This is a genomic window from Acinetobacter sp. NIPH1876, from assembly GCF_022808535.1.
GTDB classification, from domain to species: Bacteria; Pseudomonadota; Gammaproteobacteria; order Pseudomonadales; family Moraxellaceae; genus Acinetobacter; species Acinetobacter higginsii.
This window is the reverse complement of sequence record NZ_JALGBR010000002.1, coordinates 1-115,343: the sequence shown is the minus strand read 5'-3', so window position 1 is coordinate 115,343 and position 115,343 is coordinate 1. Positions and strand designations below refer to the sequence as shown.

103 protein-coding genes, 3 tRNA genes, 3 other RNA genes and 2 pseudogenes (1 of these 111 running past the window's edge) are annotated in these 115,343 nt (G+C 40.1%); 63 read left to right on the top strand and 48 right to left on the bottom strand.

What is annotated here, in order from left to right; genetic code table 11:
- Both adk and MN869_RS02880 read left to right on the top strand, forming a co-directional pair.
- Positions 1-226, top strand: the final stretch of a protein-coding gene (gene adk / locus MN869_RS02885; protein ID WP_004801251.1) for an adenylate kinase. It extends 428 nt beyond the left edge of the window; 226 of the gene's 654 nt are visible here — the last part of the coding sequence; its start codon lies off the left edge, out of view; the stop codon is at positions 224-226.
- 61 nt (positions 227-287) lie between these two features.
- A complete protein-coding gene (locus tag MN869_RS02880) occupies positions 288-470 on the top strand; it encodes a hypothetical protein (RefSeq protein WP_004801249.1) in 183 nt (60 codons plus the stop codon).
- Here the strand turns inward: MN869_RS02880 and nth are convergent.
- Together nth and MN869_RS02870 are read right to left on the bottom strand one after the other, a co-directional pair.
- On the bottom strand, positions 467-1,153 hold the full coding sequence (gene nth / locus MN869_RS02875; RefSeq protein ID WP_005202335.1) for an endonuclease III: 687 nt from the start codon (positions 1,151-1,153) through the stop codon (positions 467-469). The two genes, MN869_RS02880 and nth, sit on opposite strands and share 4 nt — an antisense overlap.
- The gene (locus MN869_RS02870; RefSeq protein WP_225761804.1) at positions 1,154-1,969 is read right to left on the bottom strand and encodes an RnfABCDGE type electron transport complex subunit B; all 816 of its coding nucleotides are present in this window, start codon (positions 1,967-1,969) and stop codon (positions 1,154-1,156) included. It abuts the gene before it with no gap.
- Between the two features lie 357 nt (positions 1,970-2,326).
- Between MN869_RS02870 and gdhA the strand changes: the two genes are divergently transcribed.
- Entirely contained in the window at positions 2,327-3,673 is a 1,347-nt protein-coding gene (gene gdhA / locus MN869_RS02865) for an NADP-specific glutamate dehydrogenase (protein WP_005202337.1), read from the top strand.
- A 90-nt stretch (positions 3,674-3,763) separates the two neighbouring features.
- Here the strand turns inward: gdhA and MN869_RS02860 are convergent, their stop codons facing one another.
- The 5 genes from MN869_RS02860 to MN869_RS02840 form a co-directional block, all read right to left on the bottom strand.
- Positions 3,764-4,870: an META and DUF4377 domain-containing protein gene (locus MN869_RS02860; protein WP_005202338.1), complete on the bottom strand. Its 1,107-nt coding sequence runs from the start codon at positions 4,868-4,870 to the stop codon at positions 3,764-3,766.
- A gap of 191 nt (positions 4,871-5,061) precedes the next feature.
- Positions 5,062-5,835 carry a class III extradiol ring-cleavage dioxygenase gene (locus tag MN869_RS02855; protein WP_005202340.1) on the bottom strand — a complete coding sequence of 258 codons (774 nt, stop codon included), beginning with the start codon at positions 5,833-5,835 and terminating at the stop codon, positions 5,062-5,064.
- A 100-nt stretch (positions 5,836-5,935) separates the two neighbouring features.
- The gene (rlmH, locus tag MN869_RS02850) at positions 5,936-6,415 is read right to left on the bottom strand and encodes a 23S rRNA (pseudouridine(1915)-N(3))-methyltransferase RlmH (RefSeq protein WP_004801239.1); all 480 of its coding nucleotides are present in this window, start codon (positions 6,413-6,415) and stop codon (positions 5,936-5,938) included.
- Between the two features lie 323 nt (positions 6,416-6,738).
- Complete coding sequence (lon, locus tag MN869_RS02845; protein WP_005202342.1) at positions 6,739-9,168, bottom strand: endopeptidase La; 2,430 nt, start codon at positions 9,166-9,168, stop codon at positions 6,739-6,741.
- Positions 9,169-9,312: 144 nt separating this feature from the next.
- On the bottom strand, positions 9,313-9,900 hold the full coding sequence (locus MN869_RS02840) for a 5-formyltetrahydrofolate cyclo-ligase (protein WP_005202345.1): 588 nt from the start codon (positions 9,898-9,900) through the stop codon (positions 9,313-9,315).
- Between the two features lie 485 nt (positions 9,901-10,385).
- On the opposite strand from MN869_RS02840, the pseudogene MN869_RS02835 reads away from it, so the two are divergent.
- The 5 genes and pseudogenes from MN869_RS02835 (at position 10,386) to MN869_RS02815 (ending at position 19,833) form a co-directional block, all read left to right on the top strand.
- Positions 10,386-16,366: pseudogene (locus MN869_RS02835) on the top strand (ESPR-type extended signal peptide-containing protein).
- A 65-nt stretch (positions 16,367-16,431) separates the two neighbouring features.
- The gene (locus MN869_RS02830; protein WP_005202348.1) at positions 16,432-17,223 is read left to right on the top strand and encodes an OmpA family protein; all 792 of its coding nucleotides are present in this window, start codon (positions 16,432-16,434) and stop codon (positions 17,221-17,223) included.
- 419 nt (positions 17,224-17,642) lie between these two features.
- Positions 17,643-17,843 carry a hypothetical protein gene (locus tag MN869_RS02825; protein WP_004808602.1) on the top strand — a complete coding sequence of 67 codons (201 nt, stop codon included), beginning with the start codon at positions 17,643-17,645 and terminating at the stop codon, positions 17,841-17,843.
- 230 nt (positions 17,844-18,073) lie between these two features.
- Entirely contained in the window at positions 18,074-19,312 is a 1,239-nt protein-coding gene (locus MN869_RS02820) for a putative solute-binding protein (protein ID WP_005202349.1), read from the top strand.
- A gap of 80 nt (positions 19,313-19,392) precedes the next feature.
- Positions 19,393-19,833 carry an SMI1/KNR4 family protein gene (locus MN869_RS02815; protein WP_005202350.1) on the top strand — a complete coding sequence of 147 codons (441 nt, stop codon included), beginning with the start codon at positions 19,393-19,395 and terminating at the stop codon, positions 19,831-19,833.
- Between the two features lie 104 nt (positions 19,834-19,937).
- Here the strand turns inward: MN869_RS02815 and ssrS (MN869_RS02810) are convergent.
- From ssrS (MN869_RS02810) to MN869_RS02790, 5 genes are all read right to left on the bottom strand, one after another.
- A non-coding RNA gene (ssrS, locus tag MN869_RS02810) (6S RNA) lies at positions 19,938-20,119 on the bottom strand.
- 137 nt (positions 20,120-20,256) lie between these two features.
- A non-coding RNA gene (gene ssrS / locus MN869_RS02805) (6S RNA) lies at positions 20,257-20,445 on the bottom strand.
- Between the two features lie 139 nt (positions 20,446-20,584).
- A non-coding RNA gene (ssrS, locus tag MN869_RS02800) (6S RNA) lies at positions 20,585-20,774 on the bottom strand.
- Between the two features lie 309 nt (positions 20,775-21,083).
- Entirely contained in the window at positions 21,084-21,368 is a 285-nt protein-coding gene (locus MN869_RS02795) for a cell division protein ZapA (RefSeq protein ID WP_005202351.1), read from the bottom strand.
- A gap of 2 nt (positions 21,369-21,370) precedes the next feature.
- Positions 21,371-21,925, bottom strand: a complete 555-nt coding sequence (locus tag MN869_RS02790; protein ID WP_004808598.1) for a hypothetical protein — start codon at positions 21,923-21,925, stop codon at positions 21,371-21,373.
- A 66-nt stretch (positions 21,926-21,991) separates the two neighbouring features.
- On the opposite strand from MN869_RS02790, the gene MN869_RS02785 reads away from it, so the two are divergent.
- The 5 genes from MN869_RS02785 (at position 21,992) to MN869_RS02765 (ending at position 27,059) form a co-directional block, all read left to right on the top strand.
- Positions 21,992-22,624 (top strand): UPF0149 family protein, encoded by a 633-nt coding sequence (locus tag MN869_RS02785; protein ID WP_005202352.1) that lies wholly within the window; start codon positions 21,992-21,994, stop codon positions 22,622-22,624.
- A gap of 69 nt (positions 22,625-22,693) precedes the next feature.
- Positions 22,694-24,013, top strand: a complete 1,320-nt coding sequence (gene pepP / locus MN869_RS02780; protein WP_005202353.1) for a Xaa-Pro aminopeptidase — start codon at positions 22,694-22,696, stop codon at positions 24,011-24,013.
- Between the two features lie 183 nt (positions 24,014-24,196).
- Complete coding sequence (gene ubiH, locus MN869_RS02775) at positions 24,197-25,408, top strand: 2-octaprenyl-6-methoxyphenyl hydroxylase (RefSeq protein ID WP_005202354.1); 1,212 nt, start codon at positions 24,197-24,199, stop codon at positions 25,406-25,408.
- On the top strand, positions 25,405-26,637 hold the full coding sequence (locus MN869_RS02770; protein WP_005202356.1) for an FAD-dependent monooxygenase: 1,233 nt from the start codon (positions 25,405-25,407) through the stop codon (positions 26,635-26,637). Before ubiH ends, MN869_RS02770 begins: the two co-directional genes overlap by 4 nt.
- Before the next feature lie 173 nt (positions 26,638-26,810).
- Positions 26,811-27,059 carry a hypothetical protein gene (locus tag MN869_RS02765; protein ID WP_005202358.1) on the top strand — a complete coding sequence of 83 codons (249 nt, stop codon included), beginning with the start codon at positions 26,811-26,813 and terminating at the stop codon, positions 27,057-27,059.
- 23 nt (positions 27,060-27,082) lie between these two features.
- Here the strand turns inward: MN869_RS02765 and MN869_RS02760 are convergent, their stop codons facing one another.
- On the bottom strand, positions 27,083-27,532 hold the full coding sequence (locus tag MN869_RS02760; RefSeq protein ID WP_005202360.1) for a MerR family transcriptional regulator: 450 nt from the start codon (positions 27,530-27,532) through the stop codon (positions 27,083-27,085).
- A 61-nt stretch (positions 27,533-27,593) separates the two neighbouring features.
- Between MN869_RS02760 and MN869_RS02755 the strand changes: the two genes are divergently transcribed.
- The gene (locus MN869_RS02755; protein WP_005202363.1) at positions 27,594-28,235 is read left to right on the top strand and encodes a cation transporter; all 642 of its coding nucleotides are present in this window, start codon (positions 27,594-27,596) and stop codon (positions 28,233-28,235) included.
- Positions 28,236-28,300: 65 nt separating this feature from the next.
- Here the strand turns inward: MN869_RS02755 and rsmI are convergent, their stop codons facing one another.
- Positions 28,301-29,143, bottom strand: coding sequence for a 16S rRNA (cytidine(1402)-2'-O)-methyltransferase (gene rsmI, locus MN869_RS02750; RefSeq protein WP_005202365.1), 843 nt, complete (start codon positions 29,141-29,143; stop codon positions 28,301-28,303).
- Positions 29,144-29,159: 16 nt separating this feature from the next.
- Here rsmI and MN869_RS02745 point away from each other — a divergent pair, with 16 nt between their 5' ends.
- The 4 genes from MN869_RS02745 (at position 29,160) to MN869_RS02730 (ending at position 32,167) form a co-directional block, all read left to right on the top strand.
- Positions 29,160-30,092 carry a penicillin-binding protein activator gene (locus MN869_RS02745; RefSeq protein ID WP_005202366.1) on the top strand — a complete coding sequence of 311 codons (933 nt, stop codon included), beginning with the start codon at positions 29,160-29,162 and terminating at the stop codon, positions 30,090-30,092.
- Positions 30,093-30,104: 12 nt separating this feature from the next.
- Positions 30,105-30,509: a YraN family protein gene (locus MN869_RS02740; protein ID WP_005202369.1), complete on the top strand. Its 405-nt coding sequence runs from the start codon at positions 30,105-30,107 to the stop codon at positions 30,507-30,509.
- 71 nt (positions 30,510-30,580) lie between these two features.
- The gene (locus tag MN869_RS02735; RefSeq protein ID WP_004808582.1) at positions 30,581-31,291 is read left to right on the top strand and encodes a BON domain-containing protein; all 711 of its coding nucleotides are present in this window, start codon (positions 30,581-30,583) and stop codon (positions 31,289-31,291) included.
- A 3-nt stretch (positions 31,292-31,294) separates the two neighbouring features.
- Complete coding sequence (locus tag MN869_RS02730) at positions 31,295-32,167, top strand: alpha/beta hydrolase (protein ID WP_005202371.1); 873 nt, start codon at positions 31,295-31,297, stop codon at positions 32,165-32,167.
- Between the two features lie 18 nt (positions 32,168-32,185).
- On the opposite strand, the gene nudC is transcribed toward MN869_RS02730, so the two are convergent.
- From nudC to dnaQ, 3 genes are all read right to left on the bottom strand, one after another.
- Positions 32,186-32,938, bottom strand: coding sequence for an NAD(+) diphosphatase (gene nudC / locus MN869_RS02725; RefSeq protein ID WP_004808578.1), 753 nt, complete (start codon positions 32,936-32,938; stop codon positions 32,186-32,188).
- On the bottom strand, positions 32,938-34,584 hold the full coding sequence (locus MN869_RS02720; protein ID WP_005202373.1) for a hypothetical protein: 1,647 nt from the start codon (positions 34,582-34,584) through the stop codon (positions 32,938-32,940). Before MN869_RS02720 ends, nudC begins: the two co-directional genes overlap by 1 nt.
- A gap of 127 nt (positions 34,585-34,711) precedes the next feature.
- Positions 34,712-36,070 carry a DNA polymerase III subunit epsilon gene (gene dnaQ / locus MN869_RS02715; protein ID WP_005202374.1) on the bottom strand — a complete coding sequence of 453 codons (1,359 nt, stop codon included), beginning with the start codon at positions 36,068-36,070 and terminating at the stop codon, positions 34,712-34,714.
- 531 nt (positions 36,071-36,601) lie between these two features.
- On the opposite strand from dnaQ, the gene MN869_RS02710 reads away from it, so the two are divergent.
- From MN869_RS02710 to MN869_RS02685, 6 genes are all read left to right on the top strand, one after another.
- Complete coding sequence (locus MN869_RS02710) at positions 36,602-39,856, top strand: LysM peptidoglycan-binding domain-containing protein (protein WP_005202376.1); 3,255 nt, start codon at positions 36,602-36,604, stop codon at positions 39,854-39,856.
- Between the two features lie 6 nt (positions 39,857-39,862).
- Complete coding sequence (locus MN869_RS02705; RefSeq protein WP_005202380.1) at positions 39,863-41,704, top strand: extracellular solute-binding protein; 1,842 nt, start codon at positions 39,863-39,865, stop codon at positions 41,702-41,704.
- A 295-nt stretch (positions 41,705-41,999) separates the two neighbouring features.
- Positions 42,000-43,070, top strand: coding sequence for a microcin C ABC transporter permease YejB (gene yejB / locus MN869_RS02700; RefSeq protein WP_005202384.1), 1,071 nt, complete (start codon positions 42,000-42,002; stop codon positions 43,068-43,070).
- Positions 43,070-44,080, top strand: a complete 1,011-nt coding sequence (locus tag MN869_RS02695; protein ID WP_005202386.1) for an ABC transporter permease — start codon at positions 43,070-43,072, stop codon at positions 44,078-44,080. The genes yejB and MN869_RS02695 overlap by 1 nt, the downstream gene beginning before the upstream one ends.
- Positions 44,058-45,653 (top strand): dipeptide ABC transporter ATP-binding protein, encoded by a 1,596-nt coding sequence (locus MN869_RS02690; protein WP_005202388.1) that lies wholly within the window; start codon positions 44,058-44,060, stop codon positions 45,651-45,653. The genes MN869_RS02695 and MN869_RS02690 overlap by 23 nt, the downstream gene beginning before the upstream one ends.
- A gap of 111 nt (positions 45,654-45,764) precedes the next feature.
- Positions 45,765-47,009: an NADH:flavin oxidoreductase/NADH oxidase family protein gene (locus tag MN869_RS02685; protein WP_005202390.1), complete on the top strand. Its 1,245-nt coding sequence runs from the start codon at positions 45,765-45,767 to the stop codon at positions 47,007-47,009.
- An 87-nt stretch (positions 47,010-47,096) separates the two neighbouring features.
- Here MN869_RS02685 and MN869_RS02680 read toward each other — a convergent pair.
- From MN869_RS02680 to pyrC, 3 genes are all read right to left on the bottom strand, one after another.
- Positions 47,097-47,172, bottom strand: a tRNA-Glu gene (locus MN869_RS02680).
- 19 nt (positions 47,173-47,191) lie between these two features.
- On the bottom strand, positions 47,192-47,857 hold the full coding sequence (rnt, locus tag MN869_RS02675) for a ribonuclease T (protein WP_026057574.1): 666 nt from the start codon (positions 47,855-47,857) through the stop codon (positions 47,192-47,194).
- On the bottom strand, positions 47,842-48,876 hold the full coding sequence (gene pyrC / locus MN869_RS02670; protein ID WP_005202392.1) for a dihydroorotase: 1,035 nt from the start codon (positions 48,874-48,876) through the stop codon (positions 47,842-47,844). Before pyrC ends, rnt begins: the two co-directional genes overlap by 16 nt.
- Before the next feature lie 163 nt (positions 48,877-49,039).
- Between pyrC and MN869_RS02665 the strand changes: the two genes are divergently transcribed.
- Positions 49,040-50,317 (top strand): diguanylate cyclase, encoded by a 1,278-nt coding sequence (locus MN869_RS02665; protein WP_005202394.1) that lies wholly within the window; start codon positions 49,040-49,042, stop codon positions 50,315-50,317.
- Between the two features lie 50 nt (positions 50,318-50,367).
- Here MN869_RS02665 and MN869_RS02660 read toward each other — a convergent pair whose 3' ends face one another.
- Positions 50,368-51,573 carry a L,D-transpeptidase gene (locus tag MN869_RS02660; RefSeq protein WP_004808556.1) on the bottom strand — a complete coding sequence of 402 codons (1,206 nt, stop codon included), beginning with the start codon at positions 51,571-51,573 and terminating at the stop codon, positions 50,368-50,370.
- A 197-nt stretch (positions 51,574-51,770) separates the two neighbouring features.
- Here MN869_RS02660 and hemE point away from each other — a divergent pair, with 197 nt between their 5' ends.
- From hemE to MN869_RS02635, 5 genes are all read left to right on the top strand, one after another.
- Positions 51,771-52,844 carry a uroporphyrinogen decarboxylase gene (gene hemE, locus MN869_RS02655; protein WP_005202395.1) on the top strand — a complete coding sequence of 358 codons (1,074 nt, stop codon included), beginning with the start codon at positions 51,771-51,773 and terminating at the stop codon, positions 52,842-52,844.
- A gap of 42 nt (positions 52,845-52,886) precedes the next feature.
- Positions 52,887-53,681 carry a DUF817 family protein gene (locus MN869_RS02650; protein ID WP_005202396.1) on the top strand — a complete coding sequence of 265 codons (795 nt, stop codon included), beginning with the start codon at positions 52,887-52,889 and terminating at the stop codon, positions 53,679-53,681.
- 184 nt (positions 53,682-53,865) lie between these two features.
- Complete coding sequence (locus MN869_RS02645; protein WP_005202397.1) at positions 53,866-54,336, top strand: DUF3015 family protein; 471 nt, start codon at positions 53,866-53,868, stop codon at positions 54,334-54,336.
- Between the two features lie 79 nt (positions 54,337-54,415).
- A complete protein-coding gene (locus MN869_RS02640) occupies positions 54,416-56,296 on the top strand; it encodes a DUF4105 domain-containing protein (protein WP_005202398.1) in 1,881 nt (626 codons plus the stop codon).
- A gap of 27 nt (positions 56,297-56,323) precedes the next feature.
- Entirely contained in the window at positions 56,324-57,064 is a 741-nt protein-coding gene (locus MN869_RS02635; protein WP_005202399.1) for an SMI1/KNR4 family protein, read from the top strand.
- Between the two features lie 11 nt (positions 57,065-57,075).
- Here MN869_RS02635 and MN869_RS02630 read toward each other — a convergent pair whose 3' ends face one another.
- The 7 genes from MN869_RS02630 to trpD all read right to left on the bottom strand — a co-directional run bounded on the left by MN869_RS02630 (position 57,076) and on the right by trpD (position 61,899).
- Positions 57,076-57,438, bottom strand: a complete 363-nt coding sequence (locus tag MN869_RS02630) for a cupin domain-containing protein (RefSeq protein ID WP_005202400.1) — start codon at positions 57,436-57,438, stop codon at positions 57,076-57,078.
- Positions 57,438-57,938, bottom strand: coding sequence for an endonuclease V (locus tag MN869_RS02625; protein WP_005202402.1), 501 nt, complete (start codon positions 57,936-57,938; stop codon positions 57,438-57,440). Before MN869_RS02625 ends, MN869_RS02630 begins: the two co-directional genes overlap by 1 nt.
- A 12-nt stretch (positions 57,939-57,950) precedes the next feature.
- Entirely contained in the window at positions 57,951-58,499 is a 549-nt protein-coding gene (gene folE, locus MN869_RS02620) for a GTP cyclohydrolase I FolE (RefSeq protein WP_005202404.1), read from the bottom strand.
- A 91-nt stretch (positions 58,500-58,590) separates the two neighbouring features.
- Positions 58,591-59,280, bottom strand: a complete 690-nt coding sequence (locus MN869_RS02615; protein ID WP_017402419.1) for a Smr/MutS family protein — start codon at positions 59,278-59,280, stop codon at positions 58,591-58,593.
- 205 nt (positions 59,281-59,485) lie between these two features.
- The gene (locus MN869_RS02610) at positions 59,486-59,905 is read right to left on the bottom strand and encodes a hypothetical protein (RefSeq protein WP_005202407.1); all 420 of its coding nucleotides are present in this window, start codon (positions 59,903-59,905) and stop codon (positions 59,486-59,488) included.
- Positions 59,906-60,033: 128 nt separating this feature from the next.
- On the bottom strand, positions 60,034-60,840 hold the full coding sequence (gene trpC, locus MN869_RS02605) for an indole-3-glycerol phosphate synthase TrpC (RefSeq protein ID WP_005202409.1): 807 nt from the start codon (positions 60,838-60,840) through the stop codon (positions 60,034-60,036).
- A gap of 9 nt (positions 60,841-60,849) precedes the next feature.
- Positions 60,850-61,899: an anthranilate phosphoribosyltransferase gene (gene trpD, locus MN869_RS02600; protein ID WP_032812186.1), complete on the bottom strand. Its 1,050-nt coding sequence runs from the start codon at positions 61,897-61,899 to the stop codon at positions 60,850-60,852.
- Between the two features lie 369 nt (positions 61,900-62,268).
- On the opposite strand from trpD, the gene MN869_RS02595 reads away from it, so the two are divergent.
- The gene (locus tag MN869_RS02595; protein WP_005202411.1) at positions 62,269-65,001 is read left to right on the top strand and encodes a TonB-dependent receptor; all 2,733 of its coding nucleotides are present in this window, start codon (positions 62,269-62,271) and stop codon (positions 64,999-65,001) included.
- A 7-nt stretch (positions 65,002-65,008) separates the two neighbouring features.
- Positions 65,009-67,781 (top strand): annotated as a pseudogene (locus tag MN869_RS02590) (M1 family metallopeptidase).
- 59 nt (positions 67,782-67,840) lie between these two features.
- Here the strand turns inward: MN869_RS02590 and MN869_RS02585 are convergent.
- Entirely contained in the window at positions 67,841-69,205 is a 1,365-nt protein-coding gene (locus MN869_RS02585; protein WP_005202416.1) for an L-cystine transporter, read from the bottom strand.
- Between the two features lie 355 nt (positions 69,206-69,560).
- Positions 69,561-70,145: an aminodeoxychorismate/anthranilate synthase component II gene (locus MN869_RS02580; RefSeq protein ID WP_005202428.1), complete on the bottom strand. Its 585-nt coding sequence runs from the start codon at positions 70,143-70,145 to the stop codon at positions 69,561-69,563.
- Positions 70,146-70,451: 306 nt separating this feature from the next.
- Here MN869_RS02580 and MN869_RS02575 point away from each other — a divergent pair, with 306 nt between their 5' ends.
- From MN869_RS02575 to MN869_RS02535, 9 genes are read left to right on the top strand one after another with little or no spacing between them, the layout of a single operon-like run.
- Positions 70,452-70,796: a hypothetical protein gene (locus MN869_RS02575; RefSeq protein ID WP_243306863.1), complete on the top strand. Its 345-nt coding sequence runs from the start codon at positions 70,452-70,454 to the stop codon at positions 70,794-70,796.
- A complete protein-coding gene (locus MN869_RS02570; protein ID WP_243306862.1) occupies positions 70,763-71,695 on the top strand; it encodes a hypothetical protein in 933 nt (310 codons plus the stop codon). The genes MN869_RS02575 and MN869_RS02570 overlap by 34 nt, the downstream gene beginning before the upstream one ends.
- On the top strand, positions 71,692-72,561 hold the full coding sequence (locus MN869_RS02565; protein WP_241345145.1) for a phage BR0599 family protein: 870 nt from the start codon (positions 71,692-71,694) through the stop codon (positions 72,559-72,561). Before MN869_RS02570 ends, MN869_RS02565 begins: the two co-directional genes overlap by 4 nt.
- An 8-nt stretch (positions 72,562-72,569) precedes the next feature.
- Positions 72,570-72,818 carry a hypothetical protein gene (locus MN869_RS02560; RefSeq protein ID WP_241345143.1) on the top strand — a complete coding sequence of 83 codons (249 nt, stop codon included), beginning with the start codon at positions 72,570-72,572 and terminating at the stop codon, positions 72,816-72,818.
- An 8-nt stretch (positions 72,819-72,826) separates the two neighbouring features.
- Positions 72,827-73,006: a hypothetical protein gene (locus tag MN869_RS02555; RefSeq protein WP_241345140.1), complete on the top strand. Its 180-nt coding sequence runs from the start codon at positions 72,827-72,829 to the stop codon at positions 73,004-73,006.
- Positions 72,990-75,755: a phage tail protein gene (locus MN869_RS02550; RefSeq protein ID WP_243306854.1), complete on the top strand. Its 2,766-nt coding sequence runs from the start codon at positions 72,990-72,992 to the stop codon at positions 75,753-75,755. The genes MN869_RS02555 and MN869_RS02550 overlap by 17 nt, the downstream gene beginning before the upstream one ends.
- The gene (locus MN869_RS02545) at positions 75,752-76,627 is read left to right on the top strand and encodes a LamG domain-containing protein (RefSeq protein ID WP_243306841.1); all 876 of its coding nucleotides are present in this window, start codon (positions 75,752-75,754) and stop codon (positions 76,625-76,627) included. The genes MN869_RS02550 and MN869_RS02545 overlap by 4 nt, the downstream gene beginning before the upstream one ends.
- A gap of 53 nt (positions 76,628-76,680) precedes the next feature.
- Positions 76,681-76,959: a phage holin family protein gene (locus MN869_RS02540; RefSeq protein WP_241345137.1), complete on the top strand. Its 279-nt coding sequence runs from the start codon at positions 76,681-76,683 to the stop codon at positions 76,957-76,959.
- The gene (locus MN869_RS02535; RefSeq protein ID WP_347709332.1) at positions 76,956-77,405 is read left to right on the top strand and encodes a lysozyme; all 450 of its coding nucleotides are present in this window, start codon (positions 76,956-76,958) and stop codon (positions 77,403-77,405) included. The genes MN869_RS02540 and MN869_RS02535 overlap by 4 nt, the downstream gene beginning before the upstream one ends.
- Before the next feature lie 138 nt (positions 77,406-77,543).
- Here MN869_RS02535 and MN869_RS02530 read toward each other — a convergent pair whose 3' ends face one another.
- The 4 genes from MN869_RS02530 to MN869_RS02515 form a co-directional block, all read right to left on the bottom strand.
- Positions 77,544-77,732, bottom strand: coding sequence for a hypothetical protein (locus MN869_RS02530; RefSeq protein WP_243306835.1), 189 nt, complete (start codon positions 77,730-77,732; stop codon positions 77,544-77,546).
- A gap of 4 nt (positions 77,733-77,736) precedes the next feature.
- Positions 77,737-78,132, bottom strand: coding sequence for a hypothetical protein (locus MN869_RS02525; protein ID WP_243306834.1), 396 nt, complete (start codon positions 78,130-78,132; stop codon positions 77,737-77,739).
- A gap of 96 nt (positions 78,133-78,228) precedes the next feature.
- Positions 78,229-78,453, bottom strand: a complete 225-nt coding sequence (locus MN869_RS02520; RefSeq protein ID WP_243306824.1) for a hypothetical protein — start codon at positions 78,451-78,453, stop codon at positions 78,229-78,231.
- On the bottom strand, positions 78,450-79,676 hold the full coding sequence (locus tag MN869_RS02515; RefSeq protein WP_243306821.1) for an integrase arm-type DNA-binding domain-containing protein: 1,227 nt from the start codon (positions 79,674-79,676) through the stop codon (positions 78,450-78,452). The genes MN869_RS02520 and MN869_RS02515 overlap by 4 nt, the downstream gene beginning before the upstream one ends.
- A gap of 813 nt (positions 79,677-80,489) precedes the next feature.
- Here MN869_RS02515 and glnA point away from each other — a divergent pair.
- The 5 genes from glnA (at position 80,490) to MN869_RS02490 (ending at position 85,154) form a co-directional block, all read left to right on the top strand.
- Positions 80,490-81,905 carry a type I glutamate--ammonia ligase gene (gene glnA / locus MN869_RS02510; protein ID WP_171057879.1) on the top strand — a complete coding sequence of 472 codons (1,416 nt, stop codon included), beginning with the start codon at positions 80,490-80,492 and terminating at the stop codon, positions 81,903-81,905.
- 123 nt (positions 81,906-82,028) lie between these two features.
- On the top strand, positions 82,029-82,520 hold the full coding sequence (locus MN869_RS02505; protein ID WP_005202430.1) for a chorismate lyase: 492 nt from the start codon (positions 82,029-82,031) through the stop codon (positions 82,518-82,520).
- A 15-nt stretch (positions 82,521-82,535) separates the two neighbouring features.
- A complete protein-coding gene (gene ubiA / locus MN869_RS02500) occupies positions 82,536-83,417 on the top strand; it encodes a 4-hydroxybenzoate octaprenyltransferase (RefSeq protein WP_005202432.1) in 882 nt (293 codons plus the stop codon).
- Positions 83,418-83,527: 110 nt separating this feature from the next.
- Positions 83,528-84,832 (top strand): lipase family protein, encoded by a 1,305-nt coding sequence (locus MN869_RS02495; RefSeq protein WP_005202433.1) that lies wholly within the window; start codon positions 83,528-83,530, stop codon positions 84,830-84,832.
- Positions 84,833-84,947: 115 nt separating this feature from the next.
- Positions 84,948-85,154, top strand: coding sequence for a hypothetical protein (locus tag MN869_RS02490; protein ID WP_005202434.1), 207 nt, complete (start codon positions 84,948-84,950; stop codon positions 85,152-85,154).
- Positions 85,155-85,173: 19 nt separating this feature from the next.
- On the opposite strand, the gene MN869_RS02485 is transcribed toward MN869_RS02490, so the two are convergent.
- The 4 genes from MN869_RS02485 to MN869_RS02470 form a co-directional block, all read right to left on the bottom strand.
- Entirely contained in the window at positions 85,174-85,614 is a 441-nt protein-coding gene (locus MN869_RS02485; protein ID WP_017402421.1) for a DUF2726 domain-containing protein, read from the bottom strand.
- Between the two features lie 58 nt (positions 85,615-85,672).
- Positions 85,673-85,748 (bottom strand) — tRNA-Asn (locus MN869_RS02480).
- A gap of 85 nt (positions 85,749-85,833) precedes the next feature.
- A complete protein-coding gene (locus MN869_RS02475; RefSeq protein WP_005202435.1) occupies positions 85,834-86,142 on the bottom strand; it encodes a hypothetical protein in 309 nt (102 codons plus the stop codon).
- Between the two features lie 179 nt (positions 86,143-86,321).
- Positions 86,322-86,397 (bottom strand) — tRNA-Asn (locus MN869_RS02470).
- Between the two features lie 236 nt (positions 86,398-86,633).
- On the opposite strand from MN869_RS02470, the gene MN869_RS02465 reads away from it, so the two are divergent.
- Positions 86,634-87,065 (top strand): hypothetical protein, encoded by a 432-nt coding sequence (locus MN869_RS02465; protein WP_005202436.1) that lies wholly within the window; start codon positions 86,634-86,636, stop codon positions 87,063-87,065.
- Between the two features lie 36 nt (positions 87,066-87,101).
- On the opposite strand, the gene MN869_RS02460 is transcribed toward MN869_RS02465, so the two are convergent.
- On the bottom strand, positions 87,102-87,539 hold the full coding sequence (locus MN869_RS02460; protein ID WP_005202437.1) for a PaaI family thioesterase: 438 nt from the start codon (positions 87,537-87,539) through the stop codon (positions 87,102-87,104).
- A gap of 181 nt (positions 87,540-87,720) precedes the next feature.
- Here MN869_RS02460 and MN869_RS02455 point away from each other — a divergent pair, with 181 nt between their 5' ends.
- The gene (locus tag MN869_RS02455) at positions 87,721-88,140 is read left to right on the top strand and encodes a GFA family protein (RefSeq protein WP_005202438.1); all 420 of its coding nucleotides are present in this window, start codon (positions 87,721-87,723) and stop codon (positions 88,138-88,140) included.
- A gap of 95 nt (positions 88,141-88,235) precedes the next feature.
- On the opposite strand, the gene MN869_RS02450 is transcribed toward MN869_RS02455, so the two are convergent.
- Positions 88,236-89,471 (bottom strand): pyridoxal phosphate-dependent aminotransferase, encoded by a 1,236-nt coding sequence (locus tag MN869_RS02450; protein WP_004808509.1) that lies wholly within the window; start codon positions 89,469-89,471, stop codon positions 88,236-88,238.
- 214 nt (positions 89,472-89,685) lie between these two features.
- On the opposite strand from MN869_RS02450, the gene MN869_RS02445 reads away from it, so the two are divergent.
- Positions 89,686-89,865, top strand: coding sequence for a hypothetical protein (locus MN869_RS02445; protein ID WP_005202439.1), 180 nt, complete (start codon positions 89,686-89,688; stop codon positions 89,863-89,865).
- A 37-nt stretch (positions 89,866-89,902) separates the two neighbouring features.
- On the opposite strand, the gene MN869_RS02440 is transcribed toward MN869_RS02445, so the two are convergent.
- Positions 89,903-90,697: a hypothetical protein gene (locus MN869_RS02440; RefSeq protein ID WP_005202440.1), complete on the bottom strand. Its 795-nt coding sequence runs from the start codon at positions 90,695-90,697 to the stop codon at positions 89,903-89,905.
- Positions 90,698-91,131: 434 nt separating this feature from the next.
- Here MN869_RS02440 and uvrB point away from each other — a divergent pair, with 434 nt between their 5' ends.
- From uvrB to proB, 8 genes are all read left to right on the top strand, one after another.
- The gene (gene uvrB / locus MN869_RS02435) at positions 91,132-93,156 is read left to right on the top strand and encodes an excinuclease ABC subunit UvrB (protein WP_004808507.1); all 2,025 of its coding nucleotides are present in this window, start codon (positions 91,132-91,134) and stop codon (positions 93,154-93,156) included.
- 120 nt (positions 93,157-93,276) lie between these two features.
- Entirely contained in the window at positions 93,277-93,861 is a 585-nt protein-coding gene (locus tag MN869_RS02430; protein ID WP_005202441.1) for a lipocalin family protein, read from the top strand.
- 106 nt (positions 93,862-93,967) lie between these two features.
- Positions 93,968-94,912, top strand: coding sequence for an EamA family transporter RarD (rarD, locus tag MN869_RS02425; RefSeq protein WP_005202442.1), 945 nt, complete (start codon positions 93,968-93,970; stop codon positions 94,910-94,912).
- 255 nt (positions 94,913-95,167) lie between these two features.
- On the top strand, positions 95,168-96,625 hold the full coding sequence (locus tag MN869_RS02420; RefSeq protein WP_004808502.1) for a glyceraldehyde-3-phosphate dehydrogenase: 1,458 nt from the start codon (positions 95,168-95,170) through the stop codon (positions 96,623-96,625).
- 134 nt (positions 96,626-96,759) lie between these two features.
- A complete protein-coding gene (locus MN869_RS02415) occupies positions 96,760-97,503 on the top strand; it encodes a hypothetical protein (protein ID WP_005202451.1) in 744 nt (247 codons plus the stop codon).
- A complete protein-coding gene (locus tag MN869_RS02410) occupies positions 97,503-98,183 on the top strand; it encodes a hypothetical protein (protein WP_005202453.1) in 681 nt (226 codons plus the stop codon). Before MN869_RS02415 ends, MN869_RS02410 begins: the two co-directional genes overlap by 1 nt.
- A gap of 157 nt (positions 98,184-98,340) precedes the next feature.
- Positions 98,341-99,558 (top strand): Obg family GTPase CgtA, encoded by a 1,218-nt coding sequence (cgtA, locus tag MN869_RS02405; RefSeq protein WP_005202455.1) that lies wholly within the window; start codon positions 98,341-98,343, stop codon positions 99,556-99,558.
- 15 nt (positions 99,559-99,573) lie between these two features.
- Positions 99,574-100,707, top strand: coding sequence for a glutamate 5-kinase (gene proB, locus MN869_RS02400; RefSeq protein WP_005202457.1), 1,134 nt, complete (start codon positions 99,574-99,576; stop codon positions 100,705-100,707).
- A gap of 26 nt (positions 100,708-100,733) precedes the next feature.
- Here proB and MN869_RS02395 read toward each other — a convergent pair whose 3' ends face one another.
- Together MN869_RS02395 and MN869_RS02390 are read right to left on the bottom strand one after the other, a co-directional pair.
- Positions 100,734-101,408 carry an HAD-IB family hydrolase gene (locus MN869_RS02395; protein WP_243306819.1) on the bottom strand — a complete coding sequence of 225 codons (675 nt, stop codon included), beginning with the start codon at positions 101,406-101,408 and terminating at the stop codon, positions 100,734-100,736.
- Positions 101,375-102,583 (bottom strand): DUF1615 family protein, encoded by a 1,209-nt coding sequence (locus tag MN869_RS02390; protein ID WP_005202462.1) that lies wholly within the window; start codon positions 102,581-102,583, stop codon positions 101,375-101,377. Before MN869_RS02390 ends, MN869_RS02395 begins: the two co-directional genes overlap by 34 nt.
- A gap of 82 nt (positions 102,584-102,665) precedes the next feature.
- Between MN869_RS02390 and dusB the strand changes: the two genes are divergently transcribed.
- Positions 102,666-103,688, top strand: coding sequence for a tRNA dihydrouridine synthase DusB (gene dusB / locus MN869_RS02385; protein WP_005202464.1), 1,023 nt, complete (start codon positions 102,666-102,668; stop codon positions 103,686-103,688).
- A 59-nt stretch (positions 103,689-103,747) separates the two neighbouring features.
- Here the strand turns inward: dusB and oxyR are convergent, their stop codons facing one another.
- From oxyR to rubA, 4 genes are all read right to left on the bottom strand, one after another.
- Positions 103,748-104,653 (bottom strand): LysR family transcriptional regulator OxyR, encoded by a 906-nt coding sequence (gene oxyR, locus MN869_RS02380; RefSeq protein ID WP_005202466.1) that lies wholly within the window; start codon positions 104,651-104,653, stop codon positions 103,748-103,750.
- A 6-nt stretch (positions 104,654-104,659) separates the two neighbouring features.
- Positions 104,660-105,604: an esterase EstB gene (gene estB / locus MN869_RS02375; RefSeq protein WP_005202467.1), complete on the bottom strand. Its 945-nt coding sequence runs from the start codon at positions 105,602-105,604 to the stop codon at positions 104,660-104,662.
- An 84-nt stretch (positions 105,605-105,688) separates the two neighbouring features.
- Positions 105,689-106,870, bottom strand: coding sequence for a rubredoxin reductase RubB (gene rubB, locus MN869_RS02370; protein WP_005202468.1), 1,182 nt, complete (start codon positions 106,868-106,870; stop codon positions 105,689-105,691).
- An 83-nt stretch (positions 106,871-106,953) separates the two neighbouring features.
- Positions 106,954-107,118: a rubredoxin RubA gene (gene rubA / locus MN869_RS02365; protein ID WP_004678010.1), complete on the bottom strand. Its 165-nt coding sequence runs from the start codon at positions 107,116-107,118 to the stop codon at positions 106,954-106,956.
- Between the two features lie 348 nt (positions 107,119-107,466).
- Between rubA and MN869_RS02360 the strand changes: the two genes are divergently transcribed.
- From MN869_RS02360 to cysN, 5 genes are all read left to right on the top strand, one after another.
- Positions 107,467-107,904 carry an SRPBCC domain-containing protein gene (locus MN869_RS02360; protein WP_005202469.1) on the top strand — a complete coding sequence of 146 codons (438 nt, stop codon included), beginning with the start codon at positions 107,467-107,469 and terminating at the stop codon, positions 107,902-107,904.
- A 159-nt stretch (positions 107,905-108,063) separates the two neighbouring features.
- Positions 108,064-109,590, top strand: coding sequence for a lysine--tRNA ligase (gene lysS / locus MN869_RS02355; RefSeq protein ID WP_005202470.1), 1,527 nt, complete (start codon positions 108,064-108,066; stop codon positions 109,588-109,590).
- 144 nt (positions 109,591-109,734) lie between these two features.
- Positions 109,735-111,174 (top strand): capsule assembly Wzi family protein, encoded by a 1,440-nt coding sequence (locus tag MN869_RS02350; protein ID WP_005202471.1) that lies wholly within the window; start codon positions 109,735-109,737, stop codon positions 111,172-111,174.
- 322 nt (positions 111,175-111,496) lie between these two features.
- Positions 111,497-112,405, top strand: a complete 909-nt coding sequence (gene cysD, locus MN869_RS02345; protein ID WP_004808480.1) for a sulfate adenylyltransferase subunit CysD — start codon at positions 111,497-111,499, stop codon at positions 112,403-112,405.
- Between the two features lie 83 nt (positions 112,406-112,488).
- Complete coding sequence (gene cysN / locus MN869_RS02340; protein WP_005202472.1) at positions 112,489-114,102, top strand: sulfate adenylyltransferase subunit CysN; 1,614 nt, start codon at positions 112,489-112,491, stop codon at positions 114,100-114,102.
- Between the two features lie 123 nt (positions 114,103-114,225).
- Here cysN and MN869_RS02335 read toward each other — a convergent pair whose 3' ends face one another.
- Entirely contained in the window at positions 114,226-115,098 is an 873-nt protein-coding gene (locus MN869_RS02335) for a DMT family transporter (protein ID WP_005202473.1), read from the bottom strand.
- Positions 115,099-115,343: the final 245 nt, after the last annotated feature.

Here is a 115,343-nt window from a genome sequence, read left to right as displayed (position 1 = left end):
AGGTAAAGATGATGAAACAGGTGAAGACCTAGTGCAACGCCCAGATGACCAAGAAGAAACGATTCGTAAGCGTCTTGGGTCTTACCATAGCGAAACTGAGCAATTGGTTGGTTTCTATCAAGGTCGTGCTGCTTCTGGTGAAAATGCACCAACTTATGACAAGCTAGATGGTTTACGTGCCATCGAAAACGTTCAAGCTGATTTATTTGCAATCTTAGATAAATAATTTAAGTTGCAGATTTTAAAAGAGCTCTGAATACAGAGCTCTTTTTATTTGGAGGAAGCTCATGCTAAAAGTTGTTTTGATTTTAGTGGTCATTTTCAGCATCGTTTTACTGTTATTTCTTTTGTACCAAAGTCAGAAAATGCTGCGTCATGTGCAACAGCAACAAGCCTTGGAAAATAGAAAAAATGGTAAAGCTCGCCAATTACATCCAAAACTGCAACAGCAAAAAAAACCTCAGGATTAACTGAGGTTTTTTATTGCGATTGGTTTGCTTGCACCAAATTCAAACCGATCTGGCCAGTTACAGACATCTGCAACGATACATTCACCACATTTCGGTTTACGTGCGATACAGCAATAACGACCATGTAAGATCAGCCAGTGATGGGCATCAATAATAAATTCTTTCGGAATTACTTTAATCAAGCGATCTTCTACTTCTAAAACATTTTTTCCAACAGCTAAACCAGTGCGGTTACCGACACGAAAAATGTGCGTATCAACGGCCATGGTCGGCTGACCAAAAGCAGTATTCAGTACCACGTTCGCCGTTTTACGTCCTACACCGGGGAGGGCTTCCAATTCTTTACGTGTTTCTGGAATTTGACCTTGATATTGATCCACCAAAATTCGGCAGGTTTTAATCACGTTTTCAGCTTTAGAATTATATAAGCCAATGGTCTTGATATATGATTTTAAACCATCAATTCCGAGGTCTAAAATGGCTTGAGCGGTATTGGCATCAGGATAGAGTTTATCCGTGGCTTTGTTGACGCTGACATCAGTTGCTTGAGCAGACAGCAATACTGCAATCAGTAGCTCAAAAGGAGAGGAATAGTTCAGCTCGGTCTGAGGATGTGGTCTCTGTTCACGTAAACGTTCAAAAAAGGTCTGGATCTGCTTTTTAGTCATATTTTTTACGGACATTTAGACCTCCTGCAACTCAGTTAGACGTTGTTGTAAAGCAATTAATTGGGCTTGCTTTGATTCATCAGCACGAACACTGAGTTGTTTTTCAAGTTTTTTAATCTGGGTGCGTACTTTTGCAAGTTCGATTGTTGTTTTCGCATCGAGTGTGGTGTTTTCTTTCGGCTTATCCGCCAAGGTTATCACGGGGACATTATTGAGCGCCTGAGAAAATTGGGCGAAAAACTCCACATCAATTTCAGCACGTACAATTGGCCCTTTACGGCTCAAGCGACGTTTTTCTTCACGTTGGATATGCGCGTAATAACGATGTCTTAAATCATCCTGTTCAGCCGTACGTTGCGTTGTGGTGGGTAAAGGTTGGGTATCTTCAACCAGATCAATGCAGTCGACTGGACAAGGTGGAATGCATAACTCACAACCCGTACACAGGTCAGTCAAAATACTGTGCATTAATTTTCCACTACCAATAATCGCATCGACAGGGCAGGCACTAATACATTTGGTACAGCCAATACATTCATCTTCACGAATCACAGCTTTGATCCGTTGTGGTCGACCATCCAGTTGAATATCCCAAACGCTGGGTTCAGCTTTGAGTTGCGGGCGTTCTAACAAGGCTGCCAGTGCATCTGCAACAGGTTGTCCACCAGGCACACATTTATTGGCTTCCTCACCCTCTGCAATCGATTTTGCATAAGGTAAGCAGCCATCACGATGCCCGCATAAACCACATTGTGTTTGTGGTAACAGTTGGTCAATTTGGACAATAAGCGCATGTTGTGCAGTTGGGGACATGTATCGAAGATGAAGCAAAAAAACAGGGAGCTTAGTATAGCAAATAATGATTTATCGCGGCGAAGCAATCGAAAAATATCCGTAGCGTTGAAAATAGGTTGTGCTTATAAATAGTGCTTTTATTGATGTTTTTTAGTGCAATTAAGTTTTCAGATAAATCTGCTTTCCTGTTGGAATGTGACTTTTTCTACATTTTTGACCTTCATTTATTATATAAATAATGAATATTTATTAACATAAGTAAATGATTTTAATTAATAAAAATAGTTAAGCTTAAAAATAATATTGTGATGAAATAGTAATCTGTATTTAATAGATGGAAACTCTATTTTGGTGCATTTTTAGCACCAAGATAAATCACAAGCTCGGGGGTGAATGTTGAAATACAATAGCTTAAATGACTTTCTGGATTATGTTAAAGCTAGAGATCCATATCAACCTGAATTTTTGCAAGCGGTCGAAGAAGTGATGACCAGCTTGTGGCCATTCATTGAGAAAAATCCGAAATATGCTCAATATGGCTTGCTAGAAAGACTGGTTGAACCTGAGCGAGCGATTCAATTCCGTGTATCGTGGATGGATGACCAAGGTCAGACCCATGTCAATCGTGGTTTCCGCGTTCAATACAACTCTGCAATTGGTCCATACAAAGGGGGAATGCGTTTCCATCCTTCTGTGAATTTGTCCATTTTAAAGTTTTTAGGCTTTGAGCAAACCTTTAAAAATGCGCTAACTACTCTGCCAATGGGCGGTGGTAAAGGCGGTTCGGATTTTGACCCTAAAGGTAAATCTGAAGCAGAAATCATGCGCTTCTGCCAAGCTTTGATGCTGGAGCTATACCGTCATCTAGGCTCAAATACCGATATTCCTGCTGGGGATATTGGGGTGGGTGGTCGAGAAGTTGGCTATATGACAGGCATGATGAAAAAGTTAAGTAACGACACATCTTGCGTATTTACAGGTAAAGGGATTTCATTTGGCGGTTCATTGGCTCGCCCTGAAGCAACAGGCTATGGCACAGTGTATTTTGCAGAGGAAATGCTGAAAACTCGTGGCGATAGTTTTTCCAATAAAACCGTATCGATTTCAGGTTCAGGCAATGTGGCGCAATATGCCGCAGAAAAAGCGATGTTCTTAGGCGCTAAAGTTGTGACTTTGTCTGATTCAAATGGTACGGTCTATTTAAAGAATGGCTTCACTAAGGCTTTGCTCGATGAAGTGATGGAATTGAAAAATGTTCAACGTGGTCGGATGTCAGAATTTGCATCAAAGCATGGTTTTGAATATTTCGAAGGCAAAACGCCGTGGCATATCCCAATCGATATTGCTCTACCTTGTGCAACACAAAATGAGCTGAATGCTGAAGATGCAGTAACGTTATTGTCGAATGGCGTGATTTGCGTAGCAGAAGGCGCGAATATGCCATCTACACTTGAAGCGGTTGAAAAATTTATTGCAGCGAAAATCCTGTATGCACCAGGTAAAGCATCGAATGCAGGTGGGGTAGCAACTTCAGGTTTGGAAATGTCGCAGAATGCCAATCGCTTGGGTTGGTCATTTGAACAGGTTGATGAGCGCTTACATGCGATTATGAAAGAGATCCATCGTAACTGTGTCAAATACGGGACTCAGGAAGATGGCTCAATTAACTATGTTGATGGGGCGAATATTGCAGGTTTTGTAAAAGTTGCTGATGCAATTTTAGCGCAGGGTATTTATTAAAAATCGTACGAAATCCCTCTTTAATAAAGAGGGGGCTTCCCATAAAAAATCCGATGACAAAGCATCGGATTTTTTTATTTCTGAATGAAATTATGGTTTTTTCACAATCTCTTGCTCAACAACCATATCGAGTACGTCTGCAATGCTTGATTGGTCAGCAGCAGGGTTTTTAATGTCAAAACGTTTAACACGTACAATCACACGTTGTTGTGGGTTGTGTTCAAAACCTTCGATTTGACCGTAGTACAATGACCAGTTTTTATCTGCGTAAGTTTTTAAACCTTTGTCATCATATTTGATTTCACGAACTTGCATACAAGTTTGTGGTGCCACGCCTGTGCAAGATTTAGTTTCAGGTGAAATTTCTAAGAAAACTGTTTTACCTTCAGACTGGTATTTTGCTTCTGGGGTCATTTTACCAACGAAAGTATATTTTTGACCTTTAGCATCCGCGATTACCAATGTTGGTTGCTCTGGGTTGGCTGTATTTACTTCAAACGCGATTTGACGTTTTTGTAGAAGATCACCCGCGAATTTTTCTTGCGCCATCAATGCTGGTTCACATGCCATCATGGTTGATGCACCATCACCTGTAGCGATTAAACCATTTTCAATTTTCCATGATGTATTTAAACGGTTGCAACCTGTGTCTACAGATAAGCGATCATTGGCTAAGAAGCTTAATACGATTGGACGTTTAGTATTAGCAGGTTGATATGACCAAGTGTAGTTAGTTAATACGTTGCTATTTGCCACTTTTGCACCTGTAAATACATGCTTTTGACCTTTGGCATCAGTAACAGTCAAAATTGCTTGACCATTTACTGTGCTGATTTCAAATGGTACTTTTTTCTCGCTGAAGATGTCAGCAGATAAGCGCTCTTGCTGCATTAAATCATCAGCACAAGCCATCATTGTTGATACAAGCGGGGACGTTACAATCTTGTTGTTTTCAACAGCCCAAGTACCGCCTTGGTTGTTACAGCCAGTTTGGATTGCAAGTTTTTGGTCAGCGTTAAAAGATAACACTAAAGGTTTAGATGCTTTAGAACCTTGGTAGGTCCAATTATATTCAGTTAGGTTTTTTGCAGCAGTTGTATTAATTTGAGAAATTACATTATCAGTTACATTTTGCACAGTTTGGCACGCCATTAAAGAAAGCGGAAGTAATGCAAGAACTAAATATTTGATTTTCATATTCAAAACAACGATAAATAAATAACAGACATAAGCTTAAAGGATTCTTAAAAAGAGAACATGTCATCCTTTTAGCAATTAAGTTTGTTAAATGTTTCTATTTGTAAAATTTTGGAAAAATATAGCAGATTTATAGGCTTGCCGTTATTTTGAGCAAGCCCATTTTATTTTTATGTGATGTAGTTGGTTATTTAATCAAAACGATAAATATCCATACCCAACGAGCCCATCGAGAAGCTGCTATGTACAATATTGAAACGATGACCTGTACCCATTGCAAAGAATAGTGGCGCAAGGTGCTCAAGGCTCGGGTGATTACGCTCAATATAAGGCAAAGATGGCCAATCTAGTACCGCATCGTAATCTTGATGACTGAGTTTACTGACCACTGTATTACGGAAAGTACTGGCCCATGCGGGTACATCGGCATCAGCATGCCATGACAATTCAGCCAGATTGTGAGTAATACTACCTGAACCGATCAACAGAATTTGTTGCTCTCGTAAAGGTGAGAGTACTTCTCCAACATGGTAAATGTCATCAGCACTCATATAAAGGGGGAGTGAAATCTCAATCACTGGGATATCTGCATCTGGATACATGTGCAAAAGCGGCATCCAGACGCCATGATCGCGTGGACGGGTACTATTGGCATGTGCAGAAATACCCGCTGTTGCAAAGCGCGAGAGGATTTCTTCTGCCAGTTTTGGTGCGCCTGCCGCAGGGTAACGAATGTCATATAATTCAGGCGGAAAGCCACGGAAGTCATGCCACGTTTCTGGGCGTGTTGAAGTGTTGACTTCTAAGGCTTGGCTTTCCCAGTGCGCTGACATCACCACAATGGCCTGTGGTTTCGGCAAGTTACTGCCCAGACGATGCAGTGCAGGACCCACTTGCTCTGGATCAAGTGCCAGCATGGGCGAACCATGAGAAATAAATAATCCGGGTAAAGTTTGCAGATCCATAAATAAACACCTGAAAGGGAATACACCATTATCCTGACAAATTCAGTACTGCAGTGATAGCCCTTAAATTTCAACATGTTGTTCTAAAATTAGAACAGTTTTAAGCACGATGGTACGGGTGGTTATGATTAATACTCATGGCACGATAAAGTTGCTCAATCAGTAGAATACGTACCATTGGGTGCGGCATGGTCAGTTTTGACAATGACCAATGCCAAGCAGCAGCTTTACGAACAGCATCGGAATGCCCATCAGGACCACCAATTGCAATCGCAATATCATTGCCTTCAAGCATCCATTGTTTCATCGTATCAGCTAACTTTTCCGTACTCAGCTCACGACCATTTACTTCTAAAGCAATCAAGGTTTCATTGGATTTGAGTGCATTTAGAATACTTTCACCTTCAATTTGACAGTATTTCAAAATATCTGCCTCAGAGTCATTTTTGCCACGCTTTGCCATTGGAAGCTCAATCACCTGTGTTTGTACAAAGGGCTGGATACGTTTGAAATAGTCTTCAAATCCAGTTAACACCCAAGCAGGCATTTTTTGACCAATGGTGAGAATGCGGATTTTCATAGGCGTGTGTGCTTGAGGAAATGAGCCCTATTATAAACGCTGTTCTTTGTTACATGCAGGTAAGTATGGTTTATCTAGTCATAAAAAATACAAAAAGCAGTTGTAGCATAGTCATAAAAAACGCAGCTCAAAACGCGTATGAGCTGCGATCAAAGTGCCATCCGTCTGGAGTTCGGATGGCGCTAAAATGAGTTCATGAGTCAAATTTAGCCTTTGTTTTTATCGACTCTATTTTATTATGCCGCATGTTGGTTATTTTTCAACCATATTGTGTAACAAAAAAAGAGAGCCGAAGCTCTCTTTTATGTCCAATCATTTACTGATTAGTGACGTGCTGCTTTTGCTTCTTCGACTGGTTTTACAATCGGTGTCTTTGGCAAAGGCTTTGGTGTATCTGTCAGTGCTAAAGGTAGAATTTCATCAATGCTTTTCACTGCTTTGATTTCTAATCCTTCTTTGACATTGTCAGGAATTTCAGCCAAATCACGGACGTTATCTTGTGGAATAAACACCAGTTTGATTCCACCACGGTGAGCCGCAAGAAGTTTCTCTTTTAAGCCACCAATACGCATCGCGCGACCACCTAAACTGGTTTCACCTGTCATCGCGATATCTGGACGAATCGGAATACCTGTAAATGCCGACACAAGGGCAGTGGTCAGGGCTAAACCAGCAGATGGACCATCTTTTGGCGTTGCGCCTTCAGGCAAGTGAACATGCACATCTGTTTCTTCAAAACGTGATGCTTCAATTCCCAATTCATCAGCACGCGTACGTACTACAGTCATCGCAGCGGTAATTGATTCCTTCATTACATCACCAAGTGAACCAGTAGTAATGAATTTACCTTTACCTTTGACTGCTGCAACTTCAATGGTAAGTAATTCACCACCGACAGAGGTCCAAGCCAAGCCATTAACACGACCCACTTGTGCTTCATCTTCTGCAATACCGAAGTCAAACTTATGTGGACCTAAGTATTCAGGAAGATTGGCTGAAGTCACGTCAATCTGTAAGTTTTTAGACTTCTTGCTCACCGCTTCTTTCACGACTTTACGGGCAATTTTAGACACTTCACGCTCTAAACTACGAACACCCGCTTCACGTGTATAACGTTGTACGATGTCGCGGATTGCCTCTTCGTGAACAGTCAATTCTTTTGCACGTAAACCATTGTTCTTGATCGCTTTTGGAACAAGGTAACGTTCAGCAATATTCACTTTTTCATCTTCGGTATAACCCGGAAGACGAATGACTTCCATACGATCCAGCAAGGCCTCAGGAATATTCATGCTGTTTGCAGTACAGATGAACATCACTTCTGAAAGGTCAAGGTCAAGATCTAAATAATGGTCATTGAACTTGCTGTTTTGTGATGGATCAAGTACTTCAAGCAACGCTGAAGCAGGATCACCACGGTAATCTTGTGCCATCTTGTCGATTTCATCGAGTAAGAACAATGGGTTCTTGACACCGACTTTCGTCAATGACTGCACGATCTTACCTGGCATCGCACCAATATAAGTACGACGGTGACCACGAATCTCGGCTTCATCACGTACACCACCGAGTGCCATACGGACAAACTCACGACCTGTTGCTTTTGCAACTGATTCACCGAGTGAAGTCTTACCAACACCTGGAGGACCAACCAAACATAGGATCGGACCTTTGAGTTTTTTAACACGAGACTGAACTGCCAAGTATTCAACAATACGATCTTTTACGTCATCTAAGCCGTAATGATCTGTATCAAGAATTTCCTGTGCTTTCGCAAGGTTAATACTGACCTTGCTGGCTTTATTCCAAGGCGTATCTAAAATAACTTCTAGATAGTTGCGAACAACAGCAGCTTCGCTTGAAGCAGGTTGCATCGCTTTCAGCTTACGAAACTCAGCTTCAGCTTTTTTACGTACGTGCTCAGGTAAATCTGCTTCCGCAAGACGTTTTTCAATTTCTGCAACGTCATCTTCCGCACCGCCATTCATATCGGAAAGTTCACGTTGAATGACCTTCATTTTTTCATTTAGAAAGTATTCACGTTGGTTCTTTTCCATTTGGCGTTTTACACTGTCATGCAGCGTTTGCTCAATTTGCTGTTCAGCAGATTGATTCATCAAATAGCTCATTAACTCTTGTAAGTGATCTTCAAACTCGTCGTGCTCTAAAAATTTTTGTTTCACTTCAATATTTAAAGGTACACGAGTTGCAACGAAGAACATCAATTGCAATAAGTCTTCGATTTTGTTTGCTGCTGCAACGAGTTCACGTGCATTACGTAGTTTCGCTTCTGCATATTGAGCGAATAGGGTACGTAATTCATTTAAGCGAGTCTCTTGGGTCTCTTCGTCCAAAGGTAATGTCATTGGGCTTAAATGATGTTCAGCTGTTAAGTATTCTTCTCCGTCAATAATGCGTTCTAACTTAGAACGATGTAGACCTTCAATAAGTACTTTAATGCAGTTTTCATCATTTTCATGATTGACTACTTGTACGATCTTAGCCACGGTTCCATATTGATAGAGATTATCGTGATCAATTTCTTCTGTGAGCGAATCTTTTTGCGCAACTACAAATACTAAATTGTCACTGTTACGAGCCACATCCACTGCATTGATCGATTTTTCACGACCCACGAATAGCGCGATTTGCATGTGTGGATACACCACAACATCACGTAACGCTAATAGTGGTAATACACTTGGAACCTGTGGCTCTAAGCTAGTTTCATTGTTTAAGATATATTCAGACATGGGCACTCCTAATGAGTGACAACGGTGTTGCCATGTTTTTTATAGTGATGTGCATTTGAAAAAATACAAGGGGGTAGGATTAGAAAATATAAAAAAAAGACTAAATTACTCAAGATTCATTGCGGAAATAAGAAAAAAAGCATGCTAAGGCATGAAATAATAAAACTTTTTAGGGCAAAGTAAGGCATTTAATGGTTGGTCCCATTTCTGCCTTAATAGTGGGGTGTCAACATATTGAAATGTGTGAGCAAGGCCAAGACGGTAAGGACGATGTTTGGCTGATGCCAAGGTTCGATCATAATAGCCGCCGCCCATGCCAATACGTGTTCCAAACTGATCACAAGCCAGTAAAGGCATAATGAGTAAGTCTAAATATGAAACATGTTTGCCACGACTTGCCATCGGCTCTTTCATTCCCAGGGGGTGATGGGAAAATCTCTTATTTAAATATTGTCTCGAGCTCACTTTTACCCAAACTAAATGCTGATTCATATTACAAATCATGGGCAAATAAACTTGTTTATTTTGCCTAAAACAAAGCTTTAACAGTTGATCGGTATGTACTTCACCAAAGGCATGTAAATAAAGTCCAATTTTTGATGCGGATTTAAATCGAGTAAATTGTCTAAGTTGAACCAAAACACGTTGTTCAGCTTTCTTTTGTTCGTAATGAGAGAGTTGTCTTCTTTTTGAACGGAGTTGTTTTCTTAATGTGTTTAATGTCTGACTCATAAGGTTTAAAAAAACTGTTTTGAGGTAAAGGCAATCATACCTGATTTACTGTCTGAATTCTAAAATCAAAGCTTTTTATACTTTTAAGTAAAATTAACAACTTATATATCAATCTGTATTTATTCTAACAAATATGGTTTTAATTATTTATTCCAATAATTAATGGGTGTTTGAGGTATTGAATATTATTTATTAATACATTAAAGAGTAATTACTCTATTTTTCATGTTCTTTATAAAATAAAACACAATAAAAACAAAATGAAACAAATAATTATTTTTATTATTTTAATCAAATATTTAATCAATTGTTTGTTTTGTGAATATGAGAAATATATCTCACTTTATAGATAAAAATGTTTATTCATACTTTACCAATTTCCTTGGTTTTATTAGCATCCGCGACTCTTTTTTTAGCACCGAACTAAAAATGCTCATTGGCATTTTTAGACCATCAATAACTGTAGTAATTATCTGAGAATTTTTATGAATAAAGTATATAAAGTGGTTTGGAATGCATCGATTGGCGCATGGGTTGCAACATCAGAACTCGCAAAAAGCAAAACAAAAACCAAATCAAAAGTTCTCAATTTATCTGCTGCAGTTTTAGTTGGGGCTGTTACTTTCTCTTCAAATGCACTTGCAGGGACAGTACTGGGGAATGGAAGTAGCACACCGAATAAATGTAATAATTCTGGCTCTGTAATTGTAGGTGGGGGCAATACCCAATCTTGTGCAAATAGTGATTTTGCTATTGCAGTGGGTAATGATGTGCAGTCAACAGGTAGAGGTTCAATTGCGATTGGTAGTGGCTCAAGAGCTGAGTCAAGACAACCGAATCTTGATGGTAAAGGGGCTATCGCAATTGGTAATGATGCAATTGCTTATGGGGATAATTCAGTTGCAATTGGTGGTCAAGCGAGTACAACAGAAGACTTTACAGTGTCTTTTGGGCATAAAAAAGGTGATCCTAAGTACTATCAAGGTAAAGAACAAGGTGCTTGGGAAGACGATAGATTTTTAAGAGTTACAAATATCGCAGAAGGTGTCAAAGATAATGATGCGGTGAATGTATCTCAACTTAAAAGTGCCGTAGCAGAAGCAAAAACACATTACGTTAGTATTAATGATAATGGCACGAAAGGTAGCAATTATGAGAATGATGGCGCTAAAGGTCGTAACTCAATTGCTGTCGGTGTAAATACAACTTCTAATGGCATAGAGGCAGTCGCGGTTGGCTCAAATGCAAAAGGCGTAGGTACTGGTGCAATTGCTGTAGGTAGTGCAAGCGAGACAGTTGGTAGTGGTGATGTATCGATCGGTCGTAATGCATCAACAAAAGGTGCGACGGGTAGCGCGTCTGGATATAGTAATCAGTCGATTGCAATTGGTGATCAAACTAAAGCAATCGGTGATCAATCCATTGCAATTGGCGCAGATGTAATTGCACGCGGTAACTCATCTGTTGCAATTGGTGGTGATGATGTTGATAAAATTGCTCGTGATACTGAATTAAGCCAAAAATACACCGAAATCACAGGCGGAAAGTTACAAGCTGGTAAATACCCAACAACTGAAGCAAATCATGGCTCTACTGCAGTTGGTGTTCAAGCTGTAGGAACAGGAGCATTTGCTTCGGCTTTCGGTATGACCTCTAAGGCGACAGGTGATGCTTCATCTGCTTTTGGTGTGATGTCAAATGCTGCGGGCAAAGGTGCTTCTGCATTTGGTGCTGTTGCACAAGCAACGGGTGATGGTGCCTCAGCAATCAGATCACAGATACTAAGACTGAGCTCAACAACACGATCAATAACACCAAAACTGAATTTAACACCAAAATTGACAACACTAAGACTGAGTTGGAAAACAAAGGTCTGAACTTTGCCGGTAATGCTGGTGCGGATGTACATCGTAAGTTGGGTGAGAAGTTAAATATCGTTGGTGGTGCTGATGCTGCAACAGCAGAAGACAAGACCAGCGGTGAAAACGTGATTACCCGTACCACAGCAGATGGCATCAAAGTTGAATTGTTGAAAGATGCGAAATTTGACAGCATCACCACTGGCGACACGGTATTAAACGACAAGGGTGTAACCATTAAAGATGGTCCGAGTATCACTAAAGATGGCATCAATGCGGGTGATAAAGTTATCAGCAATGTTGCAGATGGTTCAATTGCCAAAGGTTCAAAAGATGCAGTGAACGGTGGTCAGATTCAGAATATTTCTGACAGCATTAAGAACAGCATTGGCGGTAACACGACTGTTAATAAAGACGGTAGCATCAGCACCAATAATATTGGCGGAACTGGTAAAGACAACATCAATGATGCAATCAAGTCGGTAGATGACAAAGTCACTACAGGTGTTAATGATCTGACCAATAAAGGTCTAAACTTTGCAGGTAATGCAGGTGCAGATGTACATCGTAAGTTGGGTGAGAAGTTAAATATCGTTGGTGGTGCTGATGCAGCGACTGCAGAAGACAAAACCAGCGGTGAAAACGTGATTACCCGTACTACAGCAGATGGTATCAAAGTTGAATTGTTGAAAGATGCGAAGTTCGACAGCATCACCACTGGCGACACGGTATTAAACGACAAGGGTGTGATCATTAAAGATGGTCCAAGCATCACTAAAGATGGCATCAATGCAGGTAATAAGGTCATTAGCAATGTTGCAGATGGTGTGAATGGTAAAGATGCAGTCAATGTTGACCAGTTAACCAAAGTTAAAGATGGTTTAGATGGCAAGATTACTGATACCAATACTAAGTTGGATGATGCGAAGAAAGACTTGGGTAACCAAATCACGGACACCAACAACAAGTTAGACGATGCAAAGAAAGACTTGGGTAATCAGATTACAGATACCAAGACTGAGCTCAACAACACGATCAATAACACCAAAACAGAACTGAACACCAAGATTGATAACACCAAGACTGAGTTGGAAAACAAAGGCTTGAACTTTGCAGGTAATGCAGGTGCAGATGTACATCGTAAATTGGGTGATAAGTTAAATATCGTTGGTGGTGCTGATGCAGCGACTGCAGAAGACAAGACCAGCGGTGAAAACGTGATTACCCGTACCACAGCAGATGGCATCAAAGTTGAATTATTGAAAGATGCGAAATTCGACAGCATCACCACTGGCGACACGGTATTAAACGACAAGGGTGTAACCATTAAAGATGGTCCGAGCATCACCAAAGATGGCATCAATGCAGGCGATAAAGTCATTACGAATGTTGCTGATGGTTCAATTGCCAAAGGTTCAAAAGATGCAGTGAATGGTGGTCAGATTCAGAATATTTCTGACAGCATTAAGAACAGCATCGGCGGTAACACGACTGTTAATAAAGACGGTAGCATCACGACCAATAACATTGGTGGAACTGGTAAAGACAACATCAATGATGCAATCAAGTCGGTAGATGACAAAGTCACTACAGGTGTTAATGATCTGACCAATAAAGGTCTAAACTTTGCAGGTAATGCAGGTGCAGATGTACATCGTAAGTTGGGTGAGAAGTTAAATATCGTTGGTGGTGCTGATGCTGCAACAGCAGAAGACAAAACCAGCGGTGAAAACGTGATTACCCGTACAACAGCAGATGGTATCAAAGTTGAATTGTTGAAAGATGCGAAGTTTGACAGCATCACGACTGGCAACACCGTTATTAATAACAATGGCTTGACCATTAAAGATGGTCCGAGCATCACCAAAGATGGCATCAATGCGGGTGATAAAGTTATCAGCAATGTTGCAGATGGTGTGAATGGTAAAGATGCAGTCAATGTTGACCAGTTAACCAAAGTTAAAGATGGTTTAGATGGCAAGATTACTGATACCAATACTAAGTTGGACGATGCGAAGAAAGACTTGGGTAGGCGATACGCTGAATGTTAAAGATGCAATCAATGTGGGCAGTGGTGCAACCAAAGTTAAGATTGATGGCACGACCAATACCATTGGTGGCTTAAGCAACACGACTTGGAATGGCACAGCAGTATCAGGTCAGGCAGCGACTGAAGATCAATTGGCAGCAGTTGATGGCAAGCTTGGTAACTTGGACGATGCAGCGGTTAAATATGATGACCCTGCAACCAAAGACAAAGTGACTTTAGCGGGCGCAGGTGGCACCACCATTACCAATGTTAAAGCTGGTGCGGTGAACTCGACTTCGACCGATGCAATCAACGGTAGTCAATTACACGGTGTAGCCGATAGCGTTAAAACTGCAATTGGTGGCAACACGACGATTGATGCAACGACGGGTGCAATCACGACTAGTAACATTGGTGGCACAGGCTCGAACACGATTGATGGTGCGATCACCAGCGTTAAAGATGCAGCAACCAAAGCGAAAACAACGGTCACTGCTGGAGATAACGTTGTTGTAAGCAAGGTCAAGAAACGACGGATCGCCTGACGATTGGTCAAACGGTACAGAAGATGAATACCGATGGTATTAAATTCTTCCATACCAATGCGGATACTTCTAAAGGCGATTTAGGAGCAACCAATGACTCAAGTGCAGGTGGTATCAACTCTACTGCGATTGGTGTAAATGCAATTGTTTCAACTGGTGCAGACAGTGCAGTTGCTTTAGGTCATAACAGTAAGGCTGGAGGAAAAGAGTCAATTGCAATTGGTCAAGGTGCCGAGGCATCTGGATTACAATCAATCAGCATTGGTACTGGTAACAAAGTGAAAGGTGATCACTCTGGTGCAATCGGTGATCCAACAATTGTTGATGGTGCGAACAGTTATTCTGTGGGTAACAATAATCAAGTGCTTACAAATGATACTTTTGTCCTTGGTAACAATGTAACCAAAACAGTAGCTGGATCAGTTGTGTTGGGTAATGGTTCAGCAGCGACAACGGGTGCGGGTGTTGCGGGTTATGCATTATCTGCTATCACAAGTGCAGATAAGACAGCAATTGATAAAACAACTTCAACTACTGGTGCAGTTGCAGTGGGTGATGCGGCGAGTGGTATTTATCGTCAAATCACGGGTGTTGCAGCAGGTAGTGACGATGCCGATGCCGTGAATGTTGCTCAGTTGAAAGCTGTGGGTAACCAAGTTGTCAAGACTCAAACTGCGCTTGTAGATAGTTTGGGTGGCGGTGCTAAAGTTAATAATGACGGTACAATTACAGGACCGACTTATAATGTAGCCCAAGGTAATCAAACCAATGTTGGCGATGCATTAACGGCACTTGACAAAGCGATTGGCTCTGTAGGAACAACATCGAAAACGACTGTAACCAATGGTCAGAATATTGTTGTGAATAAGAGCAAAAATGCAGATGGCTCTGATAACTATGAAGTTGCAACAGCAAAAGACTTAACTGTTGATTCTGTGAAAGCAGGTGATACTGTTCTGAATAATGCTGGTATCACAATTGGTAATAATACGGTTGTGTTAAACAACACTGGATTAATCATTGATGGTGGTCCAAGTGTGACGACTAAAGGCATTGATGCAGGCAATAAGCAAGTTATCAATGTTGCAGCAGGTACGAAAGCAACTGATGCAGTAAACAAAGGTCAATTGGATAGCGCAATCAGCAATGTGAATAACACTGTGAATGAGCTTGCTAATAATGCAGTGAAATACGACGATGCCAACAAAGACAAGGTTACATTGGGTGGTGGAGCCAATGGCACCACGATTACCAATGTGAAAGATGGTACTGTTGCTCAGGGTTCTAAAGATGCTGTGAATGGTGGTCAGTTGTGGAATGTTCAGAAGCAAGTTGATCAAAACTCAACTGATATTCAGAACATTAATAACAACATTAGTAACATTAACAACGGTAAGTCTGGTCTGGTTCAACAGCAGACTGCCAATGGTGAAATTACGGTTGGTAAAGACACTGGTGGTACAAGTGTCAATGTGGCTGGTAAAGATGGTGATCGTGTTGTAACTGGCGTTAAAGATGGTGCAATTAGTGCGACATCCAAAGATGCGGTGAATGGCTCTCAGTTGAATGCAACAAACAAAAAAGTTGTTGAATTCTTAGGCGGCGGAGCTGGTTATGACAACATTACCAATAGTTTCACCAACCCAACCTACAATGTTGGGGGCAAAGATTACAACAATGTTGGCGGAGCAGTTGATGCTTTAAACAAAGCCGATCAAGCATTGAATAGTAAAATTGACAATGTAAGTAATCGTCTTGAGCAAGCATTCTACTCAACCAATCAACGTATTGATGACGTAGAGAAAAAAGCCAATGCTGGTATTGCCGCGGCAATGGCATTGGAAGCTGCACCATATATCGCTGGCAAATATACTTACTCAGCAGGTGCTTCTTATCATGGTGGTGAAAATGCAGTCGGCGTAACCTTACGTAAGACTGCAGATAATGGTCGTTGGTCAATCACGGGTGGTGTAGCTGCTGCATCACAAGGTGATCCAAGCGTACGTATCGGTATCAGTGGCGTAATTGACTAAGGGACTCGTTATGTAGGAGAGCCCTTAGGCTCTCCTCATCTCCAATAGATAAAGAGAGTTAAAATATGAAAAATATGATAAAAGCATTGGTTATCGGGATCACATCTTCTTTCGCAATGGTGACATTTGCAGCAGATGATGAAGTTGTTGTTCAACAAGAGGAAATCAAATTTCCAGCAGTTGAAAAGAGCTATCTCAAACAAGTGCAGCGTTATGAATACGATAATGTTGCTCGTTTAGGAACAGGTTTAACCAAAGACCAAATCCGACATGTATTGGGAAATCCTCAATTTAGTGAGGGTCTGTTCTTTGTTAAAACTTGGAACTACGTATTAGATGTTCGTCAGCCGAATAGCCAAGATTATTTACGTTGTCAGTTGCGTGTAGACTTTGACAAGCAAGCATTATCAGAACGCTTATCGTGGAAAGGCGAGGCCTGTGAAGGTTTAATGGCTTGGGGAGCGAATAATCAAGTTCCAGCAGATACCAATTTAAATAGTCTACGTTCATCAAGTGTATTTTTTGCATTTGATCGTTCAAATGCCAATGCAATTGAACAGGGACCTAGTTCAGTGGCAGCAATTGCACAACGGATCAAACAAGCGCCAGCGAATAGCCCTGTAATTGTTGCTGGCTTTGCAGATCCTTTAGGTAAATTTGCCTATAACCATCAATTATCAGCACAACGTGCCAATACCGTTGCTAAGCTGTTGGTCAATGAAGGGGTTGATGCGAATCGCATTCAAATTCAAGCTAATAGCCAAACGGATCTATACCAGCAATGTGCTGGACATAGGGCAAATAGTCAACTTGTAGGCTGCTTAGCTCCAAATCGACGTGTAAATATAAGCTGGTAAATTTATTCAATAAGAAATGGCTGCTTAAGGGTGGCCTTTTTTATTCCCGTGTAATACCTGATGGTAAAAAACTCTCCTTAATTTGAACGGTGTTCAGTACTTTGCTATAAGTGGCATTAATATTTGTCTATTTTTTTAATCTTCCTTTTTGTTTTAATTTATTGATTTTATGCGGTTTTTAATTTTCTGGTTTTATTCTGCATAAATAATAATTTTTGTGAACTGTCTGACAATTTGCTTTAATTTTGTTTAAAAAGTGATCTAATATACGCCGCATGAAATAACATTTTCAGATGTCAGTTTCATGTATCTAAATAATTAGATTGAATATTTGTGGGGTAAGTAACGAGAGTGGTTTCACTTCTTGGCTTGATAAAAATATTCAAATTTTTTAAAGCAGTTTTATAGAGGGAAAAACAATGTTGGATTCTAAAGAACTTATTGTACTCGATCAGATACTTGTCCTCACCAAAGAAGGCAAAAATGATTTAGTTTATGAAAATGACACATTACTAAAAGTAAAGATGATCTCGAATCAACACATTGTGGTCGAAGATGATTATCAGACCAATTTTCTATTAAAGCGACAAGATGAAAATGTCGTTTGGTCGTTTATTTAAGCTGAGAAGAATCGCATCTGAGTCGAAAAATTGGTCATAAAATTTTATTATTCAATGGTTTATTTTTATAGTGCAATTCTGTGATTTGGATGTTTATTCTCGTATAGTCAATATTTTTTTGTATTTTGACTCAATTGACACCATCCAAAGAAAAGCAGTCAATTCTATTTCTATGCTTTATCCTTAATTTGAATAAAACTATTGGGAAATAGCTAAGGATGGAACAGGTGATGCAAAATAATAAATTCACGACATTTTTGAGGCCTTTCGCTGTGTCATGTATCTTGGCATCATCATTTGGGGTGATAAGTCCAAGTTATGCTGCGCCCGAAGGGAAACTAGATTTAACGCTTTCTCCGCATTCACAAAATAAAGTTAAGCAATTATTAAACGATCCCAAAACTTGGCAACAGATTCCTAAACAAGTCACTTTATGCGTGTTTTCTCCAAATGGTGAGCATAGTGAAGCATTTGAGCAAGCAACCAGTTACATCACAGAAATTCCAAGTATCGTCCGTGTAGCCAAACAGTTTGGTGTAAACATGAACGTGACACGTCCTTCGCATTTACAATTCAAATTAGACTTTGATTACCCAAAATTGAAAAAACAGGCATCGACTGTGGTCAATCTCAAGGTCTATACCAATGAAGCTGTATTAACTGAAGATTTCCGTAGTAAACGTTGTGATGGGGCTGGAATTAGTAATTTACGTGCAAAACAGTTTAATAAGTTTGTGGGCAGTGTCGATGCGATAGGTGCATTACAAACCTATAAGCAGCTCAGTTCAGTGATTCAGGTTTTGGCTAATCCAAAATTTGATGAAAAGATGACAAATAATGATTATGAAGTGGTTGGAATTGTACCGTTAGGTGCAGCCTATATCATGGTCACAGATCGTAATATTAATACCTTGGCAAAAGCCGCAGGTAAGAAAGTTGCCGTGTTCCAATTTGATGAGACCCAAAAGAAATTGGTACAGAACGTTGGTGCTCAACCTGTCTCTGTTGATTTGGTAACTGTGGGTGGGAAATTTAATAATAAAGAAGTCGATATTATGGCAGGTCCAGCCATTTTATTTGAGCCACTTGAATTGCAAAAAGGCATGACTGATAAATCAGGCAAGGCCGTCGGTGGGATTATTAAATTTCCTGTGATTCAAGTGACAGGGACGCTGATTATGCACCGTAATAAGTTTCCAGCAGGTATGGGATCGATTGCACGTGAAGTCATTTCTAAGCAGTTAAATCCTGCATTTGAATTTGTCGACAAGATTGAAGCAAAAATTCCTGATAAATTTTGGTTGAAATTGAATGAAAGCGACAAACCTGGTTATGTTCGATTGATGCGTGAAGCGAGGATTCAAATGACCAAAGAAGGTTTTTACGACAAAGATATGATGAAGTTGTTGAAACAGGTACGTTGTTCACAAGACCCAAGCAATTATGAATGTGCTTTGAAAGATGAGTGATAAGTCATATCCAAAGAATTGATCATTGAGTCTGCAGAAATGATTTACTTTATTTAGATTGATATCTATTAGAGTAAATCATGGATGTGATTAATAAGATTAAAAGTAAATTACAAAAACAGAATGTAAGCTTGAATACACCGGCAACATGGCAGGAAATTTTGGCTTTTGAATACAAGTATCAAGTCAAATTATCGCCAATTTTAAGAACTTACTTCTTAGAGTTTAATGGTATAGCTAACCGAGATATGGATGATAACTATTTTACATTTTTGTCGCTGGCTGACTTTCAATTATTCGAAAGTATTTCAAGCTACTATGATAAAGATAAGTATTTATATCCGAACTGTTTTGTATTTTCGGACTATCTAGTCTGGTGTTGGGGGTATGTGGTACAACTCGATCAGCTTGGTTTGGATGGTGTTGTATATCAAGTGGGAGGGGTAGAAAAAGTAAAAATTGCAGATTCTTTCACAGCATTTTTAAATCAATATTTAATCGATAGTGATGAATTATTATAAAAATAATTAATGGGGACTGTTAAAAGCATAAGGTTCATTCGAGATAAATGCTTTATTAAAGATATAATTAGAAGTTAAATTATTATTTTAATTATATTTAAAAAAGATACTCCAGAGGTGCCGCTGCATGGTCGTTACCCTGAACCCGATGAGTTCAAGGTGGAGGTGACGCATACTTAATGGGTTTCCTACTCGAGGCAGGCATACACTCAAAATACACAGAACACATCCATAAATTTAAGTATCGGCAGGGGAATAGACGTACTGGCGAACACCCTAGAGATGTTTCCTATTATAGTTAAATCAACAACGACCACAAGAGTTAAATATTGTGATTTGTATGTTTTACTAACAATTAGAAAATTAAGTTTAATAAGATTATAAAATCTAAAAACAGGATAAATCGTTATTTGAAATCAAATATGGGTCTCCAAAATGCCGCTGCATGTCTTTACCCTTGAACACTAAGGTTCAAGGTGGAGAGCGCTGTATATTATCTGGGTTTCCTACTCAGGGTAGGCATACACGCTAAATATTCAGAAACGCTTTCCGATTAAGAAGGATATCACGGCTCAGGGGAATCAGACCGGCTGGCGTACACCTCAGAGATGTTTTTAATTATAGTGAAATTAGGGGCTGTCGCAAGGGGAGAAAATAGAGAGATTTGTAAGTTTAAGTTTACAGTTAAGATGTTAAATAGAAGTGACTGAATTGAAAAATATAATAAATAAATCGATTTTTTAATTAAAAAATAATCTCCAGAAGTACCGCTGCATGTCTTTACCCTTGAACACTAAGGTTCAAGGTGGAGAGCGCTGTATATTGTCTGGGTTTCCTACTCAGGGTAGGCATACACGCTAAATATTCAGAAACGCTTTCCAATTAAGAAGGATATCACGGCTCAGGGGAATCAGACCGGCTGGCGAGTACTCCAGAGATGGATTGCATTATAGTGAACTCTGACGATGTTGCAAGGACTCCACTAATATTATTTGTAAGTATAGCTTAACAATGTGTAAGCTTATGTTTAGGTCATTTATGCAAGAAAAGAGCAGGATTATTCATTTTTTCCTGAATAACATTTAAAAAATAAACATATGAATTGACTCTATGTTAATACTTTGATTGAGGTCAAAAGATAGAGAAGTGATAAAAATTACAATGGGAGTAAGATAAAAAGGAAAAATTATTTTTGTGTGAAAGCTTGTTTAATAAAAAAGCCTGAAATTTGCATTTCAGGCTTTTTTCATTCAGATATTTTGTTCAACATCTTCTAGAATAGTTTCTAAAAGCCGTTCGCAATGAGCGTACTGTTGCAAAGATTTATTTAAGCTAAACACTTCTTGTGCCATCTGTAACGCAACCATAATCACAAGCTTATTATGTTCAACTCGTGGGGCACTACGACGCATGTCATGGAATTTTTGATTAAGTAGCTCTGCGGCACGCTCTAACTCTTCACGTTTTTCTTCTGTCGTATTAAGACGGAAAGTCTGTTCAATTAAGCGAAGTTCGACAACGATTGGTTCACTCATGATCAGATCTCCTCTTGGGTTTCAGCATTAGGGTGAGCAAGCTGCTGAATTTCTTGTGCATGCTGATCCTGTGCTGTGCCTAAAATTGAAAGGCGCTGAATAATAGCCTCGACTTTAGATTTTGCTAGCTCATTTTTTTGTAATAAGCGATCACGATCTTGTTGTAAATCTTGAATCTCTTGCTGACTATGGCGTTGTTGTGCTTGTAATTTTTCTTTATTGACACGTAGGTCATTACGCTCAGCCAAGATTTCTTGAAAGCGATTTTTCAAATCAGTGGTGCTTTTCTCTAAACGGCTATAACGTTCCGCTAAAGTTGTTGCATCTTGATTCAGTTGTTTAAATTGATCTTGTAACTGAGTCAGTTGTTCAGTTAAGTTATCAACTTCTTCCTGCTTTTGCGTGATGATGCTATTTTTCTGCACAATTTGTGCATGTTGGTCCGTTTCAGCTAATTGCTTAGCTTCGGTGAGCGAAGTATTTTCTCGCTCTAAGTGATGTAAGCGTGTTTTTAAAACACCAATATGCGCTTGTAGACGCTGTAATTGTTCTAACATAACGAAGGTCGCACAGAGTTGCAATCAAAGGTAATATATACAGCAGTATAGAGGTTGGATAAACGAATGCAAGACGATATTTCAGGTTGGACAGAATGGAATGCTCATTTTGATGGGATTGAAGAAATTTCAAGCCCAAGTGAGTTACACGGTTTACTAACTGGTATAGTTTGTGTGACACAAGCGCCGACTGAAGATGAATGGTCACAAATCTTAAACACCCTGAATGTGCCTGCTTTACAGCCAGAAGCACTGCAAAGTTTAACCGATGAAGCAGAAGATGTGGCACATGCTTTATCGGATGATGAATTAGATTATTTACCGATGCTCCCAGATGACAACCATTTGCTAGCTGATCGTGTTCAAGCCTTGGCAGATTGGTGTGCAGGGGTGGTACTGGGTTTTGGTTTGGCTTCTGGTCATATCCGTGCTGAGGAACAAGAGCTGATTGAACATTTACAAGATGTTGCAGCTGTTGAGTTCGAAGACTCGGATAATGATGAAGAAGGTGAAGAAAGCTATCAGGAACTGTATGAGTTTGTACGCTTGATTCCTGTGAGCTTATCGATTGGTCGCACCAAGATTCCTGTAGCCGAAAGTTCTTTATTGCAAAACTTTCATGCCAAAAGCAGAAATCAAGACAATCCAGCTGATCCACAAACAGTAGTAGAAATGTTTACCCCACATCGTCCGAGTTAACTCGGGCGGTGCCTTAACACCTTATAAATAAAGATACTTACAATCATTCATCTTCATCAGAAGGACTATATGAAATTAAGTCAAGCCGATTTTAAACAACGTCGTGATATTCTCGCTAAAAAAATAGGCAGCAATAGCATTGCAATTATTGCGACACGAGCAGAAATGTATCGTAATCGCGATGCTGATTATAAATATCGTGCCGACAGTAGTTTTTATTATCTCACTGGATTTGCCGAGCCCGAGGCGGTTGCGGTTATTGAAACCTTTGCCGAAGGTGAAGAGTATAGCTACAGTTTGTTCTGCCGTGAACGTGATCGTGAAATGGAAATCTGGCATGGCTATCGTGCTGGTATTGATGGTGCGATTGAAATTTATGATGCAGATGAAGCTTATGCGATTGACTTATTAGATGAAGAAATCATCGAAAAAATTCTAAATAAACAGCGTCTTTACTATCGTATTGGTCAGCAAGCTGAGTTTGATGCACGTGTTAGTCAGTGGATTCAAAAGGCAGATGCAGAACAGCGGCGAGGTAGTGCTGCACCTGCTGAGTTGATTCAGCTTGATCGTATTGTTGATGAAATGCGTTTGAAAAAATCAGCCCAAGAAATTGAGTTGATGCAGATCGCATCGAATATTAGTGCCGAAGCACATACTCGTGCTATGCAAACTGTTAAACCTGCGATGATGGAGTATGCACTGGAAGCAGAACTCAATTATATTTTTGGGAAAAACGGTTGCGTACCGTCATATAACAGTATTGTTGGTGGCGGTGAAAATGCCTGTATTTTGCATTATGTTGAAAACAACAAGCCACTCAAAGATGGTGATTTAGTACTTATTGATGCAGCGTGTGAATATGAATTCTATGCGTCAGATATTACGCGTACATTCCCTGTCAACGGTAAGTTTAGTCCTGAACAGAAGGCGTTATATAATATTGTTTTAGAAGCGCAGCTTGCTGCAATTGATGCGACACGTATTGGCAATCATTATAAATACCCACATCAAGTTGCAGTGAAAATCTTAACTCAAGGTTTGGTTGATCTTGGTTTGATGAGTGGCGATGTTGATGAATTGATTGAAAGCGAAGCATTCCGTCAGTTCTTTATGCATGGTACAGGTCATTGGTTGGGTATGGATGTACATGATGTTGGTGCATACAAGACTGGCGAAGACTGGCGCGTTTATGAAGCAGGTATGGTGGTCACTGTTGAACCCGGCTTATATGTTGCACCTGATGATGAAACCGTCGATGCAAAATGGCGGGGTATCGGGATTCGTATCGAAGATGATATTGTCGTTACGGAAAATGGTCCATTGGTTTTGACCAAGAATGTAGTGAAAACTGTTGAAGAGATTGAAAGCTTGATGGCAAGCCATTAAGTTGAGATTGAGAAAAGGCTTATCGATCGATAGGCCTTTTTTATTTCGTTTGATGACCAAGACAACTTTTGAATATATTTTAAAAACATAGACCAAACAAAGTACAAATTCCAATCCTGATTTGAGTTAGAGTAAGATAGTCCCGAAACATCAAGTCATGAAAAACTGATAAGGAATAATATTATGCAGCAACAAGTCATCATTGTCGGTGGAGGTATGGTTGGACTCAGCCTTGCTTTAATGTTGGCAAAATCTAATATCGCAGTAAAGTTATTAGAAGCTGTGAAATATCCGAATTTTGATGATGAAAATGTTGCGCCTTATCATTCCAGTTTTGATGCGCGTAATACCGCATTATCACGCCGCAGCGTACAGATTTACCAAAAGTTAGGTTTGTGGGAAGCCTTACAACAACATGCTACCCCAATTCTGCAAGTGCATATTACTGAGCAAGGCAGTTTTGGTAAGGCTCGTCTCGTTGCAGAGCAAGAAAAAGTAGAAAGCTTTGGGCAAGTGATTGAAAATGCTTGGTTAGGTCGAGTATTACTCACCCAAGTGCGTCAACAGCCGTTGATTGAGTTGATTGATGGTGTGCAAGTAACTTCACTGACGCAAGATGCAGATCAGGTACAAATCGAAGCCATGCGTAATGGCGAATATATCCATTCCTTAAAGTCCAAGTTAGTCATTGCTGCTGATGGTCGCGATTCTTTCTGCCGCCAAGCCATTGGCGTGGGTGTAGATGAACATGATTATGACCAAGTCGCGATTGTGACCACTGTACAGACTTCTAAGCCGCACCAGCAGGTTGGCTTTGAACGTTTTAGTGCGTTGGGACCATTGGCACTTCTACCTTTACCAGGCGAATACCGCCGTTCAGTAGTTTGGCCTGTGAAAAAAGGTACTGAAGCAGAATGGTTAGGTGAAGAAAATGATCAACATTTCCTTGATGCTCTACAGGAAACCTATGGGGATCGAGCAGGGAAATTTGAAAAAACAGGCAAACGTTTTAGCTATCCATTGTCGCAAGTGTTAGCAGATAAGCAGGCGGTTGGACGTGTGGTGTTGATGGGGAATGCAGCACATACCATTCACCCAGTGGCAGGGCAAGGTTTTAACCTGTGCTTGCGTGATGCAGATGTGCTGGTTCGGTTCCTGATGGAGCAGTTAGCAAAATCAGATGATATTGGCGCGCCTGAAAATTTATTGGCCTATGAACAATCACGTTTGAAAGATCAGCAACGTGTAATCAAGTTCTGTGATTCGGTGGTGCGTGGTTTTAGTAATCAGAATCCAATCCTCAAATTATTACGCAATACAGGATTGATTGCTTTTGATGTGATTCCAGGTGTTAAGCCTTTGGTTGCCAATTATGCAATGGGGCTAAAAGCATGAGTGAAATCTTAGATGTCGTTATTGTCGGTGGTGGTTTAGTTGGCGGTTTAACAGCTTTATTACTCGCGCAAGGTGGGGTACAGGCGACGGTGCTAGATGCTGCACCTGTACTTGATCAGGATAAAACTTTGTCAGTCATGAATCCAAGGGTATTGGCACTCAGTCAAGCCACCATTCATTTACTCAAAACAGTGGATGTCTGGGATGATTTAGCACGCCAAATGCCCTATTCAGGCATGCAGGTCTGGAATAAAAATGGCTATGGTGAAATTAATTTTGGTCATGCTTCGGAGCAGCAACCTCAATCAGATCAGGCATTAGGTTCAATGGTTGAGCCAAGTGTTTTGAATGTTGCGATTCAACAAAAAATGCTGCAACAGCTCAAAGACTATCGTACCCAAGTCAAAGTCATTCGGATCGAACAGATTCCGCAAGGCTGGTCAATTCAATTGGCAGATGGCACGACATTAAAAACCAAGTTGCTGATTGGTGCAGATGGTGCGAATTCTTTTGTACGTGAGCAGGCGTATATTGATTTAGATGTACTGGATTATAAGCAGGCTGCGATCAGCTGTGCGATTAAAACCACGCGCCCGAATCAATATGTGGCTCGACAGATTTTCCTACCGACAGGACCATTGGCTTATTTACCGATGGCAAGTCTTGATCCTCAAGAAAACGGTTATTGGCAATCAATTGTTTGGACTTTACCAGATGATTATGCTGATGAGTATTCAGCACTCAGCGATCAAGCATTTATGCAACTATTGACGCAAGAAAGCCTACATATGTTGGGTGAGGTGGTTGAGGTGCGTTCTAGAGCACAATTCCCATTAAAAGCACGTGCAGCGCAACGCTACATCAAATCAGGCTTAGCACTGATTGGTGATGCCGCGCACGTGATCCATCCTTTGGCTGGACAGGGTGTGAATATTGGTTGTTTAGATGCCGCTGTGTTGTGTGATGTGTTACTACACGATTTAAAACGTGGTGTGTGGGCCAACGAACAGACTTTATTGCGTTATGAACACCAACGTAAGGGTCAAAACGACGCCATGATGCATAGTATGTCTGCGATTGGATGGATTGAAAGTTCAGAATTATTTCCCTTTGTTTGGGCAAGAAATTTTGGTTTGAAACAGGTTGAACAGTTCGATTGGTTTAAGGATCGTTTTATGCAACAAGCCAATGGATTAGGGACATTGAAAGACACACAATATGCATGTTAAAAAATAGTAGATATTTTTTAAACAATCATTTATAAATCAGAGTGAATTTGGTCATAAAAAGTACGTTTTAACAAATATTGTGCTTTGCTAAATCTGAAGAGCTTGCTAAATTCCACCTAGTTCTGATGGCCAAATAGCGATGATGAGAGTTGAGTCATTGTGGGGAGATGAAGATGACGGAAATGAATGATTACGACGAAAACACAGAAGATTCTGCTGTAGACGACGAAGAGGCGAAAGCGGCAGAAAGTGGTGCAGAGAGTGAAGAATCGAGCGCCAATGACGCTGATCTTGCTGAAGCGGAAACTTTAACCGTGACTGCGAAGCAGAAACAACGCCAAGCTTTAGAAGATGAAGTGGCTGCGTTTCTTGCACGTGGTGGGCGTATTACTGAAGTTCCGCCAGGTGAGCATCAAGATTAAGTCTGAATTGATATAAAAAAGCATCACGGTTGTGGTGCTTTTTTATGTTGGTGTGACTCATGTTCACACTCAAGTGGTTGGTGTAACTCTTTTAAAATGCCACATTGTTCAATGGTACGATGTTGTGAACATTGTTGTTTTAAATGGCTTAGATCTTGTTTGAGATGTTCCAGATTCTTAATCTTCTGTGAAACCTCGGCAAGATATTGATCAATCAGATGATCGACCTCCATGCAGGTTTGATTTGGATCTTCGGCTAGACCCTTAAGCTTTTGAATATCTTGTATGGTGATGCCCAGTTCTCGGCAGTGTTTTAAAAATAACAATTCTGAAAGCATTTGTTCCGAATAATGACGGTAATTTCCCGCCGTTCGTTGGGCTTTGTCCAGCAACCCAATTTTTTCGTAATAGCGAATCGTATCTACAGATACACCTGACTTTTTTGCTAATTGTCCAATGCTAAAACTGATCATGCTTGACTCTGGAGTTACTCTAGGGTTTTAAATCACTATAAAATATTCAGTGAGAAAAGTCATGGCAGGATGTGGATGCAACACAACGTGTTCGCCAACACAAAAAATTAGTCCAAAGTTTAGAAAGGCTTTATGGATTGCTTTAGTTTTAAATGCATTGATGTTCTTTGTCGAAATTATCGGAGGATCACATGCACGTTCTGTGTCGCTCTGGGCGGATGCCTTGGACTTTGCGGGTGATGCAGCAAACTATGCCATTTCTTTAGCTGTATTGTCCATGACCTTGTACTGGCGAGCGACCGCAGCCTTAGTCAAAGGAATCACCATGGCTGCCTTTGGTATTTTTGTGATTGTTAAAGTATTCTGGTCATGGTGGCTAGGTGTAACACCTGAACCAATGCTTATGGGGGCGATTGGTGTACTGGCATTGGTTGTCAATGTTATCTCTGCATTGATGCTCTATGCATTCCGTGATGGCGATGCAAATATGCGCTCGGTATGGTTATGTAGTCGGAATGATGCGATTGCTAATATCGCCATTATCATCGCAGCTGTTGGTGTATTCGGCACAGGAACCATGTTCCCTGATTTATTTGTAGCCTTTATTATTGCGTATTTAGGTGTTTCTTCTGGTTTGGCAGTGATTAAGCAGGCGAGAATGGAAAGAAAACGAGATCAGGTTAATATCATGACTAAGGCCTAAAACACATTGTTGTTATTTCATATTGAGATGATAAGGGGAGATTTAAAAAATCTCCCTCTTAGGTTTTATTGATCTTGTTGGGTGAGTTCCAAAGCACGTTGGTACGCCACTTTCTTTTTTATACCCGTCAAATCAGCAGCCAATTGTGACGCCGCTTTTACCGATAAATCCTGTAATAAACGTTTCAACAACGCATCCAGTTTATCCTGCTCCATATCTTTTTCCGCAGATGCTCCACCGACCACAACCACAATTTCACCCTTTTCTTGGTTGTGATCATTTTCGATAAAAGTAACCAATTCTTTTAAAGTCATCTTCTTGATGGTTTCAAAAGTTTTGGTAATTTCGCGGGCAAAACCAACAGGTCGCTCTTCACCAAAGACTTGCACCATATTTTTGATGCTGTCCAAAATACGATGAGGTGCTTCGTAGAAAATCAAGGTCTGGGTTTCATCCTTGAGCTTTTCAAGCTGGCTGATTCGTTGCGATGCTTTCGATGGTAAAAAACCCTCAAAGCTAAAGCGGTCACTCGGTAAACCCACTGCACTTAATGCCGCAATTGCTGCACAAGCACCCGGTACTGGAATGACACGAATGCCATGTTCTTGAGCGGCACGAACCAGCTTAAAACCTGGGTCGCTAATCAGTGGAGTACCAGCATCACTGATTAATGCAACATTTTCTCCTTTTAACATTCTTTGGAGAAGTTGATCAATTTTGTTACTTTCGTTGTGATCATGACACGCTGTGAGTGGAGTTGAGATATTATAATGTTTGAATAATTGAGCAGATTGACGAGTGTCTTCTGCGGCAACTACCGATACAGATTTTAAAATATCAATTGCACGAAAGGTCATGTCATCTAAGTGCCCAATCGGGGTTGCTACAACAAATAATTGAGCACTCATAAAAGGTAACTCCCTAATGTATTACAAAAAATATTGGCTGCTACTATGTTTGGCGGCATGTGTGAGTCCAGTTTATGCGGACGTACTGGTGATTCTACCCGAATCTGGTACGATGGCGCGAGCTGGTCAAAGCATCAAACGTGGTTTCTTGAGCGCTTATACAGCATCTGGCAGCAAAGAAAAAATCATTTTTGTAGATTCAGCGAAAAATAACATCGATACGATTTTTAAGAAAAGGGTCAACAGTAAGACTCGACTGATTGTTGGGCCATTGGCACGGCCTGAAATTGAAACTGTGATGCAACTGAATCCAGCAATTCCTGTAATTGCATTAAATGATGTGAATAACCAGACCACCAATGTATGGCAATTTAGTTTGGCAAAACAGCATGATGCTGTTGCATTAACTCAATTATTGAAGAAAGACAAAATTAAAAATCTATTGGTATTACGTCAAGCTGGAACTGAATCTGCAACAGAACTATTTATGATGGCACTCATGTCTGAATTTGGCTCAGATATTCATGTGGTCAATGAACGTCCTAAAAAACTTGCGCGTAAAGAAGGGCTGTTATTGTTGGGCGATCAACAGTGGTTAGAGCAACTAGGTCCTTTACCTGAAAAAAATATTTATGCTACTGCGTTGAGTATTGAGCAAGACAAGAGCATTCCGATGGGACTCAGTTTTTGTGATACACCAGCTTTATATAACGGACAATGGGCAGACCTAGTCGCTGCATATAAAGAACAACCAGAAAATATGGCATTTCAACGCTTATTGGCCTTTGGTGGTGATGCATGGAGTATTAGTCAGCAATTTTTAAATAGTCCAGATCGACACTTTTCCTTTGAAGGTCGAACTGGGGCAATTGATGTGAAAGACGGGAAAGTTTATCGCCAACCTTATTGCTATCAACAGCAGAAAAAGGGTATTCAAGCATTAAAATAAGATCGGGCAGGTATGTCACAATCAGTACATGATTTAGGGCAATGGGCTGAACAGAAAGCACTTGCTCTTTTACAGTCCCAACAATATCTATGTGTAGCGCGGAATTATCATTCACGTTATGGGGAAATTGACTTAATCGTTGAACGGGAAAAGGAACTCGTTTTTGTCGAAGTCAAAGCCAGATCGAAAGCAAGTTATGCGAAAGCCTATGAGGTGGTTTCACTCGCCCAGCAACGTAAAATTATTAAGACAGCTCAATTGTTTTTACAGAAATCTCCACATTATGAGGACTTTGATTGTCGTTTTGATGTGATTTGTTTTGATTTTCCACAGAAAATTGCAAAAACAGTACAACCAGATTTTTCAAAATTGCAGTATGATCAGCAATGGATTGAACACGCATTTACTTTAGATTAATTAAGAAGTCTAATTTAAAGCTAAATATTGAAAATTGAACAAATTTGTTTGTAGATAGGGAGTCTTGCCAAGTGTTAAAACGTTTATCGATTACGTTGCTTTGCGCTGCAAGTTTATCGGGATGTGCTAGTTTTATTTCTGGTGGCACAGGAAGTTCACCCGTTGGAACGAACAGTGGTGAACGCAGTCTTGGGCAGATTTTTATTGATTCTTCGATCAAGCGTACTGCAAATATTAATTTGTACAAATTAGATCACCGCTTTAAACAGTCTCGTATCAACATTGAAAGTTTCCACAGCAATGTTTTATTGACTGGACAAGTCCCTGATCCATATTTAAAACAATTGGCAGAAGATAACTTACGTTCGATGTCAGATGTAAAAGCCGTACATAACTATATTACGGTAGGTGACAAGGTCGGTTATAACACCATCATGCAAGATGCAACGGTGACTGCAAATACCCGCGGTTTGTTGATGAAAGCCCCTGTAGTATCTGACAGCAAAGTATTAGTGCATACTGAAAATGGTGTGTTGTACGTGATGGGACGTTTAAATACTGCTGAATCAAGAGATTTAGATGACGTCTTACAAAAAGTTGGAAATGTGACTAAAATTGTGACACTCATCGACAACACGGATCAACCTTCAGGCACTGTTGCTAGTTCAACAGCAGCAGCACCAATGGTGGGCACTGTGACTACACAGCCTTTAGTTGAGACACCTGTTGCAATTGATCCTGATCAGGCGGAACCTGCGACCATTACTCCAACTAATCCTTAATTTATGAAGCAACTTATTCAACAAGTACAAGAAAATGTAATAAAGGCGAAAAACCTCTATCAGGAGTTTCGCCTTTATGATTTTGCCAGTTATTCGATCAATTACCTGACACCCAAAGATACCTTTGAAAAAGAAGAGCATCTTGCCTATGGATTGAAAGCAAGACAGCGTTTGGATCTGTATCGAACTAAAAATCCTAAAAAGCAAAGGCCACTTATCGTATTTGTACATGGTGGCTCTTGGCAGCATGGTAACAAACGTGAGTATCTGTTTATTGGGGAAACTTTTGCCCGTGAAGGTTATGATGTTGCAGTGATTAACTACCATCTTGCACCAGAACATATCTTCCCGACCTTTATTGATGATATTGCTCAAGCCATTCATTATTTAAATCAGAATCAGAGCAAGCTAAATATTTCGACAGATAACATCATTTTAATGGGACATTCTGCGGGTGCGTTTAATGTCATGTCTGTGGTGTATTCTGCCTATTCACAAAATTTTAAATACAAAGAAAATATTAGAGCAATTGTGGGGATGGCTGGGCCATATCACTTTGACTACAAGGGTGATCCTTTAGCTGAACATGCTTTTGATCAGAAAGTATCGTATCAACAAGTGATGCCGTATTACTTTATTGAGCCGAATCAAATTAAGCATTATTTGTTGATGGCTGAACAAGATCAGTTGGTGGGCAAGGAAAATAGTTTTGATCTAGATAAAGCACTCAGAGAAAAAGGCAATCATAGTCATATCGCCGTGATTCCAAAGACAGGGCATATTACCATTGTGGCGACACTGGCCAGTTTGATGAGCCATTATTTCAAAACCAAACGGACGATCCTGCACTTTTTGGATGAAGCCTTAGACCCCTAATCAATAAAAAAGCATCGTTTAAGATGCTTTTTTATTGTCGATGATTTGCATGATCATGCTATGGGCAATACTGCCTTTAAACGGAATTTCTGGAAGTTGATCAAATTTAAAAAACGCTGCTTCACTGATTTCCTCGAGCTGCAATTGGATATCACCTGAATCATATTCAGCATGGAAGGCAATCATTAAATTACTAGGAAATGGCCAAGGCTGGCTCGACATATAACGAATATTTTTAAGTTTGAGTCCAACTTCTTCAAATGCTTCACGTTGCACGGCTTCTTCTAAAGTTTCACCCACTTCAACAAAACCAGCAATTAAGCCATGCATATTACTTTTGTTATGCGCTGATTTGGCAAGCAAAATCTCATCGTTACCTTTGGTGATAATGGTAATGATACAAGGCTGTACGCGAGGATATTGATGGTAAGCACAACTTGGGCAAACCATGGCATATTCTTTAGGGTGAATTTCAGTCGCATGACCACAGTGGCTACAGAATTTATGGTTACGTCGCCATTCAAGTAATTGAACTGCTCGACTGGCTTGCAGGAAATCACTACTTGACCAAGACTGAATCAGTTCCCGAATCGGAACTAATTGATAGCCTTCAGGAATAGATTCATTTTCAAGCAGATCACGTGCGATGACGTGATCATTATGATGGATGGGGAGGTCACTTGCTAATTTCTCAACTTGGGGCAGTTGTAGATTTTGGTCGACTAACAGTTTTTGGTGTTGAAAAATATAAGCAAGTGATAGTTGAGTCATTATGCGGCTATGGTTTGTAATTGCTGACTGTTTGATAATGCCACATCAAACATAGATTGCAATACAGGTTGCTTGTTCTTTAAGTTCTCAACCAGTAAATCTAGACCTGCGACAACGTTTAAGACGCAATTAATTTGTTCGGCATCGAGAGGTTGATTTTGCGCTAAACGATATTGGGCAAAGTGCGCTGCACCTAATAAAGCAGTTTGTTGAGCTGAACTACCTAAGAACAGAGCAGCGCCTGAAAGTTCCTTCAGATACACGGGTAACGCTTCTAAGCTATGTGCTGTAGGATCTTGTACATAGAGACTTAAGGTTTGCGTTAAAGTATCAATCAAGGTTTTGGTTTCAGTCAATAACGCTTTATGTGCTTCATCTAAACGATCAAGCGAGATTTGCATGTTATTAACACGTAACTGTAAACGACTAGACGTGTAATTACGTTCCAAAATCCCAATCGAATTCATTGAAGCCAAAATACTGTTCATTAACTGTTGTACCGAAGTTGCATCAGTTAATGTATTTGGTTGGCTTAATTTTTCCGCTTGCTGAGTTAACTCTCGTGCTGCTTCATTAAGATTCAGTACTTTGAAAACATTCGAAAGCTGATGTAGTTTTTGTTGCAGTTCTTGGGTTTTTTCAGCTGACATATTTTGATGGTTGTATTCAATCTCATTACGGATTTGAGCCATCTCATCTGTCATTAACTGACTGATGGTGTGTACCGTTTCATAGTCAGGGCCGTATAAATGACGGCTTAGTACTTGTAGCTGCGTATCGCTAAGTAACTCATCACCAATATTGAGTTGATCTCGAATATGCTGTGACACATCATCTTCTTGGCTAATACAAATACATAGGATGTCTGCAAGATCAGCAATGCTGTTTTTAAAGCTGGCCGATTGAGCGAGGAATTTACCGATATTGGTTTCAATTTGAATCAACGTACGTAAGCGTGCTTCGGTAATTGAAAGCTCATCAATATGGCTTAACCCTACATTGACCAACTGCCAGTATTGTTGGCTTGGTTGACCCGCCGCTAAACCTGCAAGATAAACGCCGACCAATTTGATCCCTTGTAGATCAAGGGGGGTTTCAGATTGCTTAATGAGCTTGTTTAAACACAATTTATAAAGTTGATGAATATATTGTGATTGTTCCAAGCTTGGTGCCTGAGGCAAATTAAAACTCGGGGTAATGAACTCAAGCAATGGTTGTACCGTTTGACCTTCTTTGGTCAGTGGTTTACCTAGGGCTTTTTCTAAACGGTTCAGTGTATCGAGTAGGAATTGAGGAACTTTTACTTCACGTAAACAAATGAATTCGATATAACGCTTCAGCATGGTAGTACCTTCACTGAGCGCAATAACATCATTGGTTTGGATTTGCTGTGGTTGCGCCATAATTTTGCGCATCAGCTCGGCAGAGTATTGAGTAATTTGTGATAAATGTGGCATATCAATTAACGCGAGAACTTGCGTACATTGTTCAAACTGGTTCAGCGCATCATCAATCCCGAAAGGTAGTGCTTGTTCTTCGGCAAGGGTATTGACTGCTGTTTCTACCAATTTAATCGAATTGTCGATTTCATTTTTTATTATTAATAATGCCGTTGGGTCGAAATGAATCGAGGTTTGGTAAGACATATGACCTACACCTTTCCTAAGTTGTTATATCCATGGACCTCCTTTTTTAGGAGGCCTAAATCTTTAAAGGTTAATATAACTTAACTTTAGAGGCTTGAAATACAAAAAATTACATTGACTGGAAAATTTATTTTGCGAAAAGGCAAGGCTCTCCATGTTTTTGTTCAAATTGTTTGACCCAGGTCTCATGTTCATTTAATTCATGTTCAGACGGTTGAATCACAGGTAAGTCAACTTGGACACGTAGGCGGGTGGATTTATTTTGATTTTGTTCTGTTTGAGAAAGGGCGTCCATATCAAATGAGACTTGCCCACCCGTCATGGCAAGATAAACATCGGCTAAGATTTCAGCATCGAGTAAGGCACCGTGGAAAGTACGATCTCGTGCTGGAATTTCATAACGGCGTACCAAAGCATCCAATGAGTTCTTTTGACCAGGGTGCTTATTCTTGGCCAGTGCCAAGGTATCGGTAACCTCACAAACCTCAGACAATAAAGGTAAGCCAGCACGTTTGAACTCCATATCTAAGAAGTTCATATCGAAGGTCGCGTTATGCGCGATAATTTCGGCGCCTTTTAAGAAGGCAAAAAGCGTATCGGAAATTTCAGCATATTTCGGTTTGTCTTTTAAAAAGTCATCGCTGATACCATGCACATTTTCAGAGTCACCGACGGGTTTTTCTGGATTGATATAGATATGAATTGAACTACCCGTGAGTTTACGGTTGATCATTTCAATTGCACCGACTTCAATAATACGGTCGCCATCTTGATAGTAAAAACCTGTGGTTTCCGTATCAAGAATGAGCTGGCGAGGGCCCTGTAGATGAACTTTGGCTTCTGTAATGACAATATTTGGATGCTGATTTAATGGAGCGGCTTCGACGACCACTTCATCTGATGCTGTATTGTCACCCATATTATCCAAGACTTCTTCAAGTTCTGATTCTTCGATCATTTCATCGCTATCCATATCAATATCTAATCCGAAAGGGTCATTTAAGAGCCAATCGGATTCAGGCTTTTTTGTATCAGCGTTAGCCTGTGTTGGCGATTTTAGTTGTTGAGCGGTTTGTTCTGCACCTAAATTTGCCAATTGGTCTGCCATTTCATTACCTGCATGTCCAGCATGGCCTTTAATCCAGTTCCATTCGATCTCTCGGTTGGCACAGACCGCATCCAGTTTCTGCCATAAATCAGGATTTTTAACATCTTTCCAGTTTTTCTTTTTCCAGCCATGAATCCATTCAGTAATGCCTTGTTTGACATAATTGGAGTCTGTCCAAATAATTAAACGGGCATCGGTCGGGCAAAAAGAAACGCCTTCGATCGCAGCTTGAAGCTCCATACGGTTATTGGTTGTTTCAGGTTCGCCACCAAACAGCTTGTGTTCACCTTGTTCGGTAATGACATACGCGCCCCAACCCCCAAGACCTGGGTTACCCTTGCATGCGCCATCAACGTAAAGTGTGATTGTTTGTGACATATTTGAACCTGAACAATAAGCAGAATAAGAAGTTGAATATTTTAATCGCACAAAAAGTTAGCCAATATTCAAGTGTTACTTAAACATAGAACAAAAGAATAAGACTTTTACTTGAGCTAAAATAAGCAGGGAATTTTAGCATCCCCATAACAATAACAGCTATTGTAAAGCTAAATTTGGCTTCTGAACGTTACAAAACTCATCTTTTTTAATTTCTTGTAACATTTCCATGCAAATCACGTTAAATTATTGCCTTGTCTAAGTGACATGCTTTACTACAATGGCTAAGTCTGTTGACGTTTCACAGATGACAGAAGAGTTTTGCCTTGTGCTGTGACCAAAGCAGTGCTTTGTACTTGCTCAAGTCATGGCTAAAACTTTTCCAAACTTCGTTGTGAAACTTGACAAAGAGCGATGATTGTCTTTGTCCCATGCCTTGTTTGAATGGTTTAGCCTATAACGTATGCATGGTTGAAACATCAATAGCCCCTAATTAAGAAATAAACTAGCGTGAGTTGACTGGAAGTTTTTATGTATAAATCGAGCACATTGGTGTCGCAAGCATCTGCAACATCATTATTCAAAATTACTGTACTCACTTCTGCTCTCGTTGCGTTGGGAATCACCACAGGTTGTTCTTCAACACCTCAATCAAGTAAAAGCTCGTCTTCAAAGCAAGCTGGCTCAGGTTATTTAGATGCAAGCAGTTTAGATTCACTTGAAGACTTATTGTCTGCAACCGACATGCGTGCTGTGGAAGGCGACCGTTTATTGGTACTGAAACATGGTGATGTGTGGAAACGAATGACGGTTGGATTCAAGATGGACTTGAACCATTGGGATTCACGAATTGAAGCACAACGTAGCTGGTTTATTTCTCGTCAACCATATTTAGATCGTTTAAGTGCGCGTGCCAGCCGCTATTTATATCACACCGTAAAAGAAGCTGAACGTCGTGGTATGCCGACAGAATTGGCATTACTGCCGATTATCGAAAGTTCGTATGACCCAGCAGCAACCAGTAGTGCAGCAGCAGCAGGTCTATGGCAGTTCATCCCAAGTACAGGGCGTATTTATGGTTTGCAACAGACCAGCCTCTATGATGGACGTCGTGATGTAGTCGAATCGACACGTGCTGCGTATGAATTCTTTGGTAGCTTATACAATCAGTTTGGTTCGTGGGAACTGGCATTAGCTGCATATAATGCGGGACCGGGTCGTATTCAACAGGCGATTAACCGTAACCGCGCTGCAGGTTTACCAACCGATTATTGGTCATTGAAGCTTCCACAAGAAACCATGAACTATGTTCCACGGTTTTTGGCTGTTGCTCAAATTATTAAAAACCCAGGTGCATATGGTGTGAGCTTACCACCAATTGCAAACCGTCCTCACTTCCGTGAAGTAAGTCTGGCTGGTCCAATGGAACTCAATCAGATTGCATCGATTACGGGCTTAAGTCGAGCTGAACTCTATGCACTGAATCCAGCTTATCGTGGCGAAATGGTTGACCCAATGAGTCCAATGCGGATTTTAATTCCAGCAGATTTAAGTCCCTCAATCGATGCGAAATTACGTTCTGGTAAGGCAAGTTCTGGTGGATTCTGGGCTAGCAATAAAAACCCACCGCCAATGAATACCAATCCACTGAGCAGCTCAACGACGATTCGTACAACGACCAATAGTGGGCAAAGTATTACTGCATCGACAGCAACGCCACCCAATTTAACGGCAAGTAATACAACACGTCCAACAACTTCCTCAATCAGTACCAGTAAAGTTAATACGCCTAGAGGTTCGGATGCGTTGGCTTCATTTGCTGCAGGGGCTGATGTTCCAAGCGCACCACGTATTCCTGTCGCAATCACGCCTGCCGCAAATGTGAAGCCTGTGGTGACTGAACCACCAATTTCTTTAAAAGAACGTGAGCAAATTAGTGCCGCAATAAAAGAAGAAGGCAAAAAAGAAACGGTTGCACAAGTCTTAGAGCCACAAGCGACTCAAGCTGAGAAAGATCAAGTTGTTGCAGAAATTAAGGCAATTGCACCAAAAGGCACAGAAATTGTTGATCCATTCGATGGCAAAATTAAATTAACTGCGATTCAAACCAGTCAATCGGTTGCTGATGAAAAAGGTCAAGAGGTGAGCCGAGGCTTCTCTTATCCAAAAAACTTGGTTGAAGATACTGCCACTGCAAACAGTGAAGACGCCAAACGCAACCAAGGCAAGCCATACATTAAAACCGATACGGATGTTGTTGTCGTTGCACCAAAAGGCAAGCGCAGCACCTATGTGGTACAGCCTGGCGATACCTTAGCTGTGATTGCGCAAAAAAATGGCGTGAACTGGCGTGATGTTGCCAAGTGGAACCAGATTGATCCAAACGGTACCTTATTTGTTGGTGCAAGCTTATATTTATATGATGCCAAACCAGAAGCACCTAAAGCTGCTGAAAAGCCAGAGAGCTATGTAGTGCAGTCGGGTGATAGCTTAACTAACTTGGCTTCACGCTTTGATTTAACTCTAAAACAGTTGGCGGATTATAATAATTTGTCTGTGACTGATGGTTTGTTCGTTGGGCAAAAATTAACATTGATTGAGCCAAAAAATAATGCCCGTACAACGCAACAGGCAGCACGTGTGACTGACAGTAAGGCAACAACGACTCAAAAAGTTGCAACCAAATCATATACGGTGAAGCGTGGCGAATATTTAAAGCTGATTGCGGATCGTTATGCATTATCGAATCAGGAATTGGCTGATTTGACCTCTGGTTTAACTGCGAGCAGTAGCTTGTTCGTTGGACAAAAAATTAATGTGCCGTTACACGAAGTTTCTCAGACTCAGGAAACACCTGAGCCAACGAAGACGAACGTAAAATACGAAAATGTAAGTGCATCGACTAACTATAAAACTGAAAACTATACCGTACAGCGTGGCGACACTTTATCAAGTATTGCAACCAAGTCGAAAATTAGCTTGAGTGAGTTGGCTGAGCTAAATAATTTGAAGTCAAATAGCGGCGTGCGTTTGGGTCAAAGCATCAAGATTCCTGCGGGTTCAACTGTACCTGATCAGTATGTGGTGCAGTCGGGTGATAGTTTGAATGCGATTGCAGCCAAGTACAATCTTCAACTGAGCTATGTTGCCGATCTGAATGGCTTGGAAAGAACGTCGGGTGTACGTGTTGGTCAACGTTTGAAACTGACGGGTGATGTGCCTACAAAAACCACTGCGAGCAATACGACCAAATCGAGAGAAGAAACTACACCTGATATTTATACGGTTAAATCTGGTGATACTTTAGGCAATATCGCGAGTCGTCATAATTTACAGCTCGATTATGTTGCTGGTTTAAATGGTTTAACACGCGGCAGTAATGTTCGTATTGGGCAAAAGCTAAAATTGACAGGTGATTTACCGAAAGCTGAAACCGCAAAGGTAGAGAATAGTAAAACAACACCAAAAACATCAGCACCAAGCCGTAATACTGAAAGATATAGTGTCAAAGCAGGTGAGTCTTTGAACAGTATTGCTAATCGTTTTGGGATGTCTGGTCGTGAACTGGCTGAGTTAAATGATCTAAAAGCCAATGCAAGCCTGCAACGTGGTCAAAGTATTTCAGTCCCTAAAACAGTGAGTGAATACAAAGTAAAACGTGGTGATACGCTGATTGGTTTAGCAAGTCGTTATGGTTTAGATACAGGTGCGCTGGCAGAAATGAATGATTTAACGCCAAGTACCCAGTTACGTATTGGTGACGTGATTAAAGTGCCTAATCTGTAATTGTAAATGATTCATTTACGTTTAATCAAAAGGCTTAGTCTATATGCTGGACTAAGCCTTTTTGCTCAGTCTCCATTTGCGGCAATGCAAACCACGCCGTATTTGGCGATGCATGTACAGCCTAAATATGCACAGTTGAAGGTGATGCCTTATGCTAATCCGAATGCACCGAAGGGTGGTACGCTGAGCCAATCGAGTTTAGGGACATTTGATAATTTAAACAGCATGAATGGCAAGGGCAGTTCAACCGAAGGCGTTAATTATCTGTTTGATAGTTTGATGGATCGTTCGCTGGACGAGCCGCGTGTGATGTATCCGCTGCTTGCAGAAAAGGTCAGTTATGATCCTGATCAGCTGCAATCGGTGACCTTTCACTTGAATCCACAAGCACGATTTAATAATGGTCAGCCTGTAACTGCTGAAGATGTGAAATTTACCTTCGATACTTATCAGACCAAAGCCAATCTGGGCTTTCAAATGTATTTGTCAGATTTGGCTAAAACTGAAATATTATCTAAACATCAAATCAAATTTATTTTTAAGTCTAAGAACAATGTGGAAATGCCACTGATTGTGGCGAGCCTGCCGATCTACTCAAAATTGGATTGGAAAAATAAGAACTTTGGTCGTGTCACCCTTCAACCGATTATCGGTTCAGGCCCTTATGTGGTAGATCGTATTGATGCAGGGCGTAGTATTACCTATAAGCGCAGTCCAAACTATTGGGGCAAAGATTTGCCAGTAAACAAAGGCCGCTATAATTTTGATCGACTGAAATATGTGTATTATCGAAATTTAGATGTGAGTTTTGAAGGGTTTAAATCTCGACAATTTAATTTATACGAAGAAAAAAATATCCGTAATTGGGTCACAGCCTATCAGTTTCCAGCAGTGAAATCAGGTTTAGTCAAAAAGTATAAAACGCAGTTAGGTACTCCTCTAGATATCCAAAGTTTGGTGTTTAATATCCGCCGTGCGCCACTCAATGATATTTATCTACGTCAGGCATTAACCTACGCTTATGATTTTGAGTGGCAAAATAAGGCACTGTTCTTTAATCAAAATCAGCGTTTACAAAGTTACTTTGATAATACTGATTTGGCTGCAACTGGTCGCCCGAGTGCTGCTGAACTAAACCTATTAAAGCCATATTTGGCCCAATTCAATCCAGTGATGCGACAAGGTATTTTGGCTGATTGGCGCTATCCTGTTTCCGATGGCAGTGGTTTCAATCGGCAGAATTTATTGACTGCACAACAGATCTTAAAAGATGCTGGTTATCAAATTCGCAATGGGCAGTTATATGATCGAACAGGTAAAGCCATTCGAATTGAATTATTGATGCAACAAGAAAATCCACAGCGTGAATTAATGCCTTTTGTGCGCAATTTGAAGCGTTTAGGTATTCAGGTTCAACTACGGCAGGTGGATGTACCGCAATATATGGAACGGATTCGTCATCAAGATTTTGATATGATGGTGCTGAAACTGCCACAGACTTTAACTCCAGGAAAAGAACAGGCCCAATTCTGGGGGAGTGCAGCAGCAGATGAGGCGGGTAATTATAATTATTCAGGGATTAAGAATCCTGCGATTGATCAGATGATCGCGAAAATTGTGGCGGCAAAAACACGCGATGAGGTGGTGTTGTATACGCGTGTGCTTGATCGTTTATTGCGTGCAGGATATTACCAAATTTTGACTTATGGAAAGCCTGAGCGTTGGTTTTCCTACTGGGATATCTATCAGCAGCCTTCGGTTAAACCAAAACTTTCTGTAGGATGGGAGTATTGGTGGGTCGATGCAAATAAGGCTAAGAAACAGGAGCAGTCTATACAAAAGCATTAATTAGAATGGTTTGGACTAGCGTTTGATGAAGTCGTTAGATTAATATAACGGAGTCTTACCGAGTTCTCATCTTAATTTCAAGATAAGCTTTCAGCTGGAGTTACTTTTGTTTCGCCCAAAGTAACCAAAGGCATTGTCATCCACAAAACCTGTTTAGTTATTGGGCCTCTTTTATTCTTTCGCAAAACATTATCTTGTTTAAAACACGCAGGTTGTGGATGACGTTTCCGTGTATTTTATCTCATGTTAGATTTCATAAAAACTTAGTAAATAAATTAATAAGGGTTCGACTTCAATGGTTCACTATATTCTAAAAAGAATGTTATTGATGATCCCGACATTATTTTTCATTTTATTGATTAATTTTTGTATTGTGCAAATTGCCCCAGGCGGACCAGTCGAACAAGCGATTCAGCAAATCCAAAATGCGCAAGGCTTAGGGGTAGGCAATAATGCGCCCTCAGGTTTGACCACCTTGGCACAATACGAGGGTGCGCGTGGTTTAAGCCCTGAAATGATTGAAATAATCAAAGCCCAGTATGGTTTTGATCGTCCTGCTACTGAACGCTTTTGGCTGATGTTGAAAGGCTATTTAAGCCTAGATTTTGGGAACAGTTTTTTTAAAGATAAACCTGTGACCCAACTGTTATACGAAAAGCTGCCTGTTACGCTGTCTTTGGGCTTGTGGAGCACCTTTCTGATCTATCTGATCGCAATCCCGCTAGGTATCAAAAAGGCCAAAAATAATGGCTTGCTGTTTGATCAATCTACTTCCTTATTATTAGCCGTAAGTTATGCCATTCCATCCTTTGTATTTGCTATTGTGTTGATTGTTTTCTTTGCGGGTGGCAGTTATTTGCAATGGTTTCCATTACAAGGTCTGGTTTCAGAGAGCTTTGCCCAATTGAGCCTCTGGGCAAAAGTACAAGATTATTTGTGGCATATGTATTTGCCCATCTTGAGTATGGTGCTCGGTAGTTTTGCGGCGTTAACTTATCTGACGAAGTATTCATTTGTTGAAGAACTGCAAAAGCCCTATGTACTGACTGCAAGGTCAAAAGGACTGAATGACAATCAGATTCTTTATGGGCATGTGTTTCGCAATGCAATTTTAGTGGTTGTGGCCGCTTTACCAGAAGCTTTGGTCGGCATTTTCTTTGTCGGTAATTTATTTATCGAAATCATTTTTAATTTAGATGGAATTGGTCTATTAGGTTTTGAAGCGATTACTCAGCGTGATTATCCTCTGATTTTTGGTACTTTATTTTTATTTACCTTATTCGGGATGATATTGCGTTTAATCGGTGATGTACTCTATCAAGTGATTGACCCACGCATTGATTTTGAATCAAGAGGTGGAAAATAATGTCCCCTTTGATGCGTGCACGTTTTGATCGATTTAGGCAAAATAAATTGGGATTTCGCTGTCTGATTTTATTTTTAACGATCTTTGTATTGTCCTTATTTGCTGAATTGATTGCCAATGATAAACCATTGTTGGTTCGCTATCAGCAGTCTTTTTATTTCCCGATTTTGAAAGATTATCCAGAAACGACCTTTGGCGGCACCTTTGAAACTGCTACAGATTATCAAGACCCAGCCGTAAAACAATTGATTCAAAAACATGGCTGGATGATTTCTCCACTGGTTACTTTTGCTTATCAAACACCAAATTTATCATTGGCAGTACCTGTGCCTTCAGCGCCAAGTTCGCAAAATTGGCTTGGAACTGATGACCAAGGCCGTGATGTATTTGCCCGAATTTTGTATGGCCTGCGTGTTTCTCTTTTATTTGGGTTTGCTTTAACCCTATGTTCTGCGGTGATTGGCATCATGGTTGGCGCAATACAGGGCTACTATGGCGGCTGGGTTGATTTAGTTGGGCAGCGGATTTTGGAGGTCTGGGGTGGTCTACCAATGTTGTTCATTGTCATGATCTTGGTCAGTATGTTTAGTCCCAGCATTTATTGGCTATTTTTGATCATGTTGCTATTTGGTTGGACTCAGTTGGTTGGGCTCGTACGTGCAGAGTTCTTGCGTGCGCGAAATTTTGATTATGTCCGTGCAGCGCAAGCGTTGGGCGTAACGGATCATAAAATTATCTTTAAGCACATTTTACCGAATGCAATGAGTTCAAGTTTGTCACAGATTCCGTTTATGTTGACCGCCAATATTATTGCCTTAACTGCATTGGATTTTTTAGGTTATGGTCTACCGCCTGATGCTGCATCATTGGGTGAATTATTATTACAGGGTAAAAATAATCTAGATGCGCCGTGGTTGGTGCTGTCTGGCTTTTTTACATTGGCGATTGTACTTTCGTTATTGATTTATATCGGGGAGGCTGCACGTGATGCATTTGACCCAAGACGATAAACCGCTTGATCAATCCCCGTTATTAACGGTTCAACAACTGAGTATTCGTAGTGAAACAGGACAAAGCTTGCTTGAAAATTTGAGCTTTGATTTATATCCAGAGCAGACGGTTGCGATTGTTGGAGAGAGTGGCTCTGGTAAAACCATTAGTTTGTTGGCTGTGCTGGGTGTGTTGCCTGAACATTTTACAGTACAAGGCAAAGTGGAACTCGATGGAGAAAATGTGCTGGCTTTGAGCAAGAGTCAGTTACAGCAGATACGTGGCAAACGCATAGCTATGATTTTTCAGGAGCCGATGACCGCTTTAAATCCTTTGCACAAAGTAGAGCAGATGCTAGGCGAGAGTCTAATGCGACTCGGTATTGCCAAGACTGAGATTCGAAAACGGTGTGTGGCGTTGTTGCAGGATGTCGAGATCCACGATGCAGCACATATACTGAAGTGCTATCCACATGAGTTGTCTGGTGGGCAGAGGCAACGAGTCATGTTGGCAATGGCTTTGGCTTTAGAGCCTGAGATTTTAATTGCGGATGAACCAACCACGGCTTTAGATGTGGTATTACAAGCACAGATTTTAACGTTGTTAAAACGCGTACAGCAGCAACGAAAGATGGCGATTATTTTGATTAGCCATGACCTTAATTTAGTTAAGCATTATGCAGATCAGGTTGTGGTACTGAATCAAGGACAAGTTGAAGAGCAGGGTGAAGTTCAGAAGATATTTACCTATCCTGAAACGAGCTATACACAGCATTTGCTCAATCATAATTTTGGACAAGCTTTGGCGATACAGCCGACGCAAACCTTGCTTGAATTAAATAACGTCACAGTAAAATATCCGATTCAGCAGGGATTATTTCATTGGATTAAAGCTTATAAAGTTGCAGCAGAATCCATCCAGTTGAGTCTGTCTCAGGGAGAGGCTTTAGGCATCGTTGGAGAGAGTGGTTCAGGTAAATCATCTTTGGCTTTTGCAATTGCAAGGCTGATCAGTAGCGAAGGTTCTATTCATTTTCAGGCACAAGATTTAAACCTGTTGACTCAAAAACAGCTTCGACCACTTCGACGTGATTTTCAGATTGTGTTTCAGGATCCATTTAGTAGCCTGAATCCTCGTATGTCAGTTGAACAGATCATTGCCGAAGGGCTTCATCTTCAACCCATTTCAAAGCAACAGTGCCAAACTGAAGTTGACGCTGTTTTGGCAAAAGTCGAATTATCTTTAACGGACAAAGATAAGTATCCGCATCAGCTTTCTGGTGGGCAGCGGCAACGTGTGGCACTTGCAAGAGCATTGGTGCTAAAACCAAAGCTACTGATTCTGGATGAACCAACCTCCGCCTTGGATCGGACTACGCAGTTGGCCATCATTCAATTGTTACGTCGTTTGCAGCAGCAAGAGCACATCAGCTATATCTTTATCAGTCATGACTTACAAGTCATTAAAGCACTGTGCCAAAAAGTCCTAGTGATGCATCAAGGCAAAGCCTTGGAATATCAAGCCACAGCACTTTTATTTAGCCAGCCTCAGACTGAATATACCCGTCAGCTTATTTCTGCTAGCGAATATTAGCATTGTAATTAAATTGACATATGCTATTGTCAGTTCATCGGAAGAATGCTTGACAGTAACAATAATCAGATTAAATTAGAGCAAATACTCTAATTGTAGCAGAGGATGACCATGAGTCAGATTGCAGACAGTATCCAGATTCGCAACACCACATTTAAAAACCGTATTATCAAAGGGGCAATGAGCGAAGCACTCGCGAATGATGCAGGACAACCCAATGATCTATTGATTGGTTTATACGAAGCGTGGGCAAAAGGTAGTTTGGGCTGTGCCATTACGGGAAACGTAATGGTGAATGTAGGCGCTAAAAATGAACCGGGTGTGGTTGCAATTGAAACCGAGCGTGATCTGGAAAAACTCAAGCAATGGGCTGCTGTGGGGAAAAAACATGGCATGGTGCAATTGATTCAGTTGTCACATCCTGGTCGCCAATGTCCAAAAGGTCTAAATAAGGAAACGGTTGCACCTTCAGCTGTGCCTTTTAGCCCAATGCTTGCAGCAATGTTCGGTACGCCACGCGAGCTTAAACATGAAGAAATTTTAGATATTATCCAGCGTTTTGCGACAGCTGCAGCAGTATGTGAGAAGGCAGGTTTTGAAGGTGTACAGTTGCATGGCGCACACGGTTATCTGATTAGCCAGTTTCTATCACCTTTGACCAATAAGCGCACGGATCAATGGGGTGGTTCGATTGAGAATCGTATGCGTTTCTTGATTGATGCTTATCAGGCGGTACGCGATGCAACTTCTGAAAACTTTATCATTTCGGTCAAACTGAACTCAGCAGATTTCCAACGTGGTGGGATCACAGAAGAAGATGTCATTACCGTTTTCAAAGCGATTGATGCTGCGGGAATCGATATTATTGAAATTTCTGGGGGAACCTATGAAGCCCCTGCAATGGCAGGTGCTAAGGCAGAAAAACGTAAAGCCAGTACCATTGCGCGTGAAGCTTATTTCTTGGAATTTGCAGAAAAAATTCGCCAACATGTTGCCTGTAAATTGATGGTAACAGGTGGTTTCCGTACTGTAGAAGGAATGAATGCTGCACTGGAAAGTGGTGCATGTGATTTTATTGGTATTGCACGTCCATTGGCGGTTGAAGTTGATTTAACAGATCGTTTAATTGCAGGGCATGATGTCCGTTATGCAGTCAATCAAATTAAAACAGGAATTCCATTTGTCGATAAAATGGCAATTATGGAAATCATTTGGTATGCAGCGCAGTTTAAAGCCATTGGACAAGGTAAAAAGCCGAATCCAAAATTATCACCATTGTTGGTATTCTTAAATTATGCGAAAGGGAATATCAAAGCGGTTGTAAAAGGTCGGGTCAATTCACGTAAGTCTGCATAATATATTTTAGGGCTCTTCGGAGCCCTTTTTATTATTCTAAGCAAATAAAAAAGCCACTGTCTTAAGATGCAGTGGCTTTTTCAAATTTGGCGTCCCTACGGGGATTCGAACCCCGGTTACCGCCGTGAAAGGGCGATGTCCTAGGCCTCTAGACGATAGGGACTTCTTGAGGTGGGTGTATATTAGGGTTCTGTCACCAAACTGTCAAGAAGGTGTGGAGACAGTTTGTTCAAAATATAGCAAAACAGTTCAGCAGTCTTCTGAGTATCGTATAAAGCAGAGTGTGCTTCTTTACCATCAAACTCGATTCCCGCCTGAATACAAGCACGTGCCAACACGGTTTGGCCAAACATGACCGCACTGAGTGTCACGGTATCAAATACCGAAAAACTGTGAAATGGATTTTGATTTTTTGTTCCGGTACGTGCAATTGCTGCTTGTAAGAAACCTAAATCAAAGTGTGCATTGTGACCAACCAATACAGCATGAGTACAATGCTGAGCTTTACGAACTTCAGTCAATGATTTGAAAATACGACGCAAGGCAGTGCGCTCATCTTCAGCCATTGCAACACGCATTGGATTGAAAGGATCAATACCAATAAAATCTAATGAACGGCGGTCAAGATTCGCGCCTTCAAAAGGGTTGATATGTGCTTGGAATGAAGGGCCAGGTATAAATTGCCCGTGTTCATCATAGATGATCGGAATACACGCAATTTCGAGTAGGGCATCGGTTTGCGAATTAAAACCTGCTGTTTCCACATCGACAACAACAGGTAAGAATCCACGAAAACGCTGTCCGATGACAGGGGCTTTATTTTCTTCTTGGGTCACACTTTTCTCCAATGCAAGGTTTTGCCTGCATGAAGTGGGATAATTTTTTGGTCATCGAGATAGTCTAAAGATTCTGCGATAGTAATATCTTCTTTGACTAAGGTAATGGTTGAGGTATTACGTGGCAAACCATAGAAGTCAGCACCGAATAAGCTTGCGAAGCCTTCTAAGCGTTCTAGCTTTCCGACTTGATCAAAGGCTTGTGCATACAGCTCAATGGCATTTGGTGCGCTATAACAACCCGCACATCCACAGGCATTTTCTTTGGCATCTTGTGAATGGGGTGCACTGTCAGTACCTAAGAAAAATTTCGGATTACCACTGGTTGCGACTTCCAACAATGTTGTTTGATGGGTTTGACGCTTTAAAATCGGTAAGCAATAGAAATGCGGTTTTACGCCGCCAACCAACATGTCGTTACGGTTAAATAATAGATGTTGCGGAGTAATGGTTGCTGCAACATTACGATCTTGTTCGAGTACAAAATTCGCCGCATCACTTGTTGTAATGTGTTCTAACACGACTTTTAATTTTGGGAACTGTTTGAGTAAAGGCGATAGCACTTCATCTAAAAATCTTTTTTCACGATCAAAAATATCGACGTGATTATGCGTCACTTCCCCATGCAGTAACAATGGAACCTGATGTTCTTCCAGTTGTTCAATCACGGCATACACTTTGCGAATATCACTAACACCATTATCCGAGTTGGTGGTCGCACCCGCAGGATAAAGTTTGATCGCATTGACGAATTCAGACTCTTTAATTTTACGCACTTCGTCAGGAGAAGTGTAATCGGTAAAATAAAGTACCATGCGCGGATCAAAATTTAAGCCTTCAGGCACATGGGCAAGAATACGCTCGCGATAAGCTAAAGCTTCTTCTACCGTTTTAACGGGTGGGACAAGATTGGGCATACAAATTGCGCGGGCAAATTGTTTGGCTAAATCAGGAACAGTACGTTTTAAAGCTAAACCATCACGCAGGTGTGCGTGCCAATCATCAGGTTGCAAAAGTGTAAGAGTATTCAAGGTCTACTTCAAACTTAAAAATAATACAAATAATAATGCATAAAGTGTGAAAATGGTAACTAGAATTACGGATAAGTGGTTAAGCAAAGCGCATGACAAAATGATAATTTATGTTATTTTTTATGCGGCACAAAAATAGTGCAGCATAAAAAGAGTATCTGGGATGGACAACGGCTATGATCTTGATCAATTGCGGAGGTCGAAAGAAGACCTCGAGCAGCTTGTTGCCCAACATTCTAAATCTAAGAATACCCATCAAACTTTACCGCAAAAATTAGAAAATGAATTCTGGAAATTTAATGTAGACAGAACACGTCTCAATGCGATTCAGTTCTTTGGTCAGGGGGTGATTACCTATACTATATTTGTGCTGTTGATCCTGCCATCTAATTTTCTCGTGATTCGTGGCAGTACATATTTTGCCCTCGATTTTATCTACAGTATTCTCAGCTTAATTGTTGTGGGGATTGCACTGTTCTTATTCTGGGCTTTTTCACGCTTTAAAAAACTCAATCCTTTATTTTACCCTGCCGCTTGCCTGATAGTGTTCCTGACCATTGTATTCACCTCATTTTTGATGATGAGTGTTTCAAATCTGGTACTGCAAAATCAGGCCATGGTCCTCATTGCATTTCTGTATATGTTGGGTTTTATCCTGAGTGGCATTCGACCACTACATATGTTATGGATTGGTACCTTTGCCGCAATTTCGATTTTGTTTCTTTTATATTGGTTTGATAACCCTAGTGATTTTCTCATGATTGGGCGCACACTAATAGGAAGCTTACTGCTGGGTTTTTCGATTAGTGTGATGTTGACTTCAAAAGAAAGAAAAATATTTATAAAGTCCAAAATTTCAGAAATTGATGAGCAGATTTTACGGATACAAGCATCTGAGTTATTACATCTGAGTCAGCATGACGAACTGACCGATGTGTCAAATCGACGTACCTTTGAAGAGATGTGTACCTATTACTATGATTTAGCCTGTAAAGAGCGCAAATCGCTTTCGGTCTTATTTATCGATATTGATTATTTTAAAAACTACAATGATTTTTATGGGCATCAAATGGGGGATCAGGTGATCTCAGCTATTGCGAAAACCATTAAAAGCTCGATTCGACATATGGATTTTATTGCTCGTTATGGAGGGGAGGAGTTTGTTGTACTGTTGCCTGAGACCTCTGCACAAGGTGCTTATGCAGTTGCGACCAATATCTATCGTGCCATTGACCGCTTAATGATTCCACATGATAAATCATTGGTATCTAATCATGTAACTATTAGTTTGGGGATTACGGTATTTAACGGCAATCCGAAAATTAGTCAAGAGATGTTGATTCATACAGCAGATAAAGCTTTGTATCGAGCAAAACAACTTGGGCGCAATCAGATTTATTATCAGCCCTTACCGAATATAGAAGAAAGTATTTTGAAATAAAAAACCGAATATCAAGCACTGATATTCGGTTTTTGTAGAAAATGCCTAGATTATTCTAAGAATTTTACAGTAACACCTGAACGTACTTTAGCACCTAAGTCATTGGCATCCCAGTTGGTTAAACGGATACAGCCGTGTGATGCAGTCTTAGAGATTAAAGATGGGTTTGGTGTACCATGAATACCAAATGATTTTTTGCTTAAACCAATCCAAATATTACCGACTGGTGCATTTGGACCAGGTGGTAGAGAAAGTGGTTTAAGGTTTTTACCTTGCACAAAGTTAGATGGTGAATAACTATACCAAGGGTTTTTGGCAACACCGACTACTTTATAGGTACCTGCTGGAGAAGGCGTATCAGTACTGCCAATTGTTGCAGGAAATGATGCAATCATTTGATTACGGCTATTGAACAAATAAAGCTGTCTTGCGCCTTTGTGTGCAACGATCAAATGAATATCTTCAGGTAAGTCATTGCGGACATTGGCCACAATAATTTTTTCACCCGCTTTTTTAAATGTTGCAGTTGGATTCAGTTTCTTTAAGAAATTCTCATCCATATGGAATTTTTCACCTAACATCTCTGTTACGCGGGTGTAATACAAACCTTTCATTTTTGCTTGTAGTGCATAATCAGAAGGGATTGAGTCAGCATATGGACCTTTTAAGTCTGCGTCGGTAATGGTGTACTCAACATAAGCTGGCTTAGTCTGCTTAGCAACCAATGCATCCCAAGTTTCCTTGGTTAACTGACCTGTTGGTGTTAAACCATTCATTTGCTGGAATGATGCAATCGCTTTTAGTGTATTTTTACCGTTTGAACCATCAATCGCACCTGGTGATGCATGTGCATTGTTCAACATGACATGTGCGCGTGCGTAGGCAGGAAGTTGTCCTTTTGGCAAAGCTTCAGGATATTCAGCATTATTCATGCTGTCTAAAGTCCATGAAATTTTAGCAGCTGGAGCAGCGGTTGTTGCCGTGGTGGTATCCGGTGTATTTTCTAATTTTTGCGATACGACTGATGCCGCACCCGTATTGACTTGAGGTTCAGATACCGCTGGAGCTGCAACACTTGACGCAGGATCAGCAACAACACTTGATGCCGAACGGTCAATGGCTAAGGGATCAATCGGATCTTGGACCGAACCTGTAATTTGTTTTGGATTTAATGGTTGCTCAGTTGTTGGCGCAGCAAAAGCAACATTAGCAAGAATACAACTTAAACTCATAGCGAGTAATGAGCGAACAAACATGTAATTCAACCTTAAGAATTATTCATATTGAGATATAAGATATTGCAAGTATTACAGAAAATAATGCAGCTTGCAGTAGCAGTTTTGTGTAAAAGCGAAATTTATTTCAGCTCATAAATTTGAGTACGATTGAAATTATAAATTCCAAGCTAACTTTGTTATGATGCGCGCTATATGAAACAATTTAGAGATGGGTAATGACAACGTTGAAAAATGATCGTTTTTTACGAGCTTTATTACGTGAACCTGTAGACACCACACCTGTATGGATGATGCGTCAAGCAGGACGTTATTTACCAGAATATCGTGAAACTCGTGCGCAGGCAGGGGATTTCTTATCTCTATGTAAAAATACTGACTTTGCTTGTGAAGTGACCTTGCAGCCATTACGCCGTTATGAACTGGATGCTGCAATTTTATTTTCAGATATTTTAACGGTACCTGATGCTCTAGGTTTAGGTCTGTATTTTGAAACAGGTGAAGGGCCGAAGTTTCATAAAACAGTACGTACTGAACAAGATGTGGCAAACTTGCCAAAACTCAATGCCAAATCTGATCTGGCTTATGTCATGAATGCTGTTTCGACCATTCGTTCTGCTTTAAATGGCCAAGTTCCTTTGATTGGTTTCTCTGGCAGTCCGTGGACTTTAGCAACTTATATGGTTGAAGGTGGATCAAGTAAAGAGTTTCGCTTCATTAAAAATATGATGTACGCACAGCCAGAAGTGTTACATGCTTTGCTAGATCATTTAGCTGATTCAGTGATTGATTATTTGAATGCGCAAATTGATGCAGGTGCACAAGCGATTCAGATTTTTGATAGCTGGGGCGGTGCGCTCGCGCATAGAGAATATGTTGAATTTTCATTGAACTACATGACCAAAATTATTGCAGGTCTTCAACGTGAAAAAGATGGTCAACGTATTCCGATTATTGTGTTTACCAAAGGTGGTGGTCAGTGGTTGGAAACGATGCTCACCACAGGGGCTGATGCGTTTGGTTTAGATTGGACCACACCGCTTTATACTGCACGTGATGTGGTTGCAGGACGAGCTGCATTACAAGGTAATTTAGATCCAGCTGTGCTTTATGGTTCAGCCGCTTCAATTGAAAAATCAGTGAAAGCCATGATTGATGATGCTTATGCCAATGGTGAAAAAACAGGCTATATCGCAAACTTAGGTCATGGTATTACCCAATGGGTCGATCCAGCACAACCTAAGATTTTTGTAGATACTGTACATGAATACAGTGCTAAATATTTAGGTTGATATTTTTAAGCATTTCAAGATAAACACGCTAGGATCAGTTTTGTGCCGTTGATTGTATTACCGCTCAACTTTATCTTTAAGGCAGCTTCGGCTGCCTTATTTGGATTGTTGCTTTTGATTGCATTTGCAGTCACCGCACCGATGGGAAGTCATGAATATTGGGGCTTCTTTCGTTATGACTATTTGCTGTTTTATGCCTTGATCATTCAAGTCTGTCTGATCTATTTAAAGCTCGAGTCATGGGCAGAAGCAAAAGTCATTGCTTTATTCCATATCATGGCGATGGGAATGGAAATATTTTTGACCCATCCAGCGATTGCCTCATGGCAGTACCCACAACCAGCGGTATTGAAATTACTTACTGTGCCATTGTTTGCGGGGTTTATGTATTCAGCAGTGGGGAGTTTTTTTGCTCGCTCATTGCGGCTCTATAACGTTTCATTCGAGAATTTGCCGAATTTTGGCAATATGCTGTGTTTGGCAGTGTTGTCTTATCTCAACTTTATGACCAAGTTTTTTATTCCTGATATTCGTGTTGCATTATTTATTTGGAGTATTTTGATTTTCTGGAAAACAAAACTTTATTTTCAATTGCAACAGCATCGTTTTAGGGTGCCGATGTTGCCGATTTTATTGTTGCTTGCCTTCTTGATCTGGATTGCAGAGAACATCAGTACCTTCTATAAAATTTGGTTGTACCCAAGTCAAGTCGATGCATGGCATATGGTGGGGTGGGGTAAATTAGGTTCATGGTATTTATTATTATTGCTGAGCTTAGTGTTGGTATTAAAAATCTTGGGGACGCGAGATAAAAATGGGGCTTGGCGGTTAAATTAGGCCATTCGAAAATCGTTTAAAATGAGCATCTAATTTCCTTTTGTTATGAATATTTCAGATATATTTCAAAATTTATTTGCTAAAGCGCGCTAAGCTCGCTATTTTAACTTTTGTGTAGGAAGAATTACACAACACAATAGTGATAACAAATACTGAAGAATAATTGATACTGGAGATCGTTCCTATGTTAAAAAAAATTGCATTAGCTGCTCTATTGACCGCTGGTTCAACAGTTGCAATGGCTGATAATGATGTCGGTTGTGGTGCTGGTACACAAATTTGGGCAGGTAAAAAAGGTGTTGCACCTAAAATTCTTGCTGCGACAACCAATGGTATTTTTACCAACCAATTATTAGGTATTACTTTTGGTACTTTAGGATGCCGTCAAGGTGGTACTGTCACAGCTCAAGTGGTGACTTTTACCAATGAAAATGCTGAATCTTTAGCGCGTGATATGGCCGTTGGCCAAGGCGAAAGCTTAAATGTACTTGCTGAATTAATGCAAATTAAAGCCAATGACAAAGCACGTTTCTTTGCTGTGTCTAAAGCAAATTTTGCTGAAATTTATTCAAGTAAAAATGCAAACTCGCTTCAAGTGCTAGACGCTTTACAAAGTGTGATGGCAAAAGATGCAGTGCTTAAAGCATACGTTTAATTTGCTACATGTTAAAACCCTGTCTTGATGACAGGGTTTTCTTATACCTACGATCATTATTCTTAAAAATTGCGATTGAATGAAATTAGCTACTTTTGTACTTGCGTCTTTGATGTGTCACTTTGCCCACGCGATGGTTGAATCAGATTTTCAAACTTATTTGGACATCGCGAAACAAAAACAATTAGATCAGCACATCACATGGCAGCGCTTGATGTATGCCGACCAAAAACAAAATAGTGAAGTTACTTATGCGGGTTATTTTTACGCAAAAGATGGTAAAACAAATTTAAAGAATGAATTACAAGCTGACATTAAAGCCTTATTTGTAGAAGCTCCAGATAACCAATCCATCCGTTGTAAATTTCCCGCGCGTAGCCGCTGGTTGATGCAACAGCTCAACCTTAGTGATCAACAGCTGCCAAAAGTAAATTGTACGGAATTTGAGGACTGGATCAATCAAATCAAACCGTATAAAGCGACTTTGATTTATGCAACAGATTTTATGGGTAATCCAAGTTCGATGTTTGGACATACGCTATTGCGTTTAGATCCAAAGGATCAGAAGCAACTCAATCTAGTGTCCTATGCAGTGAACTATGCTGCCACAGTGAAAGGTGATGATAACTGGTCTTATGCATGGAAAGGTTTAACAGGGCAATATCCAGGTGAATATTCTTTAATGCCGTATTATCGTAAAGTAAAAGAATACGGTGATTTTGAAAGTCGTGACCTGTGGGAGTATGAGCTGAATTTAACCCCAGAGGAAACTCGGTTTCTAGTTGAGCATATTTGGGAAATGCAGCATGTGAGTTTCCCTTATTATTTTGTTAGCGATAACTGTGCCTACCGTTTACTTGGCTTAATTGATTTAGTACGTCCAAATTTAAACTTAAAACAGCAGTTTAACTATGCTGCCATTCCAATTGAAACCTTGAAGGCTGTCGATCAACAAAATTTAGTAAAAGAAGTCGTGTATCGACCAGCTTTGGAAACCCAATTACTTGCTCAAGCCAAGCAGCATGGCACAGCTTTAGCCAAAGTCGCTCATCAGGTTGCTTTTACCGAGACAGATCAGACTCAACCCATTTTAAAAGCATATCAGCCACAAGATCAGGCCAAGATTTTAGAAATGGCTTATGACGATTTATATCTACAATATATTAGCCATAAGGTAGATGCGGATTTTGCCCAACCTCAATTACGTCAGTTACTTGCTCAGCGTAGTCAAATCGAGATTGATAAACAACGTCAAGAACCGATACGTCCGAAAAAGCAGCCTGTAGAAGGGCACCATGCCCGTAACTTGTCGGTAAATGTGGGTGAAGTACAAGGACAGAAGTTTATTGAACTTGGGCATCGTCAGGCTTATCACGATTTAATTGATCCACAAGGTGGCTATCGTGCAGGCACACAACTTTTGTTTTTAGATGGCAGTCTGCAATACCGCGACGACAAGCTTAAGTTAGAACATTTAGATCTACTGTCGGTAAATTCCTATAACCCGATTCAACCATTTAAATCACCACTCACTTGGGGTTTTAATTTAGGTTGGAAACAGGAGTCAGTTGAGAAAGGGCAGTTTAGTGAGGATCAGCAACATGGTGTGATGAATCTAAATATGCAAGTTGGCTATAGCGTGGCAGATTATGATCGTCGAAATTTGTGTTATGCCCAATTGCAAAGTCATATTCAAGGTGGCAAAAATTTAGATAAAGGCTGGCGTGTTGGAGTAGGGCCAACGGTAGGATGTATGAATCTGTGGACAGACAATATTAACAGCGTGGTACAGATTGAGTTACCGTATTGGCAAGATCGGAGTCAGTGGAATTTAAGAGTCGGTATGCAACTTCAATATAGTTTGAATACAAATCATGCTTTACGTTTAAACTGGGATTTTGAACAGCAGGATCATAAAGACTGGAATAAAATCGGTGTGGGTTATGTACACTTTTTTTAAAGTTGATTGTTTTATAGGAAAATAAAAATGTGGTCTGAAGTGGCTCAAAAAATAAAAAAACTTAAACAGTTTGACCAATGTTTTGTTGTAGATGGTGCTAGTCTGAACCAATATATTATTAATTCAGTTGATGAAGAAAAGTTGTTTCAATTAGAAGAGCAACTAAATATTCAAATTCCAACTCAGTTTAGGAGTTTCTTATTGCAGTTGGGTATGGGGTGTTGTGGACCTGATACAGGTATCACGACTTTAGATGATTTTGAGTTGTATTCTATGGATTTAACACCAGAATATGGTGAATGGCTTGATGCTAATGTGAGGAGCTTTATGCGCATTGGCTGGGGAAGCTATATTAGTGAATATTGTATTATTACGAATGGAATGCATAAAGGAATGATATATGAGTTTGAAGAAAATTCATTTTTTATAAAAAGAGCTGATAGCTTTATGGCATGGTATGCTGAATGGCTAAGAATACAATTACGTTGTTTTGAGGTAATTATCGATGAAATAAGAGAAAATGATGATATTACTGAGATTATGATGAATTTATATACGAATTATAAAATACAGCCAGCTTTGACATTAACTAGGTTAAAGAGTTTGCTAGGATGGAAAGACTTTGAAAGGCATATTACACTCAGCTTGATACCCTCTTTTTATTCAGAGCAACAGGTGCGTAAAATTTATTTGCCTGAAAAAGTGGCCTGTGAATTTAAAACAAGAATTGCTCAATATTTTAATAGTGAACCACATTCAGTTTTTTAGAAAAGATAAGTTCAAATCTCAACAATCACATAGTATTTTTTAACTGCTTCAATCACTTCAAATGTACCGACAAATGCGGGTGGAATAATCCCTGCATTTCCAGCAGTCACTTCAATAAAAGAATTGGTTTTTGCATCGTGAATACGCACAATTCCTTCAATGATCTGAAAAAACTCTTGTTTGTTTTCAGAAAATTGAATATTCCAAGCACCGACTTCACATTGCCAGATGCCACAGTCCATATGTGGATGTTCATATAAACTATAGGTTAAACGTTCGGGATTACCTTGAACCAAACGATCGGGACGAGGATAATCAATACTTGCTTCATTTGCGATTAAATCGCCGAAACCTGCTAACTGAACAGATGGCATTAGAAAAACGCTCTACTTTCTTGATCGACTAATTTGAGCAAGTTGGGAATACGATGTTGTCCTGACATCCTCATAATATATTGTTTCGCTTGTTCTAAATCGATGCCAATGCTTGTGATATATAACGGTTTAAGACTTTTACCACGTATAATTTCACATGCTTTAGGCGTATCTTTGAAATAATTCTTCGCCACACCAATCACTGGGATTTTGGGGATCAAGTTTTGCCAGAGATGACTGCCTAAACCAGCATTACCTTCATGACCCAAGGTGACATATCCATCAATTATAATGTAATCAATTGGATCATGAATGTCATGTAGTAACGCAAGAATACAAGGTAATTCTCGTTTATAAAAATTACCTGATTCATATTCAGCAATTGGATGAATGTGTTTTGTATAAATCTGTTTTGGAGTTGTACTTTCCCATACGGGAAAAATTACACCTGCAATGAAAGCTGAATTTTCTTTATAATGAACATCAATGGCTAGAATCATTATTCAGAAAGCTTAATAGTTTTCAGGAACAGCACTTAAGAATTCACGACGTACATCTTTGTCGGTTTTAAAATCACCAACAAAAGAAACCGTACGTGTGGTTGATTCTTGTTTACCTACACCACGCATCATCATACACATATGCGCAGAGTCAATTACAACTGCAACACCACGTGCTTGAGTCACTTCTGCAACTGCTTCTGCAATTTGCTGCGTCAAGTTTTCTTGAACTTGTAGACGACGTGCAAACATTTCTGTAATACGCGCAAATTTTGATAAACCTAAAACTTGACCTTCAGGTAAATATGCAATGTGCACACGACCATAGAATGGCAGTAGATGATGTTCACAAAGTGAATAAAATTCAATATTTTTGACCAATACCATTTCATGGTTATCGGAAGGGAAGAGCGCGCTATTTGTAACTTCTTCAAGCGTTTTGCTATAGCCAGAAGTTAAAAAAGAGAAAGCTTTAGCCGCACGCATTGGCGTATCTTTTAAGCCCGGGCGATTTAGGTCTTCACCAACGGCAGTTAAGATATTTGCGTACGATTGCTGCATAGACATAACAATGTTCACTTAGGTGGGTTGAACAAAAACGGCAATTGTATCAGAAAACGATTGGAAATCTTAATTTTGATAAAAATGCCGATTACTGTTTGTACTTAGGGTTCTTTTCGGCACGTTTGAGCAGGACTAAAACCGCTCCTGTACCGCCTTGATTTTCTGGCGCACTAACGAAAGCAAGCACATCACGATGCTGTCTGAGCCAACCATTGACATAGGTTTTTAAAATTGCTTCGGGCCCTTTACCGTGCACAATTTTAACGACATTTTGATTTTCATCTTTTGCCATTTGAAGTACTTGTAAGACCGCAGCACGTGCTTGCTCAACGGTACAGCCATGTAGGTCAACCGCCTCGAACCAGCGAATTTTGCCTGCTTTTAAGTCTTCAAATACTTTGTGCTGTAAAGTCGCAATGCGATAGCTTAAAGTTGCTTGGCTGGCAACAGGATTTAAGATTGCTTGGGTATCGGAAATTTCTGTAAGCTCTTGCTCTGCGCCACCTTCTGCCGCAGCACGTTTTGCCAAGGTTTGAGCATCGACTTTTTTACTGCGTGCAACGCGAGTATCGGCAATATTTTGATTGTCGATTGGTTTTACCCCAAGCAGGGCTTTTTTAAAAAGCTCAGTATCTTCCAACTCTTCTGCAACGGCTGGAGCTTTTTGTGACTCTGCTTGTTTTGCAATAGCACTCGCTTGAGGATTAGAGATTTGCTTTTTAAAGGCTTTCAGTAAGTTAAACTGGTCTTTAGAAAGCGATGAATCGTGTTTACTCATAAGTTTAGAAAAATAGGCAAGATACGAGAGATATAAAATTATAGTCCGAAACCGTGATGATTTGAACTGAATTGCATTCATAGGGAAAAGGAATGCAATTTAAATCATTAGACAGAATTGAATGTGTAGGTGAGAAATTAATTTAGTTTTTACTTCTACTGTGATCTTTGTATTAAAAAACTAAATGTTTAATGGCGTTTATTACTTAAGGAAGAGTAATGATTTTGATAATGCGTGATTGGTTTAAACCCCTATTCTTAAAGCGATCATAAAGTTCAAAGCATATATGCTCATTTACTTGAACACGCGGCAGAGTATGATCAAAGTCAAAATAACGAATATAGCCAGATTGGTCCATGACAATCGTCAGGCGCTCGATTTGACTTCGTTTCTTGGGGAACATTTTATATTGTTTTACGATGCCACACTCTTCAGTTTTAATGTAGGTCTTTGCGGGGGACAAATACATGGCAATGCCAATAAGAATAAGCCCAGGAATTAAAGTAAAGAAATAGGCGACTCTTGGATCTTTAAAACTCTGAATTTTTTCGTAGAAAAATAGATGACTATAAATAGGAAAGCTAACTAAAAAGATCAGCCCCAAGATTAATAAAAAATTACTCATATTGTTTCATCGATTTTTATCTTTTAGTATTTTGAACTCTAATTTTTATTCTTTATTTAGAGTCTATATTTAGTTCTAGCAACTTTTTTAAAGGTTCAAGGTAGAATTTTACCTTGAACCTGATTTGCTTAGATCTGCTCAGGTTGCCCAAACAATGCATGAAATGCTTGATCAGGGCGAGGCTGTTTCATAAAGCTTTCACCCACAAGGAAAGTATGAATGTCATTGGCTTGCATCATCTCTACATCAGTAGGCATGGCAATACCACTTTCAGTAACTAAGATACGGGAAGCAGGCAATAATTTCTTTAAACGCAATGAGGTATTTAAATCCACATCAAAGGTTTTAAGATTACGGTTGTTCACACCCAAAATACATTGCTCAGAAAGTTTTAGCGCACGTTCCAATTCATATTCATCATGCACCTCAACCAATACATCCAACTGTTGTTCAAATGCTGTTTTCGACATTTCTTCCAGTTGTTGATCTGATAAACATGCCACGATCAATAAAATACAATCAGCATGTAGCGCACGTGCTTCAACCACATTATAAGGATCAATCAAGAAATCTTTACGCAAAGCAGGTAGGGCACAATGCTGACGTGCAATCGCAATATTTTCGTCTGCACCTTGGAAGAAATCCACATCGGTCAATACCGATAAACAGGCTGCACCTGCTTGTTCATATTGTTGTGCAATTTCCGCAGGATTAAAGTCTGCACGGATCACACCTTTAGAAGGTGATGCTTTTTTAATTTCTGCAATTACAGCAGGGCGTTTATGCTGTAAAGCATTGGCAAAACCTCGCACAGGCGTTGCTTCATTTGCCCACTGCTCAACATCATGCAAGCTACGTTGTTTTAAACGTGCTGCAAGCTCCTCATGTTTGCGGTCAACAATTTTACCTAAAATGGTATTTTGAATATCGATCATGAGAAGTCCTTAGTCTGCCTGATATTGTTTCAATGTTTTGGTAAATTCAGCCAAGATACTCATTTTTTCTAAGGCTTGTCCGCCGTAAAGAATATCTTGAGCCAGCTCAACGGCTTGTTTATAGGTTTTGGTAATACCTGCGACGTAAATGCCTGCACCTGCATTGAGTGCAATCATATTTGCTGCTTTTTCGCCTACGTCTGATTTGTCACGACTCAAAGCATCTTTGATTAGCTTTAAGCTTTCTTCTGAACTATTGACGACTAAACCGGTGAGTGTTTGAGAGGCGATACCAACGTCTTCGGGGTTCAACGTCCATTCTGTAACTTCGCCATCTTTAAGCTCAGCCACAGCGGTTGGCGCAGCTAGACTGATCTCGTCTAAACCATCTTTAGAATGCACCACCAGTACATGCTCGGCACCAAGCTGTTTTAATACTTCAGCAATGGGACGGCAAAGTTCATCTGAGAATACGCCAATTACAAAACGATTTACGCCAGCAGGGTTGGTGAGTGGACCAAGTAAATTAAAGATACTACGAATGCCCAATTCACGACGTGGCGCTACCGCATATTTCATGGCTTTATGGTGATTTGGCGCAAACAGGAAACCTACGCCCATTTCACGGATACAACGTTCTGTTTGCTGCATGTCTAAATCAAGTTGAATGCCAATCTGTTCCAGCACGTCAGAAGAACCTGATTTACTTGATACACCGCGGTTACCATGTTTCGCAATAGTTGCTCCCGCAGCAGCGATCACAAAACTTGAAGCGGTTGAAACATTAAATAAGTTTTGACCATCACCACCTGTACCCACGATATCTACCAGATGAGGAATATCACTGACATCAATTTTAATCGCGAATTCACGCATAATACGTGCAGCGGCTGTAATTTCATCAATACTTTCACCCTTCATGCGCAAGCCCATCATTAGCGCACCGATTTGAGCATCAGTGGCTTCACCTTGCATGATACTGCGCATGACATCTTCCATTTGTGGCTGGGTCAGATGGATGTTCTTGGTAATGTTATTGAGTGCCTGTTGGATATTCATAGTCATGAGTTACAGCATTTAATGATTAAAAAATTTGGATGAAAGTGGTTGATGATGAAGGATAGCTCAGCTTTATGTGGTGTGTGTCCCACCCGCTAAAGGGCTATGTTAGCAGAAAATAACTCAAGATTTGGGTTGTGGCTAGAGAGTTTTTAAAATTTAACCCGTTTAGGCGCATTGGTAAATTTGTGACTGGGAGTGATTGAATGAAAAAGGTTTTATTTTATGGGGGAGTTATTTTAGTTTTTATGATAAATAATCAACCATTTGGTATATCTTATTCACACATATCCCTATAAAAAATGTGTATAAATCAACTAAATAAAAGTAGATATATTAGGGCGGTCTTCATTTTACTCATTCATAAATATGTATCTAAATTACTTGAAATATCTTGGGGCTGTTAAAAACAAAGGTTGTTTTGTTTTTGTCTTTATTGCATGTCTTCATCCATTAGAGAGCCATGCGGAGACAAATGTAGAACAGCCACAAACAACGACAACATCGGATAAAGTGGTGCATGTTGCGGTGACAGGTTCACGTATATCCAAAGCCCAGAAAGATGGCCCAACCAGTGTGACCGTGATTACCGCAGCCGATATCGAGAAACACGGTTTTAGTAATGCCTTTGATGCCTTGAATAACCTGACGCAAAACACAGGTTTTGTACAAGGCGCGGATTATGGCAATACTTTTACTCCCGCAGCCAATGCGATTAGTTTGCGCGGTTTAGGGCCGAACCATACCTTAACCTTAATTAATGGACACCGAGTTGCAGATTATCCAGTGCCTTATGACGGCGCTGTGAATTTTGTCAATTTAGCCAATATTCCGACTGCGATTATTGACCGCATTGAAATCTTAAATGGTGGAGCTTCCGCGATTTATGGTTCAGATGCGATTGCGGGTGTAGTCAATATCATCCTGAAAAAGAAAACTGATGGGACACAATTCAATATCAAGGCAGGTGGCACTAAAGAAGGTGGTGAAAATTTACGTCTACAATTGAGTGGCAGTAAAACATTGGACAAGCTCAATCTGGTTTATGGTGTTGAACTGAGTGGGCGCGAACCAATTTGGGCGGCTGACCGAGATTTCATGTCGAGCCGAACGCTTCGAGGGGAAAAGCCAGACACGATCGTTGGACGTAAAAATGCCAAGACAGGCCAATATCTTTCAATTAATGGCTGTGAGGCATTTGATGATCTATTTAAAGGCTCAGTAAAAAATATTGGAAAAGCGGGGACCGATAATTGTGCCAGTGGTTTAGCCAGACCGACCTATTGGACGGTTCAAACCAAGAATCGCAGCCAAAATGGTTATCTCGGTTTAGATTATGAGCTGAATGAGAAAACTCAATTATTCGCGGATGTTTTGATTGGTGCCAATCAAATTGAAAACAATACTCGTGGCCCGACATGGACTTCTTTAGGCGCAAGTAGTGGCTATTTCCTCAATCAAGACACAGGAAATTATGAAATCTGGACACGACGTTTTGCACCAGAAGAACTCGGTGGTGTCGAGCAAGCCAATAAAAAATGGAAAGAACTCTCCTCCAATTTGAACTTTGGTATCCGTGGCGATATTGGAGACAGTAGCTGGCGTTATGAAGCAGCCTATAATGGCTCGATTTATACCAGTCAATTACGTAAACAAGGGCTGGTACGTTCGAATGTTGATGAATATTTCTTAGGTCGGCAATTGGGGACAGATCAAGATGGTATTCCAATTTATTCCCCGCATTTAGATCGTATCAGTCGGCCACTGACCGCTAGTGAGTTTAGAAGCATTTCAGGCACAACTGAGGAAAACGACAAGTCTTGGGCACAGAGTTTAACCCTGAGTGCAAATGGTGATGTGTTTGAATTGCCTGCAGGAACGGCCAAGCTTGCTGCTGTGGCAGAAATTGGACGCCAAGGTTTTAAAATCAAACCCGATAAGGCGGTGGAAAATGGGGACTTCTATAATGCCACTTCCAGTGGTGAATATGGTGGGGCACGTACCCGTCAGGCATTAGGTACGGAATTATTCTTACCTTTAGCTAAACCGCTCAACCTCACCTTGTCTGGACGCTATGACCGTTATGCTTTGTCAGATAGTAGTATTGATAAATTCACATTTGGTTCAGGCTTAGAATTTAGACCACATCCAACCTTATTGGTGCGAGGCAACTACGCAACCAGTTTTCGTGCACCAGATATGAACTATCTGTTTTTGAATAAACAAAGAGGGTATTTCCCAAGTACCACCGATTATTTACGTTGTAGCCAAACGGGACAAGCATTAGATAAATGTAGCTTTAAAGATTATTCGCCTGGTGCGAACTACACACTAACGGGCAACAAAGATTTAAAGCCAGAAGAAGGCAAATCTTATGGTGCAGGTTTTGTTTGGTCTCCAAGCAATAAGTTTGATATTTCCGTCGATTATTGGGATATCAAAATTGATAATCTGGTAACCAATTTAAGTGAAGATAAGATTTTACGTTTAGAAGCTGATTGTCGTTTGGGTGCACAAGATATCAATTCGGCACAATGTGTTGATGCGTTGGCACGAGTAGAGCGCAATCCTACAAATGCAGTGGTTGATCCAAATGTGATCAACAATATCAATATTGTTCCGATCAATGCTGCCTCAGATCATACTCGTGGGATTGATTTCACCAGCAAATGGCGTTGGAAAACAGAAAATTTAGGTAACTTCCTGTGGACGGTGAATTATAGCCGTGTGCTTGAACGTGAATATCAACAATCAAAAGATGGCGAGAAAGATAACTATTTAAAAGACTTAACCATTCCAGATTGGCGAGACCGCTTTAATACCAGTCTCCGTTGGAGTCTCGGTGATTGGGCATCAACCGTATTAGTCAATCGCTACGGCAAGATTCCAAACGGTAATCAAACAGCTTACTTAAGCCCGACTTATTTGGTCAATTGGAGTGGAACTTATCAAATTTCACCCAAGGCCTCTGCATCAATCATTGTGAATAACCTATTTGACAAAGTGAAACACGATGACACAGGCGGATGGCCATATTATCCAGTAGGATCATATTCACCAATCGGCCGTCAGGGTTGGTTGGAGTTTAATTATAAATTCTAACAATGATGTGTGGACGCAGCGAAGTGGTACACCATTTGCTGCGTCTTTTTATTTTAAAAACTACAGAGGACAGATCTCCTATGTTGGTCAAACCTTCATTTAAAAAACAATTGCTACTTACAACATTACTTTCATTATCTGCAACCCAGATTTTTGCATCAAATAGCAATGAACAAATTCCAATCGGCAAATTGCCTGAATGGGCCATACCCGAATCTTATGATTTAGATTTTAAAATTGATCCTGCACAAAAAAGTTATACCGGTAAAACCACCATTCATTTAAAACTGACCCAAGCAACCGATCATGTTTGGATTCATGGCAAATCTTTATCGGTAAAAGAGGCCAACATCCTATCCGCAGCTGGACAGAAAACCACGGCCAAATATGAGCAAGCTTCAGAAGTTGATGGTGTCAGTCTGATTAAATTTGCCCAGACATTACCAGCAGGTCAGTACAGCTTAGTATTGGATTTCAATGCCGATTATGATCAGCAACTGGACGGTATTTATAAAATTGAGTTTGAGGGTAAACCTTATGTCATGACTCAAATGGAGGCGATCAGTGCACGTCAATCCTTTCCATCATTTGATGAGCCACGTTTTAAAACACCCTTTAATATTCGATTAACCATACCAAGTAAATATTCAGGTTTTGCCAATACAAATCAAGTCTCTGAACAGACCGAAAAATCGGGTTGGAAAACTTTAAGCTTTGCCCCGACCAAACCACTACCAACCTATCTACTGGCATTGGCGGTTGGTCCTTGGCAAGTACAACAAGGTCCTGATATTGGTGCGACTGAGTGGCGTAAACAGGCGATCAAATTACGAGGTCTTGCACCCGATGCTAAGGCTGAAAAAATGCAGCATGCCTTGTCTGAAACTCCCGCAATTTTAAAAACATTAGAAGATTATTTTGCATTCGGATATCCATTCGACAAGCTAGATTTGCTTGCTGCACCTGACTTTGCGGCGGGTGCGATGGAAAATCCCGGACTGATTACATTTAGAGACTATCTAATGCTACTGGATAAAGACTCTCCCGTGTCATTTGTACAAAGCTCTTTTAATGTCAATGCGCATGAATTGGCACATCAATGGTTTGGGGATGTGGTGACCATGCCGTGGTGGGATGACCTGTGGTTGAATGAATCTTTTGCCACGTGGATGCAAAGTAAGATTACCCAACAATTACATCCTGAATTTAACGCTGATCTTGAACGTGTCGTTGATACTGCAGGGGCGATGAAAAGTGATAGCTTGGTCAGTGTACGCCGTATCCGTCAGCCAATTTTAAGCAATGCCGATATTCAAACGGCTTTTGATGGCATTACCTACCAAAAAGGTGCAGCTGTTTTAAATATGTTTGAGAGCTATCTAGGCGAAGACAAATTCAAACAAGGGGTGCGTAATTATATTCACAAGCATCAATATGGTAATGCCACAGCCAATGATTTAATTAGTTCCCTTGCAGAACAGTCTGGTCAAGCTGAGCGTTTTAGCAAAGCGGTGAAAAGTTTTATTGATCAACCGGGCGTACCTTTGCTGAGTACCTCATTGCAGCAACAAGGCAATAAAGTCTTTTTAAATGTGAAGCAAACGCGTTACTTACCTGTTGGTTCTAAAGGCGATGCCAACAGTCTTTGGGGGGTACCGTTATGCGTACGTTATGAAGTTCCCAATGCAGCAAGTAAAGTTCAATGTGAGTTAATCGATCAAGCGGAAGCTAAAATTGAACTCAAAGGTGCACGTATTAACAGTTGGTATATTCCAAATGCAGATGCAGCAGGCTATTACCAATTTAGTTTGCCTGAACCAGAACTTGCTCGTCTGACTGCCGCTACAGAAAAACTCTCTAATACTGAACAATTGGCCTATGCCTATGCTGTTTCAGCGGCATTTAACCATGGTGATATTAACCTGTTGGCGGTGGTGGATGTGGCGAAGAAGTTTGCGAACTCGAATAGCCGACAGATTAGTACGGCATTGTTTCAGCAGCTCAGTACAATCCAGCGCCATGTGCTGAAGACTGAGGCAGAACGTGAGCATTTTAGAAAAGTGCTCACGAATTTATATCTACCCAAATTAAATCAATTGGGTTATGCGAGCAAAGCAGGTGAGTCTGCTGAGGATAGTTTGTGGCGTAGTGAGTTAGCCCAATTTCTTGCATTGGAAATTCAGGTGCCAGAAGTGCGTGAGCAATTGTTAAAACAATCCGACGCTCTATTCGCTCAAAAGCAATTGAATTTTGCAACATTACCCCCCGAGCTTTTACCAACGATTTTAGCTGTACGAGTACAAGAAAAAGGGCAGCCTACCTTTGATCGTTTAGCGGGGGAGTTACAACACATCACGCAACCGACCCAACGTTTGGCGATGCTTACTGCCTTAGGCTCAGCAAATCAGGTGGAAACACGTCAGCAGGCACGTCAGTTAGTTTTAGACCCACGTGTGAAAGTTGGTGAAGTACGTACCGTGATTAACTCAATCAATAGCTATAGCGGTGAACAAGGCGGACTTTGGTCATGGTTTAAGGCCAATCACGATGCTGTGTTTGATCGTTTAGGTAAGTCTTCTGCTGGACGCTTCCCTGCATTGTTTAGTGGTGCAGCTTGTACACAACAAGAAGCGACGCAGTTGAATGCCTTCTTTGCACCGAGAACAAAAGAGTTGGTCGGAGTCGAGCGTGGTTTAAATCAAACCAAGGAACGGATTCAACTGTGTGAATCCTTAGTGGCGAAACAAGATGGTTCGCTCGTGCAACAGTTGAAGTTGTAATTTATTCAGTTATAAAAAAGCCAACGATGATGCGTTGGCTTTTTTATTTTCAGTGTGTTTTAAGCATCATTATCGGGCTGTGGATTTCTGACACCGAGTAATTGACTGGTCGCTGTGCCTGCAGTCATCGAACCGTTGACGTTTAAAGCAGTACGGCCCATATCAATCAATGGCTCAATTGAAATCAATAGCGCAACTAAAGTAATCGGTAAGCCCATGGCTGGGAGGACGATTAAAGCAGCGAAGGTTGCACCGCCACCAACGCCAGCTACACCAATCGAACTGAGAGTCACCACCACAACCAATTGGGCAATCCATAACGGATCAAGTGGATTGATACCCACTGTTGGCGCAACCATAACCGCCAGCATCGCAGGGTATAAACCAGCACAACCATTTTGACCAATGGTTGCACCAAAGGAAGCCGAGAAGCTGGCGATACCTTCAGGCACACCCAATTGTTTGGTTTGTGCTTCAATATTGAGTGGAATACTCGCGGCACTTGAACGACTGGTAAATGCAAAAGTTAAAACAGGAAAAACTTTCTTGAAAAAGTCGATTGGATTGACACGTACAAACAGCAAAATCAGCGCATGTACGAGGAACATGATTGCAAGTCCAAGATAAGATGCAACGAGGAACTCACCTAATTTAACGATGTCGGCTACATTTGCTGTTGCCACCATTTTAGTCATCAATGCTAATACACCATAAGGCGTAAATTGCATCACTAAGCGGACAAGACTAATCACCAAGGCTTGCAGCGCTTCAATCCCGTGTCTGATTCTTTCGCCATTGACGGTGTCTTTATCCATCAGTTTAAGTGCTGCCACACCTAAAAATGCAGAGAAAATCACCACACTGATGATCGCTGTTGGACGAACACCGGTTAAATCAGCAAATGGGTTTTGAGGGAATAGTGAAAGCAAGAGCTTTGGAACATCTAAATCTGTCACTTGCCCAATGTATTGACTTTGGATGGTTGCCAGACGTGCTGCTTCTTTGGTGCCTTGTACCAGTCCTTCAGCCGTTAAGCCGAATAAATTGGTGATTCCAGCACCGACAAGTGCTGCAATAGCCGTGGTCACTAACAAGATACCAATCACGAGTACACTGATTTTTCCAAGAGACGTGGTTTGATGTAGTTTCACCACTGCACTTAAAATTGAAATGAAAATCAGTGGCATGATCACCATTTGTAATAGTTGTACATAACCATTACCAACAAGGTTAATCCATGCAATTGAATGTTCAATAACAGGGTTATCACCATAGACCGCTTTAAGGGCTAAACCAAAAAAGATACCTACGATCATACCGATCAGAACTTTTTTGGAGAGACTCCAATCTTTACGGTAGCTAAAAAACAATCCTGCCATGAGCAGGACGAAAACAATAATATTCAATAAAACCAAGGTATTCACAATAGGTTATCCTGATAGATCATTCAGGGGGAATGCTAAGAACAATGACTTAGATTCTATCATCCAGCCGCCCTGAAACTTAATCATTCCTATGACTATAGTTAATCTAAAAAAGTAAAATGCAATCAGACAAAACAGAAATTGAGGATTGAACTTACTTTTTATAACGTGTGAAAAGTGGATTAATTATTGAAAAAGAATGACTTGTTTTTAAGTGTAAGTTTTCAGATTAATTTTAATGCTGAAAATTTGTGCAGTATGTATGAGTTATATATTGTTTTTATATGTTCAAAATAAAAACAGCCTACTTATAAAAATAGGCTGTTTAGATGCTTAGTATTGTTAAATCTTGAGATTAAGCATAAATATCCAAGAAGTTTTTGAAAATTTGATGGCCGTGTTCACTCAAAATAGACTCAGGGTGGAATTGCACACCTTCCACAGGAAGTGTTTTATGTTTGACACCCATAATTTCTTCAATCGTACCATCTGTTTGATTGGTCCAGCAGATAACTTCTAAGCATTCAGGCAAAGTTTCCTGTTCAATCACCAGTGAATGGTAACGTGTAGCGGCAAAAGGCGACGGCAAGTTGCTAAAAATCCCTTTGTCACTATGGTGCATATCGGATAGGCGGCCATGCATCACTGTTTTAGCGCGAATGATATTGCCACCAAAAGCCTGTCCAATCGCTTGATGACCTAAGCAAACGCCAAGCAAAGGAATTTTGCCAGCAAAGTGATTGATGGCTGGAATAGAGATACCCGCTTCACTCGGTGAGCAAGGACCCGGGCCAATCACCAGATATTTTGGCTGCCATCGCTCAATATCCTCTAATGTCACTTGATCATTACGAACAACTTTTACTTCTTGATTCAACTCGCCAAAGTATTGAACGATGTTGTAAGTAAATGAGTCATAATTGTCAATCATTAGAAGCATTTTAGAATCAACCTATTGATTATATTAAATGTTTGTTTGAGTGCTGTGTGGTGTTACTCACATTGTTACTCACTTTAAGAGAAGTGGCTGTTATAAATAAAGTAAAGCCGCTTTACTTAAGCGGCTAATGTAGCAGATTTTGATTCTCTTGTGACTACCTCATTCACATATGAATTTAGGTAGTAACTTAGTCGTCCATCTTTAACCCGAAGAAATCGCAGCAGGCCACCGCATTGACTTAGAAGAATTAAGAGACTGTGACACATCTCCAAATTGCAAGAAAATCAACTTAGAGCAGGTGAAGTGATGAGAAGTGAATTATTCGAAGAAACTCTTAAGCAACACAAAGATAGTTTAACTAAAGAATTGCAGGGAATTGGCAAAGATAAACAAGTAGCACTTGGAATTTGGGATATTGAACAAAACGAGTCAAATTACGAGTTTTATTTCAATGCAGCTTGGGATTACCGCCAGACCGAGGTGGAGGGGCTGAAACAAGAAAACATACTGTTAGAGAACGGGCAAAAAAGTTTATTTAAGCAGCATGTGGACCTGCAAAATCAGTTTGATGCGATGGTAATCGAAATTGAACAGCTGCATTTGTCAGGTGTTATTGGTTGCGCAAAGATTATTTGGTGCCGCAGCCTTTAGAATCTCAACTGGTTGGCAATCTATCAGATGACTTTATTGAAACCGATACAAGCAATCTAGGTATCAATGTAGGCACCTTGATCCTAATACAGGCTGTTGGAGTTTTAAAGGTTGTAGAAGTCACCGAAATTGGCAGATATGAGGTGATTGAAGATGTACCTGTACACATTGGTGGTTATCGCTTAAATGAGGCTGTAACAGCTTCTGATGCGAAGATAATCCCATTGCGCAAGGTCATCATTGCTGGCAATCCAACATCACAAGCCAATGGCCTAATGTTCAAGCCGACAATCGCTTTAAGAGTAACTGACAGTGTTGAATATCCAATGGCTGTCAATCCACAGCAATACAAAGGGGATGATATTTACTTTACTCCTTTGCTGCTAGATGGTGACTTCCTTGATATCAACTTTGAACAACACCAAAGCATTGTAGATGGTGAAATAGGGCAGTTTTGGCAGTTCACGAACTGGTTCAATCCACTGATCAATAAGAATTTCAGAGTGATCATGAAGAACCGGCAAGAATACATAGACTACAAGAAATGGTTCTATCGCAGACGTGGTCGCTTAAATCAATTCTGGTTGCCAAGTTATCAAAACAATTTCAATTTGGTTTCGCGCGGTAGTTCTAGCATCACAGTGAAGAATGACAATTTTCTGAGCGATCGAAAGAATATAGCAATCAAGGCCAATGGCGTCTGGACGGCTCATTCAGTTACATCTTCAAGTGCTAGTGGTGCCAACATCGTGATGAACATAACACCTCAGCCACCAGTGAGCATTGAGCGCGTGTCATATCTTGGCTTGTATAGATTGAATAGCGATACTGTAGAGTTCTATTTCAAAGGCGCTGACATTGTTGAGGCTACAGTTCCAATAGTTGAGTTATCACCATGATGAACCTATTCAAATCTAAAAAGGACTTATTTGAGTTCAAGCATGGCGAAAAAACATGGTACTTCACAAGCGCTGCAAAGGCAGTTGATCACAACGGGCATACTTATCTACCGTTGGTTGTGAGTCGGGGCAACATTGATGATGAAGACATAGACAAGTGTGATACTGAGATTACTTTTCCATATCCACAGCAAATATTGAATGCAGAAGGTGATGACTTACAGGCTTTATTCATCAACAAGATCTACTACAAGAGTGTCACTGTCACGATTCTGGAACTCTACAAAGGCGAGACATTAGTCATTCACATTGGCCGCATCACACAGCCAAAGTTTGATGATGATGAAAACACTATGACGCTTGTGAGCTCTACAGCAGAGACTCAGCAGAATAAGAGTATTCTCACTCGAAAGTTTCAAAAGACCTGTTCAAATAAAATCTTCGATCGTATTTGTGGTTTGAAGATTGAAGACTGGTCAGTTGATGTGACGATTACAGCAATCAATAATCTGACAATTACTTTCACAGTAAACCCAACACCTGTGCTAGATGAAAATGGAGACCCTGTTTTAGATGGTGAGGGGAACCCAGTTACAGAAGTGAAGTCATATCCAACAAACTATTTTAGTCGGGGCGTGCTTCACAACGGAGGAATTTTCACAACAGTTTTATCTAGCACATCAAATACTGTGAATTTGGAACGTCAGCATTTTGGGCTACAGATCGGTGATGTGATTAAACTTGCACCTGGTTGTGATCAAACTCGCGCAGGACCATGTCATACAATCTTTGACAATCATCTTCGTTTTATGGGATTCCCAAACATTCCAGCATCTAATCCAGTAAACGATCAAATAATTAAGTGAGGTAACTAATGGTTATTGCACCATGGATTATCTACGCCATCTTAGCAATTACGGTGGCTACAGCTGTTTATTCGTATTACAACATGCGAAAAATGCAGAGAAAGAATAGTGCAGAACCATCTCAAATGGATGGGTCACTTGCTGACGAAGGTGTTTCATTTTCTTCTATTTTTGGTTCTCCACATATACATGGAAACATTACATGGATTGGGAATCAAGATACCCAAGCGATTAAATCCAAAGGGGGTAAGAAATGAAAATCTACATGTCGGATATACGAAAAGCCAATATGTGCTCGCGAGGAACGCGGGCATTTTTTTTGGCGAGAGGTTGGGATTTTCAGGACTTTCTTGTTAATGGGTTGGATGAAGAGTTATTCATCAATACTGGTGATGCAATGGCACTGCAAGTTGTAGAGGTAGCTAGAAATGGGCGGAAGCAGTAAACAAACAGTAGGTTTTAAATACTTCGCAGGAATGCAGGTTGCTATTGGGAATTGTATTGAGCAGATTTTAAATATCAACCCTGATAAACGCGGATGGATTTTCACAAAACCCGAAGAAATTGCTCAATTAAAACTTGGCGACACATCGATGACAGTAAATAAGCCTGACCTTTTTGGTGGTGATAAACAAGAAGGCGGCTGGGTTGGAACCATTGATATTCATACGGGCCGCGAAGAACATTTGCGTCAAAATGAGTATTTAGCAGCACAAGATAGTGAGCTTGTATCTTCGTTCCCAGGTCTTTCCCACTTAGTTTATCGCGGTAATAATTCCGATCAAGGTTTTCAACTGGTCTCAATGTCTGGGATGCTTAAAGAGGTCTTGTATTGGCCTAAGCGTACACGTATCAAAGATGATGGAAGTGAGCAATGGTATAAGAGCTATCTTGATAACGATTCAAATGAAATTTTTGTATGTGAAATTGGCGCGAAAGTTAATGGGCTTTCTCCAAAAGAATACCAAGAAAAAATAGATAATCTACCACCTTTATTAAATGAATGGTGGGGGACAGATAACCAAGACGATCTATTCCATAAGTTTACAAATGGTGGTGTTCCAGTAACAGGGCTGATTGAAGGTTATTTATGGGATTTTCATGCCCAATTTGGGCATATTGGAAAAGTAGGATATGTAAAAACTTCATTTCCAGATTTCCTGATAGGTTTAAATATCCGTTTAATCATTCTTGCTGATGATGGGATTTCAAGCTTTTCTTGGTCTGGAGGAGATTTTGAACTAATTAGAGAATTTTCTGAGCCTGCTTTTATTACTTGTAGAGAATATATTTTAAGTTGCACAAATTCCACATTGGACCTAATGGTTGGGATTATAGATGGTGTGCCAGGTGGTTCTAATACCCAGCATCGTGTTGTTATTGATTGTGCAATAGCTCCATTCAATAGTAACGATAAGCTCATGGTAAAGGGTATTGATATAAATCCAATTCATCAAATCCGTGAAATCATCACCAATGACACAGCTATGAATAAGCCAGAGGCAATGATAAATGATTCAAATTTCAAAAATGCAGCAGACCGTATTTATGATGAGGATTTAGGAGTTTCAGGCGCATTTACTGAGAAATCATGTAAAGAAGCAATTGATGAACTGCTATTTCATATCGAAGCAGGTATTCGTCTAAATAGACAAACAGGGCAATATGAAATCGTATTGTTTAGAGATGATTTGTTGAATTTAAGCGACGCTCAAGTGTTTTCTAAAAGTAATATCAAATCGTTCAATATTGAAATTGCAAATGTTGATGATGTGATCAACTCAGTCAATGTGAATTACTATGATCGTGACAATATCAAGGACTCTTCCTTTTCACTTGATGAAATTGGTTCTGTAATGTCATCTGAGGTGAATGCACAGACACTTGATTTTCCGTATTTTATGAATCGTCGAAATGCCGAATTGGTTGGCAACTGGAAGCTTAAACAGCTTTCAACCCCTACTCGTAAGGGCACATTCACAACAGGAAAGTATGAAGCTCGCAAGATCAATAAATATGATGTTGTGAAATTGACTTGGCAAAATCAGAATATGGTTGATGTTCCTGTTAGAATCATGAAAATCGGACTAGGGGATGGCCGTGATAATACTGTGACTTTGGACTGGGTTGAGGTTATTCCATATTCATCAACTACATTTCCAACGATAAATGTCGATCCTCCAACTTCAGTAGTATTGCCACCACAACAGAATCAAAGTGTAGTTTTTGAAATGCCTTATTTTGAAGCTGTACAGAGATTTGGGCAGACTCAAGTTGATGCAGAATTGGCAAATAACCCTGATTTGGGATATTTAGTTGTTGCAACTAAAAAGCCTCAAAGCAATTCAATCAATGCTCTACTTTACACTGATGATGGCACTGGTTATCAGCAAGCTTCAATTGTTGACTATTGTCCTGTGGCGACTCTTGATCAAGAGATTAGCTATTTAGATGCATCATTTGCTGTTAAGAATGTTGCATCAATTAGTCAAGCTGAGGTTGGCACATTGATACTCTGTGATGAAGAATTGATGATGTATCAAAGCTATGACACAGCGACAAAGATCTTATCTGTCAAACGGGCAGCATTAGACACCGTTCCCAAACCGCATTCTCAAGATGCGGTTTTTTACTTCTATGATGCTTTTAATGCTTTTGATCCGGAGCAATATGTCTTGAGTGAAGCAATCAATGCGAAGGTATTAACCACTACACCAAGTGGAATATTAGGTATTGAGGAGGCCGCAGTGCTTTCACTTGAAATGAATGCACGCCCTAATCGTCCTTATCCGCCTGCAAATGTAAAAATCAATTCTGACTACTACCCAGAAGAGATTGAAACTGATCTTGTCGTGACATGGGTTGATCGCAATCGATTGCAACAAACAGGTGGCTCTATTCTTGGTTGGACAGATGGTGGCGTTGCTTTGGAAAGTGGTGCAGCAACAATGCTGATTATAAAAGAGCTTGATGAAAATGGCATTGTTATTGCCACTCATAATGTTAATGCAACGGGCACCAACACATACACACTGGCTATTTCAGCCATGCAAGTAGAAACACGCTCTATTGAAGTGAAAGCTAAGACTCTGAGGGATGGGTATGATTCTTTTCAATATTTCCAGCACACTGTTGAGCTTTCAACCTTCTTTAGCGCTCCATATAATATTGAATATACAGTGAGAGAAGTATGAGTATTGAAATTGACTTTTCTTATGCAATTGATGGTTTTTATGACACTGTAAATTATTACAGATCTGAAGACACAATGAATCCGACATCAATGCCGCCCCCAATAGCATCTGGAATCCATGGTAATAACTTCATTGATTCTACTGCTGTAATTGGTAAAACATACTATGTGAGATTCGGAACAGTGAGAGATTCAATAGAAAAAATAAGTGATGAAATAATTCTAATATCTGGTGATTCAAATTATAGCAGTGTTGTACTTGTATCAAATATGAGAGAGTCAATTGGTGGACAGCCAATTATAGATGCTAAAGGTCACATTTTTTCAGGAGTTAATGCAAATATTGTTGAAGATAATCAAGCTTTTGATAAAAAAGCATTGCAAGTTATTAATGGTTATGTAAGGACAGAATATTCACCTGATTTTTCTTTCTCGGGTGACTTTACTGCTGAAGTGAGATTCAAGTTTATCTCTCATCAAAATTATGGCGGCATTTTATGTTGCGCGCAAGGAGGTTCGGGACCTTGGAAAGGGTGGAATATAATTTTTAATGCCAATACAAATAATATATTAGTCGAAATAGATAATTCATTAAGCATTATTAGCAGCGCAACCTTAACACCAAACATTTATTACCATGTAGCTTTATGTCGCTCAGGGTCATCTGTCAGGGTGTTCTTGGACGGTAACCTTGTAGCAAGTGGTACATACGCTGGCAATATAGACCCATCTGGATCTGTACTTTATATCGGTGTAGAGAGGGAGGGAAACCTTAAAACAAATGGGCATTTTGATGAAGTAAGGATTACTAAAGGTGTGGCTAGATATTTAGCTAATTTTACACCACCAAAAGCAAGATACCCATTAAGTTAAATAACTTAAATATCGCCCCAACTGGGGCTTTTTTATTATCTGGAGAAAAGTGAATGCAAGAACACGAGAAGACATTATGGACCATGTTCATGTTGGTTATGTCTGGGGCAATTATTGGGGTGGGGAAACTACTTTCGAGTGATGAAAAACTAACAACGCGATTGATTATAGGTAGGGCAATTTTAGGTTCAGCAACTACATCAGTTGCAGGAATTGTTCTACTTCAAATACCAAATATTCATCCGATTTCGTTATTAGCCATTGGCTCAGCACTAGGTATTGCAGGTGCAGGGGTAATTGAAAGCTACATCAAAAAGAGGGCTGATTCATGAGCAAAACAACCAGTAATGTTGGACTTGATTTGATTGCAAGTTTTGAGGGAACGAAACTCAAAGCCTATGATGATGGTGTTGGAGTCTGGACAATTGGCATAGGCACCACAGTTTACCCGAATGGCGTGAAGGTCAAGAAAGGGGATTCATGCACTTTGGATCAAGCCAAGACTTACTTTGCACACGATTTAAAACGATTCGAAGCTTCAGTGAATAACCTTGTGAAAGTTCCGCTTTCTCAGAATCAATTTGATGCTCTTGTAAGCCTAGTCTATAACATTGGTTCAGGCAATTTTGCATCGTCAACTCTCTTGAAGAAGCTGAATGCCAAAGATTATGCAGGTGCTGCTGACCAATTCCCAAGATGGAATAAAGGGGGGGGCAAAGTAATGAAAGGCTTAGTTCGTCGTCGCGCCGCAGAACGAGTACTCTTCTTAAAGAAGTAACTTATATGTGCCAACGATCAACCATGGCATCGATTGTCACAGTGCTGTGCCTTCTGTTTTCAGGATGCACAGCACATTCAATAAAGACAAATGTCAGTATCTCGGTTTGCTTGCAGTGTGTGAGATAACACTTAATTTTCAAGTGTTATCTTTTTTTGCTAGATGTTCAGCATAAAGTTTTATAAAAAGCTGCTTCTTATGTGGCTCTTTTTGCCAAGTTTCGAACATGTGTTTTTCTACAGGATCATCAAGATACATATCAACCTTGATAGGCTTTGTATTTCTTTTTGCAGCATATTTGGCTTGCTTTGATTGCTTATCATCCATTTACTTACTCACTATCAGTGTTTGTAGCAACTTCAAGTAAATATGAAACATAATCAGCGGTTTCTACTTTTTCTAAATCTTTGGCACGTTTGCCATTTACTGTTAACTGATATTGATTGTAAAAAATAATTAAGCCGTTTACCATTCCAGAAAGATACTGAATATTTAATTCATTGGCTTGATTCACAATACCTGATTTCCATTCATGGAAACTTTCAACATCACCCCATGTGTTTATTATATCTTCGGTGCTAAGCATATTACTCTTGTTAGATTTCTCAGCCGCTTTATCAGCAACATATTGTCGAACATTGATAGGCAATGTGACAGAAAATGTTCCAAAATCTTCATCAAAAAATTGGCTGTTTAGGAAGCTTTCTAAGTTAGCGTTTAAGTTCATTTCGAATCTCAGTATTTGCTGTTTATGAATCAATGGTAACGTACGTTACCAACATTAGCAATAACCCTAACGATTTTACCGACGAACGGTATTAATTCACTCCCTCACAACCTCAACGCCTTTCAGCTTTCTTCCAAGTGTCACTAAAAATCTATCAGCTTCTCTTTTTTCTAAAAACTTTTTTGCATCATCTTTGGTATCTAAAAATACGTACTGTTGGGTGATCATGCCGTTTATATCTGAATAGTCCTGATATTCTTCATACATTGATTGCTGGATATGCAAGTACTGCTTGCCTTTCTTGATGTAGAAGTACCTCATTTCTCACCCCAACTATCAACAATATCAGCCCAGTCTTGCATCATCGCTCTTCGCTCATCTAAGTAGCTCGCGTGGTTATAAGTGCCACGAACTACATTCTTATCAACATGGGCAAGTTGTATCTCCACATGATCAGAAGGGTAACCAAGACCATGAAGCATTGTAGATGCAGTAGCACGAAAGTCATGAGCTGTTAAGCTGTCAAAACCCATATTCCCAAGCGCACGGTTCACAGTTGTATTATTCATTTTCTTGGTAACATCAAACACACTTGAAAATACTAGGTCACTGTTTTTTGTTTGCTCAAACTGATCAAGCAAAATTTGCTTTAGCTGTTTAGATATAGGAACTAAATGCTCCCGATCTTTTTTAATATTACGTTGCCCTTTTTTTCTTTGTTCAGCAGTGGCAGGAGGAATGCGGATTATACCGATATCAAAATCTACCCACTCCCAACGTAGGCGAATCACCTCAACTGTACGTAGCATTGAATAAATAAGAGTTTTAATCGCATTCTTTGTAGTTGTTGCACCATTGTACGAAGATAGCCGAGTATTAAACACCGCCTTTTCATCTTCAGTCATAGGGCGGGCTGTTATTTTTGGTGGTCGTTCTACAGTGTTTCTGAGTGCTGATACGGGATTATATTCACATCTTGATGTAGCAATTGCATAGTCAATAACCTGACTGACTAATTGCCTGTTAAATATTGCTGTGCTTTCACCAGTACCATAATTCCCCTGTTTAGAAACACGTTTCATTGTCTTTTCTTGCATCTGTAAAACATCAAATGCAGAAATCTTTTTAATATCCTTCTTACCAAGGGTAGGGAATATGTCTTTTTCAAAAGCTTTTTCTACAGATCGCTTATAGCTTACTGATTTTTTATCTTTGCGTTTGTCATACCACTCTGTTGCCACACTTTCCAATGTACAAGCCTGATTTAAAAGAGCTCTTGCTTTTTCTTCTTGTCGGTTTTGAGATGGATCTATATTTTGGTCTAAAAGTAGTTTTTGTTCCAATGTCTTCTGGCGAGCTTGGGCCAAGGTGACAAGAGGGTATTCACCCAAACTAATCATCTTTGCAGTACCTAAAAAACGGTATCTATAACGCCAAAGTTTAGAACCATTCGTGCGCACTTCGATGCACAGACCGCCTTGATCAGCAACACGATAAGCTTTATCTTGTGGTTTGAGTTGTTTTATTTTGGTGTCGTTGAGCATTAGCTATCTGTGAGTAACTTGAAAAGAAAAATGAATACTCACAATCTTACTCACAAAAGTTGTGAATGTCACCGAACAAGAACGGACGCCAACGGACATTAAATATTTTTGAATTGTAGTTGTTGTAAAATGAAGCGAACACCAACGAACGTCAGCGGATATCAGTGCTTCCTTTCAATCATTAGAAGCATGATTATAACCTTTTGAAAGATATGCACTTAATTGTGCTATTGAATTAGATAAACCAATCTTAGCGCTGTGTTTTTTCATCTATCTTGAATAGAGAAAAGATTATTCTAGCGATAACGGGAAATCATCATAACAAAACGGATCATTAATGTGGGAAATTTTGAAAGCATTGAAGGCTGAATAAAAGGCTAATTTTGTTTGTTGAAATGAGTTAGTAATTGATAATAAATTTTTGTAATTGAAACACTTGAGAAAAAAAACTGAAAGTGAATCGAAAGTCTAAATGAATTGATTGGAATGATCTTGAAAAGAATGATATAAAAAGCCAATTTACGCGAATAATAAAAGCGTAATTGGCACTACATTGGTTCTTTGTTATATGTATTGCACTATTTTGGTTCATTATGTCTTTTTTGGGGACGAGCTAAAATAGGAATGTTTAAATATGGTGCATTTTTAAATGCAGACATTATAGTAGGCATAGGACAGGGAGCCTAAAGCATTTTTTCTGCAAAGAATTTCAATGTTTTAGGTATGCTTTGAAATTGTTGGTATGATAATTGCTAATTATACATCAACAACTAACACGCACTTAACAAGTGCATAAAAACTTCATTGGAGCAAATGAGCATGGCGAACAAGGTCCTTCAACTCATCAAAGAAAGTGGCGCAAAATGGGTCGATTTTCGCTTTACTGATACTAAGGGTAAAGAGCAGCACGTAACTTACCCAGCTGATACCATTGATGAAGATACATTTGAAGACGGTAAAATGTTTGATGGTTCTTCAATTGCAGGTTGGAAAGGCATTGAAGCTTCTGACATGATCTTACGTCCAGATGCTGAAACAGGTTTTCTTGACCCGTTCTTTGCTGAGCCTACAGTTGTTGTGACTTGTGACGTTATCGAGCCTTCAACTGGTCAAGGTTACGAGCGTGACCCACGTTCGATTGCTCGTCGTGCTGAAGAATATTTAAAATCTACAGGTATCGGTGATACAGCATTCTTCGGTCCAGAACCAGAATTCTTCGTTTTTGACGAAGTGAAGTGGGACATCGACATGTCTGGCGCGCGCCACACATTGATTGCTGAAGAAGCTGCTTGGTCTACAGGTAAAGACTACGAAGCAGGTAACTCAGGTCACCGTCCACGTGTTAAAGGCGGTTACTTCCCAGTTCCTCCAGTTGACTCTCATCAAGACATGCGTGCTGAAATGTGTGCACGTATCGAAGACATCATGGGTCCTGGTCGTGTAGAAGTACATCACCATGAAGTTGCATCTTGCCAATTAGAAATTGGTGTGAGCTTCAATACCTTAGTTCGTAAAGCGGACGAAGTTCAACAGTTCAAATATGCAGTTTGGAACGTTGCGCATCAATATGGTAAAACAGCGACATTCATGCCTAAGCCAATGGTTGGTGATAACGGTTCTGGTATGCACGTTCACATGTCAATCTCTAAAGATGGCAAGAACTTGTTTGCTGGTGACGAATATGCTGGTTTATCAGAAATGGCATTGTTCTTCATCGGTGGTGTAATCAAGCACGCGCGTGCGTTGAATGCGATTACCAACCCAGGTACAAACTCTTATAAGCGTTTGGTTCCACACTACGAAGCACCAATTATGCTTGCTTACTCAGCACGTAACCGTTCTGCTTCTATCCGTATTCCTTACGTTTCTAGCCCTAAAGGCAAGCGTATCGAAGCACGTTTCCCTGATCCATTAATGAACCCATACTTAGGTTTTGCTGCATTGTTAATGGCTGGTCTTGATGGTATTCAAAACAAGATTCACCCAGGTGAAGCTGCTGACAAAAACTTGTATGATCTTCCTCCTGAAGAAGAAGCAAAAATCCCAACAGTTGCTCACAACTTGGAAATGGCGATTGCTGCACTTGAAGCGGATCATGAGTTCCTGTTGAAAGGTGGTGTATTCACTAAAGAAATGCTTGATGCATATATCGAACTTAAAACTGAAGATGTGCGCCGTCTTAACACGACGACTCACCCAGTTGAATTTGATATGTACTACAGCCTGTAATACATACAGATTGAAAAAGCTCGCTTCGGCGAGCTTTTTTTATGTTTTTGATTCAATTGAAAGTCATGCGTTTTTCCAAAGAAATTCATGTACACTAATCGCGATGTTTTTAGTGAGCCAAGCATGCGAAATTTACGACCAAACAGAATTAAGGGACGAGAGATCCCAACTGAAATGAAAAAATGGTTGTATGCATCTGGTTCTCTTACTCAGCAATTGACTGATCTGGGTGAGGGGGAGTTTCATGTTGAACGGACAAAAGAGCATTTTCAACGACTCACCTTTAACGATAGCCAGTGGATGCAAATGCCAGCACACCATATTGCATGGGTACGTGAAACCAATCTTTATGGTAGTGAAACAGAAGCTTGGGTAAAAGCAAAAAGTATCTTTCCTATTTTAAGCTTACATAAGAAAGCACGATTATTTCGGCATATTCGTAATAAGCCTATTGGTTGGTTTTTATTTCAACGAACCAATCCTGCCTGCGAAAGGCGGGTTATTTATCTTGAAGAAGGTTGGACCAGACAAAGTTGCTATACTTGGCATGGCTGCAAATTTATTGTGCAAGAAACATTTCTTCCCGCATTTGAACAGTTTATTCGACAGCATTGACTCTAAGGATTCATCATGGAAACAGTGCAACACACAACATGGCGGCAACGTTTAGAAGCCTATTACTATCTATGCCGTTTTGATAAGCCTGTAGGTACAGAACTGGTCTTTTGGCCAACCATGTGGGCACTATGGATTGCTGCTGGTGGTTTACCGCCATTGCAGATTCTCATTGCGATGGTTTTGGGCACGATTTTTATGCGTGCAGCGGGCTGTGCGATTAATGACTTCGCTGATCGTAAAGTCGATGCTCATGTAGAGCGTACTAAAACACGCCCATTAGCCACTGGCATCATTCGTCCACGCGAAGCGGTTTATGTTTTTTTGGGATTAGTTGCAGCAAGTGCGTGTACTTTATTTTTTCTACCGATTGCAACGTTTTATTGCGCCCTAGCAGGTCTAGTACTGGCATTTGTTTACCCTTTTATGAAGCGCTATACACACTTACCACAAGTGGTTTTAGGGATGGCTTTTTCATGGGGAATTCCCATGTCTTTTACCGCGATGGGGAAGCCCTTAGATTTAACCTGTTGGCTTTTATATTTTGGTAATTTGGCATGGACGGTGGCTTACGACACTCAGTATGCGATTACCGATCGAGAATATGATTTAAAAATTGGAGTGAAATCGACAGCGATTTTATTCGGTCGTTACGATATACAAATTATCGGGTTACTCCAGATTCTCAGTTTGTTGCTGATCGGTGGGGCTTTATATTTAGAAAATCTGTTGTTACCGTTTGGATTGATTGCGTTGTTGATCGTTGCGGTAGATTTTGCCTATCAAGCTTTCAAAACCAAAGATCGTGATCCACAAATTTGTTTTTGGGCATTTCGTCACAATCGTTGGGTAGGACTGATTATTTTTCTTGGAATTTTTTTAGAATTAATATTTTAATCTGACTAAATAGTTGAAAAGTGTCCTATGCAGGGCACTTTTTTTATGCCTTAATAATACGGCATGTAGATTCATGCACAAAAATAAGATAAGGACTAAAAGGATATTTTATGAAACGGTCAAACATTGCTTTAGCAGTTACTTTCTCGATTTCTGCATTATTTTTAACAGCGTGTAATGACAATGATGATGATTATACCGGGGTAGATTCGAATAAAACCTATCTGTCTGAAACGACTTATTCTAAGGATAAAGTGGATAATGCCTCATCACTCAAGGTAATGACTTATAACATAGAGAATGTTCAAGGTCGCACTGCCAAAGCAACCGCATTGGTGATGTTCCCTAAAGTTGCTCAGCCAGCTGATGGTTATAGAGTGGTGGTCTGGGAGCATGGTACGGTTGGGGTAGGTGATAGCTGTGCACCAAGTAATAATACTGTGAATCCTCGCTTTAAAATCCTCGCTGATACTTTATTGGCGGCGGGTTATGTGGTGATTGCGCCAGATTATGAAGGTTTGGGGACTCCAGGAATTCATCCATATCTAAACTTGGGTAGTGAAGCTAAATCTGCGATTGCAGCGGTAAAAGCAGCAAAAGATCATTATGGGGCGAAACTCAATGGACAATGGATGTCTATTGGTCAGTCTCAAGGTGGTCATGCTTCATTGGGTACTGCTGAATTTGCAAATAATGATGCAAATTACAAAGGTGCGGTTGCGGGCGCTCCTGCATCGAGCCTTGGTTATATCATCTCTGTTGTTGCACCACAGGCAATTGCAAATATTCTTAAGCAAGAACAGGCTGGTCTTGCACCAGTAGGTACAGCGGTTGAAGTCTATGCAGAGCTGCTTGCTTATGCTGCATATACCACTGTTGGTATTACTGCTTATGATTCTAAATTTAATTATCGGGAAATTTTTCAGGAACGTTCTCGCTCAATTGCTGAATTCGCCGAAGGTACGACAGGTGAAAATGGCATCTGTTTAGATGATTTGCATAATAAGTTTGCAGCAGATATTCGTGACTTTATCAGCAAAGATACCACTAAAACTGTTTTGGACTATCCGGGCTTAGCGGGTAACTTCCAAGAAAATCCAACAGTGAAAAAATTCCTATCAGATAATCAACCTGCGACCAAGAAAATAAACAGTCCAGTAATGATTATTCAGGGGACATTAGATATGGCAGTGCCTTATCCAGTGACAGATTCCTTGCAAAAAGGATTGATTGCATTGGGTACTAAAGTCACATTCGTGCCAGTTGTTGGAGCGAGTCATACTCAAGCGATTGTATGTAAAAATGCGGATGCTTATGGCTTTATCCAAGCCAATATGTCAGCAGGTACAGGTATCGTATTGACGGATGCGCAGAAGGATGCCAGCCAAAGCCCTCACTGTACTGGTAAATTCTAAGATTTCTTTGCTTATTTAGAAGAAATTTACTTTTAAAAAGAGTCTCTTTATAGGGGCTCTTTTTTGTTATATTGTTGCACAGTTTAAAGCCATGCAATTTGAGTTTAAATCACTTATGAGCCAGCCACCTGTTGAGAAAAAATCAATCCCTTGGTTATTAATGAGTTTGGGATTGTTAATTCCAATTTTTATTGTAGGTATGGCCTTTGTTGCTGCGAAAAGTGATGCGCAAACCAAGAAAAAATATGACCAGCAACGCGCTGAAATGGCAAAGAAATTTGAACAGCAGAAAAATGCTGAACAAGCGACAAAGGCGGAATAATTTTTCTTAAATTAGCTGACTATCGGAGATCCATCTGTAGCTGTTTTATAGATGGAATCTCCGTATAACGTTGTACTTGATAGCCTGCTTCTTGTAACATCTGATCGCGCTTTTGATCTTCTAATTCTTTGCCTAAATGACTCGGGTCATCTAACTCAATAATCGCCAAAACATTCATCTGCTGATCTAAAACCACAAAGTCTGTCACCTTGCGATTAAACTTACTGCGGATCTTATAGTGATCACTAGTAATCAATGCACTAAAGGCTACCTGCGCAAGTACATGATGCTGTGGAAAGGCCTGTTGTAATCGTACAAACATTCTTGATTCAAATGATGTGATGACAGGTCGAGCAAAGAATTTTTGTTTGGGAAAGAAAGGGCGTATACAGCTAAAAAGCAAGATAGCTGTACTAATAAAACCAATCGTTAGAAATAAGAAGTGATTCGATTCAAACATGTATTTATCAAAGAGCAAATAAAAAACCCACTCAATTAAGAGTGGGTTTTTAGAATCTTGGCTCTCCCACCTGGGCTCGAACCAGGGACCTGCGGATTAACAGTCCGTCGCTCTACCGACTGAGCTATGGGAGAATCTGGAGCGAATTTTAGGGCCTAAATGGCAGTCCGTCAAGTAAAATCAGTATGAATAATAATCGCTTAACAAAAATGTTGAGTATTAACGTGCAACTTGATTACATTGTGCCAATTCAGTGGAGCGGGCATTCCAGATTGCGCCTGCTGAGTTTTTATAATAATTAATCTTACCGATACGTAAGACCAGACTCTGACAAGAATCTAAGGAGAGTGCATTGCCCCAAGGGCCAGACATGCTACAGACACGACCATTACATTTCCAGACGACATTGGGACCACTTTCAATTGGTACAGTCACCGTGCCTTTATAAGAGGAACCAGCATACCAAGTGGTTTGGGCGGCCATTGCTGGACTACAAAAGACGATTAAACAGAATAGAAGTTTTTTCATTATGTGTTTTCCTTAACAACATCATTAATTTTTATCTTATAGTTAAAATAATATGGTAGGTCGAAATTTATACGATACTCAACATGAAATGAACAAAATAATCGTAATTGTCGTTATAAGGGTATTTTGTTTATTTAAAATAAAAAGCCCAGATCAATGATCTGGGCTTTTTAGAATCTTGGCTCTCCCACCTGGGCTCGAACCAGGGACCTGCGGATTAACAGTCCGTCGCTCTACCGACTGAGCTATGGGAGAATCTGAGTGCCATTATAGGCAGCTTTTAAAATTGGTCAAGATAAAACTGTCATGTTTCTTTCATTTTTGCATCGTATGCTTTTTATTTGCACAATTACGATAAAGTAGGAAAAATAACTTGAACTTTGAACAGGCTATTGCTAGATTCGAATTAGAAAGAGCGTTTAGATATTTATCTAAACAGTGTGGATTTAACCCTACTTGCCAGCACTAAAATGGCTAAACTGGAGGTCGAAATGACTATTCTAAATATTCAATCTATTTTTTCAAATTTGTCTTTTTATCAAGAACATTATCTCGAAATTATTCAAGATGCTGCGCAGTATTACACGCCAGTTGAACATTCATTTATAAATACTTTTCCGTTTAAGCAACAAGCCTTGTATCTGGGTGATTTACTGCAATTATGGTTTGGTAATAAGTGGAAAATTCAAACGGCAAAAGATCTACTCACACAAAAAAATACATCAACTGTCGACGAGCACGCACCTTTATATTTATTTCAACTTGGTGGTGAATTATTTTTAGGTGCAAACACTGCTTTGGCTTGGTCTGTGGCAGAGCAAAAGGTTGTTTCAGTACAAGTGAAAAGCATTTGGCAATACGCAGTATTTAGTCATTTATGTATTCGACCAAAAAACTTTCAAGCGAATAAGGCCATTGCATAGGGCTATGATGAAATAGCCCATTTGCTTAATCTATGCTTATGGGCGAATGATCATGCAGGTTGCGGTTGCATGGGCATAAAGTTTGCCATCTGCATCGACAATCTTACCTTCAGAAATACCTAAATTTTTACTGATATTGATCATGCTGCCTATCGCTGTGAGTTTTTGATTCTTAGGAATAGGGCGACACATTTTAATATTTAGATCAATGGTGCCATAACCGACGCCTGCTTCTAAAAGCGTATGAACAGCACAGCCTGTCACTGAATCAAGTACGGTTGCAGCAAAACCACCATGTACTCCACCCAGCGGGTTAAGGTGGCGTTGATCTGCTTGAACTTCAAATTTGATAAATCCTTCTGCAACTTCTACGGGTTGCATCGGAATGGTTTCACTAATACTGGCAGGTGGAATTTTCCCTTCACACATCGCGGTTAAAAACTCAAGTCCATTCATTTCTTTCGGGTGTTTCATATTTTTTCCTATATAGTTCTAAAAAGGAACTTGTGTATAACGTAGTCTTTCCATCAGAGACTGTCAATACAGTTCATCGATCCATATCATGTTTTACAAATTATTGATTGCAGCATGCTTGCTTTGTTTTATGCTAAGGATAATTCATAAATAACAATTTTGAATAAAAGGTAAATTTATAATGAAAGGACAGTGTGTTTGTGGTGAAACCACATTTGAAGTCGAATTAAGTAATCATGATGTACATGCCTGTCACTGTTCGATTTGTCGTCGACAGACCAGTGGTGTGATTATGACGATTGATGTTAAACAGGGCAGCTTAAAATTTTTAAAACAAGATCATCTCTCTGTTTATAACTCATCGGCTTGGGGCGAGCGAGGATTCTGTAATGCCTGCGGTACCAATTTATTTTGGCGGACTAAAGATCAGAATTATTGCAATATCAATGCATTTGCATTGAATGAGTCACCAAAAGATCTAAATCTCGATCTAGAAATCTATATTGATTGTAAGCCTGAGTTTTATGCTTTTCAAAATTCGACCAAGAAGATGACTGAAGCGGAGGTCGTTGCACTTTTTAGTGGTGAATCTGCGGAATAGTGTAGCTTGTAGGAAATTCTAATTGTATTGAAGATTTTGATTTAAGAGATAAAAAAGAAGCTTCATTGAGAAGCTTCTTTTTTATTGCAGAAAAATTATTTCGCAGCTTTTTCTGCTGCAATCGACGCAATTGCGGCATCAACGCCTTCAATTGAATCAGCTGCTTTTTTAATACGTGCTAAAGCATCAACTAAAACCTCGTCAGCAGTCGCATAAGAGATACGCATAAAACCGCCTAAACCAAATGCATCACCAGGAACAACAGCAACACCTGTTTCTTCCAGTAACCATTCAGAGAATTCTGTGCAAGATTTTAAGCCTTTGGCACGAATCAATGGACGGATGTTGGCATAGGCATAGAAAGCACCATCAGCAGGAAGACAAGAAATCCCTTTGATGTCATTCAAGCCACTCACAACGAGGTCATGACGACGTTTAAACGCTTCAATCATTGGCTCAAGTACATCTTGTGGGCCATTCAATGCAGCTTCAGCTGCAACTTGCGAAATTGAAGTTGGGTTTGAAGTCGATTGTGATTGGATCTTTTTCATCGCACCAATGATTTTTGCAGGGCCTGCTGCATAACCGATACGCCAGCCTGTCATTGCATAGGCTTTAGATACGCCATTTAAAACAATGGTACGGTCATATAAGTCTGGTGCAACAGTCGCGATATTGTAGAACTCATCTTCCCAACGAATTGGTTCATACATGTCATCAGATGCAACAAATACTTGTGGATGACGACGTAATACTTCTGCCAAAGCCTCTAACTCAGCTTTGGTGTAGATCATACCTGTTGGATTTGAAGGGCTGTTTAATACCACTAGACGAGTATTTGGTGTGATTGCCGCTTCTAACTGTTCTGGTGTGATTTTGAAGCGTTGTTCTTCACCACATTTCACGATTACGGGTGTGCCTTCAGCAATAATCACCATATCTGGATAGCTTACCCAGAAAGGTGCAGGGATGATCACTTCATCACCTTTGTTTAACAAAGCAAGTGCCAAGTTAAAGAAACTTTGCTTACCGCCACAAGACACCAGAATCTGGTTGGCTTGATAATCTAAATTATTATCGCGTTTGAATTTCGCAATAATTGCTTTTTTTAAGCTTGGAGTACCGTCTACAGCTGTATATTTTGTAAAGCCTTTATTAATCGCTTCAATTGCAGCATCTTTGATGTGTTGAGGGGTATCAAAGTCTGGTTCGCCTGCACCTAAACCAATCACGTTTTTACCAGCAGCTTTAAGCTCAGCGGCTTTATTGGTCACTGCAAGTGTAGGGGACGGTTTGATGGCATTGACACGATCAGAGAGACGTACGTCCACGGCATTATTCCTTCTTATGGGATTAAAAAATAAAAAGCAGGTTATCTTAGCCTAAATCGACTTCTTTGTGGCTGAAACTTGCCAGAATCGCATAAAAAGTTACTAAATTTTAAGCATTAGAATCATTGTGTTTTTTTACATATTTTATTTTTATCAAAAGCGCAAAAATCTATTACAATATGCGGCTAGAAATCTAGATTTCGAGAGAATTCCAATGAGAACCCAACAACCTAAAGCCAAAAAAGCTTTGGTGAAATTGCCTTTTCCAATGCCATCTGCTCAGGATGATGCTGAGGATGCAACGCATAATCAGGTTCGTCCAAAACCTGAACAATATGCTGATCGCACTTGGATGCCACCACGCGGTACACGTCGTTCGATGGGTAAGCGTTAATAAAAAAGCCAATCAATCTGATTGGCTTTTTTTCTTATTAATGGCGGTTTAATGGGTGTTGTATTTTTAGTTCACCACGCCATAGTTTGAGAAAATCATACTCATCAATATCATATAGTTCCATCAAGGCAATAATTACACTCACAAAGGTCATTGCACCTTCAGCATTGTTATGGAAGTTGAAAATTTTGCCATTGAGCTTGCCTAAAATGTCGTTGATTTCATGTTCACGACCGCGACCATAACGATCACGTGGGTACAGCTCTTCATTTAAAACAACTAAAGCAATGGCTTTTTCAGCTGCAGTTAACTGAGTTTGATCGAGTGCTTCTTCGAAAGACTCGTAGCCATGATCGAAATAGAAAATGACCTTATCTGAAATAAAAGCATGTACCGCATCAGCAGTTAGGTCTGGAAATTGTGAAACAGCATCTTCTTCGATATAGGGGCGAAAAGATTCTGGAAAAATCACATTGGAGTGAATGCCTTTAAATAATGGGGCGATTTCAGATACTTTATAACCTGCAATACCGCAGCCTAATGCCGTTAAAAAGTATTTCATTTTAGGGTGGTGTTTTGCGTAGACTTTAAAGTCCTCGACATAATGCTCTATCTGAGCCAATGGCATTTGTTGTAAGTGTTCATTCAGTGTTGGAATTGCGAATGTTTGTCCAGCCCAGCCACGACCAACACCTTTGACTGCCGCAAAATGTTGTGCCGCGACACGGGCCGCACCGCTGTCATGTATCCCTGCTAAATTACTACCAAAAACAAAGACCGTATCTTCTGGGAGTTCCGTTACGATTGTTTCATCGTGATATTGGTAAGTCATATTCTTATCATTGAAATCGAGTATAAGTCCATGTTGCAGTTGATTGCGTAGCGGGTCAAGTCTTGCTTGAGATTAATTTATTCAAGACATGTTTCTGAGTGACGCTATTCCAATGACGATTAGATTCAAGTATTGCTAAGCACTAAAATATATATCATGGCTTTCTTGGCAGAGTCTTTGATACTGTGATGTATTGTCTAGGAGTTGTAGTTAACAACTAATATCAAAACGAGATTGAAATTTAACCCCATTCTGTTAAGTTTTTTAGGTTTATAAGTATAAATTGCGCGCTTTTTTAAAGACTAGGGCAATCTCTTGATTTGACTGTGTTGGAAATTGCATAACAATTCAAAAGTATCGTTAGACTTTAAAAAGCAGTTTGTTGCCCCCATTAGAAAGTGAAAATAGCCATCCAATCAGTTGAGTATCTCTATATGAGCGAAAACCAACCTTTTGAGTTAGTCACCAATTATCAACCTGCGGGAGATCAACCTCAGGCAATCGAGAAATTGGTTAGTGGTATTGACCAAGGTTTTCGTAATCAATTACTGCTTGGGGTAACAGGGTCGGGTAAAACCTATACCATGGCCAATGTGATTGCTCAGACGCAACGTCCAACAATTGTCATGGCACATAACAAGACCCTTGCGGCTCAGTTGTATGGTGAATTTAAAGCTTTTTTCCCGAATAATGCAGTTGAGTATTTCGTCAGTTATTACGATTACTATCAGCCCGAAGCGTATGTGCCTTCGTCAGATACCTTTATTGAAAAAGATTCTGCAATCAACGATCACATCGACCAAATGCGTCTTTCTGCGACACGTGCGTTGTTAGAACGTCGTGATGCCATTATTGTCGCTTCAGTTTCTGCAATTTATGGTTTGGGTGATCCAAATGCCTATATGCAAATGCTGTTGCATATCGTACAAGGCGATCGTGTTAGTCGCGATGAGATCATTCGTCGCCTAGTAGAGATGCAATATACCCGCAATGAACTGGAGTTCTTACGTGGTACCTATCGTATCCGTGGTGAAATTATTGATATTTTCCCTGCGGAATCGGATAAAGACGCGATACGGGTCGAATTATTTGACGATGAAGTCGATTCGATTCGTTGGTTTGATCCTTTGACTGGAAAATTGGTGCGTAAAGTGCCGCGTGTGACCATTTATCCAAAGAGTCATTATGTGACCCCGAAAGATCATTTAACTCGTGCTATTGACACCATTAGAGATGAGTTGAAAGATCAGCTCAAATTTTTCAAAGAGCATGACAAATTATTAGAAGCGCAGCGGATTGAACAGCGTACGCGTTATGACTTAGAGATGATGCAGCAGTTGGGTTATACCAACGGTATTGAAAACTATTCACGTCACCTTTCTGGTCGTGGGGCAGGCGAAGCGCCGCCAACCTTGTTTGATTATATCCCTGAAGATGCCTTGCTGATCATTGATGAATCACATGTGACCGTTCCACAAATTGGGGCGATGTATAAAGGTGACCGTTCACGTAAAGAAAACTTGGTGAATTATGGTTTCCGTTTACCAAGTGCTTTGGATAACCGTCCAATGAAATTTGAAGAATGGGAGCGGATTGTTCCAACCACGGTCTTTGTCAGCGCAACGCCTGCACATTATGAGTTGGAAAAGTCAGAGCAAATTGTTGAGCAAGTGGTACGTCCAACAGGTTTGATTGATCCTGAAATTGAAGTGCGTCCGGTATTAACCCAAGTGGATGATGTGCTCTCTGAAATTAATATTCGTAAACAACTCAACGAGCGAGTATTGGTTACAACCTTGACCAAACGTATGGCTGAGGATTTAACCTCATATCTTAAAGAATATGGCGTTAAAGTGGCTTATCTGCACTCAGATATCGATACGGTTGAGCGTGTCAAAATTATTCACGAACTACGTACGGGCGTGCATGATGTATTGGTTGGGATTAACTTGCTGCGTGAAGGTCTGGATATGCCAGAAGTATCTTTGGTTGCAATCTTAGATGCCGATAAAGAAGGTTTCTTGCGTTCAGAACGTTCATTGATTCAAACCATTGGTCGTGCAGCACGTAATGTCAAAGGTAAAGCGATTTTATATGCTGATCGTATTACTGATTCAATGCGTAAAGCGATGGATGAAACAGATCGCCGTCGTAATAAACAAATTGAATTTAATGAATTACATGGTATTACACCACGTAGTGCGGTGCGCCAAACCATCAAGGAAATCGATACGGGTGAAGTACTCAGTGATGATGAAATTGATGAAAAAGTGCTTGAGCAAGCACAGGCAATCAGTGCAGATGAACAGCATTTGTTATCAGACCCAAAACTGTTTGCAAAGCATATTGGCAAACTGGAAAAGGAAATGTTAAAAGCCTCGAAAGAGCTCCAGTTTGAACAAGCTGCAAGATTACGTGATGAGATTGTTCGTCTCAAAGCACATATGTTGCAGTCATAATCAAACAGAGAAATCCTCAAAAGGGATACATATCGCAACAGTTTTTGTTCACAAAGTAAGCTATTTTAAATTGCTAACTATATGACTATTGATAACAAATTACTGTTTTGAGGATTTCTCATGCCTTTTATTAAAAATTTCCCGAAAGCGAGTTGGCGCCTTGCAAAGATTGCGATTGGTGGGGCTGTCTTAACTGGGTTGGCTGTTGGAACGATTGCTTATGCACAAGCAAAACCGTTATCGACAGTCGATAAAGTTGAACTCGATAAGTATTTGGGAGTTTGGTACGAAGTCGCGCGAAAACCAATGTTTTTTGAGCGTAAATGCGCTTATAACGTCACCGCGACTTATACCTTAAATGAAAATGGCAATATTGTTGTTGATAACAAGTGTTATGACAGTGAAGGCAACGTACAGCAAAGTGTGGGTGAAGCTTTTGTTGCCAATGCACCATTTAATACTAAATTGCGAGTAAGTTTCTTGCCAGAGGTCGTGCGTTGGGTCCCTGTGATCCGGGGTGATTACTGGATTTTAAAACTCGATGCTGATTATCAAACGGTACTGGTTGGAGAACCGCGCCGTAAATATTTATGGGTACTTTCACGGATACCTAATCCCAAAAAAGAAATTATTCATGAATATTTAAATTATGCTAAATCATTAGGTTATGATGTTGGTGATGTGATTTATCCTGAACATCATTAAATAAATACGATATACTGAATAAGAACCATGCTTGCATGGTTTTTTTAATTTTAAATAGTGGATAAATCACGTATTTTGGAAGATTCCCTAAAATTAGAGGCCTAAAATGTTTAAAGGAATTGCTTATTCAGTTTTGGCTTCAGTTACTTTTGGGGTTTTGTATTTTTATACCCAATTGCTTGGTGCATTTGATAGTGAACAAACCTTTGGTTGGCGCATCATTGCGACCTTGCCCGTTTTAACGCTATTTATGTGGTTCAGTGGTGATTTAAGTCATATCAAACACGTCTTTAAAAGAATTGTCGCGCAGCCCTCGTTATTACTACTTTTAATCATTACATCGGTACTGACATCAGCGCAGTTATGGCTGTTTTTGTGGGCACCTATGCATGGTCGTGGGCTACAGGTCTCATTGGGTTATTTCCTATTACCTCTGGTTTTGGTGTTGGCTGGAAGTATCCTATATGGTGAAAAGCTTTCAAAGTTGCAGTACGTTGCGGTATTACTCGCAGCATTTGGTGTCGGACATGAGGTATGGCGTTTAGGCAGTATTGCTTGGGAAACTGCCTTTGTTGCTTTGGGCTACGCAGCTTATTTTATTCTTCGCAAAAAGATTCAAACTGATAATTTAGGTGGGTTCTGGTGGGATCTTTTACTGATTCTTCCTGTTGCGATTTTCTTTACCCAAACAGGGGATACACCTTATCTCAAGTTTTTAGAATATCCGAGTTTGATCTTGGTGGTGATTGGGCTAGGTTTGCTCAGTGCCATTGGGCTAGGTAGTTATATTCTTGCGAGTCGCTATTTACCTTTAATTATTTTCGGTTTACTGGGCTATTTGGAACCTGTTTTGTTGGCCTTGGTCTCTTTGCTGATTGGAGAAAAAATCGGGGCAGATGAATGGTTAACCTATATCCCAATTTGGTTGGCTGTGTTGGTACTGGTGATTGAAGGGGCAATACATTTGTATCAACAGAGGAAGCGCAAGCAACATCTAGAATTGAACTTAAAACAGTATTCGCAACGGGTGAATTTGGATGATAAAAGCTAAAAGTGCTTATCTATTACGCTGAACTATCAATAAAACTGTTATGTAAGTGCACTAAGTTGCAGCTATTTTGATGATGAAAATGGATTTCTACCAAAATTCACAAAAATAATTATAGGTATTTTATGAATTTATAGTCAATTAGGACAAAATCTTAGCTCGTTTAGCAGCTTTTGATTCAATCTTGATGATAATTCTATTACAATTATGGCGTTTTAAAAATTCACGCCCAGTATATATAAATTAGAGGACGTATCAGTGAGCAAAGACACTATCATTGCCCTACACGCAGAACACCAAGGTCGTTGGAAAAACCGTGAAGAAATCGCGGAACGTATGATTACTTTAATTGGTCAATTGTACCGTGAGAAAAATATTGTTGTTTCTGTTTACGGCCGTTCTTTAATTAACCGTTCAGTTATTCAAATTTTAAAAACGCATCGCCGTACACGTATGCTTGATGTTGAACTTTCTGTTGTAAATACCTTCCCAATTTTGGAAGCGTTAATGAAAGTTGAGAACATCGGTTCAGCTGAAGTTGATATCGGTAAACTCGCTGTTGAATATAAAAACCAAGGTGGCGATGTTGATGCTTTCGTTGCTCAAGCGGTTGCTCCAATCCAAGGTAACGTGACTGCTGCTGCGCCTAAAGATGTTGTTCTTTATGGTTTTGGTCGTATCGGCCGTATCCTAGCACGTTTAATCATCAGCCAATCTGGTTTGGGTCGTGGTTTAAGCCTTAAAGCAATTGTTGTTCGTAAATCATCTGATGGTGACTTGGCGAAACGTGCTTCTCTATTACGTCGTGACTCTATTCACGGTACTTTTGACGGTACGATTTCTGTAGATGAAGAAAACGAAGCAATCATTGCAAATGGTCAATTCATTAAAGTGATCTATGCATCAAGCCCAAGCGAAGTGGATTACACTGCTTACGGTATTGAAAATGCACTTCTTATCGACAACACAGGTAAGTGGCGTGATGCTGAAGGCCTGAGCCAACACTTGAAATGTGCAGGTGTTGCACGTGTGGTATTAACTGCACCAAGTAAAGGTGAGATGAAGAACGTTGTATTTGGTGTGAACAACTCTGACATCTTAGATGAAGACAAAATCATCTCTGCTGCAAGCTGTACAACTAACGCAATTACACCTGTATTAAAAGTTTTAGATGACAAATACAAAGTATTGAATGGTCATGTTGAAACAGTTCACTCGTTCACAAACGACCAAAACTTAATTGATAACTATCATAAAGCTGACCGTCGTGGCCGTGCCGCAACATTGAACATGGTCATTACTGAAACTGGTGCTGCAAAAGCAGTTGCAAAAGCGTTACCAGGTCTTAAAGGTAAGTTGACAGGTAACTCTGTACGCGTACCAACACCAAACGTATCTCTTGCAATCTTGAACCTTAACTTAGAGAAAGAAGTTGATCGTGAAGAAGTGAACGAATACATTCGTCAAATCTCAATCAACTCTAGTTTACAAGGTCAAATTGGTTATACCAACTCAACTGAAGTTGTATCAAGTGACTTTATTGGTTCACGTACAGCTGGTGTATTTGATGCGCAAGCAACAATTGCTTCAGGCACACGTTTAACTGCTTATGTTTGGTACGATAACGAAGTGGGTTATAGCTGCCAAGTATTACGTATCGCTGAACAAATGTGTGGCGTAAGCTATACAAAAATCCCTGCTGAAACAAATGCATAATTTGTTTGCAGAATGATAAAAAGCCCAGTTAATAAACTGGGCTTTTTTATTGACTGTACAGAATATATGCTGAATAAAACATAAAAATCGATGAGAATAATGGAAAAGGGAAATAATTAATAAGGAATCGTTCATTGTTGCAGTTCAGACGTTTATTAGTGGTATTTGCTTTAATTGTGGTTGCCAACTTGTGTGGTGTGTATATCGCGATGTGGGTATTTAAGCATTTTAATATTTATATTCCATTAAAGAATCAAGATGTCGCCATCGACTTACAAGAGCCTTTGCAGGTTCGTGTGAAGGTTAAAGATGCGCTCAATGTGGATGTGAATGGTCGTGTCGATGCCAAGATTCCAATTAATGAACAGCTGAATGTTCCTCTGACTCAAACCCTGACGCCACGGGTTTATTTTGATAATTTAGTTCCAATCAGTACCACGATTCCTGTAAAGGAAACGATTAAGGTTAATCAAAGCCTACCGATTGATACCAAGGTACAGGTTAAAATTTTAGGTAAGGACGTCACCTTACCATTGAAAGGTTCAATTCCTTTACAACTGGATGTGCCGATTGATATTCAAGTACCGCTACAGCAAAAAGTACATTTGAAGTTTGATGCGCCCGTTCGTACTGAACTTAAGGAAAATTTGCATATTCCTTTGAAAGCACAGCTGAATGCGAACATTCCAATTCAAGGCAATTTGAATGTACCGATCACTTCTGAGCTTAATGCTACTGTCGATGTTAAAAATACCTTACCTGTCAAAATTGCACAGGGTGAATTAAAGATTCCGTTATCCACGATGTATTTGGATCGTGTCAAAGCTCAGCCTGTCGAAGTACAAGCAGCTCAACACGATATAAAAGCAGGTGAGTAATGGAGATGCCCAAAACACTGAAAAGCCTGCTGATTAGCTTTGTGATTGTCACGACTTTGGTGGCGATCCTATTTTGGTTTTATTTAAATATTCAGGCATCTTTGATTGTTTCTGCGCAACAGGCAGATATTCGTTTGCCTGAATCCTTGGGCACCAAGATCCAAGTAGGTGATCACCTAAGAGTGAAGTCGGAAGGTCAACTCAATACGGTATTGGACATTGATCGGACTCTACAATTGCCTTTAAAAGGCAAATATTTGGCTGATTTAAGTTTTGAAGTCGAAACACCGATTACGGTTGATATCAACTATGAAACCACGCTGAAAGTAGATGAAGTCGTACCGATTGAAACCAGTACCGATTTGATCTATCAGAATAAATTATTGCCCAAGTTTCCTTTGAGTTTGAATATTCCAGTAAATTTGGATATCCCATTTCAATTGAAACGTACTTATACCGTTCCTGTGAAAATTGTTTTTGATGGACCTGTATATTTTGCTTTTGATGAAACTGTAGATTTGCCGGTGAAGCATCAATTTAAACCGAGCTTTTATATGAATGATGCAATTAATATGAGTAAGATTTCTTCCTTTGATGCAATCATGTATAACTCGGTGCAACAGACCAAAGCCAATTTAGATATGCAAATGGAACTGCCTTTGAAGAATGTGAGACCATAATTAGCTAAAAAATCTCTATAGTTCGTTGACTTGGATAATGAAATTGAATATTGAACGAATAATAAATTTAAAAAAATCAATTTGCTGATTTTTCTATTCGAGAATTTTCTTAAAATGTGGCAAAATAGTCCGCTTTTAAGAATTTGAGGATTGGCACATGCGCTTTGTTGATGAAGCAGTCATTACCGTAGAGGCTGGCGACGGTGGCAATGGCGTAGCCAGTTTTCGCCGTGAAAAATTTGTCCCTTTTGGTGGCCCAGATGGCGGTGATGGGGGACGTGGCGGAAGTGTATATATTCAAGCTGATGATGATACCAGCACATTGGTAGATTACCGTTATACGCGTCGCTATCGTGCAGAGCGTGGTAAAAATGGTTCGGGTGCGAACTGTTCTGGTCGTGGCGGCGAAGACGTTATTTTGAAAGTGCCAGTCGGTACAACCATTGTAGATACTGAATCTGGTGACATTATTGGTGACTTGGTCGCTGATGGTCAGCGTGTAAAAGTTGCCCATGGTGGTGATGGTGGTTTAGGTAATACTCACTTTAAATCATCGACTAACCGTTCACCACGTAAGTGTACGCACGGGATCAAAGGTGAATATCGTGAAGTGCGTTTAGAGTTGAAAGTACTTGCAGATGTTGGCTTACTCGGTATGCCAAATGCAGGTAAGTCAACGTTCATTCGTGCAGTCAGCGCAGCAAAACCAAAAGTTGCAGATTATCCGTTTACCACGATGGTACCAAACCTCGGTGTGGTTGATGCGGATCGTCATCGTTCATTTGTGATGGCAGATATTCCAGGATTAATCGAAGGGGCTGCTGAAGGTGCTGGTCTAGGAATTCGTTTCCTTAAGCATTTGGCGCGTACGCGTATTCTTTTGCATATTGTTGATGTTCAGCCAATTGATGGTTCTGATCCAGCTCATAATGCAAGAGCGATTTTAGGTGAGTTAGAAAAATTCTCTCCGACATTGGCAAAACTGCCAGTGGTCTTGGTGTTAAATAAACTGGATCAAATTGCAGAAGAATCAAGAGAAGAATGGTGTCAGCACATTCTCGATGAATTGCAGTGGAAAGGTCCTGTATTTAAAACTTCTGGTCTTATGTCGGAAGGAACCAAAGAAGTTGTGTATTACTTAATGGATCAAATCGAACAACAACGTGAGCGCGAAGTTGAAGATCCTGAGTATGCAGCAGAAGTGAAAGCATTCCGTGAGCAGCTTGAAGCTGAGACACGTGAACAAACCATCGCAGCGAAAGAAGCATATCGTGCCATGCGTAAAGCACAGCGTGAAGCTGGTTTGGACGATGATGAAGACTTTGATGACGATGAAGACGAAGGCGATGTAGAAAGCGTCTACATTCGTGACTAGTAAACCGAGGGAAAAATGATAGAAGTGGTCGATGGGCAACGTCAGCTCAATGCGTGTAAACGAATCGTTGTTAAAATCGGATCATCTTTACTCACTGCAAATGGGCAAGGTCTAGATTTAAATGCAATTTCGCACTGGGCGAAACAAATTGCAGATCTACACAATGCTGGACATGAGATTATTCTTGTGTCCTCAGGTGCAGTTGCAGAAGGGATGGTACGCATGAAACTTGCGAGTCGACCCACTGATCTACCCAGTCTACAAGCTTGTGCTGCTATTGGCCAAATGGGTTTAATCCATACATGGTCAAGCGTACTGGATCAACATGGTATCCAAACTGCACAAGTGTTACTCACGCATGATGATCTCGCTGATCGTCGTCGTTATCTCAACTCTTGTGATGCTTTGCAGAACTTGATTGATTGGCATGTCATTCCAGTCATTAACGAAAATGACACCGTCTCTACTGATGAAATTCGGTTTGGTGATAACGATACTTTGGCAGCGATGGTTGCGGGTCAGGTACAGGCAGAATTGTTGATTATCTTAACGGATCAACAAGGTATGTTTGATTCAGATCCACGTAGCAATCCAAATGCAAAATTGTTCTCTGCTGTTCGAGCACTCGATGATCGTTTGTTTGAAATGGCGGGTGGCGGTGGTGTACTTGGTCGTGGTGGTATGGTCACCAAGGTTCGCGCTGCGCGTCTAGCGGCAAAGTCGGGTTGTCCTACCTTGATTGCCAGTGGGGAAAGCGAAAATGTGCTGGCTCGCCTAATGGCGGGTGAGATGTTGGGTACCTTATTTACCACTGACAATGATCGTGTGACAGCACATCAGCAATGGTTGGCAGCGCATTTACAAACTGCGGGTCGTTTAGTGATTGACGATGGTGCTGTTGAAGCGATTAAGCTCAAACATCGTAGTTTATTGCCTGTCGGAGTCAGAGCGATTGAAGGACATTTTGATCGTGGTGATGTAGTTGAATGTGTTGATAAAAACGGTGGTCGTGTCGCAGTAGGTCGTGTGAATTTTAGTTCACGTTCTGCCGAAATGATTAAAGGTTTATCATCAGAAAAAGTCTATCAGGTTTTAGGTGAAGCACGATCGCTAGAAATGATCCATCGTGATCATATGGCAATCTACTAAATTGTTTAAAAATAAAAAAGCTCGCATTAAGCGGGCTTTTTTATGTCTGCTTGGTTCAATTGTTTCAGCTCTAAGGAGGGAAGAGCTTGCTCTACTCCCATCATATAAGGATGGTCTGCTAAAGAGAGCATTTCTAGATCTTCTTCACTATTGCCATAGGCATAAATCGTTTGATAATTTGCTAAATTGTAGCTTTGTAAAATGCGCAATTTCTTTTGCTCACAATTGCAATCTTCTGAACTGTAGCGACCCGTTAAACGTCCATCTTTAGTTTCAGTTTGGGTGCACAGTAATTCAATATTGAGAACTTCACAAATTGGAGCCAAATAAAGATCAATCGATGCTGATACTAGAACAATGTGATCACCACGTTGCTGATGTAGTTGAAGCTGCTGGAATAAATCGGGATCTAATTTTTTAGTGAGTTTCTGTGCATATTCGTGAGCAAGTTGCTCAACCACATCTACAGAAATGTCTTTAAACATACTCTGGAATAAACGTGGTCGCATGGCATGCGCAGGGTAGAGGCGTAAATAATAGGCTTGAATCCATGGCAGGATTTTCAAGCCTCTTTTGACAATATGGCGTTTTGATAGTGCAAAGAAAATAAACCCTGTGAAACTGTCTCTTGGATAGAGTGTTCCATCGAAATCAAATAAAGCAAGATTTAGAGTTTTATGCGTTTCGCTCTTTGCATGCATGTTTCATATCGTCCATTAACTCGACTGGCAAACCAATTGGTATTGTAGTCACGGCTCAGTTTAGGGCCCGAAATAACGACTTCAGGCATAATTGCATAAATAGGTTCTTTATTGGTTTTACTTTGATACAACTTTTGAACGGCTAAATAAGTTTGTGTATCTTCGAACTTCTTCTCTTTTTCTTTCTTTAAATCCGCACGAATTTGACGCGGAGTAACCAGAATTTTATTGTTGGTAAACGCTGAGATCACTTCTTTTTCAGATTGGCTCAGTACAGATTGTACATTCCCATCTTTATTATAAAGTAACAGGTCACCATCTAAATCAAGGTCTTTACCTTGTATGACTTCAAGCATCTTTTGAAAAGCTGCATTGCGGCTTGAATACATGCCTGAGTTGTAATCGGCAAAACGATAGATGGCTTTGTCATAATCGGCAGAATATTCCATCAAACGATGGATACCATAATATAGGCCACCGTATTGGGTATAGAGATCATTACGTAGTTCAGCAATATTTCCGCTTTGACGTTTATGTTCTTTGGCATAATTAATATGCACTTGCATAGAACCCAGTGTCGTGATCGGGTTCATTTTTTCGCCAATATCTTGTCCAACCAATTTCGCTGCGCCTGTTAGGGCACTGACATGATAATGCTTCGACATATAGTCAAAAATTTCACGATAAAGCAAATCGAGTTCACGCTCAGTTCTGACTTTGCGCATTTGGCTCATATAGTTATTTTCTGGTGAAGGTTGGTTTTTGAGCACATCCTCAAAATAACCTGCCACAGTGCCGCCAATGGTTTCACCTAGTTTCGCTTCAAACTTCTCTTTGAGGCGCGTATTGATTTCCTGAACTGCTTTCTCGCCTAAGCCTGGTACAGCAGGGTCAGCGACAAAGTTAGATTCCTGATCGACTACGGCCACAATGCTGCATACATTTTGCTTGGTTTTAGGAATACTAAGTTGTTGCATGATATCGAAGATATCTTGCGACCAAGACTGGCGATCATTCACACGCGGTGGCAGTACTTTGGTAATTTGTTCTGCCTTCATTTCGGGTTCTTTATTATTTGACCACCAAGCATTATCACCACAAGCCACTAAGCTTATGCTGATTGCCAAGAGGCTAAATGTTTTGAATAGAGGACGAGTCGAAAACGATTGGTTCATAATGAAGACAACACCGCACAAAAAGATGAGCCGAACGGGCGAATGAAGTATACTATGTTGATCAGAAATTGTAAGAAAATATATGTATATTGGTTCATATCAACTGTCAAATAATTTGATCGTTGCTCCGATGGCTGGCGTTACGGACCGTCCTTTTAGAACGCTGTGCAAATACTTTGGTGCAGGGCATGCGGTCAGTGAAATGATGACTGCAGACAAGACACTACGTATGAGTAAAAAGAGTCTTTATCGGGCTAATTTTGATGGTGAGCTTGCACCAATCTCTGCACAAATCGCAGGTTCGGATCCAGAGCAACTGGCTGAAGCAGCACGTTATCAAGTGGCGAATGGTGCGCAGATTGTTGATATCAATATGGGTTGCCCAGCTAAGAAAGTATGTAACAAACTTGCAGGTTCGGCTTTATTACAAGACGAAGATCTCGTTGCGCGTATTCTCGATGCCGTAGTTTCTGCAGTGGATGTACCAGTCACTTTAAAAACCCGATTAGGTTTTTTAAATGGCCATGAAAATATTTTACGTGTGGCCAAACGTGCTGAAGAATCTGGAATTGCAGCCTTAGCCTTGCATGGTCGTACCCGTGAAGATATGTATTTGAATACTGCACGTTATGAGCTGATTAAGCAGGTTAAAGAATTGATTGATATCCCATTGATTGCCAACGGTGATATTGATAGTCCCGAAAAAGCCAAATATGTACTGGATTATACGGGTGCAGATGCCATTATGATTGGGCGTGCAGCCCAAGGCCGACCTTGGATATTCAGAGAAATTGCTCATTACTTAAAAACAGGTGAGCATCTTGCTGCGCCTGATATTGCAGAAGTCAAAGCAGTATTATTGGGGCATCTGGCTGAGCTGTATGATTTCTATGGTGAATACTCAGGCTGTCGTATTGCCCGTAAGCATATTGCTTGGTATACCAAAGGCTTACGCTCAAGTAACGAGTTCCGTCAGAATATGTATAAAGTTGAAAATACGGCTGATCAAGCCAAAGTGGTGGAATCATATTTCGATGAATTACTTGATCAAGGTCTACGTATGAGTGATGTACAAGTTGAACAAGTGAATTTATTGGATATTTAATAATTATTTTAATTGTATTGAAAAGCCTGTAATTCGATCTGAATTACAGGCTTTTTTTATTACGATAAATGAGCCGTGATTTTTTGCAGAATCTGCAAGATCACATCAAACTCACTTTGTAATGGTGTGCTTTTACGGGTCACTAAAGCCAATGTACGGCTTGGTGCAGCTTCAATCGCTTTCACATCAATATCTTGATTGAAATGAATCATACTGTTTTTAAGCGCGATCTCAGGTAAAAGAGTAAAGCCTAAATCAGACGATACCATTTCAACCAGCGTTGGTAATGAACTTGCTTTTAAGCGATGATCATTTTTGCGCTCACCAACAGGGCAGGCACTTAAAGCATGGTCGCGTAAGCAATGACCTTCCTCAAGCAGCATTAAACGAGATAGATCCAAATCATCGAGAGAATTTGCATTGGCTGCATTGGTATCTTTCTTGTTATACACAAGGAATAAGTGTTCTTTGGCAATTTCAGCAACTTTTAAACTGCGCGTATCAAACGGAAGTGCAAGTACAATCATGTCTAAATTACCATGTTCCAACTTCTCTACAATCTTCTCACTTTGTGCTTCATGTAAGTGTAGCTGGATTTTTGGCAATTGCTGATGAACTTCATCTAAGAGTTGAGTCAGAATAAAAGGTGCAATGGTTGGAATAATACCGAGATGTAAATCACCTGTTAATGGTTCACTCATCTCTCGGCTTAAACGCATCAGGTCTTGGGCATCGGCAAGCAACACTCGCGCTCGCGCCACCACTTGCTCACCTAATGGGGTTAAACGGACGTTTTGACGATCACGCTCAACTAAGACCCCACCTAATAAACGCTCCAATTCCATGATGCCACCAGACAATGTTGACTGGGTAACAAAGGAACGACGCGCTGCTTCAGTAAAATGTAAAGTTTCTGACAACGTAACTAAATATGATAGCTGTCTTAATGAGGGTAATGCAGCCATAGTGTCCTAGTGTGATGATCTAAAGTGGTGAGTAAACAAACCACTAAGTTGCGGAATGAAATGTGCAGGAATATCATGCCCCATTCCTTGAATTAATTCAAACTTAGCACCCGAAATTGCTTTTGCAACAGCTTTCCCGTGACTTGGTGGTAACAGGCGATCTTTTGATCCGTGTACAACCAATGTCGGCTGAGTAATCGTTTTGTTCAATGGTAACAAAGAACCTGTACATAATATTGCTAAAAATTGTTGAAGTACACCCGCTGGATAGAAACTACGTCGATATAATTTGCGAATGGTTTGAATTGATTCGACTGGATTGACATAACCAGGTGAACCGATAATACGGAAAACATTTAAACTATGATTAATAATTGTTTCTTCATCATGCCCTTCAGGTTTACCCAATAAGCTAAAAAGCTGCTTTGGAAAAGGCGGAGGTAAAAACGGCTGATTATTACTGGTAAATAACAAACCTATTTTTTCTACTTTTTCTGGATATTTCGCAGCAACAATCTGTGAAATCATTCCGCCCATTGAGGCACCAATAATATAGGATTTCTCGATGCCAAGTTGATCAATCAACATTGCTACATCATCGGCCATATCATATAAGGTATAAGGTGCACCTTCATTGCGAAGTCCAAACATGAAACGACTCATCAGTTTCATGGTATTGAGTCGTTTGCCCTTATTACGAATTTTAGAAGATAAACCGATATCGCGATTATCAAAGCGAACTACACGGAAACCTTGATCGATTAAGGCTTTACAGAAGAAATCAGGCCAAAACAGCATTTGTGCACCTAGGCCCATGATCAATAAGATGGTTGGATGCTCAGGATTTCCGCCCATTTCAACATGTAGTTCAATGCCATTGCCCAAAGTAACTTTGGTTTCCTGCATAAAAGAAGCATATGGTGACACGTTAAATTGGAGGGCACTGTTCATGATCTTCGTTCCAAATTGAATTCTTCTTATTGCTTAGAGAGTTTGAAGGAAATTCTTTTCTCAACAAACTCTCGTATTTAAACCTTAAACTTGCGCTGGAATCAAGTCTGGAACCAGCTTGGTGAGGGTTAAACGTTGTTTGCCCGCAGTTGCACCTAACAGTACAAAACCCCTTAAGGTTCCTTCACCATCAGCTGCTTTGGCAAGCATACCATCATCAAACTCTTCGGTTTCCCAGTTCACATCCACATTAAGCGGTGCAGGTAAAACCGTCAATGGCGCAGCGGGTGTTTTTACTGCAACAGGCATAGCAGGGTAGTGTACCGCTGTGCTTTGACCACTGAGCGTTTTTGCTAAAGCACGTGCTTGCTGCATAATTGGCATCACATATGGCAATAACGTGCCATTCACTTCTGCACAGTCACCGACGGCATAGATATCCGCTTGATTGGTTTCCAAAAGCGTGTTGGTAATAATGCCACGACTGGTTTGAATGTCTGCTGCTTTCGCTAAAGAGATATTCGGTTGTAAGCCAATTGCAGAAAGAACAATATCAGCGACCAGTGTTTTACCATTGGCTAAGGTGACTTCGTAGTCTTCACCATTATTAATCTTGGTTACTTTTTCCACGGTGGTGGAGAGTGCAAATTTAATGCCTGCTTGTTCTAAGTTGGCCTTAAAGGCTTCAGCGACATGGTTTGGTAATAAACGACCGAGTGGCTGAGGGGCTAAGTCAATTACAGTAACATCATATTGGCTATGCAATAAGTCATTGGCAAATTCACAGCCAATTAAACCTGCACCAAGAATAACCACGCGTTTGTCTTTACGGTTTGCAAGGTTTTCACGGAAGATACGATAGTCGACCAATGAGTTCACAACATGGATGTCATCACTGCCATCACCGGCAATCGCTAAGCGGATAGGGTTTGCACCGACAGCCAGTACTAATTTTGAATAAGGTTGGGTAATGGTTTGCCCATTTTTTTCTAATGTAAGTTCATGGTTTTCGGCATTGATTGCTTTCACCCATGTGTCTGCATCAATGCGCATATTCAATTGGGTTGCCATCTTTGTCGCATCGCCTAAAGCAATTTGTTCTGGTGCTTTATTCCCTGCAAAGGCATTAGATAATGTTGGTTTTGCATAATTTACCGCATCATCTGCACAGATCATAACCAGTTCTTGTTCAGGACTTAGTTTACGAAACTCTCGCGCTACGGTGTAACCTGCCATGCCCGATCCGATGATAACGATAGGATGCATTCTATTCTCCAATATTTTCTTATTTAAAAACAAACGATAGCAAAAAAAAGACCATGATCATTGTCACGGCCTTCTTGATCTATTTAGATTTCAACCATTTCAAAATCAGCTTTTGAAACGCCGCAATCTGGGCAAGTCCAATCATCTGGGATATCTTCCCATTTGGTCCCTGCTGCAATGCCGTCTTGTGGCCAACCTTCTGCTTCGTCGTAAATCCAACCACAAACGATACATTGATATTTTTTCATGTGACTCTCCAAACTGATAGGTATGTTCAAGTTGCCTTTCAGTAAAACTATTCCGTAATGTCGCTATGATCGCTGCAATAGGAACTAACTTATGCTAATCGGGAGTTAGATTTTTACGCAGAACGACATTTAAGTAAAGTAAATGCAAGAGTTTAATCATTTATTCAAAAAGTGATATGGCAATTCTATCTGAAAGTCTTGTTATTTGAGCAATTACTCTAATTTTTTTTAGGGATATAACGCTTATACAATTAAAAAAAGCCGAAATGTATAAATATAGTGTGTATAAAAAACAAACATTCAGAATCAAGATATGATGATGAAAACAATGATCAAGGAGAATAAAACATGGAAACCTTATCTTATAATATAAAAATTTATGCGACCCCTGAAAAAGTTTGGGAGGTTCTTTGGACTCCAGAAAGTTATCAAGCATGGACAAAATTCTTTGCATGCGATTCAACCATGACTACGGATTGGAAAGTGGGTGGTAAAACCTATTTTGGAGATGGCAAAGGCAATGGCATGATCTCTACCATTGAAAGTATCGATGAGCCTAAAGAGATTGTTTTTAAGCATCTTGGGATGATTGAGAACGGTAAGGAGGATCTGGAAAGTGAGGCTGTGAAGTCTTGGGCAGGTGCTTTGGAAAAATATATGCTGTTTGATTTTAATGGTGAAACGCAATTGCATGTAGAGGTCGATATTCAACCAGAACATGCAGAATTTATGAATAAAGGCTTTGATCAGGGACTTGCTATGGTCAAGCATTTAGCGGAGAAATAAGCGACAGCGAATCGATTGTTGAGCGGAAAATTGCTGCGTTATCTTGATTCAAAAACTGATCAATCTTGATTTTTTTGAATTGTCTGGTTGAAACAATACGAAAATGAGTTGTGATCTGCTATCCTATGTCACTTCATTTTTTACTTAATCGAGGCAGAGATGACGCAACAAAACGCTCAATCGACTTCTGAACAAACACTTTCCGAAAACGATTTAATCGCACAGCGTCATGCCAAATTAAAGCAAATCCAAGAGACTGCAAAACAAACGGGTAAGAGCCCGTGGCCAAACACGTTTAAACGTGAGCACTATGCAGCTGATTTGCAAGAACAGTTTAAAGATCAAGACAAGGCGCAAATTGAAGGCGCTGAAAAAGTTTATGTAAAAGTTGCTGGTCGTGTGATGTTGAACCGTGGATCATTTATGGTGATCCAAGATATGACGGGTCGTATTCAACTTTATGTGGATCGTAAAGGTCTGCCAGCTGATATTTTAGAAACCATTAAAAGTTTAGACCTTGGCGATATCATCGCTGCTGAAGGTTATATTGGTCGTTCGGGTAAAGGTGACTTATATGTGCACCTTGAAGGTTTTGAATTACTGACCAAATCACTTCGTCCACTTCCAGATAAATTCCATGGTTTAACCGATACAGAAGCTAAATATCGTAAACGTTATTTAGATTTGATCGTAAATGAAGAAACACGTAAAACTTTCGAAATTCGTGCCCAAGTAGTTGCAGGTATTCGTGCATTCTTGACCAATGAACGCTTCATGGAGGTGGAAACGCCAATGATGCATGTGATTCCGGGTGGCGCATCTGCTAAGCCATTCGTAACACATCATAATGCTTTGGACATGGAACTGTATTTACGTGTTGCACCGGAACTCTATTTAAAACGCCTTGTAGTGGGTGGTTTTGAGCGTGTGTTTGAAATTAACCGTAACTTCCGTAACGAAGGGGTTTCAACACGCCACAACCCTGAATTCACGATGATCGAGTTCTATCAAGCCTATGCTGATTATAAAGACTTGATGGTATTGACTGAAAACATGCTTGAAAAATTGGCAGTTGATATCTTGGGGTCTACCGATGTGCCTTATGGTGACGAAGTTTATAGCTTCAAAGGGCCATTCAAGAAAATCTCAATGTTTGATGCAATTCTTGAGAACAATCCAGACTTCACACCTGAAAATGTGAATGACCGTGAATTCTTGGCCAAATTTACCAAAGAAGTTTTAAAAGAGCAGGTAAAACCTGGTTTTGGTTTAGGCAAATTACAAACGATTGTGTTTGAAGAAACTGTAGAAACTAAACTGCGTCAGCCGACGTTCATTACTGAATATCCAGCTGAAACTTCACCACTTGCTCGTCGTAATGATGATAATCCACATATTACCGATCGTTTTGAGTTCTTTATCGGTGGTCGTGAGTTGGCAAATGGTTTCTCTGAGTTAAATGACCCGATTGATCAGGCTGAGCGCTTCCAAGCGCAGGTTGCAGAAAAAGATGCAGGTGATGATGAAGCAATGCATTACGATGCAGACTTTATCGAAGCATTGGAATATGGCTTGCCACCGACAGCTGGTCAAGGCATCGGTATTGACCGTTTGGTGATGTTGTTTGCCAATGCTGCGAGTATTCGTGACGTGTTGTTATTCCCGCATATGCGCCGTAAAGATTAATTTACCATTCATTAAAAAGCCACTTCCATGAAGTGGCTTTTTATATTCATGATTAAAAAAATATAATTATTGCATTTGATGATTGAAAAGAGATCGTAAAAAAACGATCATGTGCACATAAATAAATTTGAGAACAGTTTAGATATGTTTCTAAAAAAATCCCTTTATGTCGCATTATTTGCTTCGCTTTCCTCTGCAACATTTGCACAAGGTCTCATCTTAAACGATGCAAATTTACGTACAGATTTAAATTGGCTGAACCAACAAGGTGTTATTCAAATTAGTACGTCGACTTGGCCAATGAGTGGCGATGAAATTCAACGTGCTTTATCCCAAGCGAAAGTGAGCAATAATGCTCAGCAAAAGGTGGTGAATTCAGTTGCTAATGCACTGAAAGCAGATAATGAAACGGTTAAACTTGGTTTACATGCCGGCTCTGATCTTAAAACTGTTCCTCAAACATTTGGTGATAACCAAAAATCACAATATCAGGTCGCTGCTGAGTTTAATGCAGGTGGTGAAAATTGGGATGCAAAACTTCGTGTGAATGGAGAGAAAGATCCACTGGTTGATAATGGGCATGATGTCAATGTAGAAGGTTCTTATCTTGCTGGTAAGCTTTGGAATCAATGGGTGATTGCAGGTCAGATTCCGACCTATTGGGGTCCTGGGCATGATGGAAGTTTGATTCGCGGTGATGCGAGTCGTCCTGTGTATGGTGTTACAGCACAACGAGCTGTACAAAATGCATTTGAGAGCAAATGGTTATCTTGGATTGGTCCTTGGCAGTATCAAGCATTTGCTGGGCAATTGGATGATTATAAGGCTGTTCCTGATGCAAAACTGCTTGGTTTACGTGTAACGGCACAACCTTTGTCTTATCTTGAACTTGGTGCATCACGTGTATTGCAATGGGGCGGTGAAGGCCGTTCAGAAAGTTTGGACTCACTTTGGAATGCCATTAAAGGTAATGATAATCTTGATTATGATACTGATAAGTCAAATCAGATTGCAGGATTTGATTTTCGGTTGAATACACAACCATTACTACAAGTCCCTGTCGGTGTTTATGGACAATATGTGGGGGAAGATGAAGCCGGTGGACTCCCTGCTAAAAAGATGTATTTAGCGGGTATAGATTTCTCTTCTTCTTATAAAAATATGCCGTATCAACTCTATGCAGAATGGGCAGATACGCGTAGTAATGGAAAAGTAGATGGTGTTTCATATAATCATTATGTTTACAAAGATGGCTATTATCAACATGGTTTTTCTTTAGGCCATGCAATGGGTGGTGATGGTCAAATGTATTCGGTTGGTGGTGATATTCGTTTTGATACAATGAACCGTTTAAATGGTCGTTTGCTTTATACCAAGGTGAATCCATTAGATTTAAGAATTAATGAGGCATTTCCAAAGCAAGATACAATAAAAGCTCTTGATTTGACTTGGACACACTACTTGAAACCAACAATTCCATTAAAAGTGAATGGTTGGGTCAGTGATTCTGATTTGAATGGCAGTGATGGTGGTGTTTCTGTTGGTGTTGAAATTCCATTAGAACGGAAAATGTTCGGTTTTTGATAGGTTTTAAACCTTTGAAAAAAGGAGCCTTTTGGCTTCTTTTTTTATATTTTTTGGTGAGGAATAGATTGTATTGATATTCCATAATCTTATTTTTATATCATAATTTTGCATATTGATATGAAAAAACAAGCTAAAGAACTGGATCTAAATTATTATAATGAATAACCGCTATTGAGTGGTTTTTTGCCACCAGTAAGAATATCTATATCATGAAAAATTGGAGTTGTTATGGCACTCGTTCCTCCACACAGTCTTCAAAGTGGTGGTTTAATCCCACTTATAGATTTTATGGATAGCATGGATAAGGAGGAAATTGTACATGACTGAAAATAGATTAACTCACCTCAAGCAACTTGAGGCAGAAAGTATTCATATTATTCGTGAAGTTGCAGCTGAATTTGAAAACCCTGTGATGCTTTACTCGATTGGTAAAGACTCGGCAGTAATGTTGCATTTGGCATTAAAAGCATTCTATCCAGCGAAACTCCCATTCCCACTACTGCATGTAGATACGGGTTGGAAGTTTAAAGACATGATTGCTTTCCGTGACAACATGGCAAAAACGCATGGCTTTGATCTGATCGTGCATCAAAATGTAGAAGGTCGTGAGGCGGGGATTAACCCGTTTGATCACGGCAGTTCAAAATATACGGACATCATGAAAACCCAAGGTTTAAAACAAGCCTTGGATAAGTATCAGTTTGATGCTGCTTTTGGTGGTGCACGCCGTGATGAAGAAAAATCTCGTGCCAAAGAGCGTGTGTATTCATTCCGTGATAATAAACATCGTTGGGATCCAAAAAACCAGCGTCCGGAACTTTGGAACCTTTACAACGGTAAAGTGAACAAAGGCGAAAGTATTCGTGTATTCCCATTGTCTAACTGGACTGAGTTAGATATCTGGCAATATATCTATCTCGAAAATATTCAACTCGTTCCTCTTTATTTCTCTGCAGTTCGACCTGTGGTTGAACGTAGTGGTACGTTAATCATGGTCGATGATGAGCGTATGCGCTTAAAAGAAGGTGAAGTTCCACAAATGAAATCGGTACGTTTCCGTACACTTGGTTGTTACCCGTTAACAGGTGCAGTTGAGTCTGAAGCAGATACCTTGCCTGAAATTATCCAAGAAATGCTTTTAGCAACCAGCTCAGAGCGTCAAGGTCGTATGATTGACCATGATGAGGCTGGCTCGATGGAAAAGAAAAAGCAAGAAGGTTATTTCTAATTTCCTTAAGCAAGTCCCTCTTTTTAAAGAGGGATTTAGGGAGATTAAAACCGATTTCTAAAGAATATGTGGAGTTTTGAGCAATGTCTCATCAATCAGATCTTATTAGCCAAGACATCTTGGGATATTTAAAACAGCATGAGCAAAAAGATTTATTACGCTTTTTGACGTGCGGTAATGTCGATGATGGTAAAAGTACCTTAATTGGTCGTTTACTTTACGATTCAAAATTGATTTATGAAGATCAATTGCAAGCGGTAACACGTGATAGTAAAAAAGTGGGTACTACAGGTGATGCACCTGATCTTGCTTTGCTGGTTGATGGTCTACAGGCTGAACGTGAGCAGGGCATTACCATTGATGTGGCTTATCGTTATTTCTCTACAGAAAAGCGTAAGTTCATCATTGCTGATACCCCAGGACATGAACAATACACGCGTAACATGGCGACTGGTGCATCCACTGCCGATCTTGCGATTATCTTGATCGATGCACGTTATGGTGTGCAAACTCAAACTCGTCGCCATTCATTTATCGCAAGCTTACTCGGTATTAAAAATATCGTTGTTGCGATTAACAAGATGGACTTGGTTGAGTTCTCTGAAGCACGTTTCAATGAAATTCAAGTTGAATATGATGCTTTCGTGAGTCAACTTGGTGATCGTCGCCCTGAAAATATTGTGTTCGTACCGATCTCGGCATTGAATGGCGACAACGTTGTTAATCCATCAGCAAGTACGCCATGGTACAAGGGTCAAACCTTGATGAGCCTTCTTGAGTCAGTGGAAATTAAACGTGAATCAAATAAACGTGAATTCCGTTTCCCTGTTCAATATGTGAATCGACCAAACCTCGATTTCCGTGGTTTCGCAGGTACGATTGCGCTTGGTCAAGTGAATGTTGGTGATGAAATTATTGCCTTGCCATCTGGTAAAAAATCAACAGTTAAAGAAATCGTAACTTTTGATGGCAATCTAGAACAGGCCGTTGCTGGTCAGGCCGTGACTTTAACCTTAAACGATGAAATTGATATTTCTCGTGGTAACGTTTTGGTCCGTGCAGGCGAGCAACCATTGATTTCACGTAGTGTGCGTGCATCAGTGGTCTGGATGAATGAGCATCCGCTGGTAAAAGGCAAACTGTACAATGTCAAAATTGGGACTCAAACTGTTCCAGCGAAAGTGACGGCAATTAACTTCCGTGTCAATGTGAATACGTTGGAACACACACAAGTTGAAGAGCTTGAGTTGAATGCAATTGCGGATGTTGTAGTTGAGTTTGATGCGCCAGTGGTCTTTGATCAATACCAAGACAGCCGTTACACCGGTTCATTTATCTTTATTGACCGTCTAAGCAACGTAACTGTTGGTGCGGGTATGGTTGAAGCTGCGGTTGAATGGGCAGCGCATAGCAATCCTGTGACTGCAGAAGATCGTGCAGCTCGTTTAGGTCAGAAGCCTGCGGTGATTGGTGTTTCTGCATCGTTGATCGAGAAAGCTCAAGCTTTAGAAAGCTTGTTGATCCAGCAGGGTGTGGTTGCGATTGCGAAAGCCAATTTAACTGCTGAGCAAATTGCATTGTTGCGTGAAACAGGTGTTGTAATTATCACTACGACTGTTGAAGGTACAGATACCGAGATTGCTGCTGAAACGGTTGAAGAAGCCGCTGAAAAAGTGGTGGAGTTAGTTCGTCTTTAATCGGCTGAGTTGATTTTGGAAACCCGCGCAAGCGGGTTTTTTTATTTGAGTGGGCTACAAAAAGCTGGAATTGGTTCTGTTGGATATTTACTCATTGTATTCTTTGCAGTTGTAGTTTTGATATTATGTTGTGCAACTTGGTTTAACTGCTTTTCTATACACTAAATAAACACCACTCAAGATTGCTGTAATTCCAATATAGTCGAAAGTAGAAAGTTGGGTATTAAAAATCATAAAGTCGAGTATTAAAGTCACAAGGGGCACAAGATAGAATAAGCTTGTTGTATTCACCAGATTGCCTGATTGTAGTAATTTATAAAAAATTAGTTGAGCAATCACAGAAACAATGATGCCTTGATATAAAACTGGAATCCAAAAGCCCCAATTCATCTCAAAATTAAATGATTGAAAAGGGATGATTAAGATCATGAAAATCAAAGAAATTGCATATTGTAGTGGTAAAACGTGCCATGGTTTTTCAGAAATTTTTCTTTGTAGAATCACACCTGCCGTAATACATGTCAGGCACATAATTGAAGCAAGCGTTGCCCATAAAGATAATTTATTGACAAACATATTGTTATAAACCAAACAAATAATTCCAAAAAAACTAAGCAGTAGTCCAGTAAGCTTCACTTTGGAAAAACTCTTTTCGGTAATAAAAAAAGTCAAAATGGGCTGTAATGCAAGGATGGTGGAAAGGAGCCCTGGTGAAATTCCAAATTCAAGGGATAAAAAATAAAATAGGGTATAACCCGTAATTAAAAAGCAACCCGTCAATATGACATATTTAAAAGAGGTGTTTTGTGGGTAAAAAGGCTGTTTTGAAATCACACAGAAGGATAAAATTAATGCGGTAGCAATCAAAAAGCGAAAAAACAGAAAAGGAATTGCAGCACCATGATGAAGTCCCCATTTGGTAAAAATAGCAGCGCTACCCCAAAGCAAAACAAATAGGCCAATATAAAGGAAATTCTCATTCTTAAGTTTGACCATTTTACTTATCCTTTTTAATATCTATATTTTTAGGTCTTTGAATATCAGTTTTATATGATCACTAAACTATGATTTTCACTCGATGGTTATAAAAATGCTTTACCATCTAAGACGGATAGAGCAAGTTATTTTAACAAATAATAAAAAGAATATATTTAGAAAGGGGCTTAGGAAGTTAAAGAGGATCATTGCGGAGTAGTTTCAGCAAATCGAGGTATAAATTACTATGCCGATGATTGAAGCGA

Excerpts from the sequence above, each read along its gene's own strand:
- MN869_RS02580 (WP_005202428.1), bottom strand. The coding sequence starts at position 70,145 with ATGCTTCTAATGATTGACAATTATGACTCATTTACTTACAACATCGTT.
- MN869_RS02695 (WP_005202386.1), top strand. The coding sequence starts at position 43,070 with ATGTCCCCTTTGATGCGTGCACGTTTTGATCGATTTAGGCAAAATAAA.
- MN869_RS02490 (WP_005202434.1), top strand. The coding sequence starts at position 84,948 with ATGAGCCAGCCACCTGTTGAGAAAAAATCAATCCCTTGGTTATTAATG.
- MN869_RS02660 (WP_004808556.1), bottom strand. The coding sequence starts at position 51,573 with ATGTTTGTTCGCTCATTACTCGCTATGAGTTTAAGTTGTATTCTTGCT.
- folE (WP_005202404.1), bottom strand. The coding sequence starts at position 58,499 with ATGCAGCAATCGTACGCAAATATCTTAACTGCCGTTGGTGAAGACCTA.
- MN869_RS02430 (WP_005202441.1), top strand. The coding sequence starts at position 93,277 with ATGCCTTTTATTAAAAATTTCCCGAAAGCGAGTTGGCGCCTTGCAAAG.
- MN869_RS02545 (WP_243306841.1), top strand. The coding sequence starts at position 75,752 with ATGAGTATTGAAATTGACTTTTCTTATGCAATTGATGGTTTTTATGAC.
- rsmI (WP_005202365.1), bottom strand. The coding sequence starts at position 29,143 with ATGAGTGCTCAATTATTTGTTGTAGCAACCCCGATTGGGCACTTAGAT.
- MN869_RS02860 (WP_005202338.1), bottom strand. The coding sequence starts at position 4,870 with ATGAAAATCAAATATTTAGTTCTTGCATTACTTCCGCTTTCTTTAATG.
- trpC (WP_005202409.1), bottom strand. The coding sequence starts at position 60,840 with ATGATCGATATTCAAAATACCATTTTAGGTAAAATTGTTGACCGCAAA.
- MN869_RS02785 (WP_005202352.1), top strand. The coding sequence starts at position 21,992 with ATGCAAGACGATATTTCAGGTTGGACAGAATGGAATGCTCATTTTGAT.
- hemE (WP_005202395.1), top strand. The coding sequence starts at position 51,771 with ATGACAACGTTGAAAAATGATCGTTTTTTACGAGCTTTATTACGTGAA.
- MN869_RS02495 (WP_005202433.1), top strand. The coding sequence starts at position 83,528 with ATGAAACGGTCAAACATTGCTTTAGCAGTTACTTTCTCGATTTCTGCA.
- nudC (WP_004808578.1), bottom strand. The coding sequence starts at position 32,938 with ATGACTCAACTATCACTTGCTTATATTTTTCAACACCAAAAACTGTTA.
- uvrB (WP_004808507.1), top strand. The coding sequence starts at position 91,132 with ATGAGCGAAAACCAACCTTTTGAGTTAGTCACCAATTATCAACCTGCG.
- MN869_RS02520 (WP_243306824.1), bottom strand. The coding sequence starts at position 78,453 with ATGAGGTACTTCTACATCAAGAAAGGCAAGCAGTACTTGCATATCCAG.
- MN869_RS02795 (WP_005202351.1), bottom strand. The coding sequence starts at position 21,368 with ATGAGTGAACCAATCGTTGTCGAACTTCGCTTAATTGAACAGACTTTC.
- MN869_RS02395 (WP_243306819.1), bottom strand. The coding sequence starts at position 101,408 with ATGCATGCAAAGAGCGAAACGCATAAAACTCTAAATCTTGCTTTATTT.
- gdhA (WP_005202337.1), top strand. The coding sequence starts at position 2,327 with ATGTTGAAATACAATAGCTTAAATGACTTTCTGGATTATGTTAAAGCT.
- dusB (WP_005202464.1), top strand. The coding sequence starts at position 102,666 with ATGTATATTGGTTCATATCAACTGTCAAATAATTTGATCGTTGCTCCG.
- MN869_RS02515 (WP_243306821.1), bottom strand. The coding sequence starts at position 79,676 with ATGCTCAACGACACCAAAATAAAACAACTCAAACCACAAGATAAAGCT.
- MN869_RS02595 (WP_005202411.1), top strand. The coding sequence starts at position 62,269 with ATGTATCTAAATTACTTGAAATATCTTGGGGCTGTTAAAAACAAAGGT.
- MN869_RS02840 (WP_005202345.1), bottom strand. The coding sequence starts at position 9,900 with ATGAGTCAGACATTAAACACATTAAGAAAACAACTCCGTTCAAAAAGA.
- lysS (WP_005202470.1), top strand. The coding sequence starts at position 108,064 with ATGACGCAACAAAACGCTCAATCGACTTCTGAACAAACACTTTCCGAA.
- MN869_RS02705 (WP_005202380.1), top strand. The coding sequence starts at position 39,863 with ATGATTCATTTACGTTTAATCAAAAGGCTTAGTCTATATGCTGGACTA.
- MN869_RS02710 (WP_005202376.1), top strand. The coding sequence starts at position 36,602 with ATGTATAAATCGAGCACATTGGTGTCGCAAGCATCTGCAACATCATTA.
- MN869_RS02755 (WP_005202363.1), top strand. The coding sequence starts at position 27,594 with ATGGCAGGATGTGGATGCAACACAACGTGTTCGCCAACACAAAAAATT.
- MN869_RS02645 (WP_005202397.1), top strand. The coding sequence starts at position 53,866 with ATGTTAAAAAAAATTGCATTAGCTGCTCTATTGACCGCTGGTTCAACA.
- MN869_RS02360 (WP_005202469.1), top strand. The coding sequence starts at position 107,467 with ATGGAAACCTTATCTTATAATATAAAAATTTATGCGACCCCTGAAAAA.
- MN869_RS02740 (WP_005202369.1), top strand. The coding sequence starts at position 30,105 with ATGTCACAATCAGTACATGATTTAGGGCAATGGGCTGAACAGAAAGCA.
- MN869_RS02625 (WP_005202402.1), bottom strand. The coding sequence starts at position 57,938 with ATGATTCTAGCCATTGATGTTCATTATAAAGAAAATTCAGCTTTCATT.
- MN869_RS02445 (WP_005202439.1), top strand. The coding sequence starts at position 89,686 with ATGAGAACCCAACAACCTAAAGCCAAAAAAGCTTTGGTGAAATTGCCT.
- rubA (WP_004678010.1), bottom strand. The coding sequence starts at position 107,118 with ATGAAAAAATATCAATGTATCGTTTGTGGTTGGATTTACGACGAAGCA.
- cgtA (WP_005202455.1), top strand. The coding sequence starts at position 98,341 with ATGCGCTTTGTTGATGAAGCAGTCATTACCGTAGAGGCTGGCGACGGT.
- MN869_RS02350 (WP_005202471.1), top strand. The coding sequence starts at position 109,735 with ATGTTTCTAAAAAAATCCCTTTATGTCGCATTATTTGCTTCGCTTTCC.
- MN869_RS02690 (WP_005202388.1), top strand. The coding sequence starts at position 44,058 with ATGCATTTGACCCAAGACGATAAACCGCTTGATCAATCCCCGTTATTA.
- estB (WP_005202467.1), bottom strand. The coding sequence starts at position 105,604 with ATGAACAGTGCCCTCCAATTTAACGTGTCACCATATGCTTCTTTTATG.
- MN869_RS02440 (WP_005202440.1), bottom strand. The coding sequence starts at position 90,697 with ATGACTTACCAATATCACGATGAAACAATCGTAACGGAACTCCCAGAA.
- MN869_RS02615 (WP_017402419.1), bottom strand. The coding sequence starts at position 59,280 with ATGAGTAAACACGATTCATCGCTTTCTAAAGACCAGTTTAACTTACTG.
- dnaQ (WP_005202374.1), bottom strand. The coding sequence starts at position 36,070 with ATGTCACAAACAATCACACTTTACGTTGATGGCGCATGCAAGGGTAAC.
- MN869_RS02815 (WP_005202350.1), top strand. The coding sequence starts at position 19,393 with ATGGATGTGATTAATAAGATTAAAAGTAAATTACAAAAACAGAATGTA.
- cysD (WP_004808480.1), top strand. The coding sequence starts at position 111,497 with ATGACTGAAAATAGATTAACTCACCTCAAGCAACTTGAGGCAGAAAGT.
- cysN (WP_005202472.1), top strand. The coding sequence starts at position 112,489 with ATGTCTCATCAATCAGATCTTATTAGCCAAGACATCTTGGGATATTTA.
- ubiH (WP_005202354.1), top strand. The coding sequence starts at position 24,197 with ATGCAGCAACAAGTCATCATTGTCGGTGGAGGTATGGTTGGACTCAGC.
- MN869_RS02685 (WP_005202390.1), top strand. The coding sequence starts at position 45,765 with ATGAGTCAGATTGCAGACAGTATCCAGATTCGCAACACCACATTTAAA.
- MN869_RS02465 (WP_005202436.1), top strand. The coding sequence starts at position 86,634 with ATGACTATTCTAAATATTCAATCTATTTTTTCAAATTTGTCTTTTTAT.
- MN869_RS02665 (WP_005202394.1), top strand. The coding sequence starts at position 49,040 with ATGGACAACGGCTATGATCTTGATCAATTGCGGAGGTCGAAAGAAGAC.
- MN869_RS02410 (WP_005202453.1), top strand. The coding sequence starts at position 97,503 with ATGGAGATGCCCAAAACACTGAAAAGCCTGCTGATTAGCTTTGTGATT.
- MN869_RS02535 (WP_347709332.1), top strand. The coding sequence starts at position 76,956 with ATGAGCAAAACAACCAGTAATGTTGGACTTGATTTGATTGCAAGTTTT.
- yejB (WP_005202384.1), top strand. The coding sequence starts at position 42,000 with ATGGTTCACTATATTCTAAAAAGAATGTTATTGATGATCCCGACATTA.
- MN869_RS02555 (WP_241345140.1), top strand. The coding sequence starts at position 72,827 with ATGTCGGATATACGAAAAGCCAATATGTGCTCGCGAGGAACGCGGGCA.
- MN869_RS02540 (WP_241345137.1), top strand. The coding sequence starts at position 76,681 with ATGCAAGAACACGAGAAGACATTATGGACCATGTTCATGTTGGTTATG.
- proB (WP_005202457.1), top strand. The coding sequence starts at position 99,574 with ATGATAGAAGTGGTCGATGGGCAACGTCAGCTCAATGCGTGTAAACGA.
- ubiA (WP_005202432.1), top strand. The coding sequence starts at position 82,536 with ATGGAAACAGTGCAACACACAACATGGCGGCAACGTTTAGAAGCCTAT.
- MN869_RS02390 (WP_005202462.1), bottom strand. The coding sequence starts at position 102,583 with ATGAACCAATCGTTTTCGACTCGTCCTCTATTCAAAACATTTAGCCTC.
- MN869_RS02575 (WP_243306863.1), top strand. The coding sequence starts at position 70,452 with ATGAGAAGTGAATTATTCGAAGAAACTCTTAAGCAACACAAAGATAGT.
- MN869_RS02530 (WP_243306835.1), bottom strand. The coding sequence starts at position 77,732 with ATGGATGATAAGCAATCAAAGCAAGCCAAATATGCTGCAAAAAGAAAT.
- MN869_RS02770 (WP_005202356.1), top strand. The coding sequence starts at position 25,405 with ATGAGTGAAATCTTAGATGTCGTTATTGTCGGTGGTGGTTTAGTTGGC.
- MN869_RS02720 (WP_005202373.1), bottom strand. The coding sequence starts at position 34,584 with ATGTCTTACCAAACCTCGATTCATTTCGACCCAACGGCATTATTAATA.
- MN869_RS02760 (WP_005202360.1), bottom strand. The coding sequence starts at position 27,532 with ATGATCAGTTTTAGCATTGGACAATTAGCAAAAAAGTCAGGTGTATCT.
- MN869_RS02485 (WP_017402421.1), bottom strand. The coding sequence starts at position 85,614 with ATGTTTGAATCGAATCACTTCTTATTTCTAACGATTGGTTTTATTAGT.
- MN869_RS02525 (WP_243306834.1), bottom strand. The coding sequence starts at position 78,132 with ATGAACTTAAACGCTAACTTAGAAAGCTTCCTAAACAGCCAATTTTTT.
- MN869_RS02825 (WP_004808602.1), top strand. The coding sequence starts at position 17,643 with ATGTTGGATTCTAAAGAACTTATTGTACTCGATCAGATACTTGTCCTC.
- MN869_RS02765 (WP_005202358.1), top strand. The coding sequence starts at position 26,811 with ATGACGGAAATGAATGATTACGACGAAAACACAGAAGATTCTGCTGTA.
- MN869_RS02455 (WP_005202438.1), top strand. The coding sequence starts at position 87,721 with ATGAAAGGACAGTGTGTTTGTGGTGAAACCACATTTGAAGTCGAATTA.
- nth (WP_005202335.1), bottom strand. The coding sequence starts at position 1,153 with ATGTCCGTAAAAAATATGACTAAAAAGCAGATCCAGACCTTTTTTGAA.
- MN869_RS02550 (WP_243306854.1), top strand. The coding sequence starts at position 72,990 with ATGGGCGGAAGCAGTAAACAAACAGTAGGTTTTAAATACTTCGCAGGA.
- MN869_RS02880 (WP_004801249.1), top strand. The coding sequence starts at position 288 with ATGCTAAAAGTTGTTTTGATTTTAGTGGTCATTTTCAGCATCGTTTTA.
- MN869_RS02335 (WP_005202473.1), bottom strand. The coding sequence starts at position 115,098 with ATGGTCAAACTTAAGAATGAGAATTTCCTTTATATTGGCCTATTTGTT.
- pepP (WP_005202353.1), top strand. The coding sequence starts at position 22,694 with ATGAAATTAAGTCAAGCCGATTTTAAACAACGTCGTGATATTCTCGCT.
- trpD (WP_032812186.1), bottom strand. The coding sequence starts at position 61,899 with ATGAATATCCAACAGGCACTCAATAACATTACCAAGAACATCCATCTG.
- MN869_RS02560 (WP_241345143.1), top strand. The coding sequence starts at position 72,570 with ATGGTTATTGCACCATGGATTATCTACGCCATCTTAGCAATTACGGTG.
- MN869_RS02745 (WP_005202366.1), top strand. The coding sequence starts at position 29,160 with ATGTATTACAAAAAATATTGGCTGCTACTATGTTTGGCGGCATGTGTG.
- MN869_RS02855 (WP_005202340.1), bottom strand. The coding sequence starts at position 5,835 with ATGGATCTGCAAACTTTACCCGGATTATTTATTTCTCATGGTTCGCCC.
- oxyR (WP_005202466.1), bottom strand. The coding sequence starts at position 104,653 with ATGGCTGCATTACCCTCATTAAGACAGCTATCATATTTAGTTACGTTG.
- MN869_RS02830 (WP_005202348.1), top strand. The coding sequence starts at position 16,432 with ATGAAAAATATGATAAAAGCATTGGTTATCGGGATCACATCTTCTTTC.
- MN869_RS02565 (WP_241345145.1), top strand. The coding sequence starts at position 71,692 with ATGATGAACCTATTCAAATCTAAAAAGGACTTATTTGAGTTCAAGCAT.
- MN869_RS02475 (WP_005202435.1), bottom strand. The coding sequence starts at position 86,142 with ATGAAAAAACTTCTATTCTGTTTAATCGTCTTTTGTAGTCCAGCAATG.
- glnA (WP_171057879.1), top strand. The coding sequence starts at position 80,490 with ATGAGCATGGCGAACAAGGTCCTTCAACTCATCAAAGAAAGTGGCGCA.
- MN869_RS02640 (WP_005202398.1), top strand. The coding sequence starts at position 54,416 with ATGAAATTAGCTACTTTTGTACTTGCGTCTTTGATGTGTCACTTTGCC.
- rarD (WP_005202442.1), top strand. The coding sequence starts at position 93,968 with ATGTTTAAAGGAATTGCTTATTCAGTTTTGGCTTCAGTTACTTTTGGG.
- rubB (WP_005202468.1), bottom strand. The coding sequence starts at position 106,870 with ATGCATCCTATCGTTATCATCGGATCGGGCATGGCAGGTTACACCGTA.
- MN869_RS02610 (WP_005202407.1), bottom strand. The coding sequence starts at position 59,905 with ATGAGTAATTTTTTATTAATCTTGGGGCTGATCTTTTTAGTTAGCTTT.
- MN869_RS02635 (WP_005202399.1), top strand. The coding sequence starts at position 56,324 with ATGTGGTCTGAAGTGGCTCAAAAAATAAAAAAACTTAAACAGTTTGAC.
- MN869_RS02730 (WP_005202371.1), top strand. The coding sequence starts at position 31,295 with ATGAAGCAACTTATTCAACAAGTACAAGAAAATGTAATAAAGGCGAAA.
- lon (WP_005202342.1), bottom strand. The coding sequence starts at position 9,168 with ATGTCTGAATATATCTTAAACAATGAAACTAGCTTAGAGCCACAGGTT.
- MN869_RS02790 (WP_004808598.1), bottom strand. The coding sequence starts at position 21,925 with ATGTTAGAACAATTACAGCGTCTACAAGCGCATATTGGTGTTTTAAAA.
- MN869_RS02630 (WP_005202400.1), bottom strand. The coding sequence starts at position 57,438 with ATGCCATCTGTTCAGTTAGCAGGTTTCGGCGATTTAATCGCAAATGAA.
- MN869_RS02460 (WP_005202437.1), bottom strand. The coding sequence starts at position 87,539 with ATGAAACACCCGAAAGAAATGAATGGACTTGAGTTTTTAACCGCGATG.
- MN869_RS02505 (WP_005202430.1), top strand. The coding sequence starts at position 82,029 with ATGCGAAATTTACGACCAAACAGAATTAAGGGACGAGAGATCCCAACT.
- MN869_RS02820 (WP_005202349.1), top strand. The coding sequence starts at position 18,074 with ATGCAAAATAATAAATTCACGACATTTTTGAGGCCTTTCGCTGTGTCA.
- rlmH (WP_004801239.1), bottom strand. The coding sequence starts at position 6,415 with ATGAAAATCCGCATTCTCACCATTGGTCAAAAAATGCCTGCTTGGGTG.